At 71.5% G+C, this 115,002-nt stretch carries 97 protein-coding genes and 1 tRNA gene (2 of these 98 only partly in view); 52 read left to right on the top strand and 46 right to left on the bottom strand.

Annotation, left to right across the window (positions count from 1 at the left end; all coding sequences use genetic code 11):
* Window positions 1–897, bottom strand: partial view of a magnesium transporter MgtE N-terminal domain-containing protein gene (locus C8K30_RS06805; protein WP_108492138.1) — the 5' portion only. It extends 438 nt beyond the left edge of the window; the window shows 897 of its 1,335 coding nt (coding positions 1–897); the start codon lies at window positions 895–897; its stop codon lies beyond the left edge, outside the window.
* Window positions 898–970: 73 nt separating this feature from the next.
* On the opposite strand from C8K30_RS06805, the gene C8K30_RS06800 reads away from it, so the two are divergent.
* Both C8K30_RS06800 and C8K30_RS06795 read left to right on the top strand, forming a co-directional pair.
* Entirely contained in the window at window positions 971–1,942 is a 972-nt protein-coding gene (locus C8K30_RS06800; RefSeq protein ID WP_233257027.1) for a general stress protein, read from the top strand.
* Between the two features lie 430 nt (window positions 1,943–2,372).
* Window positions 2,373–3,335, top strand: a complete 963-nt coding sequence (locus C8K30_RS06795; RefSeq protein ID WP_108492137.1) for a hypothetical protein — start codon at window positions 2,373–2,375, stop codon at window positions 3,333–3,335.
* A gap of 376 nt (window positions 3,336–3,711) precedes the next feature.
* Here C8K30_RS06795 and C8K30_RS06790 read toward each other — a convergent pair whose 3' ends face one another.
* Window positions 3,712–5,253: an aminopeptidase P family protein gene (locus C8K30_RS06790; protein WP_108492136.1), complete on the bottom strand. Its 1,542-nt coding sequence runs from the start codon at window positions 5,251–5,253 to the stop codon at window positions 3,712–3,714.
* Between the two features lie 12 nt (window positions 5,254–5,265).
* Entirely contained in the window at window positions 5,266–6,108 is an 843-nt protein-coding gene (locus tag C8K30_RS06785) for an alpha/beta fold hydrolase (RefSeq protein ID WP_233257026.1), read from the bottom strand.
* 171 nt (window positions 6,109–6,279) lie between these two features.
* Here C8K30_RS06785 and C8K30_RS06780 point away from each other — a divergent pair, with 171 nt between their 5' ends.
* The gene (locus tag C8K30_RS06780) at window positions 6,280–7,128 is read left to right on the top strand and encodes a PHP domain-containing protein (protein WP_108492135.1); all 849 of its coding nucleotides are present in this window, start codon (window positions 6,280–6,282) and stop codon (window positions 7,126–7,128) included.
* Window positions 7,125–7,760 (top strand): MarC family protein, encoded by a 636-nt coding sequence (locus C8K30_RS06775; RefSeq protein ID WP_108492134.1) that lies wholly within the window; start codon window positions 7,125–7,127, stop codon window positions 7,758–7,760. The genes C8K30_RS06780 and C8K30_RS06775 overlap by 4 nt, the downstream gene beginning before the upstream one ends.
* 3 nt (window positions 7,761–7,763) lie before the next feature.
* Here C8K30_RS06775 and C8K30_RS06770 read toward each other — a convergent pair whose 3' ends face one another.
* The 3 genes from C8K30_RS06770 to C8K30_RS06760 form a co-directional block, all read right to left on the bottom strand.
* A complete protein-coding gene (locus tag C8K30_RS06770) occupies window positions 7,764–8,060 on the bottom strand; it encodes a DUF1905 domain-containing protein (protein WP_165919373.1) in 297 nt (98 codons plus the stop codon).
* A gap of 182 nt (window positions 8,061–8,242) precedes the next feature.
* Window positions 8,243–9,892 carry a DEAD/DEAH box helicase gene (locus C8K30_RS06765; RefSeq protein ID WP_369939430.1) on the bottom strand — a complete coding sequence of 550 codons (1,650 nt, stop codon included), beginning with the start codon at window positions 9,890–9,892 and terminating at the stop codon, window positions 8,243–8,245.
* Between the two features lie 310 nt (window positions 9,893–10,202).
* Window positions 10,203–10,424 carry a DUF3107 domain-containing protein gene (locus C8K30_RS06760; protein WP_108492131.1) on the bottom strand — a complete coding sequence of 74 codons (222 nt, stop codon included), beginning with the start codon at window positions 10,422–10,424 and terminating at the stop codon, window positions 10,203–10,205.
* Between the two features lie 209 nt (window positions 10,425–10,633).
* On the opposite strand from C8K30_RS06760, the gene C8K30_RS06755 reads away from it, so the two are divergent.
* The 3 genes from C8K30_RS06755 (at window position 10,634) to C8K30_RS06745 (ending at window position 18,742) form a co-directional block, all read left to right on the top strand.
* Window positions 10,634–11,722 (top strand): DUF3152 domain-containing protein, encoded by a 1,089-nt coding sequence (locus C8K30_RS06755; RefSeq protein WP_146197374.1) that lies wholly within the window; start codon window positions 10,634–10,636, stop codon window positions 11,720–11,722.
* Window positions 11,723–11,891: 169 nt separating this feature from the next.
* On the top strand, window positions 11,892–15,293 hold the full coding sequence (locus C8K30_RS06750) for an ATP-dependent DNA helicase (protein ID WP_108492129.1): 3,402 nt from the start codon (window positions 11,892–11,894) through the stop codon (window positions 15,291–15,293).
* A complete protein-coding gene (locus tag C8K30_RS06745) occupies window positions 15,290–18,742 on the top strand; it encodes an ATP-dependent DNA helicase (protein WP_108492128.1) in 3,453 nt (1,150 codons plus the stop codon). The genes C8K30_RS06750 and C8K30_RS06745 overlap by 4 nt, the downstream gene beginning before the upstream one ends.
* 8 nt (window positions 18,743–18,750) lie before the next feature.
* On the opposite strand, the gene C8K30_RS06740 is transcribed toward C8K30_RS06745, so the two are convergent.
* The 3 genes from C8K30_RS06740 to C8K30_RS06730 all read right to left on the bottom strand — a co-directional run bounded on the left by C8K30_RS06740 (window position 18,751) and on the right by C8K30_RS06730 (window position 21,100).
* Window positions 18,751–19,668 carry a macrolide 2'-phosphotransferase gene (locus tag C8K30_RS06740; protein WP_108492562.1) on the bottom strand — a complete coding sequence of 306 codons (918 nt, stop codon included), beginning with the start codon at window positions 19,666–19,668 and terminating at the stop codon, window positions 18,751–18,753.
* 161 nt (window positions 19,669–19,829) lie between these two features.
* The gene (locus C8K30_RS06735) at window positions 19,830–20,771 is read right to left on the bottom strand and encodes an HAAS domain-containing protein (protein ID WP_146197373.1); all 942 of its coding nucleotides are present in this window, start codon (window positions 20,769–20,771) and stop codon (window positions 19,830–19,832) included.
* The gene (locus tag C8K30_RS06730) at window positions 20,768–21,100 is read right to left on the bottom strand and encodes a PadR family transcriptional regulator (RefSeq protein ID WP_108492126.1); all 333 of its coding nucleotides are present in this window, start codon (window positions 21,098–21,100) and stop codon (window positions 20,768–20,770) included. Before C8K30_RS06730 ends, C8K30_RS06735 begins: the two co-directional genes overlap by 4 nt.
* A 124-nt stretch (window positions 21,101–21,224) precedes the next feature.
* On the opposite strand from C8K30_RS06730, the gene nudC reads away from it, so the two are divergent.
* Window positions 21,225–22,142, top strand: a complete 918-nt coding sequence (nudC, locus tag C8K30_RS06725; protein WP_108492125.1) for an NAD(+) diphosphatase — start codon at window positions 21,225–21,227, stop codon at window positions 22,140–22,142.
* Window positions 22,143–22,291: 149 nt separating this feature from the next.
* Here the strand turns inward: nudC and C8K30_RS06720 are convergent, their stop codons facing one another.
* Window positions 22,292–22,561 carry a mycoredoxin gene (locus C8K30_RS06720; protein WP_108492124.1) on the bottom strand — a complete coding sequence of 90 codons (270 nt, stop codon included), beginning with the start codon at window positions 22,559–22,561 and terminating at the stop codon, window positions 22,292–22,294.
* 88 nt (window positions 22,562–22,649) lie between these two features.
* Between C8K30_RS06720 and C8K30_RS06715 the strand changes: the two genes are divergently transcribed.
* Together C8K30_RS06715 and C8K30_RS06710 are read left to right on the top strand one after the other, a co-directional pair.
* Window positions 22,650–24,665 carry an ATP-dependent helicase gene (locus tag C8K30_RS06715; protein ID WP_199230382.1) on the top strand — a complete coding sequence of 672 codons (2,016 nt, stop codon included), beginning with the start codon at window positions 22,650–22,652 and terminating at the stop codon, window positions 24,663–24,665.
* Between the two features lie 560 nt (window positions 24,666–25,225).
* Entirely contained in the window at window positions 25,226–25,591 is a 366-nt protein-coding gene (locus tag C8K30_RS06710; RefSeq protein WP_274993364.1) for a WhiB family transcriptional regulator, read from the top strand.
* Window positions 25,592–25,605: 14 nt separating this feature from the next.
* On the opposite strand, the gene C8K30_RS06705 is transcribed toward C8K30_RS06710, so the two are convergent.
* The gene (locus C8K30_RS06705) at window positions 25,606–26,661 is read right to left on the bottom strand and encodes a ThiF family adenylyltransferase (protein WP_108492560.1); all 1,056 of its coding nucleotides are present in this window, start codon (window positions 26,659–26,661) and stop codon (window positions 25,606–25,608) included.
* A 153-nt stretch (window positions 26,662–26,814) separates the two neighbouring features.
* On the opposite strand from C8K30_RS06705, the gene C8K30_RS06700 reads away from it, so the two are divergent.
* Window positions 26,815–28,332, top strand: coding sequence for a zinc-dependent metalloprotease (locus tag C8K30_RS06700; RefSeq protein ID WP_108492122.1), 1,518 nt, complete (start codon window positions 26,815–26,817; stop codon window positions 28,330–28,332).
* Between the two features lie 45 nt (window positions 28,333–28,377).
* Here the strand turns inward: C8K30_RS06700 and C8K30_RS06695 are convergent, their stop codons facing one another.
* A complete protein-coding gene (locus C8K30_RS06695) occupies window positions 28,378–28,920 on the bottom strand; it encodes a SprT-like domain-containing protein (protein WP_108492121.1) in 543 nt (180 codons plus the stop codon).
* 174 nt (window positions 28,921–29,094) lie between these two features.
* Between C8K30_RS06695 and C8K30_RS06690 the strand changes: the two genes are divergently transcribed.
* Window positions 29,095–30,195, top strand: coding sequence for a PDZ domain-containing protein (locus C8K30_RS06690; protein ID WP_108492120.1), 1,101 nt, complete (start codon window positions 29,095–29,097; stop codon window positions 30,193–30,195).
* Window positions 30,196–30,338: 143 nt separating this feature from the next.
* Window positions 30,339–33,356, top strand: coding sequence for a UPF0182 family protein (locus C8K30_RS06685; RefSeq protein ID WP_199230381.1), 3,018 nt, complete (start codon window positions 30,339–30,341; stop codon window positions 33,354–33,356).
* 100 nt (window positions 33,357–33,456) lie between these two features.
* On the opposite strand, the gene C8K30_RS06680 is transcribed toward C8K30_RS06685, so the two are convergent.
* Entirely contained in the window at window positions 33,457–34,272 is an 816-nt protein-coding gene (locus C8K30_RS06680; protein WP_108492118.1) for a nicotianamine synthase family protein, read from the bottom strand.
* A gap of 111 nt (window positions 34,273–34,383) precedes the next feature.
* On the opposite strand from C8K30_RS06680, the gene C8K30_RS06675 reads away from it, so the two are divergent.
* Window positions 34,384–34,457 (top strand) — tRNA-Met (locus tag C8K30_RS06675).
* Between the two features lie 126 nt (window positions 34,458–34,583).
* Here the strand turns inward: C8K30_RS06675 and C8K30_RS06670 are convergent.
* Window positions 34,584–36,437 (bottom strand): nuclear transport factor 2 family protein, encoded by a 1,854-nt coding sequence (locus tag C8K30_RS06670; RefSeq protein ID WP_146197372.1) that lies wholly within the window; start codon window positions 36,435–36,437, stop codon window positions 34,584–34,586.
* Here C8K30_RS06670 and C8K30_RS06665 point away from each other — a divergent pair.
* Window positions 36,399–37,388: a GlxA family transcriptional regulator gene (locus C8K30_RS06665; protein ID WP_108492116.1), complete on the top strand. Its 990-nt coding sequence runs from the start codon at window positions 36,399–36,401 to the stop codon at window positions 37,386–37,388. The genes C8K30_RS06670 and C8K30_RS06665 overlap by 39 nt on opposite strands.
* Before the next feature lie 288 nt (window positions 37,389–37,676).
* On the opposite strand, the gene C8K30_RS06660 is transcribed toward C8K30_RS06665, so the two are convergent.
* The 3 genes from C8K30_RS06660 to C8K30_RS06650 all read right to left on the bottom strand — a co-directional run bounded on the left by C8K30_RS06660 (window position 37,677) and on the right by C8K30_RS06650 (window position 39,766).
* Window positions 37,677–38,687, bottom strand: a complete 1,011-nt coding sequence (locus C8K30_RS06660; protein ID WP_108492115.1) for an alpha/beta hydrolase — start codon at window positions 38,685–38,687, stop codon at window positions 37,677–37,679.
* Between the two features lie 37 nt (window positions 38,688–38,724).
* On the bottom strand, window positions 38,725–39,471 hold the full coding sequence (locus C8K30_RS06655; RefSeq protein WP_108492114.1) for an SDR family oxidoreductase: 747 nt from the start codon (window positions 39,469–39,471) through the stop codon (window positions 38,725–38,727).
* 106 nt (window positions 39,472–39,577) lie between these two features.
* Entirely contained in the window at window positions 39,578–39,766 is a 189-nt protein-coding gene (locus tag C8K30_RS06650) for a hypothetical protein (RefSeq protein ID WP_199230380.1), read from the bottom strand.
* Window positions 39,767–40,079: 313 nt separating this feature from the next.
* Here C8K30_RS06650 and C8K30_RS06645 point away from each other — a divergent pair, with 313 nt between their 5' ends.
* Window positions 40,080–40,985: a helix-turn-helix domain-containing protein gene (locus C8K30_RS06645; RefSeq protein WP_108492113.1), complete on the top strand. Its 906-nt coding sequence runs from the start codon at window positions 40,080–40,082 to the stop codon at window positions 40,983–40,985.
* A gap of 232 nt (window positions 40,986–41,217) precedes the next feature.
* Here C8K30_RS06645 and C8K30_RS06640 read toward each other — a convergent pair whose 3' ends face one another.
* On the bottom strand, window positions 41,218–43,929 hold the full coding sequence (locus tag C8K30_RS06640; protein WP_158280948.1) for an AAA family ATPase: 2,712 nt from the start codon (window positions 43,927–43,929) through the stop codon (window positions 41,218–41,220).
* Window positions 43,930–44,086: 157 nt separating this feature from the next.
* Between C8K30_RS06640 and C8K30_RS06635 the strand changes: the two genes are divergently transcribed.
* Genes C8K30_RS06635 through C8K30_RS06620 form a run of 4 tightly spaced genes read left to right on the top strand, consistent with a single transcriptional unit; the run spans window position 44,087 to window position 48,901 of the window.
* Window positions 44,087–44,836: an SDR family oxidoreductase gene (locus C8K30_RS06635; RefSeq protein ID WP_108492559.1), complete on the top strand. Its 750-nt coding sequence runs from the start codon at window positions 44,087–44,089 to the stop codon at window positions 44,834–44,836.
* A gap of 59 nt (window positions 44,837–44,895) precedes the next feature.
* Window positions 44,896–45,804: an SDR family oxidoreductase gene (locus C8K30_RS06630; RefSeq protein WP_108492111.1), complete on the top strand. Its 909-nt coding sequence runs from the start codon at window positions 44,896–44,898 to the stop codon at window positions 45,802–45,804.
* Between the two features lie 15 nt (window positions 45,805–45,819).
* The gene (locus C8K30_RS06625) at window positions 45,820–47,283 is read left to right on the top strand and encodes an aldehyde dehydrogenase family protein (protein ID WP_108492110.1); all 1,464 of its coding nucleotides are present in this window, start codon (window positions 45,820–45,822) and stop codon (window positions 47,281–47,283) included.
* 1 nt (window position 47,284) lies between these two features.
* Complete coding sequence (locus tag C8K30_RS06620; RefSeq protein WP_108492109.1) at window positions 47,285–48,901, top strand: FUSC family protein; 1,617 nt, start codon at window positions 47,285–47,287, stop codon at window positions 48,899–48,901.
* Window positions 48,902–49,308: 407 nt separating this feature from the next.
* On the opposite strand, the gene C8K30_RS06610 is transcribed toward C8K30_RS06620, so the two are convergent.
* The 4 genes from C8K30_RS06610 to C8K30_RS06595 form a co-directional block, all read right to left on the bottom strand.
* Window positions 49,309–49,791, bottom strand: a complete 483-nt coding sequence (locus tag C8K30_RS06610; RefSeq protein ID WP_108492107.1) for a helix-turn-helix domain-containing protein — start codon at window positions 49,789–49,791, stop codon at window positions 49,309–49,311.
* 4 nt (window positions 49,792–49,795) lie between these two features.
* Entirely contained in the window at window positions 49,796–51,514 is a 1,719-nt protein-coding gene (locus C8K30_RS06605) for a SulP family inorganic anion transporter (protein WP_108492106.1), read from the bottom strand.
* Window positions 51,511–51,999, bottom strand: a complete 489-nt coding sequence (locus C8K30_RS06600) for a helix-turn-helix transcriptional regulator (protein ID WP_108492105.1) — start codon at window positions 51,997–51,999, stop codon at window positions 51,511–51,513. Before C8K30_RS06600 ends, C8K30_RS06605 begins: the two co-directional genes overlap by 4 nt.
* Window positions 52,000–52,075: 76 nt before the next feature.
* Window positions 52,076–52,960 (bottom strand): universal stress protein, encoded by an 885-nt coding sequence (locus tag C8K30_RS06595; RefSeq protein WP_108492104.1) that lies wholly within the window; start codon window positions 52,958–52,960, stop codon window positions 52,076–52,078.
* 267 nt (window positions 52,961–53,227) lie between these two features.
* On the opposite strand from C8K30_RS06595, the gene adhP reads away from it, so the two are divergent.
* From adhP to C8K30_RS06570, 5 genes are all read left to right on the top strand, one after another.
* Complete coding sequence (gene adhP / locus C8K30_RS06590; protein ID WP_108492103.1) at window positions 53,228–54,238, top strand: alcohol dehydrogenase AdhP; 1,011 nt, start codon at window positions 53,228–53,230, stop codon at window positions 54,236–54,238.
* Window positions 54,239–54,429: 191 nt separating this feature from the next.
* Window positions 54,430–54,957 (top strand): flavodoxin family protein, encoded by a 528-nt coding sequence (locus tag C8K30_RS06585; RefSeq protein ID WP_108492102.1) that lies wholly within the window; start codon window positions 54,430–54,432, stop codon window positions 54,955–54,957.
* Window positions 54,958–54,980: 23 nt separating this feature from the next.
* Window positions 54,981–55,763 carry an HAD family phosphatase gene (locus tag C8K30_RS06580; protein ID WP_108492101.1) on the top strand — a complete coding sequence of 261 codons (783 nt, stop codon included), beginning with the start codon at window positions 54,981–54,983 and terminating at the stop codon, window positions 55,761–55,763.
* On the top strand, window positions 55,738–58,143 hold the full coding sequence (locus tag C8K30_RS06575) for a glycoside hydrolase family 65 protein (RefSeq protein ID WP_108492100.1): 2,406 nt from the start codon (window positions 55,738–55,740) through the stop codon (window positions 58,141–58,143). The genes C8K30_RS06580 and C8K30_RS06575 overlap by 26 nt, the downstream gene beginning before the upstream one ends.
* A 17-nt stretch (window positions 58,144–58,160) precedes the next feature.
* Window positions 58,161–60,146 carry a heavy metal translocating P-type ATPase gene (locus C8K30_RS06570; RefSeq protein ID WP_108492099.1) on the top strand — a complete coding sequence of 662 codons (1,986 nt, stop codon included), beginning with the start codon at window positions 58,161–58,163 and terminating at the stop codon, window positions 60,144–60,146.
* Between the two features lie 21 nt (window positions 60,147–60,167).
* On the opposite strand, the gene C8K30_RS06565 is transcribed toward C8K30_RS06570, so the two are convergent.
* The 3 genes from C8K30_RS06565 to C8K30_RS06555 all read right to left on the bottom strand — a co-directional run bounded on the left by C8K30_RS06565 (window position 60,168) and on the right by C8K30_RS06555 (window position 61,876).
* Complete coding sequence (locus tag C8K30_RS06565) at window positions 60,168–60,623, bottom strand: GyrI-like domain-containing protein (RefSeq protein WP_146197371.1); 456 nt, start codon at window positions 60,621–60,623, stop codon at window positions 60,168–60,170.
* A gap of 68 nt (window positions 60,624–60,691) precedes the next feature.
* Window positions 60,692–60,961 (bottom strand): SHOCT domain-containing protein, encoded by a 270-nt coding sequence (locus tag C8K30_RS06560; RefSeq protein ID WP_108492097.1) that lies wholly within the window; start codon window positions 60,959–60,961, stop codon window positions 60,692–60,694.
* 33 nt (window positions 60,962–60,994) lie between these two features.
* A complete protein-coding gene (locus tag C8K30_RS06555; protein WP_108492096.1) occupies window positions 60,995–61,876 on the bottom strand; it encodes a universal stress protein in 882 nt (293 codons plus the stop codon).
* 289 nt (window positions 61,877–62,165) lie between these two features.
* On the opposite strand from C8K30_RS06555, the gene pflB reads away from it, so the two are divergent.
* Entirely contained in the window at window positions 62,166–64,448 is a 2,283-nt protein-coding gene (gene pflB / locus C8K30_RS06550; RefSeq protein ID WP_108492095.1) for a formate C-acetyltransferase, read from the top strand.
* On the top strand, window positions 64,448–65,287 hold the full coding sequence (pflA, locus tag C8K30_RS06545; RefSeq protein WP_108492094.1) for a pyruvate formate-lyase-activating protein: 840 nt from the start codon (window positions 64,448–64,450) through the stop codon (window positions 65,285–65,287). Before pflB ends, pflA begins: the two co-directional genes overlap by 1 nt.
* A 5-nt stretch (window positions 65,288–65,292) precedes the next feature.
* On the opposite strand, the gene C8K30_RS06540 is transcribed toward pflA, so the two are convergent.
* Window positions 65,293–66,888, bottom strand: coding sequence for a cell wall metabolism sensor histidine kinase WalK (locus tag C8K30_RS06540; RefSeq protein WP_233257025.1), 1,596 nt, complete (start codon window positions 66,886–66,888; stop codon window positions 65,293–65,295).
* On the bottom strand, window positions 66,881–67,651 hold the full coding sequence (locus C8K30_RS06535; protein ID WP_108492093.1) for a response regulator transcription factor: 771 nt from the start codon (window positions 67,649–67,651) through the stop codon (window positions 66,881–66,883). The genes C8K30_RS06540 and C8K30_RS06535 overlap by 8 nt, the downstream gene beginning before the upstream one ends.
* A gap of 272 nt (window positions 67,652–67,923) precedes the next feature.
* Between C8K30_RS06535 and C8K30_RS06530 the strand changes: the two genes are divergently transcribed.
* From C8K30_RS06530 to C8K30_RS06520, 3 genes are read left to right on the top strand one after another with little or no spacing between them, the layout of a single operon-like run.
* Entirely contained in the window at window positions 67,924–68,919 is a 996-nt protein-coding gene (locus C8K30_RS06530) for a polyphosphate polymerase domain-containing protein (RefSeq protein ID WP_233257024.1), read from the top strand.
* Window positions 68,916–69,587: a DUF4956 domain-containing protein gene (locus C8K30_RS06525; protein ID WP_108492092.1), complete on the top strand. Its 672-nt coding sequence runs from the start codon at window positions 68,916–68,918 to the stop codon at window positions 69,585–69,587. The genes C8K30_RS06530 and C8K30_RS06525 overlap by 4 nt, the downstream gene beginning before the upstream one ends.
* A gap of 10 nt (window positions 69,588–69,597) precedes the next feature.
* Window positions 69,598–71,283 carry a CotH kinase family protein gene (locus C8K30_RS06520; RefSeq protein ID WP_108492556.1) on the top strand — a complete coding sequence of 562 codons (1,686 nt, stop codon included), beginning with the start codon at window positions 69,598–69,600 and terminating at the stop codon, window positions 71,281–71,283.
* Between the two features lie 36 nt (window positions 71,284–71,319).
* Here the strand turns inward: C8K30_RS06520 and C8K30_RS06515 are convergent, their stop codons facing one another.
* Window positions 71,320–71,619, bottom strand: coding sequence for a hypothetical protein (locus C8K30_RS06515; RefSeq protein WP_108492091.1), 300 nt, complete (start codon window positions 71,617–71,619; stop codon window positions 71,320–71,322).
* Window positions 71,616–72,896: an inorganic phosphate transporter gene (locus C8K30_RS06510; protein ID WP_108492090.1), complete on the bottom strand. Its 1,281-nt coding sequence runs from the start codon at window positions 72,894–72,896 to the stop codon at window positions 71,616–71,618. The genes C8K30_RS06515 and C8K30_RS06510 overlap by 4 nt, the downstream gene beginning before the upstream one ends.
* Window positions 72,897–73,112: 216 nt before the next feature.
* Between C8K30_RS06510 and sigJ the strand changes: the two genes are divergently transcribed.
* The 5 genes from sigJ (at window position 73,113) to C8K30_RS06475 (ending at window position 81,397) form a co-directional block, all read left to right on the top strand.
* Window positions 73,113–74,066, top strand: coding sequence for an RNA polymerase sigma factor SigJ (gene sigJ / locus C8K30_RS06505; RefSeq protein WP_108492089.1), 954 nt, complete (start codon window positions 73,113–73,115; stop codon window positions 74,064–74,066).
* Window positions 74,067–74,173: 107 nt separating this feature from the next.
* Entirely contained in the window at window positions 74,174–75,385 is a 1,212-nt protein-coding gene (locus C8K30_RS06500) for an NAD(P)/FAD-dependent oxidoreductase (protein ID WP_108492088.1), read from the top strand.
* A 92-nt stretch (window positions 75,386–75,477) separates the two neighbouring features.
* Entirely contained in the window at window positions 75,478–76,554 is a 1,077-nt protein-coding gene (locus C8K30_RS06495; protein WP_108492087.1) for a helix-turn-helix transcriptional regulator, read from the top strand.
* A gap of 147 nt (window positions 76,555–76,701) precedes the next feature.
* Window positions 76,702–79,602: a M4 family metallopeptidase gene (locus C8K30_RS30650; protein WP_158280947.1), complete on the top strand. Its 2,901-nt coding sequence runs from the start codon at window positions 76,702–76,704 to the stop codon at window positions 79,600–79,602.
* Between the two features lie 106 nt (window positions 79,603–79,708).
* Window positions 79,709–81,397 carry an FAD-dependent oxidoreductase gene (locus C8K30_RS06475; protein WP_108492086.1) on the top strand — a complete coding sequence of 563 codons (1,689 nt, stop codon included), beginning with the start codon at window positions 79,709–79,711 and terminating at the stop codon, window positions 81,395–81,397.
* Between the two features lie 10 nt (window positions 81,398–81,407).
* Here C8K30_RS06475 and C8K30_RS06470 read toward each other — a convergent pair whose 3' ends face one another.
* Entirely contained in the window at window positions 81,408–81,899 is a 492-nt protein-coding gene (locus C8K30_RS06470; RefSeq protein WP_199230378.1) for a MarR family winged helix-turn-helix transcriptional regulator, read from the bottom strand.
* Window positions 81,900–82,102: 203 nt separating this feature from the next.
* Between C8K30_RS06470 and C8K30_RS06465 the strand changes: the two genes are divergently transcribed.
* Together C8K30_RS06465 and C8K30_RS06460 are read left to right on the top strand one after the other, a co-directional pair.
* A complete protein-coding gene (locus C8K30_RS06465; RefSeq protein WP_108492085.1) occupies window positions 82,103–83,908 on the top strand; it encodes an NAD(P)/FAD-dependent oxidoreductase in 1,806 nt (601 codons plus the stop codon).
* Window positions 83,908–84,966 carry an SMP-30/gluconolactonase/LRE family protein gene (locus C8K30_RS06460; protein WP_108492084.1) on the top strand — a complete coding sequence of 353 codons (1,059 nt, stop codon included), beginning with the start codon at window positions 83,908–83,910 and terminating at the stop codon, window positions 84,964–84,966. Before C8K30_RS06465 ends, C8K30_RS06460 begins: the two co-directional genes overlap by 1 nt.
* A 143-nt stretch (window positions 84,967–85,109) precedes the next feature.
* Here C8K30_RS06460 and C8K30_RS06455 read toward each other — a convergent pair whose 3' ends face one another.
* Genes C8K30_RS06455 through C8K30_RS06440 form a run of 4 tightly spaced genes read right to left on the bottom strand, consistent with a single transcriptional unit; the run spans window position 85,110 to window position 88,998 of the window.
* The gene (locus tag C8K30_RS06455; protein WP_108492083.1) at window positions 85,110–86,438 is read right to left on the bottom strand and encodes an MFS transporter; all 1,329 of its coding nucleotides are present in this window, start codon (window positions 86,436–86,438) and stop codon (window positions 85,110–85,112) included.
* Window positions 86,439–86,489: 51 nt separating this feature from the next.
* Entirely contained in the window at window positions 86,490–86,951 is a 462-nt protein-coding gene (locus C8K30_RS06450) for an RpiB/LacA/LacB family sugar-phosphate isomerase (RefSeq protein WP_108492082.1), read from the bottom strand.
* A complete protein-coding gene (locus C8K30_RS06445; protein WP_108492081.1) occupies window positions 86,948–87,919 on the bottom strand; it encodes a ribokinase in 972 nt (323 codons plus the stop codon). The genes C8K30_RS06450 and C8K30_RS06445 overlap by 4 nt, the downstream gene beginning before the upstream one ends.
* Window positions 87,916–88,998 carry a LacI family DNA-binding transcriptional regulator gene (locus tag C8K30_RS06440; RefSeq protein ID WP_199230377.1) on the bottom strand — a complete coding sequence of 361 codons (1,083 nt, stop codon included), beginning with the start codon at window positions 88,996–88,998 and terminating at the stop codon, window positions 87,916–87,918. The genes C8K30_RS06445 and C8K30_RS06440 overlap by 4 nt, the downstream gene beginning before the upstream one ends.
* A gap of 133 nt (window positions 88,999–89,131) precedes the next feature.
* Between C8K30_RS06440 and C8K30_RS06435 the strand changes: the two genes are divergently transcribed.
* The 3 genes from C8K30_RS06435 to C8K30_RS06425 all read left to right on the top strand — a co-directional run bounded on the left by C8K30_RS06435 (window position 89,132) and on the right by C8K30_RS06425 (window position 94,361).
* On the top strand, window positions 89,132–91,444 hold the full coding sequence (locus C8K30_RS06435) for a collagen binding domain-containing protein (RefSeq protein ID WP_233257023.1): 2,313 nt from the start codon (window positions 89,132–89,134) through the stop codon (window positions 91,442–91,444).
* A 71-nt stretch (window positions 91,445–91,515) separates the two neighbouring features.
* Window positions 91,516–92,013, top strand: a complete 498-nt coding sequence (locus C8K30_RS06430) for a hypothetical protein (RefSeq protein ID WP_108492079.1) — start codon at window positions 91,516–91,518, stop codon at window positions 92,011–92,013.
* Window positions 92,014–92,180: 167 nt separating this feature from the next.
* Complete coding sequence (locus C8K30_RS06425; protein WP_108492078.1) at window positions 92,181–94,361, top strand: RICIN domain-containing protein; 2,181 nt, start codon at window positions 92,181–92,183, stop codon at window positions 94,359–94,361.
* Window positions 94,362–94,466: 105 nt separating this feature from the next.
* Here the strand turns inward: C8K30_RS06425 and C8K30_RS06420 are convergent, their stop codons facing one another.
* The gene (locus C8K30_RS06420; protein ID WP_108492077.1) at window positions 94,467–95,162 is read right to left on the bottom strand and encodes an SDR family NAD(P)-dependent oxidoreductase; all 696 of its coding nucleotides are present in this window, start codon (window positions 95,160–95,162) and stop codon (window positions 94,467–94,469) included.
* Between the two features lie 139 nt (window positions 95,163–95,301).
* Here C8K30_RS06420 and C8K30_RS06415 point away from each other — a divergent pair, with 139 nt between their 5' ends.
* Complete coding sequence (locus C8K30_RS06415) at window positions 95,302–96,159, top strand: helix-turn-helix transcriptional regulator (protein WP_108492076.1); 858 nt, start codon at window positions 95,302–95,304, stop codon at window positions 96,157–96,159.
* A 205-nt stretch (window positions 96,160–96,364) separates the two neighbouring features.
* Here the strand turns inward: C8K30_RS06415 and C8K30_RS06410 are convergent, their stop codons facing one another.
* On the bottom strand, window positions 96,365–97,192 hold the full coding sequence (locus C8K30_RS06410; RefSeq protein WP_233257022.1) for an SDR family NAD(P)-dependent oxidoreductase: 828 nt from the start codon (window positions 97,190–97,192) through the stop codon (window positions 96,365–96,367).
* Here C8K30_RS06410 and C8K30_RS31190 point away from each other — a divergent pair.
* Window positions 97,167–97,313, top strand: coding sequence for a hypothetical protein (locus C8K30_RS31190; RefSeq protein ID WP_233257021.1), 147 nt, complete (start codon window positions 97,167–97,169; stop codon window positions 97,311–97,313). The two genes, C8K30_RS06410 and C8K30_RS31190, sit on opposite strands and share 26 nt — an antisense overlap.
* Here C8K30_RS31190 and C8K30_RS06405 read toward each other — a convergent pair.
* On the bottom strand, window positions 97,285–98,034 hold the full coding sequence (locus tag C8K30_RS06405; protein WP_108492074.1) for an SDR family oxidoreductase: 750 nt from the start codon (window positions 98,032–98,034) through the stop codon (window positions 97,285–97,287). The two genes, C8K30_RS31190 and C8K30_RS06405, sit on opposite strands and share 29 nt — an antisense overlap.
* Before the next feature lie 100 nt (window positions 98,035–98,134).
* Between C8K30_RS06405 and C8K30_RS06400 the strand changes: the two genes are divergently transcribed.
* Entirely contained in the window at window positions 98,135–98,962 is an 828-nt protein-coding gene (locus C8K30_RS06400) for a helix-turn-helix transcriptional regulator (RefSeq protein WP_108492553.1), read from the top strand.
* An 854-nt stretch (window positions 98,963–99,816) separates the two neighbouring features.
* Entirely contained in the window at window positions 99,817–101,142 is a 1,326-nt protein-coding gene (nhaA, locus tag C8K30_RS06395; RefSeq protein ID WP_108492073.1) for a Na+/H+ antiporter NhaA, read from the top strand.
* A 142-nt stretch (window positions 101,143–101,284) separates the two neighbouring features.
* Here the strand turns inward: nhaA and C8K30_RS06390 are convergent, their stop codons facing one another.
* From C8K30_RS06390 to C8K30_RS06380, 3 genes are all read right to left on the bottom strand, one after another.
* Window positions 101,285–102,166: a slipin family protein gene (locus tag C8K30_RS06390; RefSeq protein WP_108492072.1), complete on the bottom strand. Its 882-nt coding sequence runs from the start codon at window positions 102,164–102,166 to the stop codon at window positions 101,285–101,287.
* 210 nt (window positions 102,167–102,376) lie between these two features.
* Window positions 102,377–102,982: a DsbA family protein gene (locus C8K30_RS06385; RefSeq protein WP_233257020.1), complete on the bottom strand. Its 606-nt coding sequence runs from the start codon at window positions 102,980–102,982 to the stop codon at window positions 102,377–102,379.
* Between the two features lie 5 nt (window positions 102,983–102,987).
* Complete coding sequence (locus tag C8K30_RS06380) at window positions 102,988–103,575, bottom strand: TetR/AcrR family transcriptional regulator (RefSeq protein ID WP_108492070.1); 588 nt, start codon at window positions 103,573–103,575, stop codon at window positions 102,988–102,990.
* Between the two features lie 123 nt (window positions 103,576–103,698).
* Here C8K30_RS06380 and C8K30_RS06375 point away from each other — a divergent pair, with 123 nt between their 5' ends.
* The gene (locus tag C8K30_RS06375) at window positions 103,699–104,541 is read left to right on the top strand and encodes an alpha/beta fold hydrolase (protein WP_108492069.1); all 843 of its coding nucleotides are present in this window, start codon (window positions 103,699–103,701) and stop codon (window positions 104,539–104,541) included.
* Window positions 104,542–104,739: 198 nt separating this feature from the next.
* Here C8K30_RS06375 and C8K30_RS06370 read toward each other — a convergent pair whose 3' ends face one another.
* Window positions 104,740–105,129 carry a helix-turn-helix domain-containing protein gene (locus tag C8K30_RS06370; protein ID WP_108492068.1) on the bottom strand — a complete coding sequence of 130 codons (390 nt, stop codon included), beginning with the start codon at window positions 105,127–105,129 and terminating at the stop codon, window positions 104,740–104,742.
* A gap of 121 nt (window positions 105,130–105,250) precedes the next feature.
* Between C8K30_RS06370 and C8K30_RS06365 the strand changes: the two genes are divergently transcribed.
* The 3 genes from C8K30_RS06365 (at window position 105,251) to C8K30_RS06355 (ending at window position 107,943) form a co-directional block, all read left to right on the top strand.
* On the top strand, window positions 105,251–106,093 hold the full coding sequence (locus C8K30_RS06365; RefSeq protein WP_108492067.1) for an SDR family oxidoreductase: 843 nt from the start codon (window positions 105,251–105,253) through the stop codon (window positions 106,091–106,093).
* Between the two features lie 261 nt (window positions 106,094–106,354).
* The gene (locus tag C8K30_RS06360; RefSeq protein ID WP_108492066.1) at window positions 106,355–106,972 is read left to right on the top strand and encodes a cysteine hydrolase family protein; all 618 of its coding nucleotides are present in this window, start codon (window positions 106,355–106,357) and stop codon (window positions 106,970–106,972) included.
* On the top strand, window positions 106,969–107,943 hold the full coding sequence (locus tag C8K30_RS06355; RefSeq protein WP_108492065.1) for a GlxA family transcriptional regulator: 975 nt from the start codon (window positions 106,969–106,971) through the stop codon (window positions 107,941–107,943). Before C8K30_RS06360 ends, C8K30_RS06355 begins: the two co-directional genes overlap by 4 nt.
* Before the next feature lie 112 nt (window positions 107,944–108,055).
* Here the strand turns inward: C8K30_RS06355 and C8K30_RS06350 are convergent, their stop codons facing one another.
* Window positions 108,056–108,859: an SDR family NAD(P)-dependent oxidoreductase gene (locus C8K30_RS06350; RefSeq protein WP_108492064.1), complete on the bottom strand. Its 804-nt coding sequence runs from the start codon at window positions 108,857–108,859 to the stop codon at window positions 108,056–108,058.
* An 86-nt stretch (window positions 108,860–108,945) separates the two neighbouring features.
* Between C8K30_RS06350 and C8K30_RS06345 the strand changes: the two genes are divergently transcribed.
* Window positions 108,946–109,797 (top strand): helix-turn-helix transcriptional regulator, encoded by an 852-nt coding sequence (locus C8K30_RS06345; RefSeq protein ID WP_108492063.1) that lies wholly within the window; start codon window positions 108,946–108,948, stop codon window positions 109,795–109,797.
* 21 nt (window positions 109,798–109,818) lie between these two features.
* On the opposite strand, the gene C8K30_RS06340 is transcribed toward C8K30_RS06345, so the two are convergent.
* Entirely contained in the window at window positions 109,819–110,205 is a 387-nt protein-coding gene (locus C8K30_RS06340) for a DUF1304 domain-containing protein (protein ID WP_108492062.1), read from the bottom strand.
* Between the two features lie 95 nt (window positions 110,206–110,300).
* Between C8K30_RS06340 and C8K30_RS06335 the strand changes: the two genes are divergently transcribed.
* Window positions 110,301–111,233: a helix-turn-helix transcriptional regulator gene (locus C8K30_RS06335; protein ID WP_108492061.1), complete on the top strand. Its 933-nt coding sequence runs from the start codon at window positions 110,301–110,303 to the stop codon at window positions 111,231–111,233.
* Here C8K30_RS06335 and C8K30_RS06330 read toward each other — a convergent pair.
* From C8K30_RS06330 to C8K30_RS06320, 3 genes are all read right to left on the bottom strand, one after another.
* Window positions 111,132–112,355 (bottom strand): MFS transporter, encoded by a 1,224-nt coding sequence (locus C8K30_RS06330; protein WP_108492552.1) that lies wholly within the window; start codon window positions 112,353–112,355, stop codon window positions 111,132–111,134. The two genes, C8K30_RS06335 and C8K30_RS06330, sit on opposite strands and share 102 nt — an antisense overlap.
* Window positions 112,356–112,435: 80 nt before the next feature.
* On the bottom strand, window positions 112,436–113,074 hold the full coding sequence (locus C8K30_RS06325; RefSeq protein ID WP_199230376.1) for a DedA family protein: 639 nt from the start codon (window positions 113,072–113,074) through the stop codon (window positions 112,436–112,438).
* A gap of 75 nt (window positions 113,075–113,149) precedes the next feature.
* The gene (locus C8K30_RS06320; protein WP_108492060.1) at window positions 113,150–113,587 is read right to left on the bottom strand and encodes an Lrp/AsnC family transcriptional regulator; all 438 of its coding nucleotides are present in this window, start codon (window positions 113,585–113,587) and stop codon (window positions 113,150–113,152) included.
* 102 nt (window positions 113,588–113,689) lie between these two features.
* Between C8K30_RS06320 and ddaH the strand changes: the two genes are divergently transcribed.
* Both ddaH and C8K30_RS06310 read left to right on the top strand, forming a co-directional pair.
* Entirely contained in the window at window positions 113,690–114,694 is a 1,005-nt protein-coding gene (gene ddaH, locus C8K30_RS06315) for a dimethylargininase (protein ID WP_108492059.1), read from the top strand.
* A protein-coding gene (locus tag C8K30_RS06310) for an ornithine cyclodeaminase (RefSeq protein WP_108492058.1) crosses the window boundary here: on the top strand, window positions 114,691–115,002 show its 5' end (the start). 717 nt of this gene lie beyond the right edge of the window; only the first 312 of its 1,029 coding nucleotides appear in the window; its start codon is at window positions 114,691–114,693; the stop codon falls past the right edge of the window. Before ddaH ends, C8K30_RS06310 begins: the two co-directional genes overlap by 4 nt.

Here is a 115,002-nt window from a genome sequence, read left to right as displayed (position 1 = left end):
CGTGGCGATCGTGTCGTCCGCGCCGAGGATCACCGGCTCGGTGGTCATCAGACCGCCCGCCGTGTCCTCGGCGTACTCCAGCAGGCGCCGGACGTCGGCTGCCTCCTCCGGCTCCATCAGGTTGAGGAGCTGAGCCGCCTGCTCCTCGGGCAGCTCGTTCAGGAGGTCTGCGGCGTCGTCGGGCTCCATGACCTCCAGCACGTCGGCCGCGCGGTCGGTGTCCAGGCCCGACAGGATCGACACCTGGTCCTCCTCCGGGAGCTCCTCCAGCACGTCCGCGAGGCGCTCGTCGTTCAGCGCGCCGGCGATCTCCAGCCGGCGAGCGGTCCCCAGGTCGCGGATCACGTCGGCGAGGTCGGCCGCGCGCATGTCCTCGTACGCCTCCAGCAGGCGGGCGGCGCCCTGCTCGGCCGACCGGGCAGTGAGGTCCTGCACGGCGTCGACCGGCACCGTCAGGGTGGATCCGCGGCGGAACGGAGCCGATCCTCGCGTCGAACGACGCCGTACGAACAGCTGGTCGACCAGCCAGTCGCCGGTGCGCTGCTGCGCGATCGAGACGTCCTCGATCGTGACCTCGCCCGAACCGTCCTTGAGCTGGACCCGGCGGTCCAGCAGCTCGCCCAGCACCACCGACTCCATGGCCCGCTGCTCGAACCGCCGCAGGTTCACCAGACCGGTACTGATCACCTGGCCGGCGTCGATGCTCGTCACTCGCGTGAGGGGGAGGAAGACGCGGCGTCGGCCCGGGACCTCGACCACCAGGCCCACCGCCCGCGGCGCACCCTTCGCCCGGACCAGCACGACGACATCACGAACCCGGCCCACCTGGTCCCCGATGGGGTCGAAGACCACGGTGCCTGCCAGACGTGCGACAAAAACCCTGGTGCTGGCGCTCACGCTGGTCAGCCTACGGCCCGGTACTGTGGCACGCTCCTCGCCACTTGTGCCCAGGTAGGGGAGACTATGGGGTATGACCATGTCTCGCCCTGGTGCCGTCCCGAAGGTCCCGACCCTGCCGGCCGGTGACGAGGTCGCCGCGTACTCCACCTACCTGGAGGCGCAGAAGGCGGTCGACTACCTCTCCGACAACAAGTTCCCCGTCGAGAACGTCACCATCGTGGGCACCGACCTGCGCATGGTCGAGCGCGTCACGGGGCGTCTCACGTACGGGCGGGTGGCGCTCGCGGGCGCCCTGTCCGGCGCGTGGTTCGGCTTCTTCGTGGGGCTGCTGCTCACGCTGTTCGCGGGTTCCTCCGGCTTCCAGGTGATGCTGGCGGGTATCGCGCTCGGTGCCGGGTTCGGTCTGCTGTTCTCGATCCTGTCGTACACGTTCACGGGCGGGCGGCGTGACTTCACGTCGTCGTCGCAGATCGTGGCCGCGACCTACGCGATCCTCTGCGGCCACGACCACGCCGCCGACGCGCGGGCACTCCTGGTGCGCTCGCCGGGCGGGCTGGGCAAGGCACGCGCCGCATCCGTGGGGGTCGCGGCCCCGATGGCGCCGGTGGTGCCCCCGGCTCCGGCCGCTCAGGCTCCCGGTGGGCCGACGGCGCCCGCCGCCCCGCCGACGTCCCGCCCGACCGACCCGCGCTGGGTCACGCCGACGGGCGAGCCCCGGTACGGCGCCATGCGTCCTGGTGGTGCTGCTGGTGCTGGTGCTGGTGCTGTGGCTGGCGCAGCGGCACCGGCCGATGCGCCGCCGTCGGACGCGCCGGTCGCTGAGCCCGAGCCGCCGACCGGTGGTGGGGCGGCTCCGGACGACACCCCGACGTCAGCGCCGACCGACACCCTGGCTGAACCGCAGGCCGCGCCGACCCCGCCGTCGGACACGCTGGCCGACCAGCGCCCGGACGAGACGGTCGACCCGGACGACGTACCGACGCAGCGCACGGTCCCCCGCCACTCGAACCCGTACGCGCCGCCCACCGACGACCAGCGGTAGCGCCCACTGCCTGGGCACGGCCCGATGCCACGCGGTGGCCAATGCCTTCCATGAGTTCGGTCCACTGCCGCACAGCACTTGGGTCTGACATCGGTCCGTTGCCCATTCGCCGGAGCTGACATCGGTCGGTTGCCCTGAGATCGGTCATTTAATCGACCGATCTCAGGGCAACCGACCGAAGTCATGTCGGGTGGGCACGCAACCGACCGAAGTCATGTCGGGTGGGCACGCAACCGACCGAAGTCATGTCGGGTGGGCACACAACTGACCGAAGCCCCGGCAGGTGCCAAAGAATTCTGGCGCAGTACATGGCCCCGGATGACGACGCCCCAACGATCGGAGCGCGACCACAGTCCTGCTTTATCCGGGCCTGTGCACAGCTCGCCCGGGCCCGGCTTCGTGGCTGACGGCGATGATGCACCGTCGAACCATGAACTCCGTAGTGATTCCCGCGGTCGCCCTCACCCTGGACCACGACCGCAACAAGCTGGCCGCTGCGGCTCGGGCCGGCGAAGTACTCAGAGTCCGCCGCGGCGCCTACTGTGCTCCCGACCAGATTCGTGTGGACGGACCGTCAAGCGCCCCACGGGAAGAGCGAAAGAAGGCGCTCGCGCGGGTGGGTGCCCTGCACTCCCAGCTCAGGGCGGACCACGTCTTCGGCCACACGTCCGCCGCTCTGCTCCTCGGCTGCCGCGTCTGGAGGACGCCGGCAGAGACACACGTCTACCAGCGCTACCGAGCCTCGGGCCACGCGGCCGACGACGTGCGGCGGCACGCCTGGACCATCGCCCCCGAGGACATCACCGCTGCCTCGGGACTGCCCGTGACCTCGCTCGCGCGCACCGTCGTCGACTGCGCGCGGACGTTGCACCCTCTTGAAGCCCTCGTGATCGCCGACTCCGCGCTGGCGATGGGCATCGGACGGGAGACGTTGCTCGGGGTGCTCGCCGCGCAGCCGGGCCACCGTGGCAAGCGCCGGGCCCGCCGCGTGATCGAGCTGGCCGACGCAGGCGCGCAGTCTGCCTGGGAGACCTGGGTCCGGTACGAGATCCTGCGTCGCGGCCTGCCCCGGCCAACCACGCAGATGCCGGTCAGGACCGAGGCCGGCCTCTTCCACACCGACCTCGGGTACGAGCAGTGGGCACTGGGCATCGAGTTCGACGGACGGGTGAAGTACCGGCCCGACGGCGTCCGCTCCGGTCACGATCCCGCGCGGGAGTACCTGGGCGAGAAGGCTCGCGCCGAGGCGATCCGTCAGGCCGGCGTCACGGTCGAGACCACCAGTGCTTCGGACAAGCGCGACGTTCCTGCGATGATCGCCAGGTTTACCCGGCATCTGCCGCTCGACGCCGTGGCGGCGGCCCGCCCCGACCCACTGCTGCCCCGGTCCTGACTGCGCGAGTTCGGTCAGCTGCGTGTTCGCCAGGGACGACTTCGGTCGGTTGCTCTGAGATCGGTCAATTAATTGACCGATCTCAGAGCAACCGACCGAAGTCAACTCTGATCGCTGAGCAGTTGACCGAACTCAGCTCTGGCCGAGCCGGCGGTGGGTCACTCAGCTCTGGCCGAGCCGGCGGTGGGTCACTCAGCTCTGGCCGAGCCGGCGGTGGGTCACTCAGCTCTGGCCGAGCCGGCGGTGGGTCACTCAGCTCTGGCCGAGCCGGCGGTGGGTCACTCAGCTCTGGCCGAGCCGGCGGTGGGTCACTCAGCTCTGGCCGAGCCGGCGGTGGGTCACTCAGCTCTGGCCGGCCCAGCCGCGGCCCCAGGGCTCAGCGCAGCGCGGCCATCCAGGCCTCGACGGCCTCCGGCGTGCGGGGGAGCGCCGCCGAGAGGTTCTCGTTGCCGTCCTCGGTGACCAGCACGTCGTCCTCGATGCGCACACCGATGCCGCGGAACTCCTCGGGGACGGCGAGGTCGTCGGCCTTGAAGTAGAGGCCCGGCTCGATCGTGAACACCATGCCCGGCTCCAGGACGCCGTCGAGGTAGAGCTCGCGGCGCGCCTGCGCGCAGTCGTGCACGTCGAGGCCGAGGTGGTGCGACGTGCCGTGCACCATCCAGCGGCGGTGCTGCTGGCCGTCCTCCTCGAGCGCATCGGCCGCGGTGACACCGTCGGGCAGGAAGCCCCACTCCTCGAGGCGGGCCGCGATGACCTCCATGGCCGCCGCGTGGACGTCGCGGAACTTGGTGCCCGGCTTGGCGACGGCGAACGCGGCGTCGGCGGCGTCCAGCACCGCCTGGTAGATCTTGCGCTGGACGTCGCTGTACTCGCCGTCGACGGGCAGGGAGCGCGTGATGTCGGCGGTGTAGAGCGTGTCCACCTCGACGCCGCCGTCGAGCAGCAGCACGTCGCCGGCCTGGACCTCGCCGTCGTTCCGGATCCAGTGCAGGGTCGTGGCGTGCTCGCCCGAGGCCGCGATGGTCTCGTAGCCCACGGCGTTGCCCTCGAGCCGGGCGTGCCCGTCGAAGGTGGTCTCCACCACGCGCTCGCCGCGGCGGTGCTCCTTCGCGGCGGGCAGCGCGCGGACCACTGCCTCGAAGCCCTCGATGGTGCGGGCGACGGCCTCGCGCATCTGCTCGATCTCGTACTCGTCCTTGATGAGCCGCAGCTCGGAGGTGGCCTCGACGAGGGTCTCGTCGGAGAGGACCTCCTCGTCCTCGCTCACGCCGGCCTCCAGGCGCAGCTCCTCGACGAGCGACTCGATCGCGTCGTCGGCGCCGGTCACCACGAGGAGGCGCATGCCGCCCTCGCCGACGTCCTTGGCCAGGGCGTCGCCCAGCTCGTCGATGTGGCGGGCCTCGATACCGGTGAGGGTCTCGATGTCGGCCAGGGACGGGCGGGCGCCGACCCAGAACTCGCCGTAGCGGGCGTCGGCGTAGAACTCCTCGTTGTCACGCGGGGCGAGCGGACGCACGTACAGCACGGCGTGGTGGTTCGAGCCGTCGTCACCGGCGCCGTCCTCGACCGGGTGCAGCACCAGGACGGCGTCGGGCTCGCGGTCCGTGCCCAGTCCCGTGAGGTGCGCGAACGCCGAGTGCGGCCGGAACCGGTAGTCGGTGTCGTTGGAGCGGGTCTTGAGCGCGCCGGCCGGGATCACGAGCCGCATGCCGGGAAGCCGCTCGGAGAGCGCGGCCCGCCGGGCGACGGTGAACGGCGCGGCGGCCGACGGCGTCAGACCGAGCTCGGCGCGCGGGGCCCACTGCGACATCACGAAGTTCTTGAAGGCAGTGGAGGCGGGACGGTGCGAGCGGTTGGCGCCGCGGTCGGCGGTCCCCTGCTCGTCAGGCTGAGAAGTGGTTGTGGGCTCGCTCATGCGCCCAGTGTTTCACGCACGCCCCGTGAAGTCCGCAAGTGCCCTGGTGAGCACCCGGTTGAAGGCGGACGGTGCCTCCGTGTTCACGTCGTGCCCCGCGTTCGGGATGACGACGAGCGCTCCGTCGCGGGCCGCGGCGAGGTGCTTCTGCTCCTCGATGCGCATGGCGTCGCGGGCGCCGTTGACGAACCAGACCGGGACCTGCGCGGCGCGCACGTTCGCGATCGAGGACCGCCCGACGAGGTGCGTCAGGGCGTCCGTGACGACGTCCCAGGTGGGCCGGTACATCTCGGCGGTCTGGCGCGGGGCGATCTCGACCTGCCGCAGGTCCGCGCCACCAGGGGCGCTCCGGAGTGGGCGGAACGGGAACCGCATGGACGGCACCGAGAGGCGCGCGCGGTGCACGCTCGGGTGCACCACCCGGCCGGTGAGCCGGCGGCCGAGGTACACGGCGTTGGCCACGCTCTTCGCGACGTCCCGGTAGAGCCGCACGGGCTTGCCCTTCGGGTCGGACGTGCAGCCCGCGGCCAGCACGCCCGCCAGTCGGTCGGCGTTGCCGGGGCGGGCGGCCCAGGCCAGCGACGTGTAGCCGCCGAGCGACAGCCCCACCAGGGCCACCGGCCCGGACGGGAGGGTCGCGACGGCGTCGTCCAGCGCCTCGAAGGCGCCGTCCATGCTGAACCGGTCGTGGCGGCGCGACCCGTGCGCGGGCAGGTCGACCGCTACGGCCTCGTGGCCTGCCGCACGCACGTGCTCGACCTGGTTCTCCCAGATCGCGCCGGAGCTGCGCATGCCGTGCACAAAAACGACGCTCGTGGGAGCGCCGTCGGGGTTCTGGTGGTTGCTGCTCATCATCCCTTCGATGATGCGGGATCGGCTTGGGCAGGCGGCGTACGACGGCGGAACAGGGCGTGAACGTGCTGTGTGGGCTTGATGTCCCGCGGTCGGGCGGCCGACGTCGGCAGGGTGCTGCACCTCACCTCGCCCCGTGCGCCTACGGGGCCCGGGGATCTCTACCCTTGTGGAGTGATCGACCTCCACACGCACTCCACCGCGTCAGACGGCACCGACTCGCCAGCGCGGCTGGTAGAGGTCGCCGCCCGCGCCGGCATCACCACGCTCGCCATCACGGACCACGACACGACGTCGGGCTGGACGGAGGCCGCCGAGGCCGCCGCTCTCTACCAGGTGGGCCTGGTGCGCGGCGCCGAGATCTCCGCGATCGCCCGGACGACGGGCTGGGGCACGGGCGTCCACCTGCTCGCCTACCTGCACGAACCGACCCACCCCGACCTGCTGGCCGAGACCGAACGCACCCGCGCGGACCGGGAGTCGCGGGCCCGGCGCATGGTGGACCTGCTGGCGGAGGACTTCCCGATCACCTGGGAGGACCTGCTCGCGCAGACGAAGCCCGGCACCACCCTCGGCCGCCCGCACATCGCCGACGCGCTCGTGGCGGCCGGCGTCGTGCGCGACCGCGACGAGGCGTTCGCCACCATCCTCCGCCCCGGCACCCGGTACTACGTGGGCCACTACGCGCCCGACGCCGTCGCCGCCGTCCGCGCCATCCGGGCCGCGGGCGGGGTACCCGTCTTCGCGCACCCGGGGGCCGACGCCCGGGGCCGGATCGTCCCCGACTCGACGATCGAGGAGCTCGCCGCGGCGGGGCTCGGGGGGCTCGAGGTGGACCATCGTGACCACACGCCCGACACGCGCCGCCGGCTGCGCGACATCGCCGAGTCGCTGGACCTGCTGGTCACGGGGTCGAGCGACTTCCACGGGGCGGGCAAGCAGAACGTCATCGGCGAGAACACGACCGAGCCCGAGGTGCTCGAGGCGATCGCGGGGCAGGGAGCCCTGGCGGTGCTCCGGTGAGCTGGTTCGACGTCGCGCTGTTCACCGAGGTGTTCGTGACGCTGTTCGTGATCATGGACCCGCCCGGCACGGTGCCGGTGTTCCTGGCGCTGACCTCGCGGATGACGGCGCAGGACCGGAGGCGGGCCGCGCGCACCGCGATCTTCGTGGCGTTCGGCGTGATCGTGGTGTTCGCCGTGTTCGGCCAGCTCCTGCTCGAGCACCTCGGGGTCTCGCTGGCGGCGCTCCAGGCTTCCGGCGGCCTGCTCCTGCTGCTCGTGGCGCTGGAGCTGCTCATGGGCAAGATGGACGCGGGCGAGACCGACGCCGGCGGGGCCGCCCGGAACGTGGCCCTCGTGCCCCTGGCGACGCCGCTGCTGGCCGGCCCGGGCACCATCGTCGCCACCATGGTGTTCGTGCAGCAGGGGGTGAGCGCGGGGGAGTCCGCGGTGGGGCACTACGCGTCGATCGGTATCGGCATCGTCGCGGTGTGCGTGTGCACGTGGGCGGCGATGCGGTTCGCCGGGGTGGTGCACCGGGTGCTCAGGGACTCCGGCGTCACCCTGGTCACCCGGATCGCGGGCGTGCTGCTCGCGGCGATCGCCACGCAGATGATCGCCAACGGCGTGATCGAGTTCGTGCGCACCGTCTGACCTTCAGATGTCGATGGTCTCCAGGGTCACCGAGACCGGCTTCTCGGGCACGAGACCCTCGGCCTGCCGCACCTTCTTCTTCATCGGCAGCACGTAGCCGCCGTTGCTGTCGCTCGGGAAGACGGAAGTGGTCCAGGTGGTCTTCCCGACCGTCACCCGCACCCGGATCGAGCCGAACCCGCGCGGTGGCAGCGGGAGGTCGGCCAGCTCGTCGGAGTGCTCCGGCGGCACGGTCACGAACCACCAGGAGTCGGTACGCACCTGCCACTGCCACAGGGGAGCGGCGAACTCGATCTGCACGGACAGCAACTTAGCGCTTGGCGGCCCTCGTCCGGCGGCCCAACCAGGCGCGAGTGCAGACTTTGCCGCACCCGTAATCGGTGACTGCAGACTTTGTCGCGGCTAGCCACCCTGTAACCGCAACAAACTCTGCACTCGCCGAAACAGGCCGCAGCAAAGTCTGCACTCGCCGACGGCCGGGGTCAGTTCTCCTGGCCGCCGCGCGTGCGGCGGCGGCTGCGGTTCCGACGGCGGCGCTGGCCGCCGTCCTCCTCGCTGCCCGACGCCGGGCGTTCGCCCGTGCCGCCGGCGTTGTCGGAGGCGGCCACGGGGCCGCCGTCGGGCCGGGACGTCGAGCGGGGCTCGCCGTGCGAGCCGCCGTGCCGCCCGCCCGAGCGGGGACCGGCGGAGCGTCCGCCGGAGCGCTGGCCGCCGGAGCGCGAGCCGCTGTTGCGCTTGCCCGTCTCGCCCAGGTCCTCGACGTCCTCCGCGTCCAGCCCGGCGAGGTGCTGCGCGGACCGGGGCAGGCGGCCCTTGGTGCCCTCGGGGATGTTCAGGTCCGCGAACAGGTGCGGCGACGTCGAGTACGTCTCGACCGGCTCGGGGAACCCGACCTCGAGCGCCTTGTCGATGAGCGACCAGCGCGGCACGTCGTCCCAGTCGACGAAGGTCACTGCGGTACCCGTGTTTCCCGCGCGGCCGGTGCGGCCCACCCGGTGCAGGTAGATGCGCTCGTCCTCGGGGCACTGGTAGTTGACCACGTGGGTCACGTCGTCGACGTCGATGCCGCGGGCGGCGACGTCGGTAGCGACGAGCACGTCGATCTTGCCGTTGCGGAACGCGCGCAGCGCCTGCTCACGGGCGCCCTGACCCAGGTCGCCGTGGATGGCGCCGGCTGCGAAGCCGCGCGTCTGCAGCTCCTCCGCGACCTTGGCGGCCGTGCGCTTGGTGCGTGCGAACACGATGCTGCGGCCGCGGCCCTCGGACTGGAGCAGACGCGCCAGCACCTCGACCTTGTCCAGGGCGTGGGCCCGGTACACGACCTGCTTGATGTTCTTGACGGTCGCGCCCTCGTCGTCCGGCTCGGCGGCGCGGATGTGCGTGGGCTGCTTCATGTAGCGGCGGGCCATCGAGACGACGGCGCCCGGCATGGTCGCGCTGAACAGCATGGTGTGCCGCTGCGCGGGGGTGCGGGCGAGGATCTTCTCGACGTCGGGCAGGAACCCGAGGTCGAGCATCTCGTCGGCCTCGTCGAGCACCACGGTCGCCGCACGCAGCAGCGTGAGGTGCCCCTGGTTGAGGAGGTCGATCATGCGGCCGGGGGTGCCCACCACGACGTCTACGCCGGACTTCAGCGCGTCGATCTGCGGCTCGTACGCGCGGCCGCCGTAGACCTGCACGATGCGGACGCTGCGCTTGGCGGACGCGGTGGCCAGGTCGTTCGCGACCTGGACCGCAAGCTCACGGGTGGGGACCACGACGACGGCCTGCGGCTTGCCCGGGGCGACGAGGTCCTCGTAGCCGGGCTCGCCCGGGGCGACGACGCGGTGCAGCAGCGGGACGCCGAAACCGAGCGTCTTGCCGGTACCGGTCTTGGCCTGGCCGATGATGTCGTGCCCGCTCATCGCGACGGGCAGCGTCATGGCCTGGATGGGGAACGGGTGGGTGATGCCCGAGTCCTTCAGCGCCGCGACGATCTCGGGGCGGACGCCGAAGTCCGCGAACGTCACGTTCTGCGCCTGGATGGCGGACGGGGTGGAGTAGTCGGGCCCCGAGCCGGTAGTCGGCTCAGGGCTTGTCTCAGTGGCCGCGCTCGCGGCCGGGGTGTCGGTGGTAGTCACTGGCGCCTTCATCTCTCGCGGCGCGGTGGGCCCTCATGGCCCGGCGATCGCGCCTTCGTGCGGCAGCCGATCGTGAAAATCATCGCGCGCCGGGGCATGGGGCCCAGGCTGCGCGTCCTGTCGGGGCGGCCTCGTGAGAGACCGGAACGCAGGCTCGGGGGTCGGAACGTGACGACCGGGCAACCGATGTACGGCATTCATCGTACGCGCACGATGTTTCCGTGCGGTTAGCGAAACGCGTTCGGCCACCCGTTAGTAATGAACGCCACGTGGCGGGGCGCCGGCGGGCGCCGTCCGCCACGTGGCGTCGGGTCGGCGGGGCTCAGACCGCGCCGAAGCCGACCTTGCGCTGCTCCTCGGAGCCGATCTCGACGTAGCCGATGGCACCGCCGGGGATGATCACAAGGCGGCCGCGGGAGTCGGTGAGCTCGAGGGGGCCACCGGCCAGGGCCTTCTTGACGGCCGTCGCGACGGCGTTCGCGCTCTCATCCGTCTCGACCACGACCTCGCGCGGCAGGTTCTGCACACCGATGGTGACGTCCACGTTTACTCCAGTTCGGTCGGGGATTGCGCCGTGTGCCCGGTGGTCCGGGGACCCGGCCTCACGATCCTAGTCACGCTCCGCGACCGTCGGCCTGCGGTTTCGCCGTGAGCCGATACGCGACCCGAGAGACAGTCCGTACGCCGCGGGCGCTGCGCATCCTGTGGACAACGCCATGGGCGGACGTATGGGTGCGTGGCACCATGGTTGGCGTGAGTGGTCCGATGTCTCCCCGGCGCACCGGCAGGCATGCCCAGGAGGGTGTGTCCGTCGGCCTCGCGTCGGAGGGGGTCGACGCCGCTCGTCCCGCAGCTCGGAAGGCCAAGAGTCGATCGACGCAGGACCCACGGCGCGCGATGGTCGCGCTCGGCCTGTGCCTCGCGGTGGGGCTCTGCGGAGGCGTGGTGGCGACCATGACCACCGAGCCGGACGCCTCCGCCGCCGTCGTGGCCGGGGTGGTCGAGGACAACCTGGGCGCCGAGGCGGGTGACGCGGTGCGGAACGCGTACGAGGCCGCCAGGTCCGGCAACCGCACGTCGCCGCCCGCGCCCGCGGCGTCGTCGGGTGCTGACGGGGGCGCCGACGTCGCATCGGGCACCGGGGCGGGGCTGGGCACCGCCGCGGAGGGGCTCCCGGAACCTTCGGCGTCCGGCGAGCCCGCGGCCTCGGCGGGCGTGCCGCCCGGCGAGAAGTCGGCACCGCCGTCGCCCCCTCCGAGCCCCGGTCCGAAGCCGGAGCCCGGCTCCGGCCTGCTCGGCACCCGGATCACCGTCGAGCCGGAGCTCTCCGGACGGCTCGTGGTGGTGAGCGGGTCCCGTCCCGCACCCGCCGAGGGAAAGGTCTGGCGGCTTCAGATAGCGGTCGAGAAGGGCTTGCCGGTGGATCCGAAGGTCTTCGCCGAGGCCGTGCTGGCGACCCTGAACGACCCGCGCGGCTGGAACGGCGCGGACGGCACCACCTTCGCCTGGACCGACTCGGAGCGGTACGACGCGCGCGTCGTGCTCGCGAGCCCGGGCACCACTGACGAGCTCTGCTTCCCGCTCGACACGGCGAGCTCGGTGTCGTGCGGCATCGAGGAGACCGCGGTGCTCAACTTCAAGCGCTGGGCCAAGGGGTCGAAGGCGTGGAAGGAAATCGCGAACTACCGGCACTACCTGGTGAACCACGAGGTGGGCCACGTGATCGGGTACCACCACGACCTGTGCGCGGGCGAGGGCGAGCACGCGACGATCATGGTGCAGCAGACCACCACGACGAGCGGATGCATCCCGGAGGCCTGGCCCGCGCCGAACGCGGACTGAGCACCGCCCCGCCGGACAAACCGGGCATACGTCACAGCCCCGCGCGGGGCGTCGGGGAGTGTCAGTGGCTCGTGGTTCGATCGTCCGCGTGACCCCAACCCTTGCCCTCGCACCTCGGCTGGCACCGCCTGTGACGTCGAACGGGAACCGTCCCGACGGCGTCACCTCGGTGTCGCTCGACGACAGCCAGGCGGCTGCCGTCGAGGCTGCGCTGAGCGGGCGGGCGACGCTGGTCCTGGGGGCACCCGGATCCGGCAAGACGATAGTGACCTGCGAGGTCGCGGTGCGAGCGCTCACGTCGGGGGTCCGGCCGGAGCGCGTGCTGGTCCTCGCGTCGTCGCGTCGCGCGGCGGCCCGCCTGCGGGACGAGGTGGCGGCCCAGGCCGGGCGCACGGTGGGCGCGCCGATGGTGCGCACCGCGTCGTCGGCCGCGTTCGCCGTGCTCCACACGCGCGCCGCGGCGCTCGGGCTGCCCACCCCCACCCTGGTCTCGGGCCCGGAGCAGGACCTGGTCCTGGCGGAGCTGCTCGCCGGGCACGTCGCGGGCGAGGGACGGCCGCTCACGCTGCCGGTCGGCCTGCCGGAGGAGTCGCTCGGGCTGCGCGGTCTGCGCCAGGAGCTGCGTGACCTGCTGATGCGCGCCGCGGAGCGCGGGCTCGGGCCGGTCGAGCTCGACGAGATGGGGCGCGCGAACGACCGCCCCGAGTGGGTGATGGCCGCGCAGCTCTACGAGGAGTACCTCGACACCATGGCGCTGCGGCTCGCCACTCCGGACGCGGGGCCGCGCTACGACCCCGCGGTCGTGATCGACGAGGCCGCGGAGTCCCTGCGCTCCTGGGAGGACGAGGTGCCGGGCGCGCCCCGCCCGACCTGGGACCTGGTAGTGGTGGACGACTACCAGGAGGCCACGGCCGCCACGGTCCGCCTCCTGCGCGTGCTGCACGACGACGGGGCGCGCCTGGTGCTGCTGTCCGACCCGGACTCCGCCGTCCAGACGTTCCGCGGTGCCGCGCCGGGGCTCACCGGCCGCGCCGCCGCACCCGCCGGTCCCGGACGTGCCTTCGGTGCGTTCGACGCCGAGACAGTGGTGCTCGGGACGGTCTGGCGGCAGCGACCTGAGCTGCGTGCCGTGACGCGTGCGGTGACGAACCGGATCCCGGTGTCGGCCAGCGCGCTGCACCGGCGCGCGACGGCGCGCGCGGCTGAAGCGCCTGCCGGTGAGCCCTCTGCCGGTGAGCCGTCTGCTGGTGAGCTGCCGGCCCGTGGGCCGTCGGCTGGTGGGTCGTCCGCCGACGGATCGGGCGCGGCCGGATCGGGTGCTGCCGAATCACGCGCGGCCAGACCCGAGACCGAAGCGTCCGGTGCGGGGGCCGCGGATTCCGCGCCACCGGTCCAGGTCGCGGTGCTGGCGGGCGCGGCCCAGGAGGCCGCCTGGATCGCGCGCGAGCTGCGGGCGGAGCACCTGCTGCGGGGCACGCCCTGGGAGCAGATGGCCGTGATCGCGCGCAGCGGCACGCGGCTGGCGGCCCTGCGGCGTGAGCTGGTGTCGGCGTCGGTGCCCGTGGCGCTGCTCGGGTCTGACCTGCCGCTGCGTGACGAGCCTGCGGTGGCACCGCTGCTGGCCGCGGTGAAGACGAGCGCGGGCGCTCCGCGCGGGAGCCTGGAGGCGCTGATCGCCGAGGAGCTCGACGGCGACGAGCCGGTGCTGGATCCCGAGACGGCGGCGCTGCTGCTCGTCTCGCCGATCGGTGGGCTGGACGCGGTGGCGCTCCGTCGGCTGCGCCGGGCGCTGCGGGCGGAGGAGCTGTCGGCCGGCGGCGGACGTACGTCGGACGCGCTGCTGGTGGAGGTGCTCGCCGACCCGGCGCACGCGGCCCTGCTGCCCACGCAGGTCCGGCGCGGGCCGCTCGCCGTGGCACGGGTGCTCGCCGCGGGCCGGGAGGCCGCGGGGGAGTCCGGCGCCACCGCACAGACGGTGCTCTGGGCCGTGTGGGCGGCGACCGGCCTGGCCGAGCGGTGGAGCGCCGCCGCTCTCACCGGCGGTCCGGCGGGCCTGCGCGCCGACCGTGACCTCGACGCGGTGCTCGCGCTGTTCCGCGCAGCCGAGACCTTCGTCGACCGGATGCCGGGCGCGCCCGTCGCCGCGTTCGTCGACTACCTGGCGTCGCAGGACCTCCCGGCCGACTCCCTGGCGGCGTCCGCCCAGGGCGCGGGAGCCGTGGAGGCGCTCACGCCCCCGGGCGCGGCGGGCCGGGAGTGGGACGTGGTGGTCGTGGCCGGCGTGCAGGACGGCGTATGGCCCGACCTGCGGCTGCGTGACTCGCTGCTCGGCTCGCAGGCGCTCGTCGAGCTCATCGCGGGCCGCTCCGAGGACGGCCGGGTGGTCGGGTCGGAGGCCCGGCGCCAGGTCCTCACGGACGAGCTGCGCGCCTTCGCGGTGGCGGTCTCCCGCGCCCGACGGCGCCTCCTGGTCACCGCAGTGGAGGACACGGAGGACGCGCCGAGCGTGTTCTGCGACCTCGTGTCCCCCAGGGACGACGGCGGCGACGGGCCCGACCCGCGGCGGGTCCCGGTCGGCCCGCCGCTCGACCTGCGGGGTGTGGTGGCCGCCGCGCGGTCGGAGCTGGTGCGGACGGCGGCCGGGGCGATGTCCGGCGGCTCGCGCGCCGCTGTCGCCGCGCCGGTGGCCGAGCCCGCCCGCGAGCCGGCGGCCGCGCTCCTCGCCGATCTCTCGGCGGCCGGCGTCGCCGAGGCGGACCCGAGCACCTGGTACGGCGTGGCCGGCGTCTCGAGCGAGGTCCCGCTGTGGGGCGTCCAGGACACGGTGACCGTGTCGCCGTCGAAGGTCGAGACCGTGACGACGTGCGCCCTGCGCTGGGCGTTCGAGGCGGCGGGCGGCACCAAGCCCGACGCGACGCACCAGACCCTCGGCACGCTGCTGCACTCGATCGCGCAGAGCCATCCGAGGGGTTCGCTCACGGACCTGAAGAAGGAGCTGGACCGGCGCTGGCCGGAGCTCGCGCTGCCCGACGGCTGGCCGTCGCTGCAGCTGCGCAAGCGTGCCGAGCGCATGGTGGTGCGGCTCGCGGACTACCTGGCGGACTCGGGCGAGCCGCTGCTGGTCGAGGCCGACTTCGACCTGCAGGTGGGTCGCGCGCGGCTGCGCGGCCAGGTGGACCGCGTCGAGGACGCCGGCGACGGCAGCGTGACCGTTGCCGACCTCAAGACCGGCAAGACCGCGGCCAGCAAGGACAAGGCGGCGGAGAACCCGCAGCTCGGTGCCTACCAGCTCGCCGTCGAGGAGGGCGCGCTCGACCTGCCCGACGGCACGGTCAGCAAGGGTGCGAGCCTCGTCTACGTCGGCACCGAGACCGTGTCGGCGAGCGTGCGGAACCAGCCGGCCCTCGTCCCGGACGAAGACGGCAACAGCTGGGCGCGTGACACGGTCGAGGGCGCCGCCGACACGATGGCCGCCGCGCGGTTCGCGGCCAGGAACAACGACCTGTGCGAGGTGTGCGCCGTTCGCCGGTCCTGCCCGCTGCAGCCCGAGGGACGGAAGGTGGTCGAGTGATCGGGCACGAGCCGGAGATCCGCCTGTCCGCGCGTGCGATAGCGCGCCTGCTCGGCCGCCACGAGCCCACCGACGAGCAGACCAGCATCATCGAGTCGCCGCTCGAGCCCGCGCTCGTCGTCGCCGGCGCCGGTTCGGGCAAGACGGAGACCATGGCCGCGCGCGTGGTCTGGCTCATCGCCAACAAGCTGGTCCAGCCCGAGCAGGTGCTCGGCCTGACCTTCACGCGCAAGGCCGCGGGCGAGCTCACCCAGCGCGTCCAGACCCGGCTGGCGCAGCTGAACCGCGCGCTGGGTGAGGAGTCGGGCGAGGCGCTGGCCGGCCTGGACCTCGACCGGCCCACCGTCGCCACCTACAACGCGTACGCCGCCTCCCTGGTCGCCGACCACGGCCTGCGCCTCGGCGTGGAGCCCAGCGCCCGCCTCCTAGGCCAGGCCGAGCAGTGGCAGCTCGCCTCCCAGGTGGTCGAGTCCTGGGACGAGGACCTCGGCACCGACAAGGCCGTCAGCACCGTGACCGGTGCGGTAGTGGCACTGTCCGACGCGCTGGGCGAACACCTCGTCGACCCCGCCGACGCGCGGGATCGACTCACCGACATGGCAGAGCACCTCGAGTCCGTACCGCTCGGCCCGCGGCAGAAGAAGCGCACCAAGGACGTGGACAAGCTCATCGGCTCCGTGGCCGAGCGGGCACGGTTCGTGGATCTCGTTGTCGAGTACCGGCGCCGTAAGCGCGTCGCCGAGGCGCTCGACTTCGGCGACCAGGTCTCGTTCGCCGCACAGCTCGCTCGCGAGGTCCCGATGGTGGGCGCCGCCGAGCGGGCGCGGTTCGAGGTGGTGCTGCTCGACGAGTACCAGGACACGTCCTACGCCCAGGTGGAGCTCCTGTCCGGCCTGTTCGGCGGCGGGCACCCCGTCACCGCCGTCGGCGACCCGCACCAGTCCATCTACGGGTGGCGCGGCGCCTCCGCGGCGGGCCTCGCCCGCTTTCCCGGCCGCTTCCAGCGCGACGACGGCGTCCCCGCCGCCGTGCACTACCTCTCGACGTCGTGGCGCAACGACGCCGCCGTGCTCGCCGCCGCCAACGTGGTGTCGGGTCCGCTGCGCTCGCGGTCGGGGGCCGGTACGAACGTCGAGGTCCCGCCGCTGGACCTGCGCCCAGGGGCGGGCACGGGCGTGGTGTCGGCGCACGTCGCCGCCACCCTGGAGGAGGAGGCCGAGGCCGTCGCCGAGTGGGTAGCGGAGCGCTGGCGTTCCGGCGCCCACCCGGACGGGCGGTCCACGGCGGCCGTGCTCTGCCGGGCGCGGGCACAGTTCCCCACGATCGAGGTGGCGCTGCGCCGCCGCGGCCTCCCGGTCGAGGTCGTGGGCCTGGGCGGCCTGCTCTCCACGCCCGAGGTGGTCGACGTCGTTGCGCTGCTCCAGGCCGCGCACGACCCGTCCCGTGGCGACTCCCTGCTGCGCCTGCTGACCGGCCCGCGCCTCAACCTCGGCGCTGCCGACCTGCACGCACTCGGTTCCTGGGCGGCCGACCTTGCACGCCTGGACGATCCGCGCCGTGCCGCCGCGGCCGCCCAGGTCGACCGCGCAGAAACGGGCGACGGCTCAGGAGACGGAACGGGCGACGACGACCCCCGCGTGGTCGAGGGCGACGTCTCCGACCACCGCTCGATAGTCGACGCGCTCGACGATCTCCCGCCGGTGGGCGAGCCGGCCCGCGACGGGCGGGTCCTGTCCGAGGACGCGCACCGGCGCCTGGCGGCACTGGCCCGGCTGTTGCGCGACCTACGCGGCCTCACCTACCTCTCGCTCCCCGAGCTGGTCGTGCAGGCCGAGCGGGCGCTCGGCCTGGACGTCGAGGCGGCCACCGCGCTCGCGCTGGCGGGCGCCGGGGTCGGGGGAGCGGTGAGCGACCGCGGCCGCGAGCACCTCGACGCCTTCCGGGACGTGGCGGCGTCGTTCGCGCAGTCGTCGGACACGGCCACGCTCGGCGCGTTCCTCGCCTGGCTCGGCGTCGCGGGCGAGCGTGAGCGCGGCCTTGACATGCCGGTGCACGAGCCCGACCCGGACGCCGTCCAGGTCATCACGGCGCACGCCGCGAAGGGCCTGGAGTGGGACGCGGTGGCCGTGGCCGGCCTGGCCGACGGCGCGTTCCCCACCTGGGACCGGGGCTCGCGGTCGGGGGAGTCGTCGTCGGGCTGGCTGTCCGACCTCGGCGAGCTGCCCTACCACCTGCGCGGGGACGCGGACGACCTGCCGCGCTTCGACTGGGAGCACGCCTCCGACACCAAGGACCTCGTCGCGCTGCGGGACGAGTTCAAGGCCGAGTGCGGCGAGCACCGCCTCGCCGAGGAGCGCCGGCTGGCCTACGTCGGGTTCACGCGGGCCCGGCGCGAGCTCTTCCTCACGGCCTCGTGGTGGGGCACGGCGAGCCGCCCGCGCGGCGTCTCCCCGTTCCTCGCCGAGCTGGCCGACGCCGGACTGGTCGCCACCGACCTGTGGGCGCCGATGCCGGCGTCGGACGCCGAGAACCCGCGCAACGCGGAGGAGCTCACCGCGGTCTGGCCGGCCCCGGACGGCCCGGGCCAGAGCACTGACCAGAGCCCGGACGGGACCGACCAGCACGGCGCCGCCGGGCAGCACCCGACCGCCCGCGACGTCCTGCGCGCCACTGCCGGGCTCGTGGACGAGGCGGCGGAGGAGCGCCTGGTCGCGCTCGCCGCAATGCGGCTCCCGGCCGACGCGCTCACCGCACCGCAGGGCGTCCTCACCGACGCGGCGGGCCACGACCTGGTCGACCTGGCCCGGATGCTCCTGGCCGAGCGGAACCGGCACGCGGACCGGGAGATCGCGTTCCCGGCGCACGTGTCGGCGTCGGGCCTGGTGCGGCTCGCCGCGGACCGCGACGCGTTCGCGCTACAGCTGCGCCGCCCCGTGCCGGTACAGCCCACCGTGCACGCCCGGCGGGGCACCAGGTTCCACGAGTGGGTGGAGCAGTTCTTCACGTCGGCCACGCTGCTCGACGTCGACGACCTGCCCAGCGCCGAGGACGACGACCTCCCCGAGGACACGGACCTCGACAAGCTGCGCGACACGTTCCTGGGGTCGGAGTGGTCGGCCCGTATGCCCGTGGCGGTCGAGATCGACGTCGAGACGCCGGTGGCGGGCGTCATGCTGCGCTGCCGGGTGGACGCCGTCTTCAAGGACCCCGTCACGGGCCCGGACGCCGTAGTGGTGGTGGACTGGAAGACCGGCCGCGAGCCGCTCGACGCCGCGGCCCGGGCCGCCCGCGAGGTGCAGCTGGCCGTGTACCGGCTGGCATGGTCCCGCTGGACGGGGCTGCCGCTGGAGCAGGTGAGCGCGGCCTTCTACTACGTGGGCTCGGACACGACGGTCCGCCCGGACCGGCTGCTCGACGAGACAGAGCTGGAGGCCCTCATCCGCGGCTGACCGCGCGCTCAGCCCTCGTCGAGCGTCGCCTCGTCCAGGTCCTCCAGCATCGACGTCGCGTCCTCGACCACCTCGGGCAGCCGGTGCCGCACGCCGTGCAGCAGCCACCGGGCGAGCGCCAGCTCGCCCACGAGCATCGCGCGCTCCGCGAGACGCGGGTCGCTGAGCTCCGTGCGGCGCAGCTGGTACGCCTCCATGATCGAGTCCACGGCCTCCAGCGGCGCCGCCGCGATGAGCCAGGCCAGGTCGTCGGCGGGGTCGGCCACGCGGGCCTCCGCCCAGCCGGACACGGCCACCACCCGCTGCCGGTCCACGAGCAGCTGGTCCGGTGCAAGGTCGCCGTGCGCCACTACCGGCTTGAACTTCCACAGGGACACGTCCTCGAGCGCCGCCTCCCAGCGCCGCAGCAGCGTGGGCGGGACCCGCCCGGTCTTCGCCGCCTCGTCCACCTCGGTGAGTCGACGCTCGCGGTACTCGGAGGCGGTGTAGCTGGGCAGCCCGCACGTCTCCACGACGGACGTCGGCAGCTCGTGGATGGCGGCGATGGCCCGGCCCAGGTCGGCGGCGAGCCCGGGGCCCGGCTCCAGCGCCTCGACGTCGAGGTTGCTGCCGATGATCCGCCGGTGCACCACCGCCCGGCCGCCCTCCGGCAGCAGCGCGTAGCCCGCGACCTGCGGCACCACGAACGGGAGCACACCCGTGTCGATGTACAGCCGGAGCGCTTCGAGCAGCTCGATCTCGGCCTCCAGGGCCGCGCCCGCCACGGTGGTCCGCGGCGCGCGCACCACCCACTCCTGGTCGTCCTGACCCGTCACTACCGCGACGTCGTAGTCGCCTGCGAGGTCGCCGACGCGCACCGACTGGGCGTCGAGACCAGGCACGGCGGCGGTCGAGAGGGCGGCGAGAGCGAGGGGCGTGCGGGACACGTGCTCACCGTATTGCAGTGTCCGCACTGCCAGGGCACAGGGCGGTGGTGTGTCCCGGCTCCTGCATGGACCCGACGAGGCCCGTCACGCGGTCGGGCGGCTTCAGCCGACGACGTGACGGGCCTCGTATTTGGTGGATCAGTCCGGTCGGACGCGCAGTGCTACTTCTGCGCGGGCTTGCGCGGTCGGGCGTGCATGAGGGCTTGGCTCGCGCCGAGGGTGATGAACAGCCCGCCTGCCCACCAGACGCCCGAGGTGAGCATGCCCGGATAGAGCGCGGAGCTCACCAGCGCCGCGCCGCCGAGAAGGGCCAGGATGATGCCGGCCCACGGCTTGCCGAGGGCCATCAGCACGCCAAGAACGGCGACCGCGGCGGTGTAGAGCACGCCGTCGAGTTCCAGGCCCCAGCTGCCGACGATGGCCCCGCCGACGGCCAGGGCCATGGGCAGGACGGCGAGCACACCCCCGGCGATGCGCCAGCCGATCGCGGGCGGTCCGTTGCGGGCGATGACCGGTACAACGAGTGCGGCCCACGCGAGCCAGGCGGTGGGGGCGAAAGCCCAGCCGTCGGGGAAGACGAAGCTCAGGACCGACAGGAAGGCCGCCACCGCGGCGGTGAAGACGGTACGGGCACGCGGGGAGGCGAAGTTCGGGACCGCCGCGATCACCGCGGGGACCAGGCTCAGCAGCACGATCCCGAAGCCGTGCACCGCGAACTGGGTGTTCGGCATCGGGAGGGAGTCGTCCGGGCGCCAGAACGAGACGAACATCGCGGCGAAGACCGCCACGCCGCTCGCGAGCCACTGCAGCACGCGCCTCATCTGGTCGGTCCGGCCTTCTTCGTGGCCCAGCTCGGTCCGCACTCGTTCAGTGAACTGGGCTGGGTTGCCGAGGCTCTCCACGGCCTGCTCGGGCGAGCGGCCCGCATCCGCGGCGTCCGCGAAGTGGGCCCGGACGTCGTCGAGCACCGCCTCGCGCTGCTCGGGGGTGAGTGCCTGCAGTCGCTTGCTCACGCCGCGCAGGTAGGAGTCCTCGGCGTTCGAGTTCATCACAGTCCTCTCGGGCATCGTGGTCTTCTCGTTCATCGGAGTCTTCTCAGTCATCGTGATCCCTCCAGCAGTGCGTTGACCTGAGCGCCGAGCGACGCCCAGACCTGGGTGAAGGCGGTGAGCTGCTCGGTGCCGGTATCGGTGATGGCGTAGTAGCGGCGGGGGCGTCCGGCGCCGGACGCTTCCCATCGGGGCTCGACGAGCCCGTTCTCGCGCATGCGGGCCAGCAGGGGGTACAGGCTGCCCTCGCTTGCGATGAGCCCGCGCGTGGTGAGGTCGTCGGCCAGCTCGAGGCCGTACTTCTCGCCGTGAGAGAGCAGCGCGAGCACGCAGTACTCGAGCACTCCCTTGCGGAGGTTCGTTGCGATGCGCTCGTCGGTCATGACAGGAACCTAATCTTGCGTAGCAAGACTTGCAACACAATACTTGCATGGCAAGGTTCAAGCCGGTGTGTTCCGGCGAGGCGGCCGGGATCGGGTGTCGTGGCGGGCGACTACTGTCTGCCCTGTGCCAGTTCTCGACCTCCCGTTCGCCCGCGCTGCCCACGACCGCGCCGCACACCGGCGTGCCGAGCCCGGTCTCGTCGACGACCTGCGCAAGGAGCGGGGCACCCGGGTGCTGGTGCTGCGGGGGAGCCGCGTGGCCACGGTCGGGCAGCGGGTAGCGCTGTTCGCGCCCGACGACGTCGCGCACCTCGCGGTGCGCACGCACCTGTTCCTCGGGGAGGCCGACGGCGTCGCCTACCTCGCGGCCGTACTGCCCGAGCCCGCGTCTCAGCCCGACCTCGACTCCGAGGCCGAGCCCGACCTCGACGTCGACTGGACCGGGATGCGCACGCTCGACGTGCCCGACCTGGAGCAGGGCCTCGCTGTCGAGGCAATCGCGCTGGCCCAGTGGCATGCAGTGCACACCCACTGCCCGCGGTGCGGCACGGAGACCGAGGTGACGCAGGCCGGCTGGGTACGGCACTGCCCCGCGGACGGGTCGAACCACTTCCCGCGCACCGACCCCGCCGTGATCATGGCGATCACCGATCCCGACGACCGCCTGCTCCTGGCCCGCGGCCCGCAGTGGGACCTGGGCCGCCGCTCGGTGCTGGCCGGCTTCGTGGAGCCGGGCGAGGGCCTGGAGCAGGCGGTGGTGCGCGAGACCGCGGAGGAGGTCGGCATCGCCGTCGACCCCGGGTCGATCGAGTACCGCGGCAGCCAGTCGTGGCCGTTCCCGGCGTCCCTCATGCTGGGCTTCCGCGCCCGCGCGACCACCACGCGGCTGGTGCGGCAGGAGGACGAGATCGCCGAGGCCGACTGGTTCACCCGGGAGGAGGTCGCCACGGCTGTGGCCGACGGTCACCTGGGCCTTCCGGGGCGGGCCTCGATCGCGCGCTCCCTGATCGAGGAATGGTTCGGGGGCTCGCTCGAGGGCTGACGGCGAGGCCGACGACACCCCAGCCAGGGTTGGATCCACCCGTCGTAGGTGTGTGCCCGTAGGTCGAGATCGGCGCCGTCCACGACGACGAACGACAGCCGCAGCGCATCCGACGCCAACGTGGCGGAGCCTGCCCGACCGGGACGATGTCAGGCCGCGAGGGCCTGCTTCACCTGGGCAATGCTCGGGTTGGTCGCCGCCGAGCCGTCCGGGTACACCACGGTGGGCACGGTCTGGTTGCCGCCGTTGACCTGCTCCACGTAGGCGGCGGCCTCCGGCCGCTCCTCGATGTCGATGACCGTGTAGCCGATGCCCTCCGAGTCGAGCTGCGTACGCAGCCGACGGCAGTACCCGCACCAGGTGGTGGAGTACATGAGGACCGTCCCGTTCTCGGGGATCGGCGTGGTCGTCTCGGACATCTGTACTCCTTGTCAGTGGTTGCTGCGAGAATCGCAGACGATGCTCACCCAGACCAACTCCGCCGGCGGTCCGAATCATCCTGGGCCGATGAGTCCCGACGCGATCCTGACCGCCCTCGATCCCGAGCAGCGCGAGGTCGCCCTCGCGCTCAACGGGCCGGTGGTCGTGCTCGCAGGAGCTGGCACGGGCAAGACTCGCGCGATCACGCACCGCATCGCGTACGGCGTCCGCATCGGCATGTACAAGCCGACCAGCGTGCTGGCCGTGACCTTCACGGCGCGCGCGGCGGGGGAGATGCGCACGCGACTGCGTGGCCTCGGTGTCCAGGGGGTGCAGGCCCGCACGTTCCACTCCGCGGCGCTGCGCCAGCTCGGCTTCTTCTGGCCGCGCGTGGTGGGCGGCGCCCCGCCGCGGCTGCAGGAGTTCAAGGCGCCGATCATCGCGGAGGCGGCGCGACGCGTGGGCCTCAGCGTGGACCGCGTGGCCGTCCGTGACCTGAGCAGCGAGGTGGAGTGGGCCAAGGTCTCGCTCGTCACGGCGGACGACTACGAAAAGGCGGTGTACGCGACGGGCCGCGAGGCGCCGTCGGGCTATGACCCGCAGGCCGTGGCCCGCCTCATCACGGCGTACGAGGACGTGAAGACGGAGCGCGAGGTCATCGACTTCGAGGACGTGCTCCTCATGCTCGGGGACATGCTGAACAGCCACAAGATCGTGGCGGACGAGGTCCGCTCGCAGTACCGGCACTTCGTGGTGGACGAGTACCAGGACGTCTCGCCGCTGCAGCAGTTCCTGCTGGACCAGTGGCTGGGCGGGCGCAAGGAGCTGTGCGTGGTCGGCGACCCGTCGCAGACCATCTACTCCTTCACCGGCGCCTCCCCGCGGCATCTTCTGGAGTTCCGGCGCACCTACCCGGAGGCGCAGGAGGTCCGCCTCGTACGCGACTACCGCTCCACCCCCCAGGTGGTGAACCTCGCCAACGAGGTGCTCAAGCGCGCGGGGCGAGCGGGCGGCGCGCACCAGGCGCTGGAGCTCGTCGCGCAGCGCACGCCCGGCCCACCTGTCGCCTTCACGGCGTACGACGACGACGAGGCCGAGGCGAAGGGCGTCGCCACCCGGGCCGGGCGCCTGATCGAGTCCGGGGTGAAGCCGAGCGAGATCGCGGTGCTGTACCGCACCAACGCGCAGTCGGAGGCGTTCGAGGCCGCGTTCGCCGACGCCGGTGTGGGCTACCTCGTGCGCGGCGGCCAGCGGTTCTTCCAGCGCAAGGAGGTGCGCGACGCGCTGGTGCTGCTGCGGGGCGCTGCCCGCTCCGCCGACCCGGAGCTGCCCATGCCGGACCAGGTGCGCGACATCCTCGCCGCCGCCGGCTGGGCCGACCAGCCGCCCACGGCCCGCGGCGCCGCACGGGAGCGCTGGGACGCGATGCAGGCGCTCGTCTCCCTCGCCGACGATCTGGCGGCGGCCGCGACACCGGAGAGCCCGGCGACCGTCGCCGGGCTCGTGGCGGAGCTCGACGAGCGCGCCTCCGCGCAGCACGCGCCGACGGTCGAGGGCGTCACGCTGGCCTCGCTGCACGCCGCGAAGGGCCTGGAGTGGGACGCGGTGTTCCTCGCGGGGATGAGCGAGGGCCTCATGCCCATCTCGCTCGCGGAGACCGACGACGCGGTGCACGAGGAGCGCAGGCTGCTGTACGTGGGGATCACCCGCGCCCGCGAGCACCTGGAGGTGTCGTTCGGGCGCTCGCGCAATCCGGGCGGGCGTGCCTCGCGCAAGCGCACGAGGTTCCTCGACGGGCTGTGGCCGGACGATCCGCGCGCGCCCAAGGCCCGTACGGCACGCAAGGGACAGGCCCGCGCGCTGCTGACCGGTGAGCACGACGTCGCGCTCTTCGACGCCCTGCGCGACTGGCGGCTCGAGGTGGCCCGTGAGACGGACAAGCCCGCGTACACGGTGCTCACCGACGCCACGCTGGCGGCCATCGCGGAGATCCGACCTTCGGGCATAGCCGAACTTGCTCGCGTGGACGGCATCGGTCCGGCGAAGATCGACAAGTACGGCGCCACGATCCTCGCGATCGTGTCGGGTACGCCGGGTTCCTGAGCGGTCCGGCAGGTGGTCCGTCGAGGGAACTTTCGAGTGGTCCGGGGCCGCCCGGGACGGCCGCCCAGTGAGCCGTCCGGGGCAGTCCGAAAAACTTCTCAAGAAAGTTTGGAAAAAGAGTTGGCCCGGCCGGTCGGCCCGGCATAGTGTTCACATGTCCCTGACAGCAGTGGGTGAGGCCTTAAGGTCTGGCCCGGATTCGAGTGAGGAGGTGGGTGCATTGGAGATGAACAAGATTCCGCAGACGGATCTGCAGGTGTGCAAGCACGTGCTCGGCTACGAGCCCGTTCCGGCCACTGGCGCAGCTCTGTCTTTCCGCGCGCGCACTCACCGCGGAGGCGTCAAGCCGTCCGCGCTCGCACCCGACTCCGCATCTCCAGGAGACTCGCCGGTCTAACGACCGAAGAGATCCAGGCCGCGGAGTCCACCTAGGACCCGCGGCCTTAATTTTTGTCCGGAGTCCCGGCCCCACGAGGGCCGGCCGGCGAAGATCGAGCCCGGGGTCCTGTACCACCAACGTTCATCGACGACGTTCATCCTTCAGGACACAGGAGACAACCGTGCGCCTCACTGCGCTCCTCGACACACTCCCCCAGGGCGGCTCGGGCCCCTGGGACCCGCCTCAACACCCCGCCACGAGCGGGACCGGTTCGGACTCGGCGGAGTTCAACCGGCTGATGGACACACTGCTGCCGTGCCGTACCAACGACCCGGAGCTGTGGTTCGCCGAGCACAGCACGCAGGTGGAGCAGGCCAAGGCGCTCTGCCGCACCTGCCCGCTGATGCAGGGCTGCCTCGCCGGTGCCCTCGAGCGCAACGAGCCCTGGGGCGTCTGGGGTGGCGAGGTCTTCGTCGACGGCGCCGTGGTTGCCCGCAAGCGTGGTCGCGGTCGGCCCCGCAAGTCGGAGAACGTCGCCGCTGCCTGAGTCAGCGCCAGGCGTCAGGCCGGTAGGGCGACGCATCCGCAGCGCGGGTGCGGCGCCGCCGGCCGGGCCCGGGGGAGCCCGGCCGGAAGAGAGATCTCCAGGCACGCGCCGACTGCCGCGGGCCGGTGCCCGTCCAGCTGGGCGAGTACCTGGCCCGCGGCGATCGCTGCCGCCACGGCGGCGAGCGTCGCCTCGTGCGTCGGCTCCGGCGTCTTGCGCAGCTGGGCGGCCAGCGCCGGCCACTCGCGGTCGGCGTCGGCGTGGGCGAGGTCCACGCAGGTCACGCACGCGGACCGGCCCGGCCGGACGAGCGGGCCCACCACCACGTCGGCCTCCCGCACCACCACCGGCAGGTGCGGCACCCCGAGGCCCAGCAGCCGCTGGTACCGCGCCGGGTGTGCGGCATGCGGCTCGGTGGCCACCACGAGATCGAAGACCGCCGGATTGAGCCCCAGGCCGCCGGCACCGCTGTCGTCCACCCGGACGGCAACGCGCGGGGAACGCTCCGCGAGCAGGGACCGCACGGCGGCGTCGCGTGCCTGTCCCACGTCGACCGCCCGCAGCCCGCCCAGCCCGACATCCGTGGTCTGCACCGGCAGCGGGTCGTGCAGCACGAGGCCGCCCACCCCCGCCGTCGCGAGGTGCAGCGCGACCGCCGTACCCAGCCGCCCCAGGCCGACGATGCCCACCACCCGGTCCGCACGCTCGGCGAGGGTGGCCAGCCCGGCGCCGTCGGGCCGCAGCATGCCGAGCACCGTCGCGTCGGCCGCGCCGTCGGCCGGGGCGGTCACCGCGCCCACCGTCCCCGGAACGGGGACCAGCACACCCGCCCGGAACAGGGCGGTCATGATCTCGTCGCGCCGCTCGGCAGGCACCCCGCACCGGGCCGCCGACTGCTCGACCGTCACGTGCCGCCGCTCGGCGATCTCCTCGAGCCACGTCTCCTCGGCCGGGGTGAGGCCCGACAGCACGAACGACCAGCGCGGGTCCGAACCACACTGGACCTGGCCGCCGCCGCGAGTGAGCACGGGCGTACCGGGCCGCAGCCGGAGGAGGGGTGTGCGCGTCATGCCCACCACGATGCCCGACGGCGGCGCCACCGCCGGGCCGTCGTCCACAGTTCCAGAGGTATATCCAAAGCAGCGGCCGAGCTGGAAGTTCCCGTGTGCGCCCAGAGCCAAATGGACGGCACAGAGCTTGCCGACCCGGTTACGGTGAACACTATGAGCGACCAGCACCAGCCGGGCGAGACTCCCCAGTCGTGGGAGGAGATGCTGCGCTCCATGCTCGGCGACGGCGCAGACGAAGTGATGGCCGAGATGCGGGAACGGGGCATCGACCCGACGGCGCTCGGCGGACCGCCCGACCCGGTGATGATGCAGTACGCGCTGGCCCAGGTGCAGAAGATGCTCTCGGCCGAGGGCACCGGACCGGTCAACGCGGACGTCGCGCACGACGTCGCGCGGCAGGTCGCCGTCAGCGAGGGCGACCCGTCCCTGACCGGAAAGCAGGCCAAGGACGCGCGCGACGCGCTCGCGGTGGCGGAGCTCTGGCTCGACGCCGTCACCGACCTCCCGCCGGCCGGCGGGGCGAGGCACGCGTGGAACCGGTCCGAGTGGGTGGAGGCCACGCTCCCGGTGTGGAACCAGCTCGCCGCGCCCGTCGCCTCCTCGGTCTCGGACGCGCTGGCCACGGTGCTGCGCGACCAGCTCCCCGAGGGTGTCGACGACGGTGAGGCCGTCCCCGGGATGCCCGCCGGCGTGCTGCACGGCCTCGGCGGCTCGATCGACCCGTCCCAGATGATGCGCCGGCTCGGCTCGGCCGTGTTCGGCATGCAGGTCGGCCAGGCCGCTGGCACGCTCTCGCGCGAGGTGTTCGGCGCAACCGACGTCGGCCTGCCGCTGCTCGACAGCCCGGACACCGTGCTGCTGCCCACCAACGTGACCGCCTTCGCGGAGGGCCTGGACGCCCCGCTCGCGGAGGTCCGGCAGTTCCTGGCGGTCCGCGAGGCGGCTCATGCCCGGCTGTTCACCCACGTCCCGTGGCTCCGGTCGCACCTCCTGTCGATAGTGGAGCGCTATGCGCGCGGCATCACAATCGACCTCGACGCGCTCGAGTCGCAGGTGCGCGACATCGACCTCGCCGACTCCGACGCGCTGCGCAGCGCCCTGTCCGGCGGGGTCTTCGGCCTGCAGAACACCGACGAGCAGAAGGCCGTGCTGCTGAACCTGGAGACCACGCTCGCGCTGGTGGAGGGCTGGGTGGACGAGATCAGCGCCATGGCCGCGCTGCCGCATCTCCCGCACGCCATCCCGCTGCGCGAGATGATCCGCCGGCGCCGCGCCGCCGGCGGGCCGGCCGAGCAGACCTTCTCGACCCTGGTCGGCCTGGAGCTGCGGCCCCGCCGGTCCCGTGACGCCGCGACCTTGTTCTCGATAGTGGCCCGCGCGCAGGGTTCGACGGGGCGCGACGCCGTGTGGGACCACCCGGACCTGCTGCCCGGTACCGAGGACCTCGACGACCCGTCGGGTTACCTCGTACGCCGCGAGGCCGCGGAGAACGAGCACGCCGACGTGGACGCGGCGCTCAAGGAGATCTTCGGCGAGGACACGGCAGCCGAGGCGACGGCCGATGAGGACACGGCGGTCGACGACAGCCCGGCCGGCGAGGACACGGCGGTCGACGACAGCCCGGCCGACGAGGACGGCCCGACCGCCGGCCCTACCGACCAGGCGAAGTAGCGGGAGCGTGCGGTAGCGCCGCTCCCGAGGCCCGGTCGGTCTCGGTCAGTCGTCGCCGTCGTCCGACGTGACGTGCCCCGGGTCGTCCTGTGCGAACGACGCGCCCTCCAGGAAACCGCGCGCCCGGTCCGTCTTGGGGTAGACCTCGAGGATCCGCCAGAACTCCGGGCCGTGGCCGGCGTGCAACAGGTGCGCCAGCTCGTGCAGCAGCACGTAGTCGAGCACCCAGGACGGCATGCCCTGCAGCCGGGTGGAGATGCGGATGGAGCCGTCCAGCAGCGTGCACGACCCCCAGCGCCGGCCCTGGTTCGACGACCAGCGCACGCTGGAGGGCCTGGCCCGGCCGTCGAGATACTTGACGGAGAGCTCACCGGCGCGGTCCATCAGCTCCTGGTCGGACGGACGGCGGCGCCGTTCCTTGTCCTCGAGCCGGGCCACCATCTTGGCCACCCACTCTCGCTCCTGAGCCCGAGAGAAGCGCGCGGGAATCGCGACGATGGTTCGTCCACCGTCGCGATATGCGCTCACCGTGGCGGTGCGACGGCGGCTCCGGCGCACCTCCACGGACGTCAAGGCGTCGTGGGCCACGGAACGACCGTAGCGGTTATCGGCGTCGAGGTGGGGTATAACACACCGTTCGGGTGGAAAAACTTTGCACAACGGCGTAATAGGTAGCGTGCGTCGAACACCCGCCGGAGCCGCCGCCGGGGCAGTTTTCACGGAACCCTCAGTCAAGTGAGGAATGATGGGCCGGTGACTGACATGCGCGACCTCCAGCACGCCCCGCAGCCCGAGCCCTCACCGTTCGAGGATCCCGAGGCCGTGGTCGCGCCGATCACGCGCCGCACCGTGACGCTGGGTGTCTCTCTGCTGGCTACGGCAGTCCTGGCCGCGGTGGCGCTGGTGGTGCCCACGCCCTACGCGATGCGTTCGCCGGGACCCACCGAGGACACGCTCGAGCGGAACCTCATCCAGATCGAGGGCGCCCGGACGTACGAGTCCACTGGACAGCTGCGGCTGACGACGGTCTCCGTGCTGGGCGGGCCGGGCTACCCGATGATGTCGGGGCAGGTGATCCAGGGCTGGCTGGACCCGCAGCGCTCGGTGCTCCCGGTGGAGGCGATCTTCCCCGAGGCGACCACCAAGGAGCAGCAGCAGGAGGCCAGCCAGGCCGAGATGGTGTCCTCGCAGGAGTCGGCAACGGCCGCGGCGCTGACCGAGCTCGGCTACGACGTGCCCGCCGTCCTCGACGTGGCCGGGACGGAGCAGGGCTCCGGGGCCGAGGGCAAGCTCGAGGAGGGCGACGTCATCAAGGAGTTCCAGGGCGACCCCGTCGGCACCTACGCGGACCTCATCGACGGGCTCGCGGCGACGACGCCGGGCGACGACGTGACGCTCGGCGTGCAGCGCGGCAAGCGCACCATGGACGTCACGATCACCACCGCCGACAACGGGCAGCGCGCGGTGCTCGGCGTCTTCATCGACCCGCACTACGACTTCCCCGTCGACGTCTCCATCGAGATCGAGAACATCGGCGGACCCAGCGCGGGCACCATGTTCGCGCTCGGCATCATCGACAAGCTCACGCCGGAGGACGAGGCGAACGGCCAGATCATCGCCGGTACCGGGACGATGAGCCCCGAGGGCACGGTCGGCCCCATCGGCGGCATCGAGCAGAAGCTGTACGGCGCCGTCCGGGACGACGCCAAGTGGTTCCTCGCACCAGCCGACAACTGCGACCAGGTGGTCGGCAACGTGCCCGACGGGCTGAACGTGGTGAAGGTGTCGACGCTCGCGCAGGCGCGCGACGCCGTCGAGCAGATCGGGCGCGGCGAGGGTGGTGACCTCCCGACGTGCACCTGACGTTCGGGGGCGTCCGTGCCGACCTGTTGACCGCGTGTTGCACATCTGGAGGATGTGGGAACCTTGTGTTGGGAACCTTGACCAGAGCCTGGCCGTTCCACCTGCGTACGGCCCAACCATTGATGACGTGAGGTAACGCAGAAGTGTCCTTCGCCGCAGCACCGCGCCGCCCTTCCGGCGGCGCCCCCCGAGCCCGACGACGCAGTCCGCTGGGGGTGGCGGTCGTCGCAGTCGCCGTCGTCATCGCAGCCCTGCTTCTCCTAGCGCAGTTCTGGACCGAGGTGATGTGGTTCGGGCAGCTCGGGTTCTCCCGGGTGATCTGGACCGAGTGGGGCATGCGCGCAGCCCTGTTCGCAACCGGGTTCGTGGTCATGGCGGGATCCGTGTTCTGGTCGTTCACCGCGGCCTACCGCTCTCGCCCCGTGTACGCGCCCAGCACCCCCGAGCAGGCCACGCTCGACCAGTATCGCGAGGCGGTGGAGCCGCTGCGCCGGGTAGTGATGATCGCCGCCCCGGTCCTGGTCGGCTTCTTCGCGGGTGTTGCGGCGTCGGCGCAGTGGCGCGCGGTGCTGCTCGCGTTCAACAGCGAGCCGTTCGGCGAGACCGATCCGCAGTTCAACATGGACATCGGGTTCTTCGTCTTCACGCTGCCCGCGCTGCGGTTCGGCGTCGGGTTCCTCATCTCGGTGGTGGTGATCGCCGGCATCGCCGGGCTGATCACGCACTACCTGTACGGCGGGCTCCGGGTCGGCCCGGCCGCGGCCGGCGGGCCCCGCACCACCCCCGCCGCGCGCATCCACCTGGCCATCATCGGCGCCGTCCTCCTGCTGCTGATCGCGGCCAACTACTGGCTGGACCGGTACTCGATCCTGACGAACGCGGGCGACCGGTTCGACGGCGCCTCGTACTCCGACGTGCACGCCGTGATCCCCGCCAAGGGCATCCTCACGGTGGTCGCGATCTTCGTCGCCGCGCTGTTCATCGTCACCGCGTTCCGTGGCGACTGGCGCCTGCCGGCGATCGGCGTCGGGCTCATGGTGGTGTCCGCCATCGCGATCGGCGGGATCTACCCCGCCGTCGTGCAGCGCTTCCAGGTGAACCCGAACGCGCAGGAGCTGGAGGCCGAGTACATCCAGCGCAACATCGACGCCACGTTGTCGGCGTTCGATATCGACGACGTCGAGAAGGAGCAGTACGACGCCACCACCGAGGCCGAGGAGGGCGCCCTGCGGTCGGACGCCGACACCGCGGCGTCGATCCGGCTGCTGGACCCGCAGGTCGTGTCGCCGTCGTTCCGCCAGCTGCAGCAGAACAAGCAGTACTACAACTTCAACGACTCCCTGTCGGTGGACAAGTACGAGATCGACGGCGAGTCCCGTGACACCGTGATCGCGGTGCGCGAGCTGAACCTCGACGGCCTGGGCCAGGACCAGCGCAACTGGGTCAACGACCACACCGTGTACACGCACGGTTACGGCGTCGTCGCCGCGTACGGCAACCAGCCGGGTCCGGACGGACGCCCGGCGTTCTTCGAGGGCGGCATCCCGTCGCAGGGTGCGATCACCGACATGGAGGGCGAGTACGAGCCCCGCATCTACTTCAGCCCCAGCACCACCACGTACTCCGTGGTCGGCGCGCCCGAGGGCACCGATGCGTGGGAGCTCGACTACCAGGCCGACGACGCGGACGACGGTGGCCAGGTCAACACGACGTTCACGGGCGACGCCGGGCCGAGCGTCGGCTCGTTCGGGAGCAAGCTGCTGTTCGCGCTGAAGTTCGGCGAGGAGCAGCTCCTGTTCTCCGACCGCGTGACGAGCGAGTCGCAGATCCTCTACGACCGTGACCCGCAGCAGCGCGTCAGCAAGGTCGCGCCGTGGCTCACGCTCGACAACCGGGCGTACCCGGCGGTCGTGGACGGCCGCGTGAAGTGGATCATCGACGCGTACACCACCAGCGACGCCGTCCCGTACTCGACGTCGACGCCGCTGGACGAGGCGGTGGCGGACACGCTCACCACCACCACCACGCAGACGGGCGCGCCCGTCGAGCTGCCGGAAGAGGTCAACTACATCCGCAACTCGGTGAAGGCCACGGTCGACGCCTACGACGGGTCGGTCGACCTGTACGCGTGGGACGCCGAGGACCCGATCCTGAAGGCCTGGACCAACGTCTTCCCGACGTCGGTCAAGCCGATGGAGGAGATCTCCGGTGACCTGATGAGCCACCTGCGGTACCCCGAGGACCTGTTCAAGGTGCAGCGCACGCTGCTCAGCCAGTACCACGTGACGAACTCCGCCGAGTTCTTCTCCGGTCAGGACTTCTGGAACAACCCGACCGACCCGACGTCGGAGGCGACCACCGCGCCGCTGCAGCCGCCGTACTACCTGACGCTGCAGATGCCGGGACAGGAGGAGTCGTCGTTCTCGCTCACGTCGACCTTCATCCCGGGCGGTAACACCGACCGCGAGGTGCTCACCGGGTTCCTCGCCGTGGACGCCGACGCCGGGAACCAGGCCGGCACCAAGGCCGAGGACTACGGCAAGCTACGCCTGCTGGAGCTGCCACGAGATACGACTGTGCCCGGCCCCGGCCAGGTGCAGAACAACTTCGACTCCAACCCGACGATCTCCGAGCAGCTGAATCTCCTCCAGATCGGTTCGTCCACGGTGCGGCGCGGCAACCAGCTCACCCTGCCCATGGGCGGCGGCCTGCTGTACGTGCAGCCGGTGTACATCCAGTCGACCGGCGGCACGCAGTTCCCGCTGCTGCGCAAGGTGCTGGTCGCGTTCGGTGACGACATCGGCTTCGCCGACACGCTCGACGAGGCGCTGGACCAGGTGTTCGGCGGCGACTCGGGTGCACAGGCAGGCGACGCGGGTACGGCTACGGACGAGGCGCCGACCGCTCCGCCCACGGGTGAACCGGGTACTGAGCCGAGCACGGAGCCGAGCACCGAGCCGACCGAGGAGTCGGGTACCGGCGGGGAGCCGTCAACGGAGCTCGACGCCGCGCTGCAGGAAGCGGCCGACGCCATGGAGGACGCCAACGCCGCCCAGCGGGACGGTGACTGGACCGCCTACGGCGAGGCGCAGGAACGCCTGCAGCAGGCGCTCGAGGACGCGATCGCAGCCGAGGAAGCGCAGAGCGGCTCGGCGGGGTAAACCCCGCGGCCGTCGCGCGCTGACCGCGTAGTACGCGCAGGAAAAGGCTCCCCGGTGCTCGCACCGGGGAGCCTTTTCCGTGCGGGGACTCAGGCCGGGCTCAGCCGGCTCGACGGGCGACCACCACCGAGTTGATGACGTCGTCGGTGGGGTGCACGACCTCCAGCACCTCGAAGCCGGGCATCGCCCCCAGGTCGACGGGCGGGTACAGCAGGGTGCGCAGGCCGCGCGCGCTGCGCGCGAGCAGCAGCGCCCCGGGTCGCATGGCGCCGGCCACCTGGCGCAGGATCCCGGCCTTGGCCGACGGCGTCTCGCCCACCAGCGCGGCGAGCACCACTGCGTCGTAACCCGTGAGCCCGACGTCGGCGGCGTCGGCCCGCTCGAACCGGACCGCCGCGGACCCCACCCGGGCGGCCACCTGCCGGGCGAGGGCGACCGCTGTCACGTCCCGGTCCAGGCCGACGACGGTGGCGCCGAGCGCGTCGGCGTATCCGAGGGTGCTGAGCGGGAGCGGTCCACTGCCGAGGACGGCGACCGCCGTCGGCGTACCGCCCGAGTGGGTGATCAGGCGGGCCTCCAGGGCCGTGAGCCGGTGGTAGTTGTCGAGGTAGGGAAACTCGGCGAGTGCCGCCCGCGGGTCGGGCGCTGTGACGATGTGCTCCGCCCAGGCGTGTTCGAGCGCGGTCTCGCCGCGCGCGGAGAGACCGCGGATGGTGTCCCGTCGGCGGTGGACCTCGGGGTGCGCCAGGATGTCTCGGGCTTGGCGGTCCGGCGTCGCGAGGACCGCCTGTACCAGGTCACCAAAGAGGGCGTTGGTGCGGGGGGCCGGTCGCAGGTGGGGAAGGGCGGCAAGCTGGTCGGTGAGATGGACGATCCGGTCGGCGGTCAGGGTCGTATCGCTCAGCTCCGTCGTCATGGGGACGATCGTTCCACGGCCGGATCGGTTCGACTGGCTGTGACCTGCGTCTCGACCGGTCGGACCGGTTTGCACTTAGCCGCCGGGGGTGCGTAAAGTAGGGGTTACCGACGCGGGGTGGAGCAGCTCGGTAGCTCGCTGGGCTCATAACCCAGAGGTCGCAGGTTCAAATCCTGCCCCCGCTACAAGTGTGATGTCGCAGGACATCGCGGGCAGCCGGACCTACGAAATCGTAGGTCCGGCTGTTTTTATTTCCGGGCTGGTCCGGGTGGTCGGTCCGGAGGCGGCGCTCGCCCCGACCCCGGCGGCTGTCAGAACATCGTGTTGTCGTTGGCGGCGGTCTCGGGCACGGCCTGTTCGGAGCTCCAGTGCTCGACGATCCTGGCATCGCGGACCCGGAAGAGGTCGATGACCGACCGGCCACGCTCGCCCGGCGTGTCGACGTAGTGGCTGTGCACGGCGACCAGGTCGCCTTCGGCGATAACGCGTTTCGGTGTGACACTCAGCTGCGGGAACTTGTCGAAGTAGCTGCCCAGGCCGGCCTTGAGGCCGGCTGCGCCGCCGGGGATGTTCGGGTTGTGTTCGTGGTGGTCGGCGCCGACGTAGGCGTCGATGGCGGTCAGGTCCTTGCGGACCAGCAGTTGGTCGACGAACGCGGTGACCAGTTCCTTGTGGTAGGCGGTGAACCAGCGCTGCCCGATCGCGTCGGTCCGCGGCTCGCTGAGCGTGGCGAACATGTCGTTGCCGCTGGCCGTGGTGGCGGGCACTTCCTGAATGACGTCCCAGTGCTCGGCGATCTTGCCGTCCTGGAAGCGGAACAGGTCGAACACGGCCAGACCCTCGGTGCCCGGCACCATGACGTAGCGGGAGTGCAGCAGGACCAGATCGCCGTCGGTGATGACCCGTCGGGGCTCGAAGGCGGCCTGCGGGAACTGCTGTCGCATGGCGCCGCTGAAGTACTTGAGGGCGTCGGCTCCGTCGGGCGCCAGGGGGTTGTGCTGGATGTAAGAATCGGGCCGCACGACCCGATCGACGATGGCCGTGTCACCGAGGACGAACACGTCATGCAGCAGTTGCTGGGCAAGTTGTGCCTTGCTGTCTCGAACGGTCAGCACGATCTTGCCGCTCGTACGGCCGGTCTCGCCGAGCGCGTGCGCCTTCGCGGCCTCGGCGAGCGGGAAGGTGGCCTCGACGTGGGCGCGCAGTGCGCCGGTCTCGACCAGGGCGGCGATGGCCTGCATGCCGGCCTGGTCGGCCTCGACCAGCAGCGACTCGTAGCGGATCCCCCGCTCGGCGATCGTCGCTAGTTCGCCGGCGTCGATGGGTACCGGAAGGATCGAGACGAGGGTGCCGCCCGGGCGCAGCACGGCCACGGATCGGGCGCGGGCGGCGGAGTCACGGGAGATCGGGTCGAGGACCACGTCGATGTCGCTGAGCACCTCGGTGAAGTCGACGCTGTGGTAGTCGATGACCTCGTCGGCACCGAGGGATCGCAGGAAGTCGTGTTTGGCTGCGCTGGCGGTGCCAATGACGTACGCGCCGCGGGCCTTGGCGATCTGCACGGCGAGGTGACCGACGCCGCCGGCCGCCGCGTGGATCAGGACTCGCTGCCCGGCCCGGACGCCGGCGGTGTCGACCAGTGCCTGGTAGGCGGTCAGCGCGGCCAGCGGCAGCGCACCGGCCTGGACGTGGTCGATCCCGGCGGGCTTGTGCGTGAAGACGCGGGCCGGCCCGGTCACGTACTCGGCGTGCGAGCCGGCTCCGCCCGGGTACGGCAGCATGCCGAAGACCTCGTCGCCGGGCTTGAACACGGTGACGCCCACGCCGACGGCCTCGACCACGCCGGAGACGTCCCAGCCGAGCACCTGCGGCAGCCGGGCGATGAACGTGGACTGGGCTCGGCTCCACCAGTCGGTCGGGTTGACCCCGGCCGCGTGAACGGCGACCAGGATCTCACTCACCCCGGGCGCCGGTTTGGGTAGCAGGGTCTCCTGCAGCACGTCGGGGGCGCCGTAGACGTCCTGGCTGATGGCTCGCATGGTTTCAATGTCCGTCATGGGCCCAGCCTGGCCGCCGTCACAGGCCACTACAATGGCATGATCGCCAATTTTCGACGGGATCCTGCCATGACCAAGGCGCACCGCGTCGTTGTCCTCGCCCTGCACGGGGTGTACCCGTTCGACCTGGGCATTCCCCACCGCGTCTTCGGCGCCGCGGACGGCCGCTACGAGGTCGTGACCTGCACCATCGACGGTCACCCGGTGCGCACCAGCGAGGACTTCTCCATCACCGTCGAGCATGGCCCGGAGGTGTTGCGCACCGCCGACACCGTGATCGTCCCACCGTTTTACACCAGCAACCCCCGCCGTGAAACGCTGGTCGACCTGGCGCAAGTCCTCGCGTACGTGGCCCCCGGCACCCGGATCGTGTCGACCTGCACCGGCGCCTTCGTGCTGGCCGCGGCGGGACTGCTCGACGGGCGCCGGGCCACCACGCACTGGCACGCCACGGGCCTCTTCCGGGAGTGGTACCCGCAGGTGGAACTCGACCCGAACGTCCTGTTCGTCGACGAAGGCGACGTGCTGACCTCGGCCGGTGCCGTTGCCGGCATCGATGTCTGCCTGCACCTTGTCCGCAAGGACCACGGCAGCGAGATCGCCAACCATGTGGCCCGCAGCTGCGTCGTCCCCCCGTGGCGCGAGGGGGGCCAGGCGCAGTACATCCAACACCCGGTCCCCGACGCGACGGCGAACGACACGTCCGCCGCCCGGCAGTGGGCGCTGCAGAACTTGCACAAGCCGCTGACCCTGAGCGACCTTGCCGAGCACTCGAACATGAGCCTGCGCACCTTCGCCCGCCGCTTCACCGAAGAAGTCGGCTTGAGCCCCGGACGCTGGCTCATCCAGCAACGCGTCGACCGTGCCCGGCAGTTGCTGGAATCCACCGACCTGCCGGTCGACGACATCGCCGGCCAGGTCGGCTTCGCCGGCGGCACCTCGCTACGCGAACACCTGCACGCCGCCATCGGCGTCACACCACTGGCCTACCGGCGCACCTTCCGAGGCGCACCGGCAACAAGCCGTGCCACCGCGGCGGGTGCTCGGCGGGATGATTGAGCACGTCGCCCTCGACCGTAAAACCATGTACGCCATACCATCGGCTGCGCCGGGGACGGGTATCGGCTGCGACGAGCAGATAGGAGGGGTCCCGGTGGCGCGTTACGACGGGTCGTCATGACCTTCTCGCGGGTGGCGCTCCTCTGGGTGGTGCGGGGCATCGGTGCGCTCATGCGGAAGCGCACCGCCGGTGTAGGTCCGGTGGGCGACGAGGTGCCGCGGGGCACGGTGAGGATCGCGCCGGCTGCCGTCGACTCAGGTCAGGACGACGGTCTGGTGCTCCCGGTGTCACTCGCCGCCGAGGTGGTCAATCATGAACGCGCTCGAAAGCGCGACCGCCTCGCGACCGGCCTCGAGCGCGGCGAGGTTGGCAGGGAAGACGTGAGTCATGCCCTCCCACACGTGGAGCTCGACCTTCGCGCCGTCCGCCTCGGCGATCGCCGTCGCGTCGTCGAACAAGGCTTCGTCGGTGCCGACGTGGACCATGATCGGCGGCGCCTCGGCGAACGAGCCGAAGCGGGGCGAGAGGCGCGCGTCGCCGCGGTCGTGTGGTCCCGCGTAGGACGTGGCGGCCGCGTCCAGGGCGTCGCGCGCGATGATCAGATCGGCGTCGGCACGCTCCATCAGGCTGGGGGCGGTCAGCGTCAGGTCGGCCCAGGGCGAGACGAGCACGAGCGCGCGCGCAGCCGAACCGCTCGCCTGCACCGCCGCGAGGGCGAGCCCTCCGCCGGCCGAGTCTCCGGAGACTGCGAGACGGGTGCGTCCGTCGTCGTGCAAGGCCTGGATGATGGCCACCGCCTGGTCGAGCGCGGCAGGGAACGGCGCCTCGGGGGCGAGCGCATACTCGGGGACGAAGGCGGACGCCCCCACCTGTTGCGCGAGATGGCTGACAAGGTTGCGGAAGGCCAGCGCGGAGCCGATGACGTAGCCGCCGCCGTGGAAGTGGACCAGCGTCGCGTCGACGAGCGAGTCCTCCGGGATGCACCACCACCCCGCGACGCCGGCGACCGTTCCGGGCTCGAACCGGACACCCTCCGCAGCGGGCGTCGTCGCCATGAACTCGTCGTAGAAGCCGCGCGACTCGGGGGCGATCTCCATCCGCGGCATGGTAGAGAGATAGGCCCGCGTCGCCGTCATGGTCTCGGCATCAGCCGGGGTCAGCTGGTGGTGCGTGGTCGTCATCGTGATTCTTTCGTTGGTCGGGTGTGCTAGGTCGTACGCAGTACGGCGCGTGGTCTCCAGGCCGATGCCGCTGGTGCCGTCGGTGATGACGGCGCGCCTGCCCTGAAGTCGAGTCATGATGCTGTTCTTTCGAGGTCGGTCCGGGTGTCGTGGCCTAGAAGACGGTCAGCCCGCCGTCGATCACCAGGTCGGCGCCCACGGTGAACCGGGACTCGTCGGAGGCCAGGTAGACAACCGCTTTGGCGATCTCCTCGGCTTCCCCGAGCCGTCCGAGTGGGATGTCGGCGCGGATGCCGTCCATGACGACCTGGTGGTACTCGGCGGGGATGCTGTCGTAGAGCGGGGTGGCGATCGGGCCGGGGCTGACTGCGTTGACCCGCACGCCGTGCGAGCCCAGCAGGTCGGCGTTCCACGAGCGCATCAACGCGGACACGGCGCCCTTGGTCGCGGCGTAGGCATTCGCGGTGGCGGCCGCGCTGTGGGCGCTGGCGCTGGAGTTCAGCACCACCGAGGACGGGTTGGCGAGCACCGGGACCAGCGACTGCATCAGGAAGAAGACGCTCTTGACGTTGATGGTGAACAGGCGGTCGAAACTGGCTTCGTCATGTGTCTCGAACGGCCGCCAGTCGGACACGCCGGCGTTGAGGAACGCGATGTCCAGGGACCCGAAACGGTCCTGGACCGTCCGGGCGAGCTCCTGCTGCGCGGCCAGGTCGACCGCGTCGACCTGCAGCACCGCAACGTCGTTGCCGAGCTCGATGCGGGCCTTCTCGATGTGCGCCGGGGTGACGCCGGTGACGATCACCTGCGCGCCCTCGGCCAGGAACTGCTTGGCGGTTTCCAGCCCGATACCGCTGGTACCACCGGTGATGAGGGCGCGCTTGTTTGCTAGTCGTGACATGAAAGAACTCCAAGGTGAGTTGAATGACTTGTCTTCGTAAGGCTGATGAGCGGCAGTTCGACCTGTGGTCTGACGTTGACGCTCGTGAGAACAGCGCGGGATGTGATCAGGCGGCGGCTCGCTCACCAGCGGGCCGACGGCGCAGGGCCGGGTGCTGCAGGGCCGGGGGCAGGTAGGCGGACTGGTCGGGCATGCCGATGTCGGCGCCGGGTGGAACGATCTTGTCGATCTGGTCGAGGACTTCGTCGGTGAGCGTCAAGTCGATGCCGGCGAGGAGGTCGTCGAGGTGCTCCATCGTGCGGGGCCCGATGATCGCACTGGTATCGCATGCGCAGCGCTCCAAAGGTGTGGTTGAGGCGAGGGCGGAGCGGTGACTCCATGGACTGGTGTAGCTGTACGGGCACCAGGCAGGATCACCTCATCCGACCCTCCTTGGGTCCGGCGGATGGCCGAGCAGCGAGGATCCGTTTCCGGCCGCCCTCGGTCCGACGATTACTCAGCGTGCCGGGCGCCCCGGCACTTACCCAGGCCACGGTCTTGCGTACGTCCGCTGGTCCTACTACTGGCAGGATCATGCTGATGCGTGTCCGGCCATGGATACTGAGGTGATGGACGAACACCCCGAACCGGTGCGCGGACCCGGCGCGGGCGGCTCGCACCCGCGGGCCGGGCTCAGCGAGTTCCTGCGTACCCGGCGGGCCCGGCTGAAGCCGCAGGACGTGGGACTGCCGGACTTCGGTCGGCGCCGTCGGGTACCGGGGCTACGACGCGAGGAGCTGGCGCAGCTGGCCGGGGTGTCGGTGGCGTACTACACCCGCCTCGAACAGGGCGACGGGCGAAACGTGTCGACGGAGATCCTCGACTCCATCGCCCGTGCGCTCAGGCTCAGTGACGATGAGCACGCTCACCTGACGCACCTGGCGAAGCCGAAGAACAGGAAGCCGGTCGTTCGCAGGCAGCAGGTACGCGGCACGCTGCGGACGCTGCTGGACGCCATGGAAGGCGTCCCGGCGATGGTCGTGGGGCGACGCTCGGACATCCTCGCCTGGAACCGGATCGCCGCGGCACTGTTCGGCGACCTGGCGCAACTGCCGGCGCAGGAGCGCAACTGGGCGCGGCTGGTGTTCCTGCGGCCCGAGTACCGCGACCTGTTCGTGGATTGGAAGCAGAAGGCGATCGACACCGTCAGCCAGCTGCGCATGTACGCCGGCGCCCATCCGAACGACCCTCAGCTGGCCGCCCTGGTAGGCGAGCTGTCCGTGAGGAACGAGGAGTTCCGGCAGTTGTGGGCCACCCACAACGTCCAGGAGAGACCGCATGGCACCCAGCGCTTGCGGCACCCCCTCGTCGGCGAGCTCGACCTCCGCCTCGAAGCGTTCCTCACCGATGACCCCGACCAGACGCTGTTGTCCTACCACGCCGAACCGGAGTCACCATCGGCTGAGGGACTGCGTTTGCTGGCCAGCTGGGGCGCGGACGCCACACGGGCAGGAATCGACAACTCACGTAGGTAAAGCCCTGCGCTTCATCGGCAGGCGCCCAGTAATGCAGCCGAGGACCGGGCTGTTGACCTGCGGTGACGTTTGACGTGGCGTGGCCACCGCCGGATGCGTCGTTGTTTGTGTGGAACCACAAGCCTGTGGCCGCCGACCACGCGATCGCACCGCGCACGACGTGGCTCGGTCCTTGAGCAGCCTCCTGGGTGGGTTGGAGACCCTGCTATTCGCACGTACTTCTTTGCCCTGCTCAGGTCAGGTCGAACGACCGCAGCTCGCGTCGCGAGGTGATGTCGAGCTTCCGGAAGATCGTGCGCAGATGTGCGTCTACGGTTCGTCGGCTGATGAAGAGTGCGGCAGCGACCTCGTTCGAGGTGGCACCTTCGGCGACGCGCGTGGCGATCAGGAGTTCTCGGCCGCTCAGTGCGCTGACCATGCTCGATGTCGCGGGGCGGGCTGACCCACCGGCTGCCTGTAGCTCGCGTGCTGCGTGGCCGGCGAATCCCATGGCACCCGCCGCGGCGAAGACCTCGTGGGCCGAATCGAGGTGCTCGCGCGCTTCCCGGGGCCGACGGTGTCGGCGAAGCCATTCACCATAGGCGAGGTGCGATCGGGCGAGTTCCAGCCGCGCGACGGATCCGCTGAGAGAGTCGATCGATTCCTGGTGGTAGGTTTCGGCGGTTTCTTGCTCCCCGGCGAGCAACGCGAGGAGTCGGTTCTCGGTGCCGCTGCCCCAGGGTGTCGGATGCGCGGCCACTCGTTCGTGAAGGCGCTGCATCGGGGCGGCCGCGAGGTCGTTCCTGCCGAGTCGGGCTGCTGCTTCGATGTACTCCACGGGGTTGAAGGCGTAGTACCCGATCTCGTCGCGCTCCTGAGTGGGAGCCGTCGCGGCGAGCGCACGTTCCCACTTCCCGAGGCCGTTGTAGAGAATGCCCTGGGCGAGTTCGAGGCTGGTGAGTGAGCCTCCCTCGCCGTTCGCCACGGCGCGTGGATACTCGGTGTCGATCATGGCCTGGAGGGCTGTCTCGTCGCCTCGCCAGGCGTGCAGCAGGCAGTCGACGTAGGTGATTCCAGGGGCTCCGATCGCCTCGGAGATCGCATAGGCCTCGGCGATGCGGGCGTCCGCGGTGCGGAGGTCACCGGTGTGGACGTCCGTGAGTGCCAGGAGGTTGAGCCCGTTCGGGAGGACGGTCACCGCGCCGGTCTCGCGTGCGACGTCGACGTGGCGTCGGGCGAGGGTTCGCCAGGAGGCCTCGTCCCAGAGGTCCTCGGCGATCATCGCTCCGATCCACCACCATTGGCCGAGGCGTTCGTCGTGCACGGGTGCGGCGACAAGTTCCTCGACCGTGTGTCGCATGGCGCGTTCCGCGTCGGCGGGTGGGCGCGTGGCCTGTGCGGTGTACGCGTCGATGATCAGGTGACGAGGGTCGTCGTCAGCTGGTTCGACTCTACGGCGGGCGGCTGCATGGGCGACTTCGAGGAGGGGGTCGTCGCCGGCCAGACGCCGTCCCCACAGTGCTGCTAGAAAGGCTGCGAGGTAGGCGTCGGTTGCGGTCCCCGGGTCCAGGCGCTCGGCGACGTCGAGGAGCATCCGCAGGGCCTTGTTGCCCTGCCGTGTGTACAGGGTGATCCGTGCTCGGATCAGTCGTGCCTCGTTTGTCTGGGCCGTGTCCAGTGGGCCGCTCTCGGCCCGGTCGAGCATGACGTGTGCGCCCTCGATGTCCCCGGCGCGTTGCAGCGTGTCCGCAGCAGCCAGGCGCCGTCGGGCCCGGGTGGTGTCCTCGGTGCTGAGAGCGGCCGCCCGTCTCAGGAAGGTGCCGGCCGCGGCTAGACCGCCTCGCGAGGCTGCCCGGGAGGCGGCACCCTCGAGGTCGGCGGCAAGGTCGTCGTCCAGGCCGAGGCTGGCCTGTGCCCGGTGCCAGATCTGCCGGTCCAGGTCCCGTTCGGCGTCGGTGACGGCGGCGAGCACACGATGCACCGTGCGGCGGTCTTCTGGTGTGGCTCCCTCGTACACAGCGGCCCGGGCAAGGGGGTGGCGCAGCACCACGTGGGACCCCACCGTGAGCATCCCCGTGCCCTCGGCGCGGGCCACTTCGGCCGGTCCGACGTCGAGGCGGGGCAGCGCCGCCCAGAAGAGCTGGGGGTCGCCGAGTGGCTCGGCCGCGGCGACGAGCAGCGGTAGCCGCGTCGCCCGGTCGAGAGCGGCGAGGCGCTGGGAGAAGGACTTCTGCACCGTGTCCCGCGCCGTCAGGACGAGGTACGCCGGCACGGCGCTCGGATCGTGCCGCATCTGGGGGAGCTCCAGCAGCGCCAGGGGATTGCCTCGTGCCTCCGCGAGGATCCGTTGCTCGACGCGCGGGTCCAGAGGTGCTGTGCGACGCGAGCGCAGGAGCGCGCGCGACTCGGCCTCGCTCAGGGGCGTGACGGGCATGGTCGGGATCGGGTCGAGGGGCCCCGGCTCGGGGCGGTCGCGTGTGGAGAGCAGAAGGACGACCGGCTCGTCCGCGAGCCTGCGCCCCACGAACCCGAGGACGCGCGCGGAGGCGTCGTCGAGCCAGTGCGCGTCGTCGACCAGGCAGACCACCGGCCGTCCCTCGCCGGCCGAGGTGAGCAGGTTGAGCGTCGCGAGGCTGACGAGGTAGAGATCGGCCTGTGTCTCAGGGCGCAGGCCGAAGGCGGTCTCCAGGGCGTCGCGCTGCGGGCCAGGCAGGGACTCGAGCAGGCCGAGCACCGGACGGCACAGCTGGTGCAACGCGGCGAAGGCGAACTCGGCCTCGAACTCGATGCCACGAGTTCGCAGGGTGAGTGAGCCCGGGAGGGTCACCGCCTCGAGGAGGGCACTCTTGCCGACCCCGGCGTCACCATGCAGCACGAGTGCCGCACCCGCACCCCCGGCCGCCTGGTCGAGGAGGGCTTGTAGAGCGCGGACCTGACGTTCGCGGCCGATCAACGGGGCTGTCACGGGTCGGCCTTGCATAGGGCATGTTAACGCCGCTCGTTAGGCGTCCAGTGCCTAGTACCCGGGCGAACCTTTTAGGCAACGGGTGCCGATGCCTGAGCGGGACGCCGCACACGAGATTGAACCGGTCAGCACGAACCGTTCGATCAAGGAGCTCACCATGACCAGCACCACCCCCTCCGGCGCCCAGCGCGTCGCGATCGTCACCGGCGGGTCCCGGGGCATCGGCCGCGAGAGCGCGGAGCGGCTCGCCGCAGACGGGTTCGCCGTCGCGATCGTCTACGCGGGCAACAAGACCGAGGCCGACGCCGTCGTCGAGGGGATCACCGCCACGGGCGGTCACGCCATCTCGATCCAGGCTGACGTCGCCGACGAGATCGCCACCCAGTCGGCGTTCGACCAGGTTGACACGACCTTCGGCGGCGTCGATGTCGTGGTGCACGCCGCGGGCATCATGCGCCTCGCTCCGTTCGTCGACGCCGCGCTCGAGGACATCGACCTCATGCACCGCGTCAACGTGCGCGGCACGTTCGTGGTCGACCAGCAGGCCGCTCGCCGGATCCGACCGGGCGGCGCGATCATCAACTTCGCCAGCTCCGTGGTCAACCTGTCGCTGCCGACCTACGCCGGCTACGCCGCGACCAAGGGCGCGGTCGAGGCCATCACCCTGATCCTCGCCCGGGAGCTGCGCGGCCGGGACATCACGGTCAACGCGGTCTCGCCCGGGCCGACGGCCACGGCACTGTTCCTGGACGGCAAGGACGAGGCGACCATCGCGCGCATGGCCGCCCAGCCGCCCCTGGAGCGCCTCGGTGTCCCGGCCGACATCGCCGAGGTCGTGGCGTTCCTCGCCGGACCCGCCCGCTGGATCAACGGCCAGGTCATCCGAGTCAACGGCGGCATCGTCTGATTTCGGGCAGTCCTGTCACCCCAACCAACACCTCTGATCAACTCACCCAGGAGCACATCATGAGCAAGGTCATCATCATCAGCGGCGCGTCCAGCGGGTTCGGGGCGCTCTCCGCCCGCGCCCTGGCCGACGCAGGGCACGTCGTCTACGCCGGCATGCGTGGCGCGTCCGGGCGCAACGCCGCACAGGTCGAGGCGGCTCGTCAGTACTCGGCCGACAACTCCGTCGACCTGCGCGCCGTCGAGCTCGACATCTCCTCGCAGGAGTCGTGCGACGCCGCGATCGCCACCGTCCTGGCCGAGGCAGACCGCCTGGACGTCGTGGTGCACAACGCCGGGCACATGGTCACCGGACCGACCGAGGCGTTCAGCACCGACGAGATCGCCGCCGTGTACGACACCAACGTTCTGGGCACCCAGCGCCTCAACCGCGCCGCGCTCCCGATCCTGCGCGCCCAGGGCGAAGGGCTGCTCCTGTGGGTCGGCAGCACCAGCACGCGCGGCGGCACCCCGCCCTACCTCGCACCGTACTTCGCGGCCAAGGCCGCGATGGACTCCCTCGCGGTCAGCTACGCGGCCGAGGTGGCGCGGTTCGGCATCGAGAGCACCATCGTGGTTCCCGGCTCGTTCACCCACGGCACCAACCACTTCGCGAACAGCGGCCGCCCCGCCGACTCCGCCACCGTCGCCGCCTACGACGCCCACTACCCGAACCTGATGGAACAGGTCAGCCTCCGTCTGGCCGAACTCGCACCGCCGGACGCCGACGTCGCGGACGTCGCCACCGCAATCGTCGACGTGGTCGGCACCACCCACGGCAAGCGTCCCTTCCGGGTCCACATCGACCCGGCCGACGACGGCGCCGCGGTCGTCAGCGCGGTCGCCGACCGCATCCGCACCGAGTTCCTGACCCGCATCGGCCTGGCCGACGTGCTCCACCCCAGCGCTCCCGTCCCCGCCCAGGCCTGATCCCAAGGAGCACCCATGACCATCACCGAGACCCCGCCACAGTTCCACGGCAACCTCGTCGGCGGACGGGAAGTCCCCGCCGTCTCCGGCCGGACGACCGACGACCTCGACCCACGTACAGGGCAGACCTACCTCCGTGTCCCGGCCTGTGACGTCGGCGACGTCACACGCGCGGTCGACGCCGCCGACGCGGCGTTCGCCGGGTGGGCAGCCACGGCGCCCTCTGCTCGCCGCGCCCTGCTCAACCACGCCGCGGATCTCCTCGAATCCCGGCTCGAGGAGTTCACGACAGCGATGCTCGCGGAGACCGCCGGGACACGTTCCTGGGCCGCGTTCAACGTCTCGATGTCGGCCGAGCTGATCCGCCAGGCCGCGACCATGGCCACGGCACCCACCGGTTCGCTCCTGGCGACGGACGTCCCTGGCCAGTGGTCCCTCGCTGTACGCGAGCCCGCCGGACCGGTCGCGGCCTTCGTCCCCTGGAACGGGCCACTCATCCTGTGCGCCCGAGCCGTCGCCGTAGCCCTCGCCACCGGAAACCCCGTCGTCATCCGGCCGAGCGAGGACGCCCCCGTCACCTCCGGGCTCTTCCTCGCCCAGGTGCTCGCCGACGCCGGACTGCCCGACGGCGTGGTCAACACCGTGACCAATGACCGCGCCGACGCACCCGGCGTGGTGCAGGCCCTGGTTGCCGACCCAAGGATCCGCCGCGTCAACTTCACCGGATCCACCAACGTGGGACGCATCGTCGGAGCGGCAGCCGGCCAACACCTCAAGCCCGCGATCCTGGAGCTCGGCGGCAAGAATCCGATCCTCGTCCTGGCCGACGCCGACCTCGACCACGCCGCCAACGGCGTGACCACGGCGAAGTTCATGAACTCCGGCCAGATCTGCATGTGCGTGGACCGCGTCATCGTCCACCAGGACATCGCCGACGACTTCACCACGCGCTTCGTCGAGCAGGTGCGAGCACTCGGACAGGGCGACCCGGACTCACCCACCACCACCGTCGGGCCGCTCATCAACGCCCGCGCCGCCGAGCGCGTCGCAGGCCTTGTCGCCGACGCCGTCGCGAAGGGCGCACGCGTCCTCGTCGGCGGCGGCACGCCCGACGGAGCGTTCTACCCCGCCACCGTCCTCACCGGCATCACGCCCGAGATGCGGATCTACGGGGAGGAGGTGTTCGGCCCCGTCGCCACGATCTTCACCGTGCCTGACGACGAGGCCGCACTCACCCTGGCCAACGACACCGACTACGGCCTGAGCTCGGCCGTGTACACCGAGAACGCCACCCGGGGACTGGCGATCGCCAGACGGCTACGACACGGAGCGGTGCACATCAACAACCACTCCGTGTCCGACGAGCCACAAGCCCCGGTCGGCGGCGTCAAGGACTCCGGCTACGGCCACTTCGGCTCCCAGTGGGGAGCCGACTTCTTCACCGAGACCCGCTGGGTCACGATCGCGGACCGCAGCTGACATGCACGGCGTACACCCCGGGCGCCTGACAAGCCTGCGTCCCGACCCGGCCGACTATCCGGTCGCGATCGTCGCGGTCGTGTGCACAGCGACACCCGTGATCGTCGCGACGCTCGTCGGCGACATCGGCTCGGGACTGACCGCAAGCCTCGGGGCGTTCGCCGCCATGTACGGCGCCGGGCGGCGAGCGCTGGGAACGCTCGCCGCCTCGGCGTCCGCCGCGGCACTCCTGGCACTCGGAGTCACACTCGGCGCGGCAAGCGCCGGACACTCCTGGATCTCCATCATCGTGGTCGCTGCCTTCGCCGCGACCGTCACGCTCTTCTTCGAAGTCAGCCAGTTCGGCGCTCCCGGACCCCAGCTCATCGTCCTGGCCTGCGCAGCCGGCACCGGCCTCCCGCCGAGCAATGCCATCGGCCACGGGCTCCTCGTCCTCGCCACCGGTGTGCTGAGCAGCCTGCTCGTCACAGCCCTCGCGGTCTGGCGCGCCCGCACCGCACGCTCGGCAACACCGGCCGACCCTCCGTGGTGGCCGCCGACCCCCGCCGCGCTGCTCCTGGCCACCCGAACCTCGGCGGGCGTACTCGTCGCGGGCCTCCTTGCCACAGCCAGCGGGCTGGCCCACCCCTATTGGGCGATGGTGGCTGCCGCGGGTGTGCTGGGCCAAGGCAGCTATGCGGCGGTCACCGACCGACGCGCCCTGCAACGCGTCGGCGGTGCGGTCGCCGGAATCCTCCTGGCCGCGGTCGTGCTCTCGTTCGACGTGCCGACCACGCTGGTCGGCATCGCACTCGGCATGCTGCAGGGCCTTGTCGTGCTGGTCGTCGCCCGCAACTACGCGGTCGCCGTCGTGGTCATCACCGCCTACGCGTTCCTCTTGAGCGACAGCGCCGAGCCCGCTTCCGGTATCGGCGCACTCGCGCTTGCCTGGATCGGGCAGACCATCATCGGCGCGGTGGCGGCCGTGGTCGTCGCGCGAGCGGTGTGGCCGGGACTCATCGAACGGATCGTGAGGTCCGCAGCGGACGACGTACGCCAGTCCGCCACCCTGTTCGACACGGGCACGACACCGAACCGGCGCGACATGCGCAGGGTGCGGCAACGACTGGCGTACCTCGACCGCGTCGTGGAGCGCGCCGGCGGCGAACGCCGCGGCGTTCAGCTCACGATTGCTCGGCTCGCCCCACTCATCGCAGCAGCACGAGCCACAGGCGTAGTCGCGCTCCACGGCGACCAGGCCGCTCAGCCCGGGGCAGACGCCCTGGCAGCCCACGAAAGGAACACAGTGTCGAACCACACTCTCCCCGCCCCGATCGAGCAGTTCATCAGTTCCACGAACGCCGCGGACCCCGCAGCGTTTCTCGAAGCCTTCGCACCCGACGCCACGCTCGAGGACTGGGGGCGCGTCTTCCACGGGCGTGACGGCATCGCGCGTTGGAACAGCACCGACAACATCGGCGTGCAGGCACACTTCGATCTCGTCAACGTCCGCTCCGGCTCCGCACCAAGCACCTGGATCGTGACTCTGGCCGTCTCGGGCAACGGCTACAACGGCACCGGCCCCATGACCTTCGTGCTCGACGGCGACCGCATCTCAAGCCTGGTGATCTCTGGCTGATCCCAACACGGCAGAGGCCGGACCCGGCGAGGTCGCATTGTGGACCGGCGAGTTCGCGACGGATGCCGACGACGTCGCAATCGCCGACCTCTCGATCGGGAGGTCCTACGCCACGTATGACCAGCCGGCCTCTGCTGCCGGCATCTTCGGATCGGGCTGGTCGAGTGACCTGGGTGGGGTGCTCGCTGGGATGGCGGGGCACTCGAGCCCCTCCCGCGCGCATGACGAACCTACGACCATGCCCGGAACGTGGCAGGCGTGACCGGCCCGGTTGGCGTCGCGAAAATCGGGAACAGAACTCCCCCTTCGAGGAACACGATCGGGGTGTCAGGCGCGATCCGGGCCAGGTCGCGGCGGGTGCGTGTCTGGTGGCGTCAGACCGGTGAACGGACTGGCTGCGGCCAGGTTCAGGCTTTCGGGTTGTGCCGTGTGCGGTGCTCGGCGGCGAGCAAGATCCGTGAGGGGTAGGTGTCCAATGCGGCGGCGATCCGTCGCAGGGTGCCTGGTGGGACGTCGAGGTCACCGGTTTCGTATCTTGCGATCGCGTCCGTGGGCTCGCCGGTGAGGTCGGCCAGCTGCTTGTGGGTCATGTTCCGTGCCGCACGCTGCGCGCCGATCTCCTGTGCGAGCGCGCGGCGCATGGCCTGGCTGTCGACTTCTGGCGGGTCGGCCACCGTGGCGGCGATGCTGGCGAGCTCCGCGGAGACCCGCTCGGGTGAGTCGGTCGTCAGGGCAGCCAGGGCCAGAACGATGTCCACCCCGAGGGGTCTCTCGTCGGTGAGCTGGTCCAGGACATAGTCGATCGACCGGCCCATGCGGTCGGCGACCTGCTGGGCGGTGATGCCGTGCCGTGCCAGGTACTCACGGGCGGCGAAGGCGAGGTCTGGCACGTCGTCAGCGTCGTCCGTCGAGCTGTGCGATGTCGGTGCCCTGTGCGGCGCGGTGAACGTGGGATCGGGCGTGGGTGACGGCGTCGTCCAGCGTGTTGAACAGGTGGCTCTCGTGGCGTAGCTCGTCCAGCATGCCGACGGTGGTCATGAGCCTGAGGTGCTGGGGCTGTACGCCTTTGGCGAGGACGGTGATGCCTCGCTGTTCGAGTGCGGTGACGAGCTCGGCGAGGGCTCGTGCTCCGGTGGCGTCGACCATGCCGAGCTGGGACAGGCGCAGGATGACGACCAGGACGTTCTCGCGTACCGAGGTGTCGGTGACCTCGCCGAGGATCCGGTCGGACGCCCCGAAGAACATCGCGCCGTCGAGCCGGAAGAGTGCGATCCGTTCGTCGCCCTCGTGGGCGAGGCCGGGCAGCGGCTCGCGGTGCACGGACGAGGCGCGGGCCAGGCGCCGCAAAGCGAAGAATGCCGCCACGACGAGCCCGATCTGGACTGCCTCGATCAGGTCGAACGCGACGGTGATGACAGCCGTGACGACGAAGGTCGCGGCGTCGGACCGGGTGGAGCGCAGCACGGCGCGGATGGTTCCGGCGCCGATCATGCGGAACGAGGTGACCATGAGGACACCTGCCAGTGCGGCCAGCGGGATGCGGCCGACGGGTCCGGTGGCGAGGTAGATCACGGCGAGGATCACCAGTGCGTGCACGACGGCGGCCAGGCGTGTGCGGGCTCCGGAGCGCACGTTGACCGCGGTGCGCGCGATGGCGCCGGTGGCGGGCATGCCGCCGAACAGGCCGGACGCGACGGAGGCGAGGCCCTGCCCGACGAGCTCTCGGTCCGGTTGGTAGACCGAGCCGCCGGGCGCTATGGAAGCGGCGACTCGCGCGGACAGCAGGGACTCGATGGCGGCCAGCGCCGCGATCGCCACGGCAGCGCCGAGCAGGTCTCCCACCGCCGTCGCGCTGAGACCGGGCAGGACCGGGACGGGGAGGGCGTCGGGCAGGGTCCCTATGGTGGTGACCGATGCGCCGGTGGCCTGAGTGAGCACGGTGGCGGCCACGACGGCAACCAGGGAGGCGGGGATCGCGGCGTGCAGGTGGGGCAGTACGAGCATGAGCGCGGCGACCAGCGTCACGATGGCGAGCGACCAGAGTGAGGCCGCATCCAGGGCAAGGGTGTCGAGGGCACCGGCCGCGTCGGTGATGGCGCGTACCGCGGTCAGCAGGGTGTTGCCACCGGCGGCCGCTTCCTGCCCGACGGCGGCGGGGACCTGCTGCAGGAAGATGATCGCGGCGATCCCGAGGGTGAATCCCTCGACCACCGGCCACGGGATGAACGTGACCGCCCGACCCAGCCGTAGCACCCCGGCCAACAGGACGATCAGCCCGCCGAGCAGGGTGACCAGGGCGACCGAGGCAATTCCGTGCTCGGCGACGATCGGCGCGAGGATGACGGCCATGGCGCCGGTCGGCCCGGAGACCTGGAACCGGGAGCCGCCGAACACCGCCGCGACGACCCCAGCGACGACCGCGGTCACCAGGCCGGCGGCCGGGCCGACGCCGGAGCTGACGCCGAACGCGAGCGCGAGCGGCAGCGCGACGATGCCTACGGTCAGCCCGGCGAGCAGGTCGGCCCCGATTGTTCGCGGTCGAAGGTCGTAGTCGTCCCGCCGGGGGAGCAGGTCACGCACATCGAGCCGGGCGAGCGCATCGCGGACGGTCATCGCTCCGCCGTCTCGGTCGGGGCCGTCTCGGTCGGGGCCGTCTCGGTCGGAGCCGTCTCGATCGAGCCCGTTTCGATCGGTGCTGTCTCGGTGAGGGCCACCTCCAGGACTGCCCGGGCGCTCGCCCCGGGCAGGGCGGGCAGGCGGCGTGCGGCGGCGAGTCGGCCGTCGTCGGCGGCGAAGCCGGCCAGGCGCCGCAACAGGAACGCGCGCGCGACCACGAGCAGCTCCGCGACGAGCGGTTCGGTGAGCCGGTACTGCACGGCGTTGCCCGAGCGGGTGGACTCGACGACGCCCGCACGCTTGAGGACGGCGAGGTGCTGGGAGAGCGCAGACGGTTCGGTACCGGTCACGTCAAGCAGCCGCGATACCGGCGCGGTCAGCTCCAGGTCGGCGGCGAGCACCTCGAGCACCTGGATGCGCACCGGATGAGCCAGGCTCTTGAAGAGCTCCGCCTTGATCGCGTAGAGGGGCTGCGTGTCCACCGAATGACTTTAGCAGTTGCTGAAACCATAGTGCGGCGGCCCGCATACGCCGCGTGAGGACTGCCATCAGGTGCCGTCAGTTCTTGAGGATGGTCCCGGAACGTTCGACCACGAGCGGCGCCGGCATCAGCACCCCGGTCAAGGGGACCACCTCGACGGGAGTGTCCGAGGAACCGAGGACCGCCCGCGGTACGGGACCGAGGCGGACCAGGTGCCGGAGGTCCCGGTGGTGCCGGGCTGTCAGCAGGACATCGGCGTCGGCCGCGGCGTCGACCAGGGCACGCGCCGGCGGCCCGTGCACGAACGACGTCTCCACAGCGACGTCCGGGAAGACGGCAGCCCAGTCGCGCACGAGTACCTCCAGCATCCGGCCCTCGGACGTGCGCAGGTCGCCGGGGTGCGCGTCCGCCCGGACCGGGCCGGCGGGTTCCGGCGCGTCGCACACGTGCACCACCCGCAGGGCGGCGTGCCGTGTGGATGCCGCGGCGAACGCGCTTGCCAGCAGCTCCCCGGCGTTCGCGCACGACTTGACCCCGACGACGATGCGGCCGTGGCTCGTGGAACGCCAGTCGGCGGGCACGACCACGATGGACGCCGGTGTACGTGCGGCCACCTCGGTGGTCACGGTTCCGACGGCGGGGCGCCCGGCGATCCGCGGCGACGAGCGGCCGAGTACGAGGAGGTCGCCGGCGACGGTCGACTGGACGAGCTCGTCCGCTCGCGGGCCCCGGCCGAACTTCCAGTCGAACTCGACGTCCGGCGCGGCGACGCATGCCTCCGTCATCTCCGTGTCCATGATCTCGTGACCGGTGCCCCCATCGTCGTCCAGGACATGGAACATCCGCACCCCGGTTCCCCGGGCGCGGGCCTCATCGATGGCGAACCGAAGCGCTCCAGTACCACGTCCGCTTCCGTCGACGGCGACGACGACGGACGGAAGGCGGGTCTGCGTGATGCTCATGACGAGCTGTCCTCTCTCGTGTCGTTTCCTTCGAGACTGCCGCTAGCGGCCGGCGGGCGGCAGGGGCGAGGGTCACGGATCGACGGGACCTTTGGCCGCTGTCAGATCCGCTGGGAAGGATCTGGCCGAGTGATGCGCCGCGGGACGTTTACCGCCGGCATCTGGGACCTTCGGCCCATGCATCGCGACAGCCAGAGGAATGATGTTAAGACGGTCACCGCTTCTCGCGGATGGCTACCCGAGCATCACCTTCCGAAGGGAGCTGTCATGAGAGCCGCAGTCGTCACCGACTTCGCCGCCCCGCTGCAGGTCAAGGACGTGCCCGTGCCCGAGCCCGGGCCCGGTGAGGTACTGGTCCGGATCGAGACCAGCGGGCTGTGCCACACCGACATCCACGCAGCTCACGGTGACTGGCCGGTCAAGCCCACTCCGCCGTTCATCCCCGGGCACGAGGGCGTCGGCCGCATCGAGAGGCTGGGCAACGGGGTCACCGCCCGCGCCGTCGGCGACCGCGTCGCCATCGCCTGGCTCGGCAGCGCGTGCGGCGAGTGCCGCTACTGCATTGCCGGCTGGGAGACCCTGTGCGAGAAGCAGCAGAACTCCGGCTACTCCGTCAACGGAGCGTTCGCCGAGTACGCCGTCGTGCGGGCAGGGTTCGCCGTACCGGTCCCCGACGGAGTGACCTCGCTCGACGCCGCGCCCCTGAGCTGCGCGGGTGTCACCACCTACAAGGCCATCAAGGTCGCGCGCGTGGCGCCCGCGGAGACCGTGGCGGTGTTCGGCATCGGTGGGCTCGGCCACCTCGCGCTGCAGTACGCCCGGATCGCCGGCGCGTTCGTCATCGCCGTCGACGTCGAGGACCACAAGCTCGAGCTGGCCACCCGGCTCGGCGCCGACCACGTCGTCAACGCCTCCCGCGAGGACCCGGCCGAGGCCATCCAGCGGCTCGGTGGCGCGGACGTCGCCGTGGCGCTCGCCGCGTCGTCGGCCTCGTTCGACCAAGCATTTCGCTCGCTGCGGCGCGGCGGCCGGCTGGTCTGCGTCGCGCTGCCCGCCGACGGCACGATCCAGCTGCCGATCTTCGACACGGTGCTCAAGGGCATCTCGGTGATCGGGTCCATCGTCGGCACCCGTAACGACCTTGCCGACGTCTTCGCCCTCCACGCGGCGGGCCGCACCGAGGTCGTCGCCGTCGAGCGCAAGCTCGCCGAGGTCAATGAGTCCATCGCCGATGTCCTGGCCGGGCGGGTACCAGCCCGCATCGTCTTCGGGATGTGACCGCCGCGGGAGCCGCGGACGCTCGTCTTGGCTGCCCTCGGCCGCCTACCGCGGCCAGCAGTCCCCGGTCCTGGTGGCGAGGTGCGCCCGGGACAGGGGCCAAACGTCCCGCGGGACCGGGCCGGACGGCCCTGACGTCCGGCAGGTCCGGCGAGGAACGTGGGACCCGACAGCCAAGGGAGGTAACCGCGATGCGTGCACTTGTGGTCTACGAGTCCATGTTCGGCAATACCGAGGCGATCGCGCGGGCGATCGGGGAGGGGATCGAGGTGTCGATGCATGCCGACGCCGTCGAGGTGGGCCAGGCGCCCGATACCGTGCCCGCCGACGTCACACTGCTGGTGGTCGGCGGGCCGACGCATGCCTTCAGCATGTCCCGGCCGTCGACCCGGCGTGACGCCGCCCAGCGGGCGTCGGACGTCATCTCACGCGACCGCGGTATCCGGGAGTGGCTCGAAGGCCTTCCGGGTGTGATGACCGAGGCGGAGGCAACGACGTTCGACACCCGGGCGAGGTCGCGCGTCACGGGCTCGGCAGCGCGTGCGGCGAGCCGTCGGCTGGACCGGTTGGGATACCCCCTCGTCGCCGCTCCCGTCAGCTTCCGGGTCACCGACGTCACCGGCCCCCTCGTCGCGGGCGAGCTCGACCGCGCACGCGAATGGGGCAGGGCCCTGGGTGCCGAGGTCGCGGCGAGACGGCCCAGCAGAAGAATCTCCTGACCGTGGCGGAAGGAGAAGACGGCATGCCGACGGGCCGTGCCACGCTCGACCTTGGCGCCATCGATGCCGTGGTGCTCGACACGGATGGCGTCATCACGGACACCGCCCGCACCCACGCGGCCGCCTGGAAGCGTGCGTTCGACGAGCTCCTGCGGGAGCAGGGTCGTCGCGACAGCGTCAGGCTGCCGCCGTTCGACGTCGAAGCCGACTACGTGCGGTTCGTCGACGGCCGGTCACGAGAGGACGGCGCCCGTGCCTTTCTCGACTCGCGCGGGATCGTGCTTCCGCGACAGGGCCGCAACGGTACCGAGGCCCTTGAGTCCTTGCTCGATCGGAAGACCCGGTACTTCCTCGACGAAGTCCGCGCGCACGGGGTGCAGGCGTTCCCGTCCACCGTCGCCCTGCTGCACGAGCTGAGACGTCACCGGACCGGCATCGCTGCGGTGTCGGCGAGCCGCAACTGCGGGCCGGTGCTGCGCGCCGCCGGCGTGGACGACCTCGTGGACGCACGCGTGGACGGTCTCGACTCACAGCGGCTCGGGCTCGCTGGCAAGCCCGACCCCGCGCTGTTCCTGGAGGCCGCGCAGCGCCTCGGAGTGCCGCCCGGTCGATGCGCGTTGATCGAGGACGCCCTGGTCGGCATCGAGGCCGGCCACAGGGGCGGCTTCGGGACGGTGATCGGTGTGGACCGGCACGGTCGGATCCGGCAGGACATGATGGGCAGGGGGGCGCATGTCGTGGTCCGCGACCTGGCCGACCTGACCGTGATCGGGAGCCATGATGGAACACGTCACCCTGTCGTATGAGGGCTTCGACCCGGAGTCCGAAGGCCTGAGGGAGGCGTTGTGCACCCTGGGCAACGGCTACGTCGCGACCCGTGGCGCCGCGCCGGAGTCGCAGGCCGACGGCGTGCACTACCCGGGCACCTACTTCGCCGGCTGCTACGACCGGCTGACGTCCACGGTGGCCGGCCACGAGGTCGAGAACGAGGATCTGGTCAACGGCCCGAACTGGCTGCCGCTCACGTTCCGTACGCCGGGGCAGGCGTGGCTGACCCTCACCGGGGGGCGCGTCCTGGAGCACCGGCAGGACCTCGACACGCGGCGAGGGGTGCTGACGCGGCGTACCCGGTTCCGCGACCCGATCGGCCGGGTGGTCGCCGTCACCCAGCGGCGGTTGGTGTCGATGCACGACCCGCACGTGTCCGCACTGGAGACGACGTTCGTCGCGGAGAACTGGTCGGGCCGGCTGGAGGTCCGCGCGAGCCTCGACGGCCGGGTGACCAACGCAGGCGTGGCGCGGTACCGCGATCTCGACGGGCGGCACCTGGTTCCCGTCACCGAGGGATATGACAAGGAAGAGCAGGTCGCCTGGCTGCAGGTTCGCACCGCCACGTCGCAGATCCGGATCGCGCAGGCGGCGATGGTGGTGGTCGTGGACCCGCCGGGGCCGGTGACCACAGTCTTCGAGCACTCCGCCGGGGAGTCAGCGCTGCGGATGTGGCCGGACCTGGTCGAGGGTGTACCCCTGACGATCGAGAAACGCGTCGCGATGTACACGTCGCAGGATCGTGCGATCTCCGAGCCCCTAGACGCAGCGCGTGCGCATGCGGCTCGTATCCCGCCCTTCAAGGAGCTCCTGGCGGACCACGTCCGCGCGTGGGAGCAGCTGTGGCGGTCGTGCCGCGTGGTCGTTCCCGGGGAACCGCAGCGGGCGCTGGACCTGTACGTGTTCCATCTGCTGCAGGTCCTGTCCGAGCACACGGAGCAGCTCGACGTCGGTATGCCGGCGCGCGGGCTGCACGGGGAGGCCTACCGGGGGCATGTGTTCTGGGACGAGTTGTTCGTGTTCCCGTTCCTGCTGCTGCGCCTGCCCCGGCTCGCCCGCTCGCTGCTGATGTACCGGTGGCGGCGCCTGCCGCAGGCGCGCCGGGCGGCGTCCGACGCCGGTTACCGGGGTGCCATGTATCCCTGGCAGAGCGGGAGCGACGGCCGGGACGAGACGCCGCGGACGCATCTCAACCCGGCCTCGGGCCGGTGGCTCGAGGATCACTCGGACCTCCAGCGGCACGTGGGGATCGCGGTCGCGCACAACGTCTGGCAGTACTACCAGGCCACCGGCGACCTCGCGTTCATGCACGGCCACGGCATCGAGATGCTCGTGGAGATCGCCCGGTTCTGGTGCAGCCTCGTGACGTACGACGCCGCGGCGGACCGGTACGACATCCGCGGTGTGGTCGGGCCCGACGAGTATCACGACCGCTACCCGGGCGCCGACCGCCCGGGGATCGACAACAACGCGTACACGAACGTCATGATCACCTGCGTGCTGCGGTACGCCCTGGACGCCCTCGACGTGCTGCCCGCTCCGGAACGGAGCGTCCTGCGCTCGCAGCTCCAGCTCGAGGCGCACGAGACGGAGCTGTTCGACCACGTCAGCCGGCGGATGCGGGTCGTGTTCCACGGCGACGGCGTGATCAGCCAGTTCGAGGGCTACGACCGGCTCGCGGACCTGGACTGGCCGACCTACCGGTCACGCTACGGAAATATCCGCCGCCTCGACCGGATCCTCGAGGCGGAGGACGACTCGGTGGACCGCTACCAGGCGTCCAAGCAGGCGGACGTGCTGATGCTGGTGTACCTCCTCGGTGAGAACGGCATGCTCGAGACGATTGCATCGCTCGGCTACGGCTTCGACCGTGCCGCCCTGGATCGCACCGTGGACTACTACCTGGCCCGCACCAGCCACGGATCGACCCTGAGCGCGGTCGTGCACGCCTGGGTGCTCGCGAGCCGCGACCGCGGCGCCTCGTGGCGGTTCTTCCGCGAAGCGCTCGACAGCGACATCGCCGACGTCCAGGGTGGAACGACTGCCGAAGGAGTGCACCTCGGCGCGATGGCCGGGGCCGTCGACCTGGTCCAGCGGTGCTACACCGGGCTGGACCTCACCGCCGGGGTGCTCCGGCTGGAACCCCGGCTGCCCGACGAGCTCGATGCCCTGGAGCTTCGCCTCCGCTACCGGGACCACTGGGGGGTCACGGTGCGCTGCACTCACGACCATGTCCGGATCAGCACGGCCCGGGCGCGGCAGCTGCCGATCACCGTCGCCGTCGACGGCCAGGAGCGCGCGCTGGCCTCGGGGGAGACCTGGACGGTCAGCTTGAGCACACCCGACGAGCGCACGTGAGCAAGGAGGCCTGAGTCATGCGGTCCTTCCGGGTGCTGTGGCGGTATCCAGAGATCACGACCACGGTCGTCCTCCTCGCGACGGTGCTCGTCCTGCACACCGTGAGCGAGTACACGGTGGGACGGTGGGTCGCGATCGCGTACGTCGGGGTGTTCGTCGGGTGGACGCTCGTCGGGATGGTGCGCGACGTGCTTCGCGGACATGTCGGGCTCGACGTCCTCGCGGTGGTGGCCATGGTCGCGACGCTCGCGGTCGAGGAGTACATCGCGTCCCTGATCATCGTGCTGATGCTCTCGGGCGGCAGAGCGCTCGAGGACTTCGCGGCCAGGCGCGCGAAGCGTGACCTGACGGCGCTGCTCGATCGCTCACCCCGTGTCGCGCACGTCCTGCGGCATCTGGCCGCCCCCGGGACCGACGAGGTCCATGACACCGTGGTCGACGACGTCGTGGTCGACGATGTCGTGGTCGGGGACGTGCTGCTCGTGCGCCCCGGCGAGATCGTGCCGGTCGACGGCGTCCTGCTCAGTGAGGGTGCCACGTTCGACGAGTCCTCGCTGACCGGCGAGAGCCTTCCGGTGACTCGCAAGGCCGGTGAGGAGGCGTCGTCGGGCGCTGTGAACGGGACACGGGCGGTGCGGATGCGGGCGGTCCGCCGCAGCGCGGACAGCCAGTACCAGCAGATCGTCGCGCTCGTCCGGGCCGCCGAGGACTCACGGGCGCCGGTCGTGCGGCTCGCCGACCGGTTCGCCGTCCCGTTCACGGCCGTCTCGCTCGTGCTGGCGGGCACGGCGTGGACGATCTCCGGGGACCCGACACGCTTCGCCGAGGTGCTGGTGCTGGCGACCCCGTGCCCGCTCCTCATCGCGGCTCCCGTCGCCTTCCTCGGCGGGCTCTCGCGGTCCGCCAGGAGCGGGGTGATCATCAAGGGCGGCACCGTCATCGAGCAGCTCGCACGCCTGCGGTCCGCCGCCTTCGACAAGACGGGAACGCTGACGCAGGGCCGGCCGGACCTCGTCGCCGTCCGACCGGCCGGTGGATTCGCCGCCGACGAGCTGCTGCTGCTCGCGGCCTCGGCCGAGCAGTACTCGTCCCACGTGTTCGCCGACAGCATCCGCCGCGCGGCGGCCGAGCGTGGTCTCGACCTCCTGGCAGCCGACGAGGCCGTCGAGGTTGCGACGAACGGCGTGACAGCAGTCCTGGAGGGGCGGAGCGTCGTCGTCGGCAAGCCGGACTACGTCGCCTCCGTCGCGGCGGAAACGACCCGAGCGGCCCTTGGCTCCGGCCAGGCCGCGGCCTACGTCGCGGTCGACGGGCGGTTCGCGGGGGTCCTCGTCCTCGCCGACGATCCCCGGCCCGAGTCGTCCGCCGTCGTCTCCTGGCTCCGGGCGCAGGGCATCGAGCACGTCACGATGCTCACCGGAGACGCCCGGCCGACGGCGGAGTCGATCGCCCGACAGGTTGGGATAGACGACGTGCGGGCCGAGCTGCTCCCGCCCGAGAAGGTGCGGCTCGCCGCCGAGCTGCGTCCCCGGCCGGTGATGATGGTCGGCGACGGCGTGAACGACGCCCCGGTGCTGGCGGCGGCCGACGTCGGAGTCGCCATGGGCGCGAAGGGAGCGACCGCTGCTGGGGACGCCGCCGGCGTCGTCCTCCTTGTCGACTCGCTCGGCAAGGTCGTGGATGCCGTCTCGATCGGTCGGCACACGCTTCGCGTAGCGCTCACCGCGATCTGGATCGGCATCGGGCTGAGTATCGGCCTCATGCTCGTCGCCATGACCGGAGCGATCCCGGCGGTCGCCGGTGCTCTGGTGCAGGAGCTCGTCGACCTCGCGACGATCCTTTACGCGCTCCGAGCGCTCGGGGGCCCGCCCAGCGGGCTCGCCACCGACGGACACTCCCGTGCACGTCGAGAATGGTTGCCGTCAGGCGCGCGCGAGGCCGGGGCGAAGGTCGGCCGTTCCGGCGGACTGCTCGAGAGTTCCGGAGAGGATCCTGAAGGCTGACGTAAGCAGCCCTCTCCGGGCTCAGCCCACCGGGTACACGATGCGTGTCTGCCAGTGGCCGGGATCCGCTCCGCTCTCAGGACCGACGAGGTACTCCTCCCACATCACCGTCGGCTGCGTCATCCCGTTCTCCTCGAACCAGTCCGTGAGCTCCTCGTAGGTGTTCGACATGTCCTCGTACGACCCCTGGTGGATCACCTCCACCGTCGCGCCCCCAGGCAGCATCGCGGCGACGACGTCGTCCGACGGTGCGGCCCCCGGCGGGACCGGGAACCCGGCCGTCACGTCGAACGTCCCCTCGGTCATGCCCTCGTAGAGGGCTACGGGCGGTCCTGCCGGGTCCAAACCCCGCGCTGCGAGGGCCTCGCCGGCTGCCGCCATGGCGCGGGGGAAGAACTCCTTGAGCTCTTCCATCCGCACCGATTCGTGCAGGCCCACGATCTCCTGCGCTGTCCGCTCACCTCGAACGATCTCCACGCCGTCCACCTCTTGTCGATGTCTGGATGTCAGACCGGTGCCAGCAGGCGCATCTCGGCCACACGGGTTCAGCCTCCGCCCCGTCGCGGCTCCGTCGCGTTCAGGACGTTCAGCCGCTGGGTGTACTCGTTCTCGTCGATCTCACCACGGGCGTAGCGCTGGGACAGCACCTGGCGTGCGGACGGTCCCGCGCCCGCCGATGCGCTCGGCTGGTCGGAGCCCTTGAGATAGTGGGCGAGCAGCAGGACACCGACGACGATCAGGCCCAGGAGCAGCAGCCCGCCGACAAGCATGAACAGGGTGCCCCACAGGCCCATGCCGTAGTTTCCGTACATCATCGTTCTCTCCTCGAGCTCGGGTCGGTTCCCCGGTCAGGCGACCGGATGACGATGTGCGTGGACGACCAGGACCGGGCACTGCGCACCGCGCACCACGGCGTCGGGCACGCTGCGCAGCAGACGCCCGGTGACCGCCGGGTGGCTCCGCCCGCCGACGACCAGGAGGTCGTTCCGGTTCAGGCCGAAAAGCAGGGTGACGACCGGGTCCCCGCGGCGGATCACCACCGTGTAGGTGACCCGCGGGTACTTGTCCGACCACCGGGCCAGCCGATCGGCCAGGTCGATCGCCGCGGCCTCCTGCCACGACGCCGCCACAGGGTCCATGTCGAGCAGGGCCGACGAGATCGGGTCGGTTCCCGTCACGTGCAGCACCTCGATCGGGCACCCGCGCGCGTCCGCCTCCGCGAACGCCGTTCCCAGGACGTCCGGTTCGTCGATGGGCCCCACTCCCACCCTGATCCTTCGGGGTTCGTCGGTCGCTGCGCCGGCCGGCACCACCGCGACCGTGCCGGGCGCGGCCGCCGCCAGCGCCGAGGAGGTGGACCCGAGCAGTGCGCGGTCGAACGCGCCCAGCTCGCGGCGCCCCACCACGACGAGGTCGTCATTGGTCGACAGCTCGGAAAGGACGCGGGCGGCGTTCCCCGGCAGGACGAGCGTCTCGACGTCTCTGCCTCCCGGACGCCATCTGCCCAGCCGTTCGCGCGCGACCCGGGCCGCGTGGCGCGCCTGTTCGTGTGCGTCCTCGATGAGGCTGCTGGCGCCCGGGCCGGCCTCGGGCGGCACGGGGTGCGCGGCGACCACCGCCAGACGGGCTCCGTGCACATCGGCGGTGAGGGTCGCCCAGCTCAGCGCCGCCAGGCTCTCGTCCGAGCCGTCGACGCCGACGACAACGCTCCGGTACCAGGTGTTGTTCATGATCGTCCTCCTCTGCCGACCACCAGGACACCAGGCGGCCGGACCTGCCTGGCAGAGGCCGGCGGCCCTGACGTGCGGGACCAAGGTCCCCTTGAACGGGTAGGTCGGCGGGGGCGGGTCGAACGCCCTCAGGTCCTCCGTGGAGGACCTTCGTCAGAGCACGAGGGACCTTCGCCACTGCTTCGCACCGGGTCCGCGGAGTGGAATCGAAACCGTCAGTGCTCCACCCGGACGCCGGCCCCGGGCTCGACCCGCCCTCGGTGTCCCTCGCGAACACACGGAGACCGCCATGAGTACCGTTCACGAAGTACCGGCCACACCGACGTCGGATAGCGACCCGAACGGATCAGCCTGGTCCGGGTTCTCGAGCGGGCCCTGGCAGGACCACGTGGACGTGCGGGACCTCATCCAGCGCAACTACACCCCGTACGAGGGCGACGCGAGCTTCCTCGCCGGGCCCACCACCCGCACGACCCACGTGTGGGAAACCGTGAGCGCGATGTTCCCGGAGGAGCGCGCCAAGGGCGTGTACGACATCGACCCGCACACCCCGGCCGGCATCACCGCGCACGCGCCCGGCTACATCGACCGGGACGCGGAACTGATAGTCGGCCTGCAGACCGACGCGCCCCTCAAGCGCGCGATCATGCCGAACGGCGGCTGGCGTCTGGTCGAGACCTCGCTGAAGACCTACGGCTACGACGTGGACGAGTCCGTCAAGGAGACCTTCACCAAGTACCGAAAGACCCACAACGAGGGAGTCTTCGACGCCTATACACCGGCCGTCCGCGCCGCCCGGCGCAGCCACGTCATCACCGGCCTGCCGGACGCCTACGGCCGCGGGCGGATCATCGGCGACTACCGCCGGGTGGCGCTGTACGGCGTCGACGCCCTGATCGCCGCCAAGAAGCGCGACAAGCTCAGCCTCGACACACGGCCGTTCAGCGAGGACGTCGTCCGCGAGCGCGAGGAGCACGCCGAGCAGATCCGCGCGCTGGGTGAGCTCAAGGCGATGGCCGCCTCGTACGGCTACGACATCTCACGGCCCGCTGCCACGGCCCGCGAGGCGGTGCAGTGGCTGTACTTCGCCTACCTGGGTGCGGTCAAGGAGCAGAACGGTGCCGCGATGTCCCTGGGCCGCACGTCGACGTTCCTCGACGTCTATTTCCAGCGGGACCTGGAGGCCGGCCTGCTCACGGAGGAGCAGGCGCAGGAGCTCGTCGACGACTTCGTCATCAAGCTGCGGATCGTGCGCTTCCTGCGCACCCCGGAGTACGACACCCTGTTCTCGGGGGACCCCACCTGGGTCACCGAGACCGTCGGCGGCATGGGCGACGACGGACGCACCCTGGTCACGAAGACCTCGTTCCGCTACCTGCAGACCCTGTACAACCTGGGCCCGGCTCCGGAGCCGAATCTGACCGTGTTCTGGAGTCAGGAGCTGCCGCGCGGGTTCAAGGAGTTCTGCGCCCAGGTGTCGATCGACACCAGCGCTCTGCAGTACGAGTCGGACCGCCAGATCCGTGCGGCCTGGGGCGACGACGCCGCGATCGCCTGCTGCGTCTCCCCGATGGCGGTCGGCAAGCAGATGCAGTTCTTCGGTGCCCGGGTGAACCTGGCCAAGACCCTCCTGTACGCCATCAACGGCGGGCGTGACGAGGTGAGCGGGGAGCAGGTCTCGCCCGTGTTTCCTCCAGTCGTGGCCGGCCGCCCCCTGGAGTACGACGACGTGCGTCGCAGGCTCGACAGGACCATGGACTGGCTTGCGGCGACCTATGTGGAGGCGCTCGACGTCATCCACTACATGCACGACAAGTACTCCTACGAGCGCCTGGAGATGGCCCTGCACGACCGCGACGTGCTGCGCACGATGGCCTGCGGCATCGCGGGGCTGGCCGTCACGGCGGACTCCCTGAGCGCCGTCAGGTACGCCCGCGTCATGCCGCTGTTCGACGACCGTGGCGTCGTGGTCGACTATGACGTCTCCGGATCGTTCCCGACCTATGGGAACGACGACGACCGAGCGGATGCCATCGCCGTGGAGCTCGTCGAGTCCTTCATGGACAAGATCCGGCGCCAGAAGACATACCGGGGCGCGCTGCCCACGCAGTCGGTCCTGACCATCACGTCGAACGTGGTCTACGGCAAGGCCACGGGCAACACGCCCGACGGGCGGCGGGCGGGCGAGCCGTTCTCGCCGGGTGCCAACCCGATGAACGGCCGTGACACGCACGGCATGCTCGCCTCGGCGCTGTCGGTGGCCAGACTGCCGTACGACCAGGCGCAGGACGGCATCTCGCTGACCAACACGGTCGTGCCGTCCGGCCTGGGCCGGACACGTGAGGAGCAGGTCGCCAACCTGGCGGGCCTGCTGGACGCGTCGGTGGGCCTGAACGGTTATCACATGAACGTCAACGTGCTGAACCGCGAGACGCTCGAGGACGCCATGGAGCACCCCGAGAAGTACCCGCAGCTGACGATCCGGGTCTCGGGGTACGCGGTCAACTTCGTCCGGCTGACACGCGAGCAGCAGCTCGACGTGCTGAGCAGGACGTTCCACGGGGCGTTGTGATGACCCTCCAGGCGCTGGCTCCCCTGTCCGGCCTCTCCCCGCGCTCGCAGCGGCTGGCCGCGATGCGGTCCGGTGAGCTGGGGTCGGTGCACTCGTGGGAACTGGTCACGGCGGTGGACGGGCCCGGCACGCGGCTCACGGTGTTTCTCTCGGGCTGCCCGCTGCGCTGCCTCTACTGCCACAACCCGGACATGCTCGAGATGAAGGACGGCCGGCCCGTCACGGCCGAGCAGATCCTCACCCGCATCCGCCGCTACCTGCCGGTGTTCCGGGCCACCGGCGGCGGCCTGACCCTGTCGGGCGGCGAGGTGCTGATGCAGCCCGCGTTCGCGGCGCGCCTGCTGCGCGGCGCCAAGGAGCTCGGCGTGCACACCACGCTGGACACCTCCGGATTCCTGGGCGCGAACCTCACCGAGCGGATGCTCGCCGACACCGACCTCGTCCTGCTCGACGTGAAGTCCGGTGACCCCGACACCTACCGCCGGGTCACGGGTGGCGAGCTGGCGCCGACCCTCGCGTTCGGCCGGCGCCTCGCCCGGTCCGGCCTGCCTGACGCCGGAGGCCATGGTCCCGAGGTCTGGGTGAGGTTCGTCCTGGTCCCCGGCCTGACCGACGACGCCGAGAACGTCGAGCGCGTCGCCGCCTACGTGGCAGAGCTGAACGAGATCCGGCCCGACACCGTCACCCGCGTCGAGGTGCTGCCCTTCCACCAGATGGGGCGCTACAAGTGGGCCGCGCTCGGGCGCACCTACGAGCTCGAGACGACGCAGCCGCCGTCAGCCGAGCTGACCGAACGAGTGCGGGACCAGTTCCGGACGCACGGCCTGAGGACGTACTGAGGCGGTCATCGGGCATCCCGCGGAAGTCGAACGGTGAACCGGGTGCCGGGCGAGCCGTGCTCGTCCGCGGTGGTGGAGCTGACGGCGATCGTCCCACCGTGTGCGGTCACGATCGCGTCGGCGATCGCGAGGCCGAGGCCGGTGGACCCGCCGTTGCGGTTGCGCGCGGTGTCGCCGCGCGCAAAACGATGGAAGAGCGTGGGTCGCAGGGCGGCGGGGATGCCGGGACCGTCGTCGACGACGTCGAGCACGACGGCGTCACCGTCACGCACGAGCCGCACGTCCACGTGCGTCCCCGGTGGGGTGTGCGTGTGCGCGTTGGCGAGCAGGTTCGCGAGAACCTGCCGGAGGCTGGACTCGTCGCCGGTCACGACCAGCTCGTCCTCGACCATGGCGCCGGTGCTGTGCGCGGTGTCGGCGTCGTCGTCCGACAGGTCGAGCGTCCAGGTGTGATCCGGGCCGGCCGCGTGTGCGTCCATGACCGCGTCGACGGCAAGAGCCGCCAGGTCGACCTGCGACCGATCGAGCGGTCGCCCGGCGTCGAGGCGCGCGAGGAGCAGCAGATCCTCGACGAGACCCGTCATGCGCACGGCCTCGGACTCGATGCGATCCAGCGAGCGCGCCGTGGTGGGCAGGAGGTCGTCGGGGGCGCGGCGCGCGAGCTCGGCGTACCCGCGGATCGACGCGAGCGGCGTGCGCAGCTCGTGGCTCGCGTCCGCGACGAAGCTGCGCACCTGCGTCTCCGAGGCGTGCCGCGCCTGGAGCGACGCCTCGACGTTCTCGACCATGCGGTTGAGCGCGGCGCCTACCTGCCCGACCTCCGTCCGCTCGTCCGTGAGGGCCTCGGGGACCCGGGGGATGGCGCTGATCGCACCCCGGGAGAGCTCGAGCTCCGAGACCCGGCTCGCGGCGGTGGCGACGTCGTCGAGCGGCCGGAGCGAACGGCGCACGAGCCAGGCGCCGCCGACGACGGCGGCGAGCAGTGCGGCGATGCCGAGCGCCACCTGAACGAGGACGTAGCGGCGCACGGTCGCGTCCACGGTCTCGGTGTTCGTCGCGACGACCGATGGCTGCCCGTCGTCGGTCGTTCGGTGCACCGCGCGAAACGTGCCGAGGTCTCTCAGCTGCACGACGTGCGGGCGCCCGTCCGCGGGAACGGCTATGAGCTCGGCGACCTGGTCGTCATCGAGGGCCAGCCGCTCGAGCGACGACGTGAGGTGGTCAGCGAGGACGAGCTCGCCGTCGAAGTACCGCACGACGGCGCTGCCGGGTCCGACACCCGGCGGGAAGGTCGACGGCGTGTCCGCATCGGGATCGACGTCCGGCGCCGGCACCGGCGCCGGCGGCGCGGGAGCCTCCTCCGACGGCTCACCACCGGACGCCTCGTCGCCGGGCGGCCGCTGTGGTGGCTCCTGCGTGAGCCGCTGGCTCGCTTGTTCGAGCTCGCGATCGAGCTCCGTCACGAGCTGCGTCCGCAGCACCACCGTCGACGCCGCCGCGAGGCCGACCGTCACGACCAGGACGACCGCCGCGAGCACGAGCACGAGGCGCTTCCGTAGGGCGATGGGCCGTCGCGTCGAGGGAAGCCGGGTGTCAGGCACCTGTCGTTCCCGCGCCCTTCACGGGCTTCAGGAGGTACCCGACGCCGCGCAGCGTGTGGATCATGGGCTCGCGCCCCTTGTCGATCTTGCGGCGCAGGTAGGACACGTACAGCTCGACGATGTTCGCCTTCCCGCCGAAGTCGTAGTTCCACACGCGGTCGAGGATCTGTGTCTTGGACAGCACCCGGCGTGGATTGCGCATGAGGTAGCGCAGCAGCTCGAACTCGGTTGCCGTGAGCCGGATCTCCTCACCGGCGCGCCATACCTCGTGCGCGTCCTCGTCGAGCCGCAGGTCGCCGACGGCGAGGACGGCGCTCTCCTGCTTGGTGATCGCGCCCCTGCGCCGGAGCAGCCCGCGCAGCCGGGCGACCAGCTCCTCGAGGCTGAACGGCTTCGTCACGTAGTCGTCGCCGCCCGCGGTGAGCCCGGAGACGCGGTCCTCGACCGCATCGCGTGCGGTGAGGAACAGCACCGGCATCCGGGCCTCCTGCTCGCGAAGGCTGCGCAGCACGGTGTGCCCGTCCATGTCCGGGAGCATGACATCGAGCACCACGATGTCCGGTACGGCCTCGCGCACCATGCGGATCGCCGTGGTGCCGTCGAGGGCGGCGGAGACGATCATCCCCTCGAGTCGCAGCGCGGACGTGAGGAGCTCGGCGAGATTGGGCTCGTCGTCCACGACGAGGACCCGGACCGGTGAGCCGTCCGGCCGGGTGAGGTGCGGCTGGTCGGGTCGGCCGCCGGGCACGGCTGTGGCGATCATGAGGTCAGCGTGGACCCGGACCCGGTGGTCTTCCTGAGTCGAACCTGTGTGCCCGCTATGTGTTTGGCGGCCGGGTGCCTCGTCGCACCGGGCTCCGTCGACCGGAAGCGGCTGTCTGGTGCGGCTCCGGGTCTGGCGTCGACCCGCGCCGGTCTCCAGGTTCTCAGGAGCCGCAAAGGTTCACCCCACACGCTGCGGTTTCCTGATTGTTCATCTCCTCGCCAGCTCTTGTTCACGTTGGCGGGGTGGCAACCACGAGAGGAGTGGGGCCCGTGCGACGCCTGTCCCGACGCGCAGTCGACCCACGTGCGAGACCGAGTGCAGCGGGCAGCGATCCCGTCTCCAGCACTGCGAGCTCCAGTACCGCGAGCTCGGCTCGCACCGACACCGCGAGCCGCCTGCACGCGTTCAACCGGTTCGAGATCAAGTATCTCGTACCGGAAGACCAGGCCGACGAGCTCCGTGCGGAGCTGCGCCGGCACATGGACGATGACGCGCACTCCGGCGACGGGGGCTACCCGATCACCAGCGTCTACTACGACACCGAGCACCTGAAGTTCTACTGGGAGAAGATCGAAGGGCTGAAGTTCCGGCGCAAGCTGCGCGTGCGCCACTACGGCACGGCCGACGACCTGACCCCGGAGTCGAACGTGTTCGTCGAGATCAAGCAGCGCGTCAACCGAGTCACGCAGAAGCGACGGGTATCCCTGCCGTACCGCGACGCCCTGCGGCTGTGCTCGCCGGAGGGCTACGAGCCCGCCGGCGAGGTCAGCACCCGTGAGCGCGCGTTCCTGGACGAGGTCTCCACCCTCGTGGGCGAGCTCGGCCTGCGCCCGACCGTGACGACGGGCTATCACCGCGAGGCATGGGTGGGGCGCGAAGCGGACCTGGGCCTGCGCGTCACGCTCGACCATCGGCTCCGCGGCCGGGACCGCGACTTCCATCTCTCCTCCGAGAGCGTCAACCGGCTGACGCTGCCGCCCCGGCTGTCGGTGCTGGAGGTGAAGGCGAACGAGCGCGTCCCCGCCTGGGTCACCGACGTGACGGCCCGGATGAGCCTGGACGTGGTCCGGATCTCCAAGTACTGCCAGTGCGTGCAGGCCTTCGGCCTCGCGCCCCGCTCGATCATGCACGCCCCCGACGAGGTCGACGCGATCCTGCGCGACGGCCCGGACGCCGTCGACGGCGCCGGCGTCGTGCCCGCGGACCCGACCACCCCGAACGGCGTCGACGACGCCCCGACCCGAAAGGGTGCACTCACCCGATGAACCTCCAAGACCTCAGCGGAACCTTCTCCGTCTTCGACGTCGCCATGACGTTGGCGCTCTCGTTCGTCCTGTCCGCCGCCATCGGCTGGGTGTACAAGCGGACGCACCGCAACATCTCCTACAGCCAGTCCTACGTCCAGACCCTCGTCATCATCGGCATGATCGTCGCGGTGATCATGCTCGTCGTCGGGTCGAACATCGCCCGTGCCTTCGCCCTGGTCGGCGCGCTGTCGGTGATCCGGTTCCGCAACGCGATCAAGGAGACCCGCGACGTCGGGTTCATCTTCCTCGTGATGGCGATCGGCATGGCGGTCGGTACGCGCTTCTACCTGCTGGCCGCCGCGGCGACGGCGGTCATCCTGCTGGTCATCTTCCTCATGCAGCGGTTCGACTGGTTCAAGCTCGACATCCAGCGCCAGGTGGTCAAGGTCCAGGTGCCGCCCGAGCCCCGCTACCAGCAGGACGTCGCCGACGTGCTCGTCCGCATGACCCGCGAGTTCGAGCTCGTGAGCGTCGAGACCGTGCGCGGCGGCGCCCTGAACGAGCTCTTCTACTCGGTGCGCCTCAAGCCAGGAGTCACGACCACCGAGATCATCGACGCCCTGGGAGAGATCAACTCCGGGCAGAAGGTCACGGTCCTGACCGGCTACGACCAGTCCGACATGTGAGGTGGCGACCATGAGCCTCGCGAGCCTGCGCAAACGCCTCCCGGTGCGGCTGCGTCAGCACTGGATACCGCTGACCGCCGGCCTGGCGGGGATCGCCGTCGCCCTGACGGTATTCGGCGACGTGGCGATCCGGCCCTACTCCACGAGCACGGCCGCCGTCACCGACGAGGAGCGCATCACCGAGGACATCGAGGGCACTGTCGACCTCTTCGACGACACGGTCGACCACGAGATCTCGCTGTCCTACTCCCAGGACGACTACGACCGGATGCTGGACGCGTACTTCACCGAGGGCGAGAAGGAGTGGATGACCGTCGACGTCACCATCGACGGCACCACTCTCGACTCCGCGGCGGTCCGGCTCAAGGGCAACTCCACGCTCTCGTCCCTGGTCGACGACCGCGCGGGCTCCGAGACGCAGGGCGAACAGGCCCCCGGCGGGATGGGCGGCATGGGTGGCATGGGCGGGGGCGAGCGGCCGGAGATGCCCGAGGGTGGCATGCCGCAGATGCCCGAGGGTGAGGGCGCGATGCCACAGATGCCCGACGGCGGCGGCGACATGCCGCAGATGCCCGAGGGTGACGGCGCGGTGCCACAGATGCCCGAGGGCGCGGGTGGGGGAGATGAGGCCGGCGGCTTCGTCGGCACGGGAACCGCGCTGAGCACCGACGAACCCGAGAACCTGCCGTTGCTCCTCAGTTTCGACGAGAACCAGCCGGGCCGCGCCTACCAGGGCATGACCGAGCTGTCGATCCGCCCGGCGAGCGCGTCGAGCGCGTCGTCGCTCAACGAGGCCGTCGCGCTCGAGCTGACGGAGCAGTCCGGCCAGCCCACGCAGGACTACTCGTTCACCACCTATGCCGTGAACGACCGTCCCACGACGACCCGCCTCGTCGTGGAGAACCCCGACCCCCAGTACGCCGGCGAGCTCGACGGCGACGGGGTGCTCTACAAGCTGCTGTCCACGAGCTCGTTCACCTACCAGGGCGACGACCAGACCGAGTACGGCGACGACTTCAAGCAGGTCAACCTCAACGGGAGCCAGGACCTGCAGCCGATCGTGTCGTTCCTCGAGTGGCTCGACAGCGCCTCCGACGAGGAGTTCGCCCAGGAGCTGGACCAGTGGGTCGACGTGGACTCGTTCGCGACCTACCTGGCCACGCAGGAGGTGCTCGGCAACTTCGACACGATCTCCGGGCCCGGTCGCAACGGCTACCTGTACTACGACCTCGACACGGGTCTCATCAGCATCGTGTCGTGGGACCTCAACCTGGCACTCGGCGGGATGTCGATGCCCGGCGGTGGCGGTCTCGCGGGTCAGGGGGGCGACGATCCCACCACCGAGGGCGCACCGGACGGTACTGCGATGCCGGAGCTGCCCGAGGGCTTCGAGCCACCGGAGGGCTTCGAGCTGCCCGAGGGCGTCGAGCCCGGCGCCCAGGGTGGTGGGGGAGGCGGAGGGATGATGAACAACAACGCGCTCGTCACCCGGTTCGAGGAGAGCTCCGACTACGCCGCGCTGATCGACCAGGCGGTGAGCGACCTGACCGCCGAGTGGATCGACAGCGGGACGGGCGCGCAGCTGGTCGACGAGATCGCGGCGCGGGTCCCGACGACGGACGGCGTCGACCAGGCGACGATCGACGCCGACGCCCAGACCGTCAAGGAGACCCTCGCTACCGAGGCCACTCCTTGACGGGACGCACCGCCCTGATCGGAGCACGGTCGGGGGTCAGTGTCCGCCCGAGATCACGAAGACCAGGCCCGTGGCGATCGCCGCGATGACGACCGCCATGCACAGGACTCCACCGGCGAACCGCGCGGGGGTGGGCCGCACGATCGGCCCGCTGCCTGCGGTTCGCCCGGTGGCGTCCTGCGATGTCTGCTCGGCGGCGGGCGCGGCGCCGTCGTCCGGGGTGGTACCGGCCAGCAGGCGGAGCCCGAGCGCGAACAGCGCCGGGATGCCCGCGCCGACGAGCACGCCGGCCACAAGGACCTGGCCCAGTGCGCCCCACTCGATGAAGTCGCTCATCGTGTGCCTTCCTTCGAGATGGTGGTATTCGCGGTGCTGACCGCCCGTACGGACTCGATGGCCGGACCGACGGAGGACGCCGTCGAGACGGCGGGCACCGGGGCGACGCGCCCGCCGCCCGCCTCACCGGTTGTGGCGGCGACGGGCGTGATCCCCGCGCCCTTGTTCTCGTCCCACTCCTCGTTGACGTTGGTGTGGTCGACCGGCTTGCGGCGCGACACGATCCAGATGGTCGCGGAGGAGAGCACCAGCACGGCGACGACGGCGAGCGTGCCCGCGGCACCACCGATGGCGGATTCGAGCCAGTGGCACAGCGCGCCGACCAGGCCCGCCGCCGGCAACGTGAGGCCCCAGGCGACGAACATGCGCCCGGCCACGCCCCAGCGCACCTTTGCCCCCGGCATACCGACGCCGGAGCCGAGCACGGAGCCGGTGGCGACGTGGGTCGTCGAGAGCGAGAAGCCGAAGTGGCTGGACAGCAGGATCACGGCGGCCGATGACGTCTCGGCGGCCATGCCCTGGCGGGTGTCGATCTCCACGAGCCCCTTGCCCAGCGTGCGAATGACGCGCCAGCCGCCCAGGTAGGTGCCCGCCGCCATGGCGAGGGCGCAGCTGAGGATCACCCAGACGGGGACGCCCGAGTCGGCGGGCACGGCGCCGCCCGCGATGAGCGCGAGCAGGATGATGCCCATCGACTTCTGCGCGTCGTTCGTGCCGTGCGCCAGTGAGACCAGCGACGCGGAGCCGATCTGGCCCCAGCGGAACCCGCGACTGGTCACGTCCTGGGGTACACCGCGCGTCAGTTTCGCCACGCACCACGTGCCGAGGCCGGCGACTGCGATCGCAATGAGCGGAGCGAGGAGGGCCGGCACGAGGACCTTGGACACCACGCCGGTCCACAGCACACCGGACGTGCCGACGGCGGCCAGCACGGCGCCGACCATGCCCCCGACAAGTGCGTGCGAGGAGCTGGAGGGGATGCCGAGGAGCCAGGTGACCAGGTTCCAGACGATGCCGCCGACGAGCCCCGCGAGCACCACCGGGAGCGTGACGACCTGGGCGTCGACGATGCCCTTGGCGATCGTCGCGGCGACGGCGAGCGAGAGGAACGCGCCGACGAGGTTGAGGACGGCGGACAGCGCGACGGCGGTCCGGGGCTTGAGCGCTCGCGTGGCGATGGAGGTGGCCATCGCGTTGCCCGTGTCGTGGAAGCCGTTCGTGAAGTCGAAGGCGAGCGCGGTCACGACGACGAGGGCGAGCAGAAGCGTTTCGGTCACGGTGTAGATGGTTGAAGAGAAACCTGGTGGCGACCTGTGTTTTTGACCCGGGTAAACGCACTGTTCGTTCGTCGTTCATCCAACGTTCATTTTCGTGCCTCACTCGCAGAGGATGCGACTCCTCGCCCAGCAGCACCACGCGACGCTGCGACCGGGATGCGTTGGCCGGGTCGGCGTCGGTGTGGCCGAGGCCGCCGAGGTCGTAGGGTCGGGCCCATGACGAAGGAGCCGCTTCTCCAGGACGAGCTGGAGCTCTTCGAGAGCCTCCGGGCGCGCCTCGAGGCCATCGCGTACCGCCTGCTGGGCTCGGCCGCTGAGGCCGAGGACGTCGCCCAGGAGACGTTCCTGCGGTGGGAGGCCGCCGACCGCGAGCAGATCCGGGTGCCGGAGGCGTGGCTGACCCGGGTCCTGACGAACCTGTGCCTCACCCAGCTGAAGTCCGCGCGGGCCCGGCGGGAGGTCTACGTGGGCCAGTGGCTGCCGGAGCCGGTGCTCGGCGGCGACACGATGCTCGGCCCGGCGGACACGGCGGAGCAGCGCGAGTCCGTGTCGACGGCGGTGCTCGTGCTGATGGAGCGCCTCACCCCGAACGAGCGGGCGGTCTACGTGCTGCGCGAGGCGTTCGCCTTCGCGCACGGGGAGATCGCCGAGATGCTCGACATCACGCAGGTGAGCAGCCAGCAGATCTTCCACCGCGCCAAGCAGCACCTGGCCACCGAGCGGGCCCGCAGGGAGGTCGACGAGGCGGCGGCCCGCACGGTCGTGGAGGAGTTCCTGGCAGCCGCCACGAGCGGGCAGACCGAGCCGCTGGTGCGGCTGCTGACCGCCGACGTGATGGGGGTGGGCGACGGCGGCGGCAAGGTCCCGGCGCGTGCGAGGTCGTTCGACGGCGCCGCGGCCGTCGCGCAGTTCCTGCGCGGCCTGTTCCGGCCCGCGGAGGCCAAGCGGGCGCTCGTCGGCGGAAGCCCCGACATGTACGCGTGGACCGCCAACGGCCGCCCCGCCGTGGTCGTGGTGGTCGAGGAGCGGGTGGTCGGGGTCATGACCCTGGAGGTGACCGCCGACGGGATCGCCGCGGTCCTCAGCCAGGTCAACCCGGACAAGCTCGGCCGCGCCGCCCGGCAGTGGGCGGCCGCGGACCACGGCGAGCCGCTGATCAAGGGCTGGTGAGCCCGGCGGTCGCGGGGCAGTGACCGCCGTCACACGCGCGGGTGTCAGGGATCGGGGCGCTACTCAGTTCAGGAGGCATGACCGATCCCACGACAGGAGCTGACCTCATGAAGCACCGCTTAGTCATCCTCGGAGCCGGATACGCCGGGGCGGCCGTCGCCGGCCGCCTGGCGCGGCGTCTGCACGCCGACGAAGTCGACGTCACCCTGGTCAACGCCGAGCCGGACTTCGTCGAACGGGTCCGCCTGCACCAGGTGGCCAGCGGGCAGGAGCTGCGCCACCGGCCGCTGCGCGACATGCTCGCCGGCACCGGCGTCACCCTGCGCGTCGCGCGCGTCACCGCCGTCGACGTCGACATCAAGACGATTGCCCTCACCGGGGCCGACGGCGCCGACGAGCTCGGCTACGACACGCTCGTCTACGCCCTGGGCAGCTCGCTGGACGACCACGGCGTCCCCGGCGTCGCCGAGCACGCCCACGAGGTCGCGAGCCGGCCCGGCGCGCTCCGGCTGCGCGAGCGACTGGGGCAGCTCGCACCCGGGGGCCGCGTCGTGGTGGTCGGCGGCGGCCTGACCGGCATCGAGGCGGCGAGCGAGATCGCCGAGTCCCACGAAGACCTGGAGGTGGCGATCGCGGTCCGGGGCGGTCTCGGTGACTGGCTCTCGCCGGCGGGGCAGCGGCACCTGCGCTCGGCCTTCGGCCGCCTCGGCATCACGGTCCACGAGCACACCGACGTCGAGCAGGTCGGCGCCACCGGGGTGCTGACCGGCGACGACGGCGCGCTCCCGGCGGACGTCACCGTGTGGACCGCCGGTTTTGCCGTCCACCCGATCGCCGCCGCCACGGGCCTGGAGGTCTCGGCGCGCGGGCAGATCGTCGTAGACGGCACCATGCGGTCCGTGTCCCACCCGGACGTCTACGCCGTGGGCGACGCCGCGCTGGCCGACGGCCCGCTCGGTACGCCGCTGCGCATGTCGTGCGCCTCGGGCGTCCCGATGGCGTGGCAGGCCGCCGACTCCATCGCCGCGCGCCTGACCGGCGGAAAGCTCCCGAGCACGCCGCTCGGCTACGTGCACCAGTGCATCAGCCTGGGCCGGCGCGACGCCGTCATCCAGCTGGTCACCGCCGACGACCGGGCCAAGCCCGCCGCGCCCGGCGGGCGCCTTGCCGCCGGCTACAAGGAGCTGATCTGCAAGGGCGCCGTGTACATGGCCGCCCACCCGCTCCCGTACCCGGTACGACGGCGTCGTGTCGTGCGGTCGTCGGCGCCCGCAGGTGTGCGGGTGAAATCGGCCGAGGTGCCCGCAACAAAGGGCTAGGGTCTCCGGAACACGCGGACGGACCGACGGCGACCGACCGTTGCCGGGGCAATGGCGGCTTGGCGCGAGCACCTGTGCCAAGGAGGCAAGCCATGATCTCTGACGACGTGCGTCGATCTCTGGGCGCGGCCATGCCCCCAGCGGTCCGGGTGCTCGAGTATCTCGTGGGACGGGACGTCGCCGACGAGGCCGCGGTCGCGGAGGGCGTGGGGCTCAGCACCGACGAGCTCCGTGCGGCGCTGAGCGCGCTCGAACGGGACCGGCTCGTCGTGCGGGTGCCGGACGCGCCGGGCCGCCCGACGGGCGAACGGTGGACCGCGCTCCCGCCGCGTTCGGTGCTCACCACGCTCCTTGCCCAGCGGCGCCTGGAGATCGCGGTCTGGGAGCTGCACGTCGACGACCTCGAAAGGGCCTACCAGGAATCCACCGGGCAGGCGGGTGGGACGGCGCTCGTCGATGTCGTCGTCGGGGTGCAGCAGGTCGGCGCCCTGTACTGGCACCTCATGGAGACCGCGACGCAGGAGGTGCTGCACCTGGCCCGGCCGCCGTACCTCCAGCCGACCCCGGAGCTCCTCGGGCAGGTGAACAGGCCTGCCATGAGCCCGGCCGTCGAGCTGCGCAGCGTGTACGAGAGCGCCACGTTCACCGACCCGGTCTCGCTCGACACCGCGCTCGGCGGGCGATCGACGGGTGCCGGCCTGCGCCTGTCGCCTCAGGTCCCGCTCAAGCTTGTCATCGTGGACCAGAGGATCGCGATGCTCCCCGCCGCCGGGGACGACGCCGGCGGCGCGTCGCTGGTGGTGCACGCTCCCGCGATCGTCGGGGCGCTCGCAGAGCTCTTCGAGCGGGTGTGGGACGCGGCCATGCCGCAGTCCATGTGGGATTTCCACGGGGGAGGGGCCGGCGTGCGACCCGAGGCCGACGAGGCGAGCGACCGCGGCTCCTGGTCCCCGCCGCCGCGGCTCCAGCTGGAGGGGCGTACGCGGTCCATCCTCGACCTGATGGCCGGCGGACTGACAGACGAGGCGATCGCCCGGACGCTCGACGTCAGCCGGCGCACGGTCCAGGCGGAGGTCACCGCGCTCGCGGAGAAGCTGGGTGCGCGCACCAGGTTCCAGATCGGGCTCTTCGCCGCCGAGCAGGGCCTGCTGTCCCGGACGCACGCGTAGGGGCATCCCCACTGCTCATCTGCGCAGATGCGCAATCTTCTCCTTGTTTGACCCGTTTGTGGTCAGCACAGTTGTGACATCCGACGGGCGCAAGGATGCGACCGGTTCACGACCCATCACCGGCCCGCAAGGGTCGTAGGAGGAGCCATGCGCATCCAGAGACCGACCCGTGTCGTTGCCCTCGTGGCGGCGGTCGCTCTCCTCGGGACTGCGATCCCCGCCGCTCATGCGGCGCCGGCCGAGGATCCCGGGGGCACAGAGGTGACCGGTCCGGCGCCGGATACCGAGACGCCTGCGCTCGTGGAGGGGCTCGACGAGCCCGTCGACGCAGCCCTTGCCCCCGACAAGGCCGCCAAGGACCATCTCGAGGGCCACCGGTCGCGGTACAAGATCGTCGACCCCGACACCACGCTGGTCACTGCCGGTGTCCAGCGCGACGGCGCCCGCGAGACCGTCCGGCTGGACCAGCGGTACAAGAAGCTGCCGGTGCTGGGCGGCCAGTACGTCGTCCGCATGGAGAAGCGGAGCGGCGAGCGGACCGTCACCGGCACCTCCGGCTCGTACTTCACGGAGCTCGACGTCGATACGACGGCGAAGACCCTGCCGGCCGCCAAGGCCGTGGACCGGGCCGTCGAGGGGATCCGTAAGAGCCTGTCCGGCGGTGCCGCCGTGGTCGCGGGCCAGGTGCGGCCGGGCACCGCGCCGTCGGCGGTGGAGCCCGACCTGACCGGTACCGACGCGGGCCTCGCGATCGTTCCCGCCGGGACCGGCGTCCTGGCTCGGCACGTCGTGGTCCGCGGCGCGGCGCCGGTCACGGGCGAGCCCGTGCTGACCGACGTCTACGTCGACGCCGCGACGGGCGCCGTGCTGCTGAGCTCCAGCCGCCTGCGCACGCTGGCCGCGCCGCAGGCCTCCCTGCGGGCGGACCTGGGTGCGACGGCGGCGCCGGGCGCGGCGAGCGTGACCGAGCCGCCGCCGTCGGGCAACGGGCTCACCCCGGTCGTCGGCAAGGGTACGAAGGCCGACGGCACCACCGTCGACCTCCGGCTGCAGCGGGTCGACGCGACAGGCGACCACCTGACGATGGACCTGACGCACACGCTGGCGGACGGCCGGAACGTCCCGATCACCACGTGGGACGCGACGCAGCACGACTACTACGACACGGCGGGTATGTGGCCGGAGGGCATCGCGCCGTTCGCGTCGCGGTCGAGCACGCTGGGCACGGACCTGACCGAGATCGGCGCGGTCGACGCGCACTGGGCGGCGGCGCAGGTCTTCGAGTACTACAAGGTGGAGCACGGGCGCGACAGCCTGGACGACGCCGGTATGGCGATCGACTCCTTCGTCGGCATCACCTACGGTGGCTATCCGTTCGTCAACGCCTTCTGGGACGGCACGAAGATGGTGTACGGCACCGGCGATGCGGAGTACAAGTCGCTCGCGTCGGACCTCGACGTGGTGGGTCACGAGATGACGCACGGCGTAGTGGAGCACACGGCGGGCTTTCTCTACTCCGGGCAGCAGGGCGCGCTGAACGAGGCGATCGCCGACTACTTCGGCAACGCGATCGACGTGGACGTCTCCGGGACCCCCATGAGCGACCCGGGGGCGAGCCTCCTGGGTGGCGACCTGTGCCGCACCACGGCCCCGGACGTGTGCGCCCTGCGGGACCTCGACGACGGCATGACGACGGCGGACTTCAACCACCTGATCGACACCGACCCCCGGTTCGACTACGGCGGCGTGCACCTGAACTCGACGATCGTCTCGGGCGCGCTGTGGGACGTCCGCGAGGCGTTGGGGGGCGACCTCGCCGACAAGGTCGTCTACCGGGCGCTGACCGAGTACCTCACGCCGCTGTCCGACTTCGTGGACGGCCGGGAGGCCGTGGTCGCGGCTGCGCGGTCGTACGGCCTGAAGGGCAGGCAGCTCAGGGTCGTCGAGCGGGCGTTCGACTCGCGCGGCGTCACCGAGGCCTGGGAGAAGAGCCTGCCGGGCAGGGGCACGTCGCTGCTCCTCGACCGGCTGGACACCGGGCTCTACACCGACATGCAGCCGTCGACCGCCGGCGGCTGGTGGGCCGTGCCGCGGTCGAGCGCCGACGGCTCGGAGCCGACCTCGATCTGGGTGGGTCGCACCGACGGCCGGGGCGAGCCTCGGCAGGTCTCCGCCGACGACGGGCGTACCAGCTCCTTCGCGCACACCGACGGCAAGCGCGTGGTGTGGCTCTCCGTCGCCGCGGACTATTCGGACTTCCGGATCATGTCCGCCCCACTGACCGGTGGGTACCCCAAGGAGCTGTACCGGACGACCAGCTATGTGTCCGGGCTGGGCATGGACGGCGGTGTCACCTCCTGGTCGGAGGCGAACTCCGACACCTGGATGGACGAGGTGCGGTACCTGACCGACAGCTCCCCGACCGTGCACACCGTGGAGCACGACTGGTTCGGCCCGGCGACGGCGCCCACCGTGCGGGCGGGCAAGATCGCGTACGTGCGGTACGAGGTCTTCGAGCACGAGGACGGCAGCTGGGACTGGGCGCTCGGCGTCGAGGTGTACGACACCCGCAGCGGCAAGACGGCCCTGGCCGGCCTCGACACGGGGGCTGAGAGCGTCACCTACCCGGCGCTCACCACCAACGGTGCCTACTGGGTGACGGATCTCGACCCCGGGTACACCGAAGCCGGTGCGTGGCACAACTCGGTTCGGGCGTACTCGTTCGCCACGGGCAAGAGCAAGATCCTGTTCGAGGAGACCTCGCCGGAGGCGAAGCGCGCGTGGGTGCTCACGGCGTCGGACAACACGCTCACGGTCACCGAGGACGCCCCGATGGAGGAGTGGATGAACGCAACTCTCCCGTCCGACCGCCTCATGCCGCGCCTGGTGCAGTACACGCTCGACGGGAAGTACGTCGGCGCCGCGTCGTGCAGCCCGGGCGCGCAGATGTTCGCGTCCGCGGGCGACGGCCGGGCCGTCGTCTTCAAGTCCACGGCGACGTCGGTCACCGGCCTGGCGATCGCGTCGGGAGTCAAGCACTGCAAGTGATCCGGAAGCCTTGGTCGTGAGAGTGACCGTTGCGCCTCGACGCCGTCATCGGCGTGACGGTCACGCTCACGACCAAGGCCCGGGGCCACCGTCTACGCTGGGCGCCATGGACGACAGGCCAGTCATCCTGCTGGTCGTCGGCGAGCACGCCGACGTCGTCGAGCAGGAGTTCCGAGCGCGGTACGACCGCGACTACCGGATCGAGCTGGCCGCGGGCCTCACCGCGGGCCTGGACCGCGCGCGTGAGCTCGTGGCCGAGGGCGCGCAGATCGCGATGATCGCGGCGGAGCACGTCCTGGCCGACGGCACGGCGATCGAGCTCCTGCACAACGTGCCCGCGGTCGTCGCGACGGCCCGGCGCGTGGCGCTCGTCGCCTGGGACGACTTCGCCGACGCCCTCGACGACCTGCGCGCCGCGGCGCTGCGGCGGGACATGGACACGTTCGTCCTCATCCCGCGCGGCCCGCGGGACGAGGAGTTCCATACCGCGCTGATCGAGCTGCTGTCGGAATGGGGCTGGTCGGTCGGGCGGCCGCTGGTGACCGTGACGGACGTGGTGGCGGAGCCGGGCGACCGGGGTGCCGCGGCGGTCCGGGACCTCCTGGAGCGCCTCGGGTTTCCCCACCGTGCCCTCACGCCCGACGACGACGAGGCGCAGGAGATGGCCGAGGCCGCCGGTCCCGAGGCGGAGCTGCCCCTGGTCCGCACCTTCACCGGCCGCGTGGTGTCCGCGGCGACGCCGGCGACCGTGACCGAGGCGATCTACGGCGGGTTCGACACGATCCCCGAGGGCGTGATCGCGGACGTCGCCATCGTCGGCGGCGGGCCGGCGGGCCTCGCGGCGGCCGTCTACGCGGCGTCCGAGGGCCTCGCCACGGTCATGCTGGAACGCGACGCGATCGGTGGCCAGGCCGGGTCGAGCTCGATGATCCGCAACTACCTCGGCTTCCCGCGCGGCATCTCGGGGATGCGGCTCGCGCAGCGGTCGCGCATCCAGGCGGGCCGGTTCGGCGCGCGGTTCTTCACCGGGCGTCCGGCGATCCGGATCGAGCCGGGGCCGCCGGACGAGCCCGAGCACCAGCACGTGCACGTCACTGGCGCCCAGCTGTGCGCGCGCACCGTCGTGCTCGCGACCGGGGTGAAGTACCGCCGCCTGGGCGTGCCGGGGGTCGACGACCTCGTGGGCGCGGGCGTGTACTACGGGGCCGCGACGTCGATGGCGCGCGAGCTGCAGGACCGCGACGTCTACGTGGTCGGGGGCGGCAACTCGGCCGGCCAGGCCGCCGTCCACCTCGCCAAGTTCGCGGGCGCGGTGACGATCCTGGTCCGGCGCGCGAGCCTCGCCGAGACGATGTCGGACTACCTGGTGCGCGAGATCGACGCGACGCCGACCATCCAGGTGCGCACGAGGACAGTGGTCGCCGACGGCGGCGGGGACGGCCGGCTGCAGTGGCTGCGGCTCGAGGACCTGGACACCGGCGAGCACAGCAAGACGGCGGCCGACGGCCTGTTCTGCCTGCTCGGCGCCGAGCCGGACTGCTCGTGGCTCCCCGACGGCCTGGCGCTCGACGAGCGCGGCTTTGTGCTGACCGGCCGGGACGTGCCCCGTGACGCCTGGGTCGACGGCCAGCCGCCGGCGAGCCTCGAGACGACGGTGCCCGGCGTGTTCGCCGTCGGCGACGTGCGCGCCGGGTCCATGAAGCGGGTGGCGTCGGCGAGCGGTGAGGGTGCGTCCGTCCTGCCGCTGGTCCACGCGCATCTCGCGCGGCTGCGCGCCCGCGAGTTCGGCGCCTGACTCCCGGGGCCTAGCTCCCTGCGGACGGCGCCCGAGTGTCCAGCTCGCGGAGCCGTTCCAGCTCGGCGCCGACGGCGGCCATGCCACGGGCGAGCCCGCGCAGGTCGTCGAGCGGGATGCGCAGCAGGACGTCGTCGGCGTACTCGGGGCGTGCGGCGACCAGACGCCGCATCGCCGACCGACCGTGCTCCGTCGCATGGATCCGGCGTACCCGTGCGTCGTGCGGGTCGCTCGATCGTTCGGCCATGCCCTGCGCCACGAGCCGGTCGAGCAGCCCGGACATCGAGGCCATGGAGACGCCGAACACCTCCGCGAGCCCGCTCCCCGTCATGCCCTCGTCCGTGGTGACCAGCATCGTGAGGACCTTGAGCTGCTGGATCGTGAGCTCCACCGTCAGCAACGGCGTCAGCAGGGTGGGGAGCGCTCCGGTCTCGAACGCGACGCTGAGCTTCCGGACCTGCTCGGCCAGCAGGGTGCGCTCGTCGTCGTCGGTCTCTGTCACGTGCTCACCGTAGTTCGTGAAGCGGCGCCCCACCCCATTTACTTAGGATCGAGCTAACCCATTTACTTAGGACCGGGTTAAGTTTAGGGTGAAAGGACCAACCGATCCACAGTCGTCTCGGGCGGACGACTGTGGGGCGCGCGGAGAGCGGCAGGCACGCCCTGGGCCGCGTCCTGCCCGGACGCGCGAGCAAGGGGCCACCCATGACAACCTCTTCCCAGGCGACGCAGACCATCGAGGAGCTCGACGTCGACGCGCTCCGCGCGAAGTACGCGGCTGAACGAGACCGGCGCATCCGGCCGGACGGCGCCGCCCAGTACCGCCGCGCGGCCGGCTCCTTCGGCTACTACGCCACGGACCCCTACACCCCGCGCGTTGAGCGCGAGCCGCTGACGGACTCCGTCGAGGTGCTGGTCATCGGCGGCGGCTTCGGCGGACTGGTCACCGGCGCACGCCTGCGCCAGGCCGGCGTCGAGAACCTGCGGATGATGGACGAGGCGGGGGACTTCGGCGGGACCTGGTACTGGAACCGCTACCCCGGCATCCACTGCGACATCCAGTCGTACGTGTACATGCCGCTCCTGGAGGAGGTCGGGTCCGTGCCGGAGTGGCGCTACGCGCCCGGCGAGGAGATCCGGCAGCACGCCGTGGCGATCGCCACAAAGTTCGACCTGTACCGCGACGCCGTCTTCCAGACCCGGGTGACCGCGCTGAGCTGGGACGAGGCGGCGGCGGAGTGGGTGGTGGAGACCGACCGCGGCGACCGCATGCGCGCCCGCTACGTGATCACGTCCTCCGGCACGCTCACCGAGCCCAAGCTCCCCGGCATTCCCGGGATCGAGACGTTCCGCGGCCACACGTTCCACACGAGCCGGTGGGACTACGGCTACACCGGCGGCGACCAGTTCGGCGGCCTCACGGGGCTCGCCGACAAGAAGGTGGCCGTTGTCGGTACGGGCGCCACCGGCGTGCAGGTCATCCCGTTCGTGGCGCGCGACGCCGAGCAGCTCCTCGTCTTCCAGCGCACCCCCTCGTCGGTCGACGTCCGCGACAACCGCCCCACCGACCAGGCGTGGGCCGCTTCGCTGACGCCCGGCTGGCAGCAGGAGCGCATGGACAACTTCCTCGCCGTCGTCTCCGGTGAGCCCGTCGGCGAGGACCTGACGGGGGATGGCTGGACCTCGACCGCGCAGCTGCAGCGCAAGGTCGTCTCGGGCGCCGTCGACACGAGCGTGTCCGCCGAGGAGCGCGAGCGGATCGACGAGCTCGTCGACCTCGCGAAGATGAACGAGATCCGGGCCCGGGTCGACGAGGTGGTCACCGATCCCGCGACCGCCGAGCTGCTCAAGCCCTGGTACCGCTACATGTGCAAGCGGCCGACGTTCAGCGACGCTTACCTGCCGACGTTCAACCGGCCGAACGTCACGCTCGTCGACACCGCGGACTTCGGCGGGATCACCCGGATGACGGAGACGGCCATCGTCGTGGGCGACGTCGAGTACGAGGTGGACTGCGTCATCTTCGCCACCGGGTTCGAGGTGGGCGTCTCCGGCGTCCTGTCCGGAACCATGCCGGTGACCGGCCGGGGCGGCCGGCAGCTCCTCGAGGCCTGGGGCCGCGGCCCCAGGACGCTGCACGGGTTCTACAGCCACGGGTTCCCGAACCTCTTCCACCTCGGAGCCGTGCAGAACGCCAACTCCGTGAACTTCGTGCACATCCTGCAGGAGCAGGCCGAGCACATCGCCGCCGTCATCGGCGAGAGCCGCGCGGTCGGCGCTCGCTACGTCGAGCCCACGGAGCAGGCGCAGGACGACTGGGCCCAGACCATTCGCGACTCCGCCCACGACCACAGCGCCTTCCAGGCGGAGTGCACTCCCGGCTACTACAACCGGGAGGGCGCGAGCACCGGGCCCAGCTTCGCCTACGGGCCGGGGCCGGTCGCGTTCCACCGCCTGCTGCGGGAGTGGCGCGCGAGCGAGCTGAGCGACGTCCTGGTGGCGGCGGAGTGATGGGGAACCAGATAGTGCCGATCCGGTCCTCCGTCCTGGGCGCGCTGCCGGCGCTCGTCGCCGTCGGCCTGCTGCTCGGGTGCGCCGACCCCGCGACGGCGGACGCAGCGGGCGCGTCCGGTGTGGGCGGGCGGCCCCACGAGCCGGCGCCCGAGCGCACGGCGAAGCTGGTCACCCAGGTGACCGCGATCCACGAGGCCACGGGAATGACCCTGCTGGAGGGGCCGACCTTCGGCCCGGACGGCGGCCTGTTCGTCGTGGACGTCACCGCCCCGCCCGGCGAGCCCAAGGTGCTGCGGGTGGACGTCGAGGCGCGCGACGTCGCCCCCGTCTTCACGGACGAGGACAGCGCGTACACGTCCGCGCAGTTCAGCCCGGCCGACGGGCGGCTGTACCTCACCGACTTCGCCAGCGGCGGGATCGACAGCATCACCGCCGACGGCGACGACCCGCGGACCTTCTTCTCGGGCGACGTCGACGGCCTGCCGATGCGGCCGGACGACGTGGCCTTCGACGAGTCCGGCAACCTCTTCGTCACCGACACGACCGGCTACGCGGACCCCACGTGGGAGCCGCAGGGCCGCGTGGTGCGGATCGACGGCGAGACCGCCGAGGCGACGGTCCTCGCCGGCGACCTGCCCGCCCCGAACGGCATCTCGTTCACCCCGGACTTCGCCGGCCTGTGGGTGAGCCACAACACCGGGAACCGGGTCGACTACCTCGGGCTCGACGCCGACCGGACGGAGGTGACCACTGCCTACCCCGCCATCTACTTCAGCGGCGGGCACAGCCAGGTCGACTCCACCGCCGTGGACGCCGACGGGAACGTCTACCAGGGCGTCCACGGCCAGGCGAAGGTGTTCGTCTACAGCCCCGTCGGCGAGCTGCTCACAACCGTCTCGCTGCCGTCCAAGGTGAAGGGGCTGACCTCGGCGACCAACATCGCCATCAAGCCCGGCACCACCGACGCGTACATGACGGTCAGCGGGTCGGCGGGCGGGTTCGTCTACGAGTTCGAGGCGCTCGCCGACGGCATCCGCCAGTCGAACGGCGGCTGAGCCGGCCGCTCTCGCGAAAGTCCGCTTCCACCAAGCACTTGGGCATGCTTCCGACAGCGAATGCATGCCCAAGTGCTTGCTCGAAGCGGACTTCGGCGCGGGCCGACGGCGTGGGTCGACGGCGTGGGTCGACGGCGCCGGTGTCAGCGCCGGCGTTCGGCCTCGACGAGCGCGCCGACCCGCTCGCGCTCCGCCCGGGGCCAGGTCTCCTTGGTGACCAGGATCCCGACGAGGCCGATGACGGCGGCGCCCAGGTACAGGACCGAGGCGCCCGGCCAGCCGAACGCGCCGACCAGCGCGGCGGCGATGAGCGGCGCGAACCCGCCAAGGGCCGCGGCGAGCTGGTAGCCGAGGGACGCGCCAGAGGTACGGGTGGCGGTGCGGAACTGCTCGGTCAGGAGCGAGCCCTGGGTCCCGGTGAGCGCCGCGTGGATCAGGCCGATCCCGATGATGAAGACGGCGATGACCATCCCGCGGCCGCCCTGGTTGGCCATGAGGTACATCGGGAACGCGAACAGGATCGCCGCGATGCAGCCGGCGATGTAGATCGGACGCCGTCCGATGCGGTCCGTGAGCGAGCCCGCGAGGAAGGTGACCACGATGGCCAGGATGCTCGCGGCGGTGATCGCGCCGAGCGCCGTGGGCCGGACCTCCGGGTCCCGCTCCGAGATGTAGTTGAGCAGGTAGGTCGCGGTCGAGTAGTAGGCGAAGGACTCGACGACCCGCAGCGCGATGACGCGCAGGATGCCCCGCCAGTCGTTCCGGAGGGTGGCCAGGAACGGGTTCTTCTCGGTCTTGCCCGTCGCGACTGCCTCCTGGAACTCGGGGGACTCGGACAGGCGCGACCGCACGACGAGCGCGACGACGACCAGCACGGCGCTGAGCAGGAACGGCGTGCGCCACTTCCAGTCGCCCTCGAGGTTGGCGCTGAGCGCGAACATGCCGCTGGCGAGCGCGATCCCGAGCGGGTTGCCCGACTGGGGGATGGCCGCGAACATGCCGCGGCGGTGCCAAGGGGCGTGCTCGTACGCCATGGTGATGGCGCCGCCCCACTCGGCGCCGAAGGCGAGGCCCTGGATCATGCGGATGATGACCAGCAGCACCGGCGCGGTGGCGCCGATCTGTGCGTACGTCGGCAGCAGACCGATCAGGACGGTGGCCCCGCCCATGACGATCATGGCCCCGACCAGGACGGGCTTCCGGCCGAACCGGTCGGCGAGGTACCCGCCGACGGCCCCGCCGAGGGGACGCATCACGAACCCGACCGCGAGGGTGGCGAACGCGAGCAGCGTGCCGACGAGCGGGTCGCTCTCGGGGAAGAAGACGGCGCCGAAGTAGAGCGCCGACGCGGTGCCGAACGCGACGAAGTCGTAGTTCTCGACACTGGTGCCGACGGCGGCCGCGACGGCGGTCTTGACGCGGTCCTTGGACCCGAGCGGGGAGCGCCGTGGCGCGGATGTAGTGGTGGACATGTGATCTCCTTTGACCGTGGTTCAGGATCGTTTTCGGGAGAACGGCGACGGTCAGTCGCCGGTGGTGGGCATCAGGTCGTCGAGGGCGTTGAGCTTGGCGACACGCCGGCGGGTGTCGGCGTCGTCGTCGAACGTGGCGTCCAGGAACTCGCGGACGATGTCGGCGACGAAGGCGCGCGGCGCGAGCCACGCGCCGAGGGCGATGGCGTTCGCGTCGTCGTGCTCGACCGCCTGGTGGGCCGAGTAGGGCTCGTTGGCCAGCCCGCACCGGATGCCCGGGATCTTGTTGGCCGCCATGATGGCGCCCGCGCCCGTGCCGCAGACGAGGACGGCCCGGTCGGCCTGGCCGGCGAGCACGGGCGCGCACGTGGCCTGGGTGATGTCGGGGAAGTCGACCGGGTCGGCGCTGTCGGTGCCGCAGTCGACGACCGTGTGCCCGAGGCTCTCGATCGCCTCGCGGACCTGGTCCTTGAGCGGGAAGCCTGCGTGATCGGCTCCGAGTGCGACTCTCATGGATCGTTCCTTCCTGTCGGGGTGCCTGCCTGGGCGGCGAGGGTCTGGCTGATCTCGGTCCGGGCGCCGGCGAGCCGGTGCTCGACCTCCGCGAGGGTGGGGATCGAGGTGGCCGCCCCGTGGCGCGTCACGGCGAGGGCGCCGGCCTCGGCGGCCCTGCGGACGGCGTCGGCCAGGGGCAGGTGCCACGACGCCGCGAGGTAGCCGACGAACGTGTCGCCGGCCGCGGTCGTGTCGACGGCGGTCACGGTCGGGGCGGGCACCTGGGTGAGCACGCCCGAGCGGTACACGAGCGCCCCGGCCGGCCCGAGCGTGCAGACGACGTCGGTGCCGAGCCGCGCGGCGACGGCGGTGATGTCCTGGCCGGGACCCGACGGCCCGAGGCCGAGCAGCCGCGCGACCGCGTCGAGCTCGTGCTCGTTGACCACGAGCAGGTCGACGTGCTCAAGGAGGTCGGCGGACCGGGTCGGCGCGGGCGCCGCGTTCCAGATGACCGTCGCCCCGGCGCGGGAAGCCGTCGCGGCTGCGAGCCGCGACGTCGCAGCGGGGATCTCGTGCTGGAGCACCAGGACGTCGCCGGGGGAGAGCTCCGAGCAGGCCTGGCGGACGGCGGCGTCGTCGATCGCGGCGTTGGCCCCCTGGACCACGATGATGGAGTTCTCACCGGCGTCGTCGAGGAGCACCAGGGCCCGGCCGCTCGCGCGCTCCGAGCGTGTGAGCAGACCGGTGTTGATGCCCTCGGCCGCCAGGGCGTCGGCGAGGTGCTCGCCGTCGTGCACGCCGACCGCGCCGACCATGCGCACCCGCGCGCCCGCGCGGGCGGCAGCGACGGCCTGGTTGGCGCCCTTGCCGCCGAGCGAGCTCGACGCCTCCTGCGCGAGGACCGTCTCGCCCGGCCCCGGAAGGGCAGCGAGGCGCAGCGACGTGTCGGCATTGATGCTGCCGACGACGGTGACCCGTACCGTCATGCGCCCGCCCCGGCCGGGTCGTCCGACGCGGCCGGGTCGTCCGACGCGGCCGCGTCGCTCGACGCAGCCGACCCAGCCGACCCAGCCGACCCAGCCGCCTCGCCCGACCGGTCGACGAACGACGTCTCGACCCTGCGCGACGCGGCAGGACGCCCCTCGATGATGTCGACCAGCGCCCCGACCCCCAGCCGGCCGATAGCCGTGGCGTCATTGCGCACCGCGGAGATCGGCGGCGACACGAGAGAGAACCAGTCGAGGTCGTCGAACGACACGATCTCGATGGCGCCGAGCGACCGGGCGGGCTCCTCGCGCAGCGCGTGGGCCACCCCCAGGGTCATCAGGCCGTCGGCGCTGAGCACCGCCGTCGGGCGCGCGCCGGAGGCCAGCACCGCCCGCATCGCCTCCACGCCGCTCTCGGCCCGGAAGTCGCCGTGCGCGAGGAGGCGCGGGTCGGCGGAGAGGCCGAGCTCGTCCCGGATCTGCAGGAAGGCCGCGCGGCGCTCGCTGCCGGTCGAGATCCCGGGCGGTCCGCCGACGAACGCCACCTCCCGGTGGCCCCGGCCGTGCAGCCAGGTCAGGGCGCGCCGCACGCCGTCGGCGTTGTCGGTGCTGATCGTGGGCACGTCGATGCCGTCGACCGACCGGTCCACGAAGACCAGCGGCAGGCCCGAGTCCCGCACGGCCTGGAGCCGGGTCAGGTCCGAGCCCTGCGGGGCGATGAGCAGGCCGTCGATGCGCTGGGAGGCGAAGGTCCGCAGGTAGGCGGCTTCCTGGGCGGCGTCCTCGTCGGCGTTGGCGAGCAGCACCGTGTAGCCGCGCCGCTGCGCCTCGCGCTCGGCGGCGTGGGCGAGCTCGGAGAAGAACGGGTTGCGGATGTCGGACACGAGGAGGCCGAGCACCTCGGTACGGGAGCGGCGCAGCGACCGCGCGGGGCCGTTGGCGATGTACTTGAGCTGCTCCGCGGCCGCCGTGACGCGGGCCCGCGAGTCGGGGGAGGTCTGGCTGCTGCCGCTCAGCACCCGTGATGCCGTGCCGAGGGATACCCCCGCCAGTGCTGCGACGTCCTTGATCGTGGCCACTCTGCCGTCCTCCGTGGAAACGTTTCCATGACTGCCTGGTGCCAATTTGCCACAGTTGCCGGGCCGATGGCAAACACGATGTGTCTGCATCCGCCGCCGCGCGGCGAGACGGATCGTCTCTTACCGTGGCGATGTGAAGCGCACCCCAGCGGGCCTGGGCGCACTCGCGGCGGCCGTGCTCGTCGCTCTTGGCGCCGTCATTCCAACGATGTCCGCGTCGGCGGCGACAACCGCCGGCTGGGCCGACTGGGACCCGTTGACCGGCTCGGCCGGAGCCTGGTCCACGACCATGCAGCTCCCGGCCGGCGGCTTCCCGGCAGCGTCGGTGACCTCGGACTCGCGCGGCGGCGTCGGCGTTATCTCCGGCGCGTCCTCGTGGCTGAGCCAGGCGACGCCGCCGGGCGAGGACTACGGGTCGAGCCGCGACCAGCAGTACCTCAACCTGCGCCCCCAGGCCGACCGGCCGACGTCGCCGTCGACCACCACCTACACGTTCGAGCGCCCGACCCCGGCGGCCGGCTGGGCGTTCGTGCTCGGCGACATCGACGCGGACCGCGCGATCGTCACCGCGCACGCCGCCGACGGCAGACCGCTCTCCGGGGCGGAGCTCGGGTGGCAGGGCGGCTTCAACTACTGCACGGCGGCGGGGTCGCCGTCCTGCACGGGCGTACCGGAGGACGTGCCGACCTGGGACCCGGCCACCCGTACGGTGCTCGGCAACGTGGCCGCGAACGACACGTCCGGCGCCACCGGCTGGTTCCGGCCCACGACGCCGATCAAGACCCTGACCATCGAGTTCTACCAGCGCAGCGGCTTCCCCGTGTACCAGACGTGGTTCGCCTCCCTCGCGCGCGACATCGCCGGGACCGTCAACTTCGTCGACGACGCCGGCGCGCCGCAGGGCGTGCTGCCGGGCGCCACCCTCACCCTCTTCGGCCCGGACGGCGCGGAGCTCGCCACGACGACGTCGGACGAGAGCGGCCAGTACATCTTCCCCGGCTACACCGCCGCGCCCGGCTACAGCGTGGAGCTGACCGACCTGCCGGAGGCGGGCGGCGAGCACCCGTTCGGGCTCGTCACGTACGGCGACCGGGTGGTCGCCGAGATCGACCTCACCTCCGCCGACGCCACGGGCGTCGACTTCGCCGCGCGCGACATCGAGCCGGTCGCCGTGAGCGGCACGGTCCTGACCGACGACGGCACGCCCGTCCCCGGCGCGACCGTCACCCTCACGCCGGTCGGCGGGGGCGCGCCGCTCACGGCCGTGACGAGCTCGGCGGGCCAGTACCTGATCGACCAGGTCGCGTGGGACGTCGACAACGACCAGCCGCAGGACTACACGTTCTCGGTGAGCGAGCTGCCCGAGGGCTACACCGTCAGCACGGTGCCGGACGGCATCACGGTGGAGGTCGGCCAGGAGGAGCCCAGCACGGGCAACGACTTCGTCATCCAGGCGCCGCCGTTGCTCACGGGAACCGTGACCGCGGGCGGCGACCCCGTCGCCGGGGTCGTCGTGACCCGGACGGGCCCGGACGGGACGGTCAGCACGACGACGGCCGCGGACGGCACCTACCTGTTCGACGAGGTGCCCCCGGGCGACCACACGGTGAGCATCACGGTGCCGGACGGCTACCTCGCCGACGGCCCGGCCACCCAGGACGTCACCGTCAGCACCGAGGACCTGACCGACGTCGACTTCGCGCTGTCGCACCCCGGCTCCATCGGCGGCACGGTCACCGACTCCGCCGGCGAACCGGTGCCGGGCGCGACGGTCACGGTGGCCGGTCCGGACGGGCCGGTCACGCTCGTCACCGACGCCGCGGGCGGGTACTTCGTCGGCGACCTGCCGCAGGGCGACTACACGGTCACCCTCACCGTGCCCGACGGTTACACGGCGGACGTCACGGAGCGGTCAGTCGCCGTGACCGGAGCCGGCGAGAACTGGCTCGAGGAGGACTTCGCGGTCACCAGCGCGCCCGTCGAGCCGTCGGAGCGGCCCGCCGGCGGGACCGTCACGCACGCGGACGGCGCCCCCGTGCCGGACACGGAGGTGACGGTGACCGACGCCGACGGCGGGACCATCAACACCGCGACCACTGACGACGACGGCGCCTGGGCCATCAACCTGCCGCCCGGGTCGTACACCGCCGTCGTGCACCCCGGGGAGGGGTACGTGGTGGACGGCGAGGACACCATCACCTTCGAGGTGGCCGACGTCGAGGTCACCGGGCTCGACTTCGTGCTCAGCACGGCTCAGGCGCCGAGCCCGACCCCCAACCCGGGTCCTGACCCGTCGGCCGGTCCGGAGCCCGGCCCGGACGGCCTGGCCGCGACGGGCGCGACCGTCGGCTCCGTGGTGCTGGTCGCCGGCGTCCTGGTGGCACTGGGCGTAGCCCTGGTCAGGGTGTCCCGCCGGAAGGCAGCGGGCGCGCAGCGGGAGGGCTGAGCCGGGCGCGGACACGGGGGGAGCTCGGCCCGTGGCACCGAGCACCCCCTGACATGCGGAAAGATGCGCTCATGAGGTTCGAGTACTTCGCAGCCCCGGACGACGAGACCGCGGCCCTGACCATCGACGGCGGCGAGATCGAAGCGAGCGTGGGATCCCACGTCGTCGACCCCGCTTCCGTGCTGGGCCAGCTGGAGCGGCTGCTCGGCGGGCCGGTCGGTGACGACGGTCTGCGCAGCGCGCAGCTCGTCGCCGAGAGCCCGGACGGCGCCCGGCTGCTGATCCGGCTGTCCAACCACCTGGTCACGCTGTTCGGCATGGTCCGGCCGGCGACGCTGGACGACGTCGTGAAGCACTGGTCGCTGTCGCGGCGGTTCCGCCGCGCCGCCCCCGAGGACCTGCGCGCCTTCGCCGCCGGGCTGCACGAGCTGTGCAAGGGCACCGGCAAGCGCGTCTACTGCCGGGCGACGGCGGACGAGAGCGAGCTGGCGGCAGCCATGGCGCCGTCCTCGGGGGGCGACTCCGGGGCGGACCCGGACGAGCCGAGGCCCCTGCCGCGCCGGCGCTGACGGGGCGGGTCCGCGCGCGCCGGCCCGATGCGGACGGCGTCGTCTCGGCGGCGCTGTCCGCATCGCCGGCTCGGTAGGGGATTTTACCTACTGACAGGTTAGTAAGTTGTTCAGTAGGGTGAGGTGCCGCCGCGACGACGCGGCGCCAGACCCTGCCGGAGGCTGTCATGTCACGTGTTCGGAAGGTGGTCGGCGCACTCAGCGCCGTCCTGCTCGCTGGCCTGCTGGGGGTGGTTGCGTCGCCCGGCGCGGTCGCCGCCTCGACCGGCACGATCGTCAGCTCGGCGAGCGGCAAGTGCCTCGACGTGGCCGAGGGGTCCACCGCGAACGGCAACCGGCCCCAGGTGTGGGACTGCACGTCCAACAACGCCAACCAGGTCTGGACGTTCGCCGACGACGGCTCCGTGCGGGGCCTCGGCAAGTGCCTCGACGTCGCGAACGGCTCGACGGCGGACGGCGCCGTCGTCCACATGTGGGACTGCTTCGGCTCGCTGGCGAGCCAGAAGTGGACCCTGACCGCGGCCGGCGACCTGGTGAACCAGGCAGCGAACAAGTGCCTGGACGTCACGGGCGGCGCGACCGCGAACGGGACCAAGGTCCAGCTCTGGACCTGCACCGGCGCCGCCAACCAGAAGTGGACCCACAACGGAGGCTCAGTGCCCGGACCGAACCCTGACCCGGTTCTCCCCGACCCGGCCAACCCGGACCTCGGCCCGAACGTATCGGTCTTCGACACGTCCATGTCGAACGCCACGATCCAGGCCGAGCTCAACCGGGCCTTCGACGCCCAGGAGACCAACCAGTTCGGCACTCAGCGCGAGGCCATGCTGTTCTTTCCTGGCTCCTACGACGTGGATGCGAACGTCGGCTTCTTCACCCAGGTCGCGGGCCTGGGCCTGGTGCCCGACGACGTGAACATCAACGGCCACGTCCACGTCGAGGCCGACTGGTGGCCGGACGGCTCGCAGAACGCCACCCAGAACTTCTGGCGCTCCGCCGAGGGCCTGTCCGTGACGCCCGCCGACGGCAACGACCGGTGGTCCGTCTCCCAGGCCGCGCCCTACCGGCGCATGCACCTGCGCGGGGGCCTCGCCCTTTCCGACGGCGGCTGGTCGTCCGGCGGCTTCATCGCCGACACGAAGGTCGACGGCCAGGTCAACTCCGGCACCCAGCAGCAGTTCCTCACCCGGAACTCCGCCCTCGGCAGCTGGACGGGCTCCAACTGGAACCAGGTGTTCGTCGGCAGCACCGGGGTCCCCGGGAACAGCTTCCCGTCCCCGCCGTACACCACCATCGCGAACACCCCGAAGGTCGCCGAGAAGCCGTACCTCTACGTCGACGACAACGGCTCCTACCGGGTCTTTGTGCCTGCCGTCCGGAACAGCTCCAGCGGTACCACCTGGGCGAACGGGAACCCGGCCGGCACGTCCCTGCCGATCAGCCAGTTCCACGTGGTGCGCCCCGGCGACTCCGCCGCCAGCATGAACGCCGCCCTGGCCGCGGGACAGAACCTCCTGGTCACCCCCGGCACCTACAACCTGAACCAGACCCTTCAGATCAACCGGGCAAACACCGTTGTCCTGGGTCTGGGCCTGGCCACGTTCGTGCCCCAGGGCGGGATCAACGCCATGAACGTGGCCGACGTCGACGGCGTGCGCCTGGCCGGCATCATGTTCGACGCCGGGACCACCAACTCGAACGTGCTGCTCCAGGTGGGACCGGCGGGTTCTTCGGCGGACCACGCGGCGAACCCGACAGTGCTGTCCGACGTCTTCATCCGTGTGGGCGGCTCGATCGCGGGCAAGGCCACCGTGAGCATGGAGGTCAACAGCGACGACGTGATCGGTGACCACGCCTGGATCTGGCGAGCCGACCACGGCAACGGCGGCACGGTGGGCTGGACGGTCAACACCGGCCGCAACGGCCTGATCGTGAACGGCGACGACGTGACGATGTACGGCCTGTTCGTCGAGCACTACCAGCAGTACCAGACCATCTGGAACGGCGAGCGCGGGCGCACGTACTTCTACCAGAACGAGATGCCGTACGACCCGCCGAACCAGGCCGCCTACATGAACGGCTCCACCCAGGGCTGGGCGGCGTACAAGGTCAACGACGCGGTGACCGACCACCAGGCGTGGGGGCTGGGCAGCTACGCGTTCTTCAACGTCAACCCGTCGGTGGCGAACGCGCGGGCGTTCGAGGTCCCCGTCCGGCCGGGCGTCCAGTTCCGCAACATGGTCACCGTGTCGCTCGGCGGCGTGGGCACCATCCGGAACGTCATCAACACCACGGGCGAGACGGTGAACAGCGGCCACCAGGTGACATTCCTGACGTCGGGCCCCTGACCCGAGTAATCGACTCCTGACCTCGATTCAGCAGGCTCGAGGCGACCGGAACTCACGGGTTCATGGTCGCCTCGAGCCTGCTGAACACTACTCAGTCCGCTGGGGTCACCAGATGACGGGGCCCTCTTCGTCGTAGAAGCCGCCGGTTGGGCCGTCGGGGCCGATCAGGGCCATCTGGACGAGGATCTCGGCGCCCTGCTCCACTGTCTTGTACCCGCTGTGGTCGTTGAAGTCGGTGGCGGTGTAGCCGGGGTCGACGGCGTTGAACCGGATGCCCGGGAACTCCTTGGCGTACATCGCATTGACCATGACCAGCGCTGCCTTGGAGGAGTTGTAGTCCAGGAGCTTGACCTGGTACTCCACCCGGCTGGGGTCGCTGACCGCCGCCAGCGACCCCAGCCCGCTGCTGACGTTGACGACCACCGGGTTGTCGCTGTCCTGGAGCAGGGGCAGGAAGGCGCGCGTGACCCGCACCGGGCCGAACACGTTCGTGTCGTAGACGGTCTGCATGTCGGCGCCGGTCACGTCGCCCGGGGTCTTCGACGCACCGAGGATCCCGGCGTTGTTGACCAGCACGTCGAGGTGGCCCGCCTCGACGCGGACGGCGTCGGCGGCGGCCCGGACGGAGTCGTCGTCCGTCACGTCGAGCTGGACGAAGCGGGCGCCGAGTTTCGCGGCTGCCGCCTTGCCGCGCTCCAGGTCGCGCGCCGCGACGTAGACGGTGTGCCCGGCCTCGACGAGGCGGCGGGCGGTCTCGTAACCGAGGCTCTTGTTCGCCCCGGTGATGAGTGTGGTGGTCATGGGTTCTTCGCTCCGAACGATCGGTGGACCTGCTGATCGCTCCACCGTCGCCCGCCCGAAGACGAACAGACAGTGCCCGATACAGCCTGGGTACGCCCAGTACCAGGCTGTTCCCGCCTGCCGCGGATACGTTGGGGGCATGAGCGGATCCACGGAGCTGGGCGGGGCGCTGCGCGCCTGGCGCGACCGCACCACACCGGCCTCGGTGGGTCTCCCCGCCGGTGGTGTGCGGCGGGCGGCCGGGCTGCGCAGGGAGGAGCTCTCGCTGCTTGCCAACCTCTCCGTGGACTACATCATCCGCCTGGAGCAGGGCCGGGCCACGGCGCCGTCCGCGCAGGTCCTGTCCGCGCTCGCGCGCGCCCTGCGGCTGTCCGACGCCGAGCGGGAGCATCTGTACGTCCTCGCGGGGCAGTCGTTGCCGGGCCCGGGTCAGATCTCTCAGGTGATCCCGGCGGGCGTGCGCCGGCTGATCGACCAGCTCGACGGCGCGCCGCTGAGCGTGAACGACGCGGCCTGGAACATGATCCTGTGGAACCCGCTGTGGGCGGCGCTGCTCGGCGACCCGACCGAGGTGTCCGAACGTGAGCGCAACCCGGTCTGGCGCCACTTCGTCGGGCCGCGGTACGCCGTCCGGCAGACGCCGGACCACGGCGCCAGGTTCGAGGCGGCCATGGTCGCCGACCTCCGGGCGGCGCGCGCCCGCTACCCGGCCGACGCCGGCCTGCTCTCCCTCGTATCGGACCTGCGGGACGCCAGCGCGGAGTTCGCGCGGCAGTGGGACGCCGGGGTGGTGGGCGACCACGTGTCGAACCACAAGACCGTTCTCCACCCCGTCGTCGGCGCCATGGTCCTTGACTGCGACGTGCTCACGGTGCCGGGGAGCGACCTGCGCATAGTGGTCTACACGGCGGTGGCCGGCAGCGCCGACGCCGATCGGCTGAAGCTCCTCGGTACCATCGGCACCCAGGTGCTCACGGAGCCTCGGTCGTCTCGGTGAGCCCTTGGGCCCGCAGACACGAGGCGGTCCGGGGCGGCCCTCCGGCGTCGGCCGCGCAGGATGCGGCCGGTGCGTCGAACCGAAACCCTGCGCAGTAGCGCCGCCGTCCTGCCGTCGCCGCGGACCGCTCCTGACTTTGCTTCAGTAGGCTCTGGGCGACCGGATCTTCGGGGTTGGTGGTCGCCTGGAGCCTGCTGAATCCGACTCAGTCGGTTCCTTGGGCCAGGTGGGACAGGTTTGTGGTGTTCTGCCAGGTGTGGAGGCGGTGTTCGTAGATGCCGGTGACGATCTGGTGTGCCTGGGCGCCGAACAGGACGCGTAGCGGCGGCCGGTCGCTGTCCACGATCTCCAGCAGCGCCGCCGCGGCCGCCGCGGGGGAACCGGGCGACTGCGCGCCCCGCCGTCGTGCGGCGGCCTCACGGACGAAGTCGTAGGTGGCCGAGTGCTCGGAGGTGCGGGCGGACGACCCGGACCAGTCGGTGTCGAAGCCGCCGGGCTCGACGAGGGTCACGTGGATGCCCAGCGGCTCGATCTCGGCCGCGAGGGACTCGCTGATGGCCTCCAGCGCCCATTTCGAGGCGTGGTAGGCGCCGAGGTTGGCGAAGGCGCCGACCCCGCCGATGCTCGACATCTGCACGATGTGCCCGCCGCCCTGCTCGCGCAGGATGGGGAGCGCCGCCTGCGTCACCCACATCGCGCCGAAGAAGTTGGTCTCCAGCTGGGCGCGCAGCTCCGGCTCGGTGACCTCCTCGACCGCACCGAAGTGCCCGTACCCGGCGTTGTTGACGACGACGTCGATCCGCCCGAACCGCTCGCGCGCCTGCCGGACGGCGTCGTGGTCGGCTGCACGGTCGGTGACGTCGAGCCGGAGCGGGAGGACGGCGTCGCCGTACTCCGCCACGAGATCGTCGAGTGCGGAGAGGGCGCGGGCGGTTGCGGCCACCCGGTCGCCGCGGCGCAGGGCCGCGAGGGCGAACTCGCGGCCGAACCCGCGGGACGTCCCGGTGATGAACCAGACCTTGCTGGTCGGCACCTTGCTGGTCGGTGCGCTTCTGGTTGGCGCGCTGCTGGTCGGCACGTCGCTGGTCGGTGCGCTGCTCGTCGGCACGCCGCTGGTCGGCGCGTTCATCGCTGGGCCGCCGGGCGCACGATGATCTCGTTGACGTCGACGTCCGCGGGCTGGCCCAGGGCGAACGAGATCGCGCGGGCTATCGCGTCGGCCGGGATGGCGTTGCGGCGGTAAGTCTTCATCGCGGTCTGCGCCTCGGGGTCCGAGATGTGCTCGGCGAGCTCGCTCTCGACCACGCCGGGCGTGATCGTGGTGGCCCGGATACCGGGGTCCGACTCAAGCCGAAGCCCCTCGGTGATCGCCCAGGCGGCGAACTTCGTCGCTGAGTAGACGGCCGACGTCGGGACCACCTCGTGCGCGCCGACCGAGGCGACCGTCACGACGTGCCCGCCGCCCTGCCGCCGGAAGTGCGGCAGCACCGCGGCGATACCGTGGAGCAGCCCCTTGACGTTGACCTCGATCATCCGGTCCCACTCGTCGACCAGGAGGGCGTCGAGCCGGGACAGCGGCATGACGCCGGCGTTGTTCACGATGACGTCGATCCGCCCGTGCTCCGTGACTATCTGGTCCACCGCGGCGCGGACGCCGTCGGCGTCGGTCACGTCGAGACGCACGGCGCCCGCCCGGCCGCCGTCGGCCCGGATGCGTTCCGCGACGGCCTCGAGGCGGGCGGTGCGGCGGGCGCCGAGGACGACCTGATGGCCTTCCGACGCGAGCCGGAGCGCCGTTGCCTCGCCGATGCCGCTGCTCGCGCCGGTCACGAGGACGACCTTGGAAGTGCTGGGTGCTGTCGTTTCTGTGCTCATGGGTCCAGGCTCCGGCGCCGCCCCGCGTCCAGGAAGGACGCCGTCTTCCTGGGTGCAGCACACCCTGGATACGCGCGCCGGGGCGCGTACCGTCGAGGGCATGACCGCATCACCGCTCGGCGACTACCTGCGCGGCCGGCGTGCCCAGCTCACGCCGGAGGCGCTCGGGCTGCCCGTCTACGGGAGGCGCCGCGTCGTCGGGCTGCGGCGCGAGGAGGTGGCCATGCTGACCGGCGTCAGCGTGGACTACTACGTGCGCCTCGAACAGGGCCGCGAGGTGAGCCCGTCGCCGCAGGTGCTCGACTCGCTCGGCGAGGTGCTGCGCCTGGACCACGACGGCCGGCAGCACCTGTACCGCCTCGCCGGGCTCAGCCCGCGGCCGGAGCCGCCCGCGGCGGTCGAGGAGGCGGACGACTCACTGTTGGAGCTCATGCTCTCCTGGCGGGACAGCCCGGCGATCGTGCTCGGGCGGGCGTTCGACGTGCTGGCGACCAACCCCCTCGGCGAGGCGCTCTTCGGCGGGTTCCCGTTCTCGCGGAACCTGACCCGCTCGACCTTCCTCGACCCGGGCGCGCGGACCTTCTACCCGGACTGGCACCTCGTAGCGGAGAACACGGTGGCCGGGCTCCGGCTCGCCGACGGGCTCACCCCGGGGGACCCGCGGATCCGGGAGGTCGTCGACGAGCTCCGCGTGAAGAGCGCGGACTTCGTGGCGATGTGGGAGCAGAACGACGCGCGGGGCAAGCGGCTCACCGAGAAGCGTTTCCTGCACCCGGAGGTCGGCCACATGGAGCTGCGCGTGCACGTGTTCGACGTCCGGGGCGCGCCGGGCCAGGAGCTCGTGGTCTACCACGCGGTCCCGGGCTCGCCGTCGGCGGAGGCGCTGTCGCTGCTGGGCGCGCTGGCCGCGACCCGGAGGATCGGCTAACGCTCGCTCCTGTGACATCGGGTTCTTGGACAAGCCGGCTGACGGGACGGGCCTGACCGCCATTGGGGCACGGATGTACGGCCGTGGCGTCGTGGGCAACAGGGCCATCGGGCTTGGCTGTTGGTGCTGGTGCCGGCTCGTTCGTCGGTGGCTGGGCGGGTGCGGCGGCGGCGCAGGGTCCAAACCAGGGGATCATGGAATTCTGGCGCAGTCAGGGCTGGCTGGGGCGACGTCAGGGCATGCTGAATTGAGGAGCATATGAGATGCGAGTAATTGAAAGTCCCATATTCCAACTAGGGTCGATAGTGTTCGGTGTGTTACTGAGCATTCTCGGACTGTATGTTATTTCGTTGGTGTTGCGCCGGTTGATCGGGCGTGGGGAGCCTTATGATCTAGAAGAGCGTGCAAGGCGTCATTGGAATGATCTGGAAGAAGCTGCCGCGCCAGTTCGGACAATAGTTCAACTGGGTCTGGGAATACTCCTTACGGGATTGTTCCTGATCCGAGCTGCGTTTCTTGGGGCCGACTTCTTAGAGAGTGGTCTCTTGGTTTGGTGGGCCTCGTCGATCGCCTTCTTGTGCATATGGGCGTGGGTGGAGCGATGGTTCGCATGGCCGGGTCTGTTCGTGGTGCCAGAGGCGAGGGGTACCCGGGGCGTCTTCTTCGCACGGCGCAGGTCGCGGCGTGGGGAACGTCTGGGCCAGGAGAATGTTGGGCGCCGCGGTGGCCCCGATGGCAACGGCGGGACGTCGGACGCCGACGTCTGACATCCTGGACCCGTGGCAGACCGGATCCCCACCGGAGTACCTACCCGACCGGGACCCCGGCCAAGGGTCGTCCTCCCCTACCCGCGCTTGTCCCCAGGCCTGCGCAGCTACTTCGCGACCGAGGGCGGGGGAGCGACGCTGCTGCTCGCGGCGTCGGCCATCGCGCTGGTGTGGGCGAACATGGCAGGCGACTCGTACCACGCCATGTGGGAGACGCCGATCAACCTCACGGTTGGCACCTGGGACCTGCACCTGACGTTGCACCACTGGGTCAACGACTTCCTGATGGCCGTGTTCTTCCTCGTGGTCGGTGTCGAGGTCAACCGCGAGCTCACCGTCGGTGAGCTGCGCAGCTTCCGCGCCGCGTCCGTGCCGCTCTTCGGGGCGATCGGCGGGTTGGCCGTCCCGATCGGCGTCTATCTGCTGATCAACCCGTCCGGCCCCGAGGCGTCCGGGTGGGGCCTGCCGATGTCCACCGACACGGCGTTTGTCATCGGGGTGCTCGCGCTGGTCGGGCCGCGCTGCCCCGATCAGCTCCGCGTCTTCCTGCTGACGCTGGCGATCTTCGACGACATCGGCGCCATCGCGCTGCTCGGGATCTTCTACTCCGACGCACTGATGATGGGTGCGCTCGTCGTAGCCGCGCTGCTGGCGATGGTCCTGTTCGCGATGCGCTGGATCGGCGTCTGGCAGATTGCGCCCTACCTGATCGTCGGTGTGGCCCTGTGGGTGGCGGTCCTCGAGTCGGGGCTCCACCCCACGCTCGCGGGCGTCCTGGTGGGCCTCGCGGTCCCGACCGCGCGCCGCGGGAACGACGACGAGGCGCGCCTCCACTTCGGCTTCTACGGGCGCGCGCTCATGGAGGAGCTCGACCCCGCCCGCTCGCGCCTCGCCGTCCGGGCCGCGCAGTCCGCCGTCCCGACGAGCGACCGCCTGCTCGACGCTCTGCACCCGCTGAGCTCGTACGTCGTGGTGCCGGTGTTCGGGCTCGCCAATGCGGGCGTCGTGCTGTCCGGCGAGTCGATCGGCGCAGCCATGTCCAGCCCCGTCACCCTCGGTGTGCTGGTGGGGCTGGTGCTGGGCAAGGCGATCGGTGTCTTCGCCGGGGCGATGATTGCGCTGGTCACCGGCCTGGGCGCCCTGCCGGGGCGGGTGCGCTACGGACACCTCGCCGGGGGCGCGTTCCTGTGCGGGATCGGCTTCACCATCGCGCTGTTCATCAGCGAGCTCGCCTTCGACGACGAGGCCCTGATCAACGAGGCCAAGGTGGGCATCCTCGTGGGATCGATCCTGTCGGGCGTCATCGGCGCGGTGATCCTGCGGTACTTCGGCGACCGCCTGCCACTGTGCTCGCCGAACGAGGCCAGCGGCCCCCCGCCGCTCCCCGAAGGAGCCTGGCGCCCGCCGGCGTGAGGTTCGTGCCGCGCCAGTCCAGCGACGCGGCCCCAAGAGCTTTCCGGGCACGCGCGACGAGGCCGTGCACCTGCCCACCGACGTGATGGACCTCCACCGCACGACGTCGGCGCCCCTGACAGGCGCGATCTGACCGCCAGGCTCAGTGCGCCGGAGTGTCGGCGGCTGCCAGCGCGCCGTTGGCTTCGGGTGCTGCGGCCTGTCCCGGTGCCGTGGTGGAGTCGTCGACGCCGGCAGGTGCGTTCGCTCTTGCGGCCTCTTCTTCACGGGCCAGGAAGGTGCCGAGCTCGCCGATGGTGCTCATCAGCGGCGCGGGGAACACGACAGTGGTGTTCTTGTCGACGCCGAGCTCGACCAACGTCTGTAGGTTGCGCAGCTGCAACGCCAGCGGATGCGCCATCATGATGTCGGAGGCGTCGCCCAACTTCGAAGCGGCGAGGTGCTCGCCCTCGGCGTTGATGATCTTCGCGCGCTTCTCCCGCTCGGCCTCGGCCTGACGTGCCATGGCGCGTTTCATGCTCTCGGGCAGCTGGATGTCCTTGAGCTCGACCAACGTGACCTGGAGGCCCCATTCGGTGGTCGTGCGATCGAGGATCAGGCGGATGTCCTCGTTGATGTGGTCGGTCTCCGCCAGGATCTCGTCGAGGGCGTGCTGCCCGACAACGTTCCGCAGCGTGGTCTGGGCGATCTGGTTGATGGCTGAGGTCACGTTCTCGATCACGATCACGGACTTCACGGCATCGACCACCCGGAAGTAGGCGACGGCGGCCACGTCGACGCTGACGTTGTCCTTGGTGATGATGCCCTGGGACTGGATCGGCATGGTGACGATCCGCAAGGAGATGCGATGTAGCACGTCGACTACCGGGATGATCATCCGAAAGCCCGGCTCGCGGGTGCCCTTGAGCCGGCCAAACCGGAAGAGCACACCCTGCTCGTACTGCTTGACGATCTTGATGGCCATTCCGAGGCCGATCAGGGCCAGGACCAGGATCACCGTCAGGACCCACGCCGCGGCGCTCATCGGACTGCTCCGCACACCTCGCGCGGGGAGCTGTCAGCCGGCGGGCCGCCCTTCGACGTCATCATGACGCCCCACCTCTCAAGAAGGTTCAGGACCAGTCCCGGGTAGTGGCGCCCTGGACTCGGCTACTTCTCAAGATACTCCGGCTCGAACTTCTCGGCGGCGGCAGGTCAACCCGCTATACCGGTGGAGCCGCCGTCCGCCGGGACGCTACCTGCGGAAGCGGGCGCGCTTGCGCGACATCGCCATCGTGTCCCGCAGGTCGGTGACGGTGACGTCGCCCAGGTACGGCTCGCCGTTGATGAACAGCGTGGGCGTGCCGTGCACACCGGCGTCGATGCCGTCCTGGTAGTCCGTGCGGACGGCCTCGGCGAACCGCTGTGCCGGGTCGCCGACCAGCGTGCTGGTGTCGAGCCCGAGCTGCTCCCCGTAGCGGACGATCGACGCGTCGTCGAGCTGCGCCTGGTTCTTGAAGAGCAGGCCAGCCATCGGCCAGAACGCGCCCTGGTGGCCCGCCGCCTCGGCGGCGAGGGCCGCGGTCAGCGCGTACGGGTGCGGCTCGAACAGGGGGAAGTGGCGCCACACCAGCCGGACCTGGCCGTCGGAGCCGTTGACCAGCTCGTGCAGCACGGGCTTGGCGGCGCCGCAGTACGGGCACTCGAAGTCGCCGAACTCCATGATCGTGAACGGTGCCTCGGGGTTGCCGTAGGCCCAGCGGAACGCGAAGTCGGGGTCGTGGCCACTGACGGGCACGGCGCTCTGCGCGGCGATCGGGGTCGCCTCCTGCGTGCCGCCGTCGGACTCTTCGGTCGTCATGTCGCTCATGATCCCACCAGCTCGGTCGGCTGCGCCGGGACGGCGACGTCGAGCAGCGTCTCCGCCGCCGCCCGCGCCTGTTGTGCTGCTTCCGGCGTGCCCGAGATGGCGGCCGTCGTCTGCGCGCCCTCGGCCAGGATGGCGAGCTGCGGTGCCAGGGCGGGCGGAGCCCCGGCGTCGGCCACCAGGCGGGCGACGTACTCCTGGAAGGTGCGCTTCTGCTCGCGGACGGCGTCCGTAACGGCGGACGACGACGCGCCGAGCTCGCCGTGGGCGTTGATGAACGCGCACCCGCGGAAGTCCGGCTCCCGGAACCACGCGTCGAGGAAGTCGAAGATCGCCAGGATGCGTTCGCGCGCCGTCGTGGCCCGCTCGGACGCGGACGCGAGACCGCTGTCCCAGACCGCGGTGCGATGGTGCAGGACGGCGACGATCAGCTCGTCCTTCGAGGCGAAGAGCGAGTAGATCCGCTTGAGCGACACGCCCGCCGTCGTCCGCACCGCGTCCATGCCGACGGCCTGGACGCCGCGCGCGTAGAACAGCTCGTCCGCGGCCCGGACCACGCTCTCCCGAGCGGTCTTCTCGTCGATCATGCGATCTCACCCCGTCTTCCGTCCCGCACGAGTTGCGCGGAGAACGTTCGTTCTCTACTGTAGCGGATGGCGGCGGAGAACGATCGTTCTCCGCCGGGAGAAGGATCGAGAAGGGAACGGATCATGGGTTTCATCACGGTCGGCACCGAGAACAGCACCACCACCGAGCTCTACTACGAGGACCACGGCTCGGGGCAGCCGGTCGTTCTCATTCACGGCTACCCGCTGGACGGCAACAGCTGGGAGCGTCAGTCGCGCGAGCTGATCGCCGCCGGCTACCGCGTCATCACCTACGACCGCCGCGGCTTCGGGAAGTCGAGCAAGGTCGGTGCCGGCTACGACTACGACACGTTCGCTGCCGACCTGAACACGCTGCTCAACACCCTCGACCTGCGTGACGTGATCCTGGTCGGCTTCTCGATGGGTACCGGCGAGCTGGCCCGCTACGTGAAGAACTACGGCCACGAGCGCGTCGCCAAGCTCGCGTTCCTCGCCTCGCTCGAGCCGTTCCTCGTGGCGGCCGACGACAACCCCACCGGCGTGCCGCAGTCCGTCTTCGACGGCATCGAGGAGGCGGCCCGCTCGGACCGCTTCGCCTGGTTCACGAACTTCTACCAGGACTTCTACAACCTGGACGAGAACCTCGGCACGCGGATCAGCCAAGAGGCCGTCACGGCCAGCTGGAACACGGCGACGGGCAGCGCCCCGGTCGCGGCCTACGCCGTCGTCTCGGCCTGGATCGAGGACTTCCGGGCCGACATCGAGGCCGTGCGCGCCGCCGGCAAGCCGTCCCTGATCCTGCACGGGACCAAGGACAACATCCTCCCGATCGACGCCACCGGCCGCCCGTTCCACGAGGCGTTCCCCGAGGCGGAGTACGTCGAGATCGAGGGCGCGCCGCACGGCCTGCTCTGGACGCACGCGGACGAGGTCAACAAGACGCTCCTGGGCTTCGTCCAGGCGTGACGCGAGCGGCGGGCTGACGCCGTCGGGCGAAGGATAAGCAGAGTGTCAGGTGGTCGGAACGCGGGTTGCCGGCCACCTGACACTCTGCGGACCGCTCGGACCGCTCGGACCGCTCGGACCGCTCGGACCGCTCGGACCGGGCGGACCTGGCGGACCGCTCGGACCTGGCGGACCTGGCGGCGGGGCAGGGGCAGCGGATCAGCGGGGGAGGGGGCCCGTGTATCCGGCGCGCGCCGCCTCGACGTCGGCCATGTGCGCGCCGGACCACTCGCCCAGGGCGACGAACACGGTGTGGAGGCTGCGGCCGAGCTCCGTGATCCGGTACTCGACGCGTGGCGGCACCTCGGCGAAGATCTCGCGCTGCACCAGGCCGTCGCGTTCGAGCTGGCGCAGGCGCTGCGTGAGCACCTTGGGCGTGACGCCGATGCGCCGCTCCAGCTCGACGAAGCGCTGGGTGCCGTGCTCGTGCAGCACCCAGAGGATCGGGGTCGTCCAGCGGCTGAAGACCAGATCGACGACGGGTGAGATGGGGCACGCCTCGGCCGGTTCGCTGTCGGGCCCCGGGCGCCAGGTGGTCGCGGTGGTCATGGCCGCCTCCAATACTTTCCTGAGGGAACCTACTGTACTGGCGCTCGTAACGTCGGCGGCACGGCGGCCGCAGGGGCCGTCCGGCCCGTTCGCGGGCCGCGTCGCATCGACAGGAGCACCCATGATCGTCGTCACCGGAGCCACCGGAAACATCGGCCGGCCGCTGGTCGCCGAGCTCGCCCGGCGAGGCCACGAGGTCACCGCCGTCTCCCGCGCGGGCACCGCCCCGCTCGACGACCCGCGGGTCCGCGGGGTGCGCGCGGACCTGGCCGACCCCGAGAGCCTGCGCGACGCCGTCGCCGGCGCGAGCGCGATGCTCCTCCTCGTGCCGGGCGCCGGCGGGCACCTCGACGGGGAGCGAATCGTCGGCACGGCCGCCGACGCCGGGGTGCGCCGGGTCGTCCTCGTTTCGTCCCAGGCGGCGGCCACCCGTCCGGACTCGGCCTCGCACAAGCCGATGGCCGAGCTGGAGAAGCTCGTGCGCGGCTCGGGGCTCGCCTGGACCGTGCTGCAGCCCGGCGGGTTCTACTCCAACGCCTTCGCGTGGGTCCCGTCGGTCCGGGCCGAGCGCACGGTCCGCGCGCCGTTCGGCTCTGTTGCGCTGCCCGGCATCGACCCGCTCGACATCGCCGACGTCGCCGCGGCCGCTCTCACCGAGGACGGGCACGACGGCCGCACCTACCAGCTCACGGGTCCCGACGTGAGCACACCCCGCGAGCGGACCGAGGCGCTGGCGACGGCGCTCGGCGTCCCGCTCGCCTTCGCCGAGCTGACCCGGGAGGAGGCGCGGGTCGGCATGCTCGAGTTCATGCCCGAGCCGGTCGCCGACGGCACGCTCGCGATCCTGGGCGAACCCACGCCCCAGGAGCGGGCCGTCAGCCCGGACGTCGAGGCGGTCCTCGGCCGGCCGGGGGCAACTTTCGCCGACTGGGCGCTCCGGCACGCGGCGGCCTTCACGGCCTGATCGACCCGCGCCCGGCGTGATCAGCCATTCTGCTCAAGCCGGTGGTGCGCGTCGGCATCGGCAGATTCTGCGAGGTCGGCAGTTTGCACCGAGATCGGTCCAGGCCTGGACCGACCTCGGTGCGAACTCACGAGTCTGCGGTGCAAACTGCCGACCGCTGCGGGCGCTCCTGGGTCGCGGCGGGGACAGTGACCAGATCCGCCCGCCCCGCGACCTGATCCGGCCTCCCGTCGGGCCGTCTTCGGAGCACAGACTTGGGGCATGAACCGAGCTCTCGTCGTCATCGATGTCCAGGAGTCCTTCCGGGTCCGCCCGCAGTGGGCCGACACGCTCAACCCCGGGGTCGCCGAGCCCGTCAACCGGCTGGTCGCGCTGGCCCGCGCGGCGGGCGACCTCGTGGTCTGGGTGCTGCACACCGAGCCCGGGTCGGGCAACCCGTTCGACCCGGAGTCCGGCCACGTCCGGCTGTTCGCGGAGCTGGGTGAGCCCCGGCCCGACGAGCCCGTGCTGCGCAAGACCTCGCACAACGCCTTCACCACCACCAACCTGCAGCAGATCCTCACCGCCCACGGCGTGGGCGAGCTGCGGATCTGCGGCATCCGGGCCGAGCAGTGCGTTGAGACCACCACGCGGGTCGGCTCCGACCTCGGCTACGAGGTGACGTTCGTCAGCGACGCCACCAGCACCGACCCGCTGGGCCGGTTCAGCGCCGCCGACATCCTGGAGCGCACCGAGGCCGTGCTCCGCGGCCGCTTCGCCCGCATCGCGACGGTCGCGGAGCTCGAGTCGGAGGCGGGGTCCGAGTCCGGGTCCAAGTCCGGGTCCGAGCCCGACGTCGCCACCGAGTCCACCGCCGAAGTGGCAGCATCGGCCAGGTGACCACTGTCGTATTCCTGCTCCTGCCCGGGGTCCACCTGCTCGATCTGGCGGGCCCTGCGCAGGCGTTCTTCACCGCGGGGGACTTCGGCCACCGCTACGACCTGCGGTACGTCTCCGGCGCGCCCGCTTCCGAACAGCTCGGCGAACCCGGCACGCCGGGCGAACCCGGCGGGCCCGGGCCCGACGCCGGAGTGGTCGCCTCGGCGCAGGGCCTCCCGCTGGTCGCGGGTACCGAGTGGCCGACGCTGAGCCCGGACGACCTCGTCGTCGTGCCCGGATGGCGAGTGGGCGACGACCCGCGCGCCTGGCCCCGCCTGAACGCGGAGACACGGGACCGGCTCCGGGACCAGCACGCGGCGGGCGGCACCGTCGCCAGCGTGTGCGCGGGCGCCGACGCGCTCGGCCAGGCAGGCCTGCTCGACGGCCGGCGCTGCACCACGCACCATGCCGTCCAGGACGCGCTCGCCGCCCGGCACCCGCGGGCACGCGTGGTGCGGGACGTCCTGTTCACCACCGACGACGGCGTCGTCACCTCCGCCGGGATCGCCAGCGGCATCGACCTCTCGCTGCACCTGCTCGCGATGCGCCACGGCCCGGCGCTCGCCGCCCGGGTGGCCCGGGAGATGGTGGTGTACGCCCGGAGGAACGGGACGGAGCCGCAGGCCAGCGCCATGCTGCGGCACCGGTCCCACGTCGACGACACCGTCCACCGCGTCCAGGACCACATCGACGCGCACTTCGCACGCAGCCTGCCGCTCGCTGACCTGGCCGCCCACGCCGGCGTCGCCGAGCGCACCCTGACCAGGGTGTTCACCCGGGCCACGGGGCTCACGCCGCTGCGCTACCAGCAGATCCTGCGGCGCGAGCGCGCCGAGCACCTCATCGGCCACGGCGCCACGGTGGAGTCGGCGGCCCACACGGTCGGCTTCGAGAACCCGCGCACGCTCCGCCGCCTCCGCACCCAGCCCTGACCGACTGCCACCCCACCGGCTGCCGCTGACCCCCTTCGAGGGCGCCGAGCCGCAACGACACGCCGGTGCAGCGGCGAGGCTACGGCGTGTCTTGCGGTTCGGCGCAATTGGGTTACGCGCCTGCGCCGCCGTCTGCCTGGAGGATCGCGCCCGTGACGAAGGAGGCGCGGTCGCTCAGGAGCCAGGCCGCGGCCTCGGCGATCTCCTCGGGCTGGGCCCCGCGGCGCAGCGGCGTCACGGCCGCGAGCTGTTCCGTCACGCCGGGGGTGTGCTCCTCCCAGGCCCGGATCATCTCGGTGAGGGTGCCGCCGGGGGCTACCGCGTTGACCCGGATCCCCTCCGGCCCGTAGGTGACGGCGGCCGACTCGGTGAGGCTGTTCACGGCCCGCTTCATCGCGCCGTAGGCGGGCAGCGCGGGATTGGCCCGCAGGCTGCCGACGCTGGAGTTGTTGACGATGGCGCCCGTGCCCGCGGTGGCGCGGATGGCGTTGATCTCGGCGACCATGGAGAGCCACGGCCCGCGCAGGTTCACCGCGTAGACGTGGTCGAAGTCGGCCTCGGACACCTCGTCCAGGGGCTGGGGCGGGGTGATCGTGGCGCCGTTGTTGAACGCGACGTCCAGACGTCCGTGCAGCTCCACGACTCGGTCGACGGCGGCGCGCACGCTTTCGGCGTCGGACAGGTCGGCGACGGCGTAGTCAGCGGTGCCGCCCGCCGCCCTTACCTCCTCGGTCACGGCCTTGAGCTGCGACTCCGTGCGGGCCGTGAGGAACACCGTTGCACCCTCGCGGGCGAACAGGCGGGCCGCGGCGGCGCCGATGCCACGGCCCGCGCCGGTGATGAAGGCGATCTTGCCGGCCAGGAGGCCGGCGCCGGTCGTTGTAGTAGTGGTTGTGTTGGTGGCTGGTGTGCTCATGCCAACGAGCCTGCGCCGGGCCCCGGGACGTATCCAGGCATCGCGGGTACCTGGCTACCGCCGCGGCGCCCGCCCATACTCGGGTCATGGACAGAGCCGAGCTGGCGACGTTCCTGCGCGGCAGGCGCGAGCGGATCAGCCCCGCCGACGTCGGCCTGCCCGCTGGGCCGCGACGTCGCACACCGGGGCTGCGCCGCGAGGAGGTGGCGCAGCTCGCGTTCATCTCCACCGAGTACTACACGCGGCTGGAGCAGGCCCGCGGCCCGCACCCGTCGCGCGAGGTCGTGGGCGGCCTCGCCCGGGCGCTTCGCCTGTCCGACGCCGAACGCGACCACCTGCACCACCTCGCCGGCGTGCCGCCGGGCCCGCCGCCCGGGCCGCCGCGCGAGGTGCGGCAGAGCATCCGGGACCTGCTGGACCGGCTGCCCCTGTCGGCGGCGTTCGTGACGTCCGCGGTCCTCGAGGTGATCGCCTGGAACAACCTGGCGGCCGCGCTCATGGAGGACTTCTCCGCCGTGCCGCGTCGTGAGCGCAACCTCCTGCGCCGGGCGTTCCTCGGGCCGGACCGGCAGGGCCGGATGCTGTACGGGGTGTCGGACGGCGAGGGGTTCGCGCGCTCCTCGACCAACCGCCTCCGCGCCGCCACGGCGCGCTATCCGGACGACCCCGAGCTGACCGCCCTGCTGGACGAGCTCCTCGCCGGCAGCGAGGAGTTCGCGAGCCTTTGGGCCGCCGACGACGTGCAGGTCGCTCCGATGCTGCGCAAGACGTTCCACCACCCGCTGGTCGGCGCGGTCACCGTCAACTGCGACGCCCTCGACATCACCGACCGGGACCAGCAGGTGGTGATCTACACCGCCGACCCGGGATCGCCGTCCGAGGAGGCGCTCCGGCTGCTGTCGGTCATCGGCACGCAGCGGATGGACGTCGCCACGTAGGACCGCCGGACGGTCGCGCCGTCAGGCCAGCAGGCCGATGACCAGGGCGAGCACGCCCAGCAGCGGCACGACGCCCTGCTTGAGCGCCGCACTGCGCTTGGTCGGGTCCGAGACCACCAGGACGAGCGAGGCCGCGACCATCGAGCCCGCGCCGGCGAACACGAGCGCCGCGCCCACCGCCGTCGACCCGGCTGCGGCGAAGGCGATGCCGACCACCGTGACGATCGCGAGGAACAGGTTGTAGAAGCCCTGGTTCAGGGCCATGGGCCGCATGGCCTCCGCCTCCTGCGCGGTCATCCCGAACGTCGCGAGGGTCCCCTTCTTCGTCCAGGCGAAGGACTCCAGATAGAAGATGTAGACGTGGATGAGTGCCGCGATTCCCGCGAGCACGAGTCCGGCGATCAGCAAGGTGGCTTCCCTCTCGTGGCGGTTCTGTGGTCGGCAGTATGTCAGCCGGGAATAGCCGGCGCTCGCAGATGGCTCCGCTTTCTATGGAGTGGGAGATGACGGCGCTGAAGCGCGAGCGGCTGCCTGCCGGTGCCACGTGGTCCGGGCAGGGTGCCTTATGGGCGCTCGTCCTGGCCGGCGCCGCGACGCTCGAGACCGCGGGCGCCCGCAGCCAGGTGCTGCCCGGTACCGCAGTGCTCGTCGACGCCCGGACGGCGCACCGGCTCACGGCCGACGCCGAGACCGACGTCGTGCACGGTGACCTGCGGCAGGCCGTCCCGTCGACGGAGCTGCCGAGCCCGCTGGTCGTGCACGGGTTCGACGAGCAGCAGCGCGGCGTCGTCGCGCTCGTGACCACGTGCCCGCTGGACGTGACGTGCAACCCCGAGGACCTGTTCGCGGCGAGCTACGCGGGCCTCATCGGGGCGGCGATGACGTCGCTGTGGCAGGCGGGCGACAGGCCCGGCGGCCGCGCGGGCGACGACGCGAACGGCACCGCCGACGCGCAGGTCGCCGACGTCGTGGCGGCGCTCGCCGCGCGCCCGGGCGAGCCGTGGACCCTCGACCGGATGGCGGGCCTGGTGCACCTGTCGCGCTCCGCCCTGACCGAACGCTTCCGCCGCGCGACCGGGCACAGCCCGATGCGGATGCTGCGGGAGGTGCGCATGCACGAGGCCCGCAAGCTGCTCACCCGCGAGTGCCTGCCGGTCACACGGGTCGCGTTCGAGGTCGGATACGGCTCGGTGGCCGCGTTCAGCCGGGCGTTCGCCGCGGACCACGGCGTCTCGCCGCTCGCGTGGCGCGCCGCGCCGGCGCCCGGCCCGGGGCCGGCCCCGCGCCAGGCGCGGCCGGCCAGACCCTGGGTGCCGTCGGCCGCGCCCGGGACGTCAGGTGCGAGGTACCCGCAGGAACGTCCAGCCGAGCCCGGCGGCCACCGACGAGGCCGCGCCGACCACCAGCAGCAAGCGGATACCGTGCCCGTCCAGTAGCACGCCGCCCAGGGCGGCGCCCACGGTTATCGCGATCTGGAAGGCGGTGACCTGCAGGGATATCGCGGACTCGGACCGCTCCGGCTCGACCCGGGTCACCCACAGCTGGGTGACCACCGGGATCATGCTGAACGAGAAGCCCCACAGCGTCACCGCGACGGCCAGCACCGGCACCGATGAGGTTACAGCCGTGAGCAGCAGGGCGGCGGCGACCACGAACGGCACCCCCGCGGCCAGCGGCCGCAGCCACCGTGCGAGCACCCCGGCCAGCACGGTGCCCGCCAGGCCACCGAGGCCCCAGAGCAGCAGCATCCACGAGGTGGCCGCCGGGTCCACGCGGTCGATGGCGATGCGGATATAGGGGTAGGCGGCGAAGTTGCCGAAGGCGACCAGCACCACGCAGCCGATGCCGGCCATCAGCCGCGTGTTGCGCAGGGCCTCGCGCAGCATCCGCAGGCCCGCCGCCGGGTGGGCCGGGACGGACGGCAGGGTCAGCGCGAGCACGACGGCGCTGAGCAACGTGAGGACGGCGGAGCCCCCGAACGTCGTCCGCCAGCCGACGGCGTCACCCACGACCGACGCGAGCGGGACGCCGACCACCGTCGCGATGCTGACACCGAACGCGAGTGCCGACGAGACCACGTGGTTCCTGCCGGGGACGGCGTGCGTGCCGGCGCCGAAGGCGAACGACCAGTACCCGGCGAGCGCGACGCCGAGGAGGAGCCGGCCGACCAGCAGCACCGCGAAGCTGGGCGCGATCGCGACCACGAGGTTCGACAGCGCTGCGGCCGCGAGCAGTGCGACGAGCACCGTGCGGCGGTCGGCGCGGGGGAGCAGCACCGCGATGCTCGGCGCGGTGAGGGCGCCGGCGATCGCCGTCGCCGCTACTGCCAGGCCCGCCGTGCCCTCGCTGACACCGACGTCCGCCGCGAGGGTCGGCAGCACGCTCGCCGGCAGGAACTCGCTCAGGACCACCATCCCGATCCCGAAGGAGAGTGCGACGACGGGCGTCCAGGTCGGGGTGCGTGGCTGGTCGTTCGACGGTTCGCTGGACAGGTTGCTCGGCGGGGAGCCGGCCGGGGCGCTGGATGGCGCGCTCAGTGGGGCGCTCTGGGTGGGCATGGTCCCAGCCTGGACGCGGCCCGCGCCCGGTGGTTGATCGTGCGGCGGCTGCTGTTGATCGACCGGCCGCAGGCCGTCGGTCAGACCTCCTGCGTGCGGCTCGCCCGCTCCTGCCGCCACGCGCGGATCCCTGCGACGATCGACGCCGCGATGACCACCCCGGCCACGATGTAGGCGATCGGCCGCACCGACGGGTCCGACGCCGCGAAGTACCCGAGCACGGTGATCAGCACGGCCCAGCTCAGTGCCCCGAAGACGTTCGCCGAGAGGAACTTGCCGTAGGGCATGCGGGTCACACCCGCGATGACCGGGACGAACACGCGGGCCCACGGCATGTAGCGGCCGATCACGACGGACCACCACCCGAACAGGTCGTAGAACTTCTCGGTGCGGACCACCGTGGCCTGCACCCAGCGGCCCTTCCGGGAGTCGAGGTACGGCCGGCCGTACCGGCGCCCCAGCAGGAACGCGACCTGGTCGCCCGCCACTGCCGCGACGCCGACGCCGATCGCGAGCACCCAGATGTCTATGCGGTCCGTGCTCCCGGCCACGATCCCCGCGCCGAACAGCAGGCCGTCCCCGGTCAGGAACGGGATGAAGACGCCGACGAAGAACGCGGTCCCCACGAATACGAGGCCCCAGACGACGAGGTAGAACGCCAGCGGTCCGAGCACGTCGAGCCAGCCGGTGACGTCGTCGGACACCGTGGTTCTGATCATCGTGGGCGCCCTCCGGTCCTGACAGGAAAGTCCTGTTAGGACACCCTAAGGCGTGCAGCGGCCGGGTCCGTCACGTCATGCGCCAGGACGGTCGACCACCCGGGACATCACGAGGGCCGTACGCGTCTTGACCACGTGGGTGACCGTCCGGATCCGCTCCACGGTGCGCTCGATCTCCTCCATGCTCGTGGCCATCACGTGCACTATCGCGTCGGCGTCGCCGGTCACCGTGGAGACGCGCACCACCTCGGGGATGGGGGCGAAGTCGCGCTCGAGCACCTTGGGCGAGACGATGCCGGAGCAGAAGATCTCGACGTACCCTTCCAGGATCCAGCCCATCGCCTGCGGGTCCACGCGCACGGTGAAACCGGCGATCTCCCCGCGGGCGAGCATGAGGTCCACCCGCCGCTTCACGGCGGGGGCCGAGAGCCCCACGGCGCTGCCGACCTCCTGATAGGTGGCGCGCCCGTCGCGCAGCAGCTCTCCGACGATCGCCCGGTTCACGGCATCCATGAACGAATCGTTCACCGAACCACGCGATCGCGCAAGAATCCGCGCCTGAATGCGCAACGGATGCGTGCCTGTTGTGAATCGGTGCGGCCGTAGCCTCGCGGCATGACGCAGACCACCGCGCAGCTGACGCACACCACCGCGCAGCGGACCGCCACGCCGCGGCACTACCTCATGTGCCCGCCCACCTACTTCGACGTCGTCTACGCGATCAACCCGTGGATGGACCCGTCCTCGCCCGTCGACACCGCGAAGGCGGTCGCCCAGTGGGAGGCGCTCCGCGAGGCCTACGAGGCGCGCGGCCACAAGGTCGACGTCATCGAGCCCGAGCCCGGGCTGCCCGACATGGTCTACGCGGCCAACGGCGGCATCGTCGTCGGCGGACGGGCGCTCGCGGCCCGGTTCACGCACCCCGAGCGCGCGGCCGAGGGGCCCGCGTACGACCGCTGGTTCGACACGCCCGAGGCGGGGGCCTACCGGCGTCTCGGCGAGTCCGTCGAGGTCATGGAGGGTGAGGGTGACCTCCTGCTTATCGGCAAGCTGCTCCTCGCGGGCACCGGCTTCCGCACCACGCCCGCCGGGCACGCCGAGGTGGCCGAGCGGCTGGAGCTGGCCGCCCAGGGCATCGAGCTGGTCCCGCTCGAGCTGGTCGACCCGCGCTACTACCACCTCGACACGGCCCTGTCGGTGCTGGACGACGGCGCCGTCTCCGGCGAGACCGTCGTCGCCTACCACCCCGAGGCGTTCAGCCCGGCCGCGCAGGAGACGCTGCGCACCCTGTTCCCCGGCGCGATCCTGGTCGGCGCCGACGACGCCGCCGTCCTCGGCCTGAACGTCGTCTCCGACGGGCTGCACGTGTTCCTCAGCGACCGTGCCCGCGACTACGCCGACGCGCTCAAGGAGCGCGGGTTCGTGCCGGTCGGCATCGACCTGTCCGAGATCTTCAAGGGCGGCGGCTCGGTCAAGTGCTGCACGCTCGAGCTGCGCCCCGACACCGCCGCGCCTGCTGTGCCCGCCCTGACCGGTACCGCCCTCACCACGACCGTCCTTGCGAGCGCAGTTCTCGCGGACGCCAGCGCCGCCAACGCCAACGAGGAGACCTCGCGATGACCACTGTCCCGTACCTCGACGTCGCCGCCACCGCTCGCTGGGTGGCCCGCCGCGGCCCGGAGGCCGCGATCGCGGCCCTCACCGACGCGCTGGAGCGCGACTTCGCGCGCTGGCCCGAGCTCGACAAGCGGCCGCGCATCGCGTCGCACTCCGCCGAGGGCGTCATCGAGCTCATGCCGACCTCGGACGCGGAGACCTACGGGTTCAAGCTCGTCAACGGGCACCCGCTTAACCCGTCGCTCGGCTTCCAGACGGTGACGGCGATCGGCATGCTCGCCGACGTGCGCAACGGCTACCCGACGTTCCTC

Origin of the sequence: Promicromonospora sp. AC04 (assembly GCF_003058225.1) — a bacterium.
Lineage (GTDB): Bacteria > Actinomycetota > Actinomycetes > Actinomycetales > Cellulomonadaceae > Promicromonospora.
Note: the sequence above shows the minus strand (reverse complement) of the source record. Positions and strands in the feature narration are given on the sequence as shown.

Bases quoted from the DNA above. Each gene is read 5' to 3' on its own strand.
- C8K30_RS06335 (WP_108492061.1), top strand. From the start codon at position 110,301: ATGACGGCGCTGAAGCGCGAGCGGCTGCCTGCCGGTGCCACGTGGTCC.
- C8K30_RS06735 (WP_146197373.1), bottom strand. From the start codon at position 20,771: ATGACTGAGAAGACTCCGATGAACGAGAAGACCACGATGCCCGAGAGG.
- C8K30_RS06715 (WP_199230382.1), top strand. From the start codon at position 22,650: ATGAGTCCCGACGCGATCCTGACCGCCCTCGATCCCGAGCAGCGCGAG.
- C8K30_RS06455 (WP_108492083.1), bottom strand. From the start codon at position 86,438: ATGTCCACCACTACATCCGCGCCACGGCGCTCCCCGCTCGGGTCCAAG.
- C8K30_RS06465 (WP_108492085.1), top strand. From the start codon at position 82,103: ATGACAACCTCTTCCCAGGCGACGCAGACCATCGAGGAGCTCGACGTC.
- C8K30_RS06570 (WP_108492099.1), top strand. From the start codon at position 58,161: ATGCGGTCCTTCCGGGTGCTGTGGCGGTATCCAGAGATCACGACCACG.
- C8K30_RS06605 (WP_108492106.1), bottom strand. From the start codon at position 51,514: ATGACCGTCCGCGATGCGCTCGCCCGGCTCGATGTGCGTGACCTGCTC.
- C8K30_RS06350 (WP_108492064.1), bottom strand. From the start codon at position 108,859: ATGAGCACACCAGCCACCAACACAACCACTACTACAACGACCGGCGCC.
- C8K30_RS06800 (WP_233257027.1), top strand. From the start codon at position 971: ATGACCATGTCTCGCCCTGGTGCCGTCCCGAAGGTCCCGACCCTGCCG.
- C8K30_RS06575 (WP_108492100.1), top strand. From the start codon at position 55,738: ATGGAACACGTCACCCTGTCGTATGAGGGCTTCGACCCGGAGTCCGAA.
- C8K30_RS06535 (WP_108492093.1), bottom strand. From the start codon at position 67,651: ATGATCGCCACAGCCGTGCCCGGCGGCCGACCCGACCAGCCGCACCTC.
- C8K30_RS06475 (WP_108492086.1), top strand. From the start codon at position 79,709: ATGGACGACAGGCCAGTCATCCTGCTGGTCGTCGGCGAGCACGCCGAC.
- C8K30_RS06370 (WP_108492068.1), bottom strand. From the start codon at position 105,129: ATGACCACCGCGACCACCTGGCGCCCGGGGCCCGACAGCGAACCGGCC.
- ddaH (WP_108492059.1), top strand. From the start codon at position 113,690: ATGACGCAGACCACCGCGCAGCTGACGCACACCACCGCGCAGCGGACC.
- C8K30_RS06795 (WP_108492137.1), top strand. From the start codon at position 2,373: ATGAACTCCGTAGTGATTCCCGCGGTCGCCCTCACCCTGGACCACGAC.
- C8K30_RS06580 (WP_108492101.1), top strand. From the start codon at position 54,981: ATGCCGACGGGCCGTGCCACGCTCGACCTTGGCGCCATCGATGCCGTG.
- C8K30_RS06660 (WP_108492115.1), bottom strand. From the start codon at position 38,687: ATGACTCGACTTCAGGGCAGGCGCGCCGTCATCACCGACGGCACCAGC.
- C8K30_RS06520 (WP_108492556.1), top strand. From the start codon at position 69,598: ATGAGCCTCGCGAGCCTGCGCAAACGCCTCCCGGTGCGGCTGCGTCAG.
- C8K30_RS06525 (WP_108492092.1), top strand. From the start codon at position 68,916: ATGAACCTCCAAGACCTCAGCGGAACCTTCTCCGTCTTCGACGTCGCC.
- C8K30_RS06325 (WP_199230376.1), bottom strand. From the start codon at position 113,074: ATGATCAGAACCACGGTGTCCGACGACGTCACCGGCTGGCTCGACGTG.
- C8K30_RS06380 (WP_108492070.1), bottom strand. From the start codon at position 103,575: ATGATCGACGAGAAGACCGCTCGGGAGAGCGTGGTCCGGGCCGCGGAC.
- C8K30_RS06420 (WP_108492077.1), bottom strand. From the start codon at position 95,162: ATGACCACCACACTCATCACCGGGGCGAACAAGAGCCTCGGTTACGAG.
- C8K30_RS06620 (WP_108492109.1), top strand. From the start codon at position 47,285: ATGCACGGCGTACACCCCGGGCGCCTGACAAGCCTGCGTCCCGACCCG.
- C8K30_RS06390 (WP_108492072.1), bottom strand. From the start codon at position 102,166: ATGAGCGCCGCGGCGTGGGTCCTGACGGTGATCCTGGTCCTGGCCCTG.
- C8K30_RS31190 (WP_233257021.1), top strand. From the start codon at position 97,167: ATGAACCAGACCTTGCTGGTCGGCACCTTGCTGGTCGGTGCGCTTCTG.
- C8K30_RS06425 (WP_108492078.1), top strand. From the start codon at position 92,181: ATGTCACGTGTTCGGAAGGTGGTCGGCGCACTCAGCGCCGTCCTGCTC.
- pflA (WP_108492094.1), top strand. From the start codon at position 64,448: ATGACCCTCCAGGCGCTGGCTCCCCTGTCCGGCCTCTCCCCGCGCTCG.
- adhP (WP_108492103.1), top strand. From the start codon at position 53,228: ATGAGAGCCGCAGTCGTCACCGACTTCGCCGCCCCGCTGCAGGTCAAG.
- C8K30_RS06445 (WP_108492081.1), bottom strand. From the start codon at position 87,919: ATGACGGTACGGGTCACCGTCGTCGGCAGCATCAATGCCGACACGTCG.
- C8K30_RS06630 (WP_108492111.1), top strand. From the start codon at position 44,896: ATGAGCAAGGTCATCATCATCAGCGGCGCGTCCAGCGGGTTCGGGGCG.
- C8K30_RS06690 (WP_108492120.1), top strand. From the start codon at position 29,095: ATGCGCGACCTCCAGCACGCCCCGCAGCCCGAGCCCTCACCGTTCGAG.
- C8K30_RS06765 (WP_369939430.1), bottom strand. From the start codon at position 9,892: ATGAAGGCGCCAGTGACTACCACCGACACCCCGGCCGCGAGCGCGGCC.
- C8K30_RS06665 (WP_108492116.1), top strand. From the start codon at position 36,399: ATGACCAAGGCGCACCGCGTCGTTGTCCTCGCCCTGCACGGGGTGTAC.
- C8K30_RS06385 (WP_233257020.1), bottom strand. From the start codon at position 102,982: ATGACGACCGAAGAGTCCGACGGCGGCACGCAGGAGGCGACCCCGATC.
- C8K30_RS06365 (WP_108492067.1), top strand. From the start codon at position 105,251: ATGATCGTCGTCACCGGAGCCACCGGAAACATCGGCCGGCCGCTGGTC.
- C8K30_RS06400 (WP_108492553.1), top strand. From the start codon at position 98,135: ATGACCGCATCACCGCTCGGCGACTACCTGCGCGGCCGGCGTGCCCAG.
- C8K30_RS06555 (WP_108492096.1), bottom strand. From the start codon at position 61,876: ATGAACAACACCTGGTACCGGAGCGTTGTCGTCGGCGTCGACGGCTCG.
- C8K30_RS06730 (WP_108492126.1), bottom strand. From the start codon at position 21,100: ATGACCGACGAGCGCATCGCAACGAACCTCCGCAAGGGAGTGCTCGAG.
- C8K30_RS06595 (WP_108492104.1), bottom strand. From the start codon at position 52,960: ATGAGCATCACGCAGACCCGCCTTCCGTCCGTCGTCGTCGCCGTCGAC.
- C8K30_RS06450 (WP_108492082.1), bottom strand. From the start codon at position 86,951: ATGAGAGTCGCACTCGGAGCCGATCACGCAGGCTTCCCGCTCAAGGAC.
- C8K30_RS06585 (WP_108492102.1), top strand. From the start codon at position 54,430: ATGCGTGCACTTGTGGTCTACGAGTCCATGTTCGGCAATACCGAGGCG.
- C8K30_RS06650 (WP_199230380.1), bottom strand. From the start codon at position 39,766: ATGGAGCACCTCGACGACCTCCTCGCCGGCATCGACTTGACGCTCACC.
- C8K30_RS06790 (WP_108492136.1), bottom strand. From the start codon at position 5,253: ATGAGCGAGCCCACAACCACTTCTCAGCCTGACGAGCAGGGGACCGCC.
- C8K30_RS06330 (WP_108492552.1), bottom strand. From the start codon at position 112,355: ATGCCCACCCAGAGCGCCCCACTGAGCGCGCCATCCAGCGCCCCGGCC.
- C8K30_RS06705 (WP_108492560.1), bottom strand. From the start codon at position 26,661: ATGACGCGCACACCCCTCCTCCGGCTGCGGCCCGGTACGCCCGTGCTC.
- C8K30_RS06785 (WP_233257026.1), bottom strand. From the start codon at position 6,108: ATGATGAGCAGCAACCACCAGAACCCCGACGGCGCTCCCACGAGCGTC.
- C8K30_RS06320 (WP_108492060.1), bottom strand. From the start codon at position 113,587: ATGGATGCCGTGAACCGGGCGATCGTCGGAGAGCTGCTGCGCGACGGG.
- C8K30_RS06345 (WP_108492063.1), top strand. From the start codon at position 108,946: ATGGACAGAGCCGAGCTGGCGACGTTCCTGCGCGGCAGGCGCGAGCGG.
- C8K30_RS06360 (WP_108492066.1), top strand. From the start codon at position 106,355: ATGAACCGAGCTCTCGTCGTCATCGATGTCCAGGAGTCCTTCCGGGTC.
- C8K30_RS06680 (WP_108492118.1), bottom strand. From the start codon at position 34,272: ATGACGACGGAGCTGAGCGATACGACCCTGACCGCCGACCGGATCGTC.
- C8K30_RS06625 (WP_108492110.1), top strand. From the start codon at position 45,820: ATGACCATCACCGAGACCCCGCCACAGTTCCACGGCAACCTCGTCGGC.
- C8K30_RS06500 (WP_108492088.1), top strand. From the start codon at position 74,174: ATGAAGCACCGCTTAGTCATCCTCGGAGCCGGATACGCCGGGGCGGCC.
- C8K30_RS06700 (WP_108492122.1), top strand. From the start codon at position 26,815: ATGAGCGACCAGCACCAGCCGGGCGAGACTCCCCAGTCGTGGGAGGAG.
- C8K30_RS06415 (WP_108492076.1), top strand. From the start codon at position 95,302: ATGAGCGGATCCACGGAGCTGGGCGGGGCGCTGCGCGCCTGGCGCGAC.
- C8K30_RS06405 (WP_108492074.1), bottom strand. From the start codon at position 98,034: ATGAGCACAGAAACGACAGCACCCAGCACTTCCAAGGTCGTCCTCGTG.
- C8K30_RS06720 (WP_108492124.1), bottom strand. From the start codon at position 22,561: ATGTCCGAGACGACCACGCCGATCCCCGAGAACGGGACGGTCCTCATG.
- C8K30_RS30650 (WP_158280947.1), top strand. From the start codon at position 76,702: ATGCGCATCCAGAGACCGACCCGTGTCGTTGCCCTCGTGGCGGCGGTC.
- pflB (WP_108492095.1), top strand. From the start codon at position 62,166: ATGAGTACCGTTCACGAAGTACCGGCCACACCGACGTCGGATAGCGAC.
- C8K30_RS06560 (WP_108492097.1), bottom strand. From the start codon at position 60,961: ATGATGTACGGAAACTACGGCATGGGCCTGTGGGGCACCCTGTTCATG.
- C8K30_RS06515 (WP_108492091.1), bottom strand. From the start codon at position 71,619: ATGAGCGACTTCATCGAGTGGGGCGCACTGGGCCAGGTCCTTGTGGCC.
- C8K30_RS06430 (WP_108492079.1), top strand. From the start codon at position 91,516: ATGAGGTTCGAGTACTTCGCAGCCCCGGACGACGAGACCGCGGCCCTG.
- C8K30_RS06635 (WP_108492559.1), top strand. From the start codon at position 44,087: ATGACCAGCACCACCCCCTCCGGCGCCCAGCGCGTCGCGATCGTCACC.
- sigJ (WP_108492089.1), top strand. From the start codon at position 73,113: ATGACGAAGGAGCCGCTTCTCCAGGACGAGCTGGAGCTCTTCGAGAGC.
- C8K30_RS06460 (WP_108492084.1), top strand. From the start codon at position 83,908: ATGGGGAACCAGATAGTGCCGATCCGGTCCTCCGTCCTGGGCGCGCTG.
- C8K30_RS06375 (WP_108492069.1), top strand. From the start codon at position 103,699: ATGGGTTTCATCACGGTCGGCACCGAGAACAGCACCACCACCGAGCTC.
- C8K30_RS06655 (WP_108492114.1), bottom strand. From the start codon at position 39,471: ATGTCACGACTAGCAAACAAGCGCGCCCTCATCACCGGTGGTACCAGC.
- C8K30_RS06645 (WP_108492113.1), top strand. From the start codon at position 40,080: ATGGACGAACACCCCGAACCGGTGCGCGGACCCGGCGCGGGCGGCTCG.
- C8K30_RS06495 (WP_108492087.1), top strand. From the start codon at position 75,478: ATGATCTCTGACGACGTGCGTCGATCTCTGGGCGCGGCCATGCCCCCA.